Raw genomic sequence first — 113,366 nt, 5'->3', positions numbered from 1 at the left:
CGAACGCTTGACCGTGCTCTTGTAGTCAGGCGACAGCCGCGGCGCGTGCGCGAGATTGCTCTCGCGCGGATAGATCAAAGTCATCGGTTGTCCTCCCGCATCGCAGCGCTCGATCAGTGGATTCCCACACCAAGCAGCTTGTTTACCAGAGGCCGGTCGGACTTCAACTCCTCGGATAGCCCTTCCCAGACCGCGCGCCCGCGTTCAACCACCATAACGCGGTCCGCGAAATTCAGCGCGCGCTCGATCTGCTGTTCGACCAAAACAATGGTCATATCGCCGCTGGTGGCAAGCAGGGAAATCGTTTCCATCAACTGGTCGCAGATCACCGGTGCGAGGCCCTCAAGCGGTTCATCCAACAGCAGGATCGACGGCTTGCCCAGGAGGGTCCGCGCCATCGCAAGCATTTGCTGCTCGCCTCCCGACAATTGCATCCCGAAATGACGCCGCCGCTCCGCCAGCCGCGGAAACATGTCGTACATCTCTGAGATCGCGCTGCGTTCCCGCTGCTTGAGACCGGTTGAGAGATTCTCTTCGACAGTCAAAGACCGGAAAATATCGCGGGTCTGCGGCACGTATCCCATCCCGCGCAACGCGCGCACCGATGTCCGTAATCCGCTGATGTCCTCCCCATCGGCGAGAATGCATCCATGATGCTGCGTCGAAAGCCCCATCAGCGTCGCAAGCAGTGTCGTTTTCCCGACCCCGTTGCGCCCGAGAATCGCGAGACGCCCGCCAGCCGGAACGTCGAACGACATCTCCGAGACGATCTGCGTCGGGCCATAGCCCGCGCTCAAATGCTGCACTTCAAGCCGTGCGGCTGGCATCGGCGTAACTCCCCAGATAGGCGCGGCGCACTTCATCGTCTTTCGTGACGTCCGCCGGACTGCCCTCAAAGATCAGGCGACCGTTCGCCAGCACGAGCACGCGCTTGGCGAACCTGAAAACGAGGTCCATGTCGTGATCGATCATGAGAACTGCGATGTCGGACGGCAGGCGATTGATCGCCTCCAGAATCTTCGGTGCTTCATCGTGCGGAACGCCGGCGGCCGGCTCGTCGAGCAGCAGAACTTTCGGCGTCAGCGCGAGGCCGATCGCAAGATCGAGCAAGCGCTGCTGCCCATAGGCAAGTTCCGAGACGGGAAAATGATAGAGATGCGCAATCCCCAGCATGCCGAGGATATGCATCCACTCTTCGCGCACCTCGGGCACGAAGGTCCCCGGTGAAAAGAAGCGGCGCGTGATGCCTTTACGCTGCATGACCGCAAGCGCGACATTCTCCGCCACGGTCAGACTGGTGAACAGCCGCGTGATCTGAAACGTCCGCGCCAGTCCCTTGCGGACACGTCCCGGGATCGAAACCGCCGTCAGATCTTCTCCCTCGAACAGAATTTGGCCATCCGATGGAGCGAGATCGCCGGAGATAACGTTGACAAGCGTGGTCTTGCCCGCACCGTTCGGACCGATCAGCGCCACGCGGTCGCCTTTGCCGAGGCTGAACGACACGTCGCGATTGACGTGGAGTCCGCCGAAAGACCTGGAAAGATTCCGCAACTCGAGCAGCGGGCTCATCGGCGTGACCTCCGCCGCGAGAGCGCATCCCAGAGCGTGACGACGCCATGTCCAAGGCCCCGCGGGGCAAAAATAACAATGACGATCAGAAGCAAGCCAACCAGCGTCATCCAGTGGAACGGATTTGCGGCCGAGACGATGTGCTCGAAGATCTGGAAAATCACCGCGCCGGCCAATGCACCCCACAGATTTCCCGCGCCACCCAGCACCAGCATGACCAGCACTTCGGCGGATCGCTCAAAGCTCACGCTATCCAGTCCCACCACACCCGTATTGATCGCCATCAGCGCACCACCAAGCCCCGCGACCACACCCGACACGCCGTACATGATCACAAGTCTTGGATAGGCCGACGCGCCGATCATCAGCGCACGCAGGCTGTCGTCCTTGATGCCGCGGCATAACAAGCCGAACGGCGACCGAACGAAACGCAGCAACAGCGTCATGACGATCGCGAGCGTCACCAGCGAAAAGACGTATGATGTGCGGCTGTACATATCGAACGAGAACACCCCGAATATCGGCGCGGGCGTTATCCCGGACAAGCCGTCGCTGCCGCCGGTCCACGACGCCAGCTTGTTCGCGAGCGAACTGACGAGTTGGCCGATGGCGATGGAAAGAACGAGTTGTGGCAATCCCTGAAAGCGCGTGATGAGCGCACCGGAAATGAGACCCATGCAGGTGCCGGTAAAAGCCCCGATCGCCAACAGCATCAGCGGGTTTGTGACCCCGGCGATGCAGGCATTTCCCACGGCATAAGCGCTGACGCCGAAGAGTGCAGCGTGGCCCAGCGTGGCGACGCCGCAATAGCCCGTGACCAGATCGAGCGACAGAACAAGGAACGTGATGCTGATGAGGCGCGTCAGAAACGCAAGATCGTCAGGAAATGCGAAATAGCCAATCGCTCCCACGACCGCGACCGTCAACAGTCCATAGGCTTCCGCCTGGAACGGAATTCCCTGCCGCGGGACGTCGGATTTGATGATCTGTTCGGTCATGTCAGTGCGCCCGCCCGAGAAGACCGCGTGGAAACAGGAACACGGTCAGGATCACAGCGAGATAGAAAAAGAACTCGCCATACTCTGGCGCGAGATATTTTCCGGTCGTATCCGCTAGCCCCAGAAACAGCGACGCCGAAAGCGCACCGAGAATCGATCCCGCGCCGCCCACCGACACGACGACCAGAAATGTCACCATATAGCGAAGCGCATAGAACGGCTCGATCGGCAGCATTTCCGCACCGAGCACGCCACCGAACGCCGCCAGACCGACCGCGAGCGCGAAGGTCGCCGAGTAGATCCACTGCGTGCGAATGCCGAGCGACTCCGCCATGTCGCCGTTATCGACCGCGGCGCGCATCCGCACGCCGAATTCGGTCTTGTCGATCAGCAACCACAGCAGCAACGCCGTCACAAGTCCGCACGCGATCACCAGCAACCGATGCGTCGCGATCATGCGGAATCCGATATCGAACGGACCGCTCAGCGCCGCCGGCAGAGGTATCGGCTTCGATGTCGGCCCGAGGACGAAGTTCGACAACCCGATGATGACGAAGGTGATCCCGATGGTGAGCAGCACCTGAAGCAAAGGATCGGATTTTCGGTAGATACGCCGGTAGAGAAGAACCTCGAACGGGATCGAGATGATAATCGTACCAATGACAGCGACCGCAATGGCAATCGGATAGCTGACGCCCATCGTCTTCAATGCATAGGACGCGAGATAACCGCCGATCATGGCGAACGCGCCGTGAGCGAGGTTCACGACACGCATCAATCCCATCATGATCGACAGGCCGATGGAAATCGTGAACAGCACCATGCCGTAGGCAAACGCGTCCACCACAATGCTCAGCGCCGTCAGCATCAGTGAACCTCCGCCTGCATCGCGACGGCATGGCCTGCCGAGAGCAGATCATGACGCACGACGCCCCGCAGCACCGTCATCAGGACTTTCGTCGCGGCGAGATCGGTGGATTCCTCAAAGGGATCGTGGTCAACAGCGACAAAGTCCGCGGCCATTCCGGGAGCAAGCGTGCCGCGCCAGTCCTCCTGTTTCATCGCGAAAGCACCGCCATGCACGTAACTCCCGACGGCCTGGCGGCGGGTCAACGCTTCGCTAGCACCGATCGGTGTCCCCAGCGACGCCCCGCGGTCTACCGCATTCGCCATCCCGACCCATGGCGAGACGTGCCCGGTCGGCGCGTCGGAGCTTCCGACATAAGTCACGCCGGCGTCGATCACGGACCGCGCGGGATATTTTGTATGGGCGTCCGGGCCGAATGCCTCGAGAATCGATCGCCGCATTCGCGTGAGAAAACTCGGCTGCGTGACCACGAGAGCGTCGAGCGCCTTCATGCGCGCGAGGCCACCGGCGGGCGGACAGAAATAGTGCTCAATGCGGTGACGCGGCTTTTGTCCCGGCAACGCCTTTTCCGCTTTTTCGAATGCCGCGATGACGCGTGCAGACGCGCGGTCGCCCACGCAATGCGTCGCAGTCTGCCAGCCGCCGAGATGCGCCTCGACGATCACGCGCTCAAGGTCGTCCTCGTCGCGCATGAAGAAGCCCTGCGATTTCGTATCGGCAAACGGCGCGGTAACCGCCGCCGTGCGCGCACCGACAATGCCATCGGCAAAAAATTTCAACGTCATCGCCTGCCAGTCAGGATCGCGGCCCGGGGTGAGACCGCGGACCGCAGCGTCTTTCGGATCGAGCTGATACATGAACCCGAGGCGCATCGGAGAAAACGCCAAATCCTGACGTAGCAAATTCCATACCGAAAATTCTTCGTCGAAACCGCTGGTGAATCCAACCGCGGCCTCGACGGCGGCGGTCAGGCCCATCCGGATGCTGTCATCGATTGTATCGCGCAACGACCTGACCATCGCGACGCGGTCGATGTGCGGGATCGCCCGGAATATGACCTCCGCCGCGCTTTCCTTGGCGCTGCCATCCAGCCGGCCGGCCGCATCGCGGCCGAACGACCCGCCCGCCGGGTCCGATACACCGTCGCCGACTCTCAGTAGTTGCAATGCCGCGCTGTTGAGGATCGCTGTGTGCCCGCAAAACCGGCGAATGATCACGGGGTGATCGGGCGCAACGGCGTCGACTTCGTCCCGCGTCGGATAACGGTGCTCGGCGAGATTGTTCTCGTCAAAACCGACGGCTCTGATCCATTGTCCTGGTGGCGTTGCCAATGCCGCCGCTGACAACTGGCGTAAAACATCCGAAACGGTGCGGACGCCCTGATTACCGAGATGAATCTGCTGCCGTTCGTGGGCGATCGCAAACAGATGCACATGGGCATCCGTCAGGCCGGGAATGATCGTGGCGCCCTGCATGTCGATCGTGCGCGCGGCAACGGGCGCATCATCCTTATCGCCAACCCAATGGATGACGCCCCCACGGGTCACAAGAGCGTTCGCCGGCCAGACATCGTCGGCAGATCGATAGATCCGCGCGTTGACGACTCGCAGAGAATCCAGGCAGTGTGACATCGCTCGGTCAATCCGCTCATTCTGGCTGGAGCCGATGCAGGTCTCCTGAATCAACTCGTGTTCGTTTTTTGTTTGGGCACGATCATTGCCGAAAGCCGATCTCGGCTTTCGGGATCATGCTTGAAGGATTGACGCGAGAGACTCGCGCCAATCCTGTGTGACGGCCTGAATCAGTTCTTGACCAGCGCCCAATCGGGCTGAGCTTCGAATGTCTGAAGCTCCTTGTTGATCAATTTTCCGTCCTTCTTTGCAACTTCACGCAAATAAATGTTCTGTGTGATGTGACGCGTCGTCGGATCGATGGACACAGGCCCACGCGGGCTGACCCACTTCATCCCCTTGACCGCGGCAACGGCTTTCTCAGGATCGCGCTGACCCTTGGTGGCCTCGATCATCTTGTAGATCACGCGCGCGCCGTCATAGGCAGCCACCGAGGTCATAGTCACGTCATCGAGCTTGGTGCCGACCTTCGCGAGCAGTGCGAGGAACGCCTTGTTCTCGGGCGAGTCGTGCGACACCGCATAGTGGTAGGTGGACAGCAGGCCGAGGCCGTTCTCGCCGATATTCGGCAGATCGGGTTCGGTCAACACGTCGCCGAGCGAGATCAGTTTGACACCACCTGCCTTCAAACCGTTGTCGATATAGCCTTTCACAAAACCAAGCGTCGGCGGACCGGCGGGCAAGAACGTGAAGATCGTATCTGCGCCAGAGCTTTTGATACGCTGCATGATCGGGCTGAAATCGGTGGTGTTGAGGGGCATACGGATCGCTTCGACAATCGCGCCGCCTTCTGCCTCAAAGGTCTTTTTGAAAGCCGCCTCCGCATCGACGCCCGGACCGTAATCGCTGACGGCGATGGCGACCTTCTTCGCACCCTTCGCTTTCGCAACCTTGGCGGCGGGAACGGTGTTCTGCCACATCGTAAACGACGTGCGAACGATATACGGGCTCTTCTCCACGATGGACGACGTCGCAGCATTGAAGACGATCATGGGCGTCTTCGCTTCTTCAAGCAGGGGCGCGACCGCCATGGCGTTCGGTGTGAAATAGAGGCCGGCGATATACTGCACCTTGTCCTTGACCAGAAGTTCCTGGGCAAGCGCCTTGGACTTTGCCGGGTTCGGCGATTCTTCATCGCGGTAGATGAATTCGACGTCGTGCCCCGCGACCTTGGAGCCGTGCTCCGCCACCCAGGCATCGATGCCCGCCTTGAAGTTCTGACCGAACAACGCATACGGCCCGGACATGGTGCCGATGACGCCGACCTTGATCACGTCGGCATAGGCCGCCCCTGACATCAATCCAGCAACCGCCAGCGTAAACGCGTATTTCACTGCCTTTTTCATGTTTAGTCCCCTGCTCCGGTTTCTTTGCTTTTGTTTATCAAAACATCTCGAAATATTCTCGCTGCTCCCACTCGGTGACTTCGGCCTGGAAGCGCTCGATCTCGGCATTCTTGATGTGCACGTAATAGTCTACCAATTCCGCGCCCATTGCGGTCCTGAAGAATGGATCATCATTCAACGCAAAGACAGCCTCTCGCAGCGATTTCGGCAGCAGGCTGGCCTTGGTTTCATAAGGTGTATCGGCTGAGGGGCCCGGGTCAATGGAGCGGTCCACACCGTCCAGCCCCGACAGGATTTGCGACGCCATATAAAGATACGGGTTGGCGGCAGGCTCGCCGACGCGGTTCTCGAGCCGGGTGGCCGGGTCTTTGGGGCCGCCCAGCACGCGTATCATGACACCACGATTGTCCCGCGCCCAGATCGCACGGTCGGGTGCTAACGAATAGGACCGGTAGCGCTTGTAACCGTTGATCGTCGGCGTTGTGAACACCGTCGCCGCACGCGCATGTTCGAGCAGCCCGCCGAGATAGCCCTTGCCGAAATCCGACAGGAATTCCCCGTCGGTGTCGGACATGAAAGCATTCCGGCCATCGGCGCGGGAGACCAGCGACTGATGCAAATGCCAGCCCGACGACACGACATTGGGAATGCGCGGGCGGCACATGAAGGTGGCGTGATAGCCATGGCGGTGGCAGATCTGTTTCACCGCGCTGCGAAACAGAACCATCGTGTCGGCTGGATCGAGTCCGACCGTCGGCGCGAAGGTAAATTCGCACTGGCTGGGGCCGAATTCGACCTCGATCGACCGCAGCGGCAATCCTAGCGCCACGACATCGCGCCGGATCAGTTCGAGCACCGGCTCCATCTGATCGTAACGCTGCTCGGTGAGGTACTGGTAGCCGTGCGAGAGCAGGCTCACGGCAGGCGGCTCTCCCGGCTGCCCGGCATCCGTCGGCGCCATTCGCGGATCATCCACCTTGAAGACGTGAAATTCGACTTCAAGACCAGCCACGAAATCATAGCCGCGCTGAGACAGCGTGTTCAGCACCGACTTGTAGAGACCGCGCGTCGCGAACGGCACCGGGCGGCCATCGGCAAAGTGAAGGTCACACAGGATCCAGCCCGTCGCGGGTGCCCAGGGCAGAACGCGAAAGGTTGTCGGATCGGGGATCATCAGGACGTCGGCGGCGCCCTGCATTTCCGTCATCCCGAACCCGCCGCCGGCGGTGAACACCGGGAACACGGTGCGATGCGACGTATCTTTCGCGAGCATCGTGGTCGTGATCGAGCAGCCGCTTTCAAGCGTGCGCAACGCCTCGCTTGCGATCAGCGTCTTGCCGCGCAGGATTCCGTGCTGGTCCGGAAACGACAGCCGGATTGTCTCAATACCTTTTTCCTCGACGATCCGCCGAAGGCGGACAGCTGCCTCCTGCTGCTCTGCGGACCAGAGGCGGTGTCGTGCGACAAAGCTCAACGACGTTGCTTTCCCTGACATTTGCGCGGCCAGACCTTACTCGGCCGCGGACAGGTGCGGCACCTTTGCGGCGATTTCGGCCGGAACGGGCGCGGCCCACGGCGCGCCCCTCCGCCGCTTGACGTCGACCTCCATCCAGTAGGTTTCCCAGCCGCGCGTCGGGCCGATGCCGTCCATCGTCGCTGGCCCCTGAATACTGCGCGCATGCGCCTCATCGAGAAACAGTAGCGGCTTGCCGCCTGCAGCGACCTTTTCGATTTCCTGCCGCAACAGCCGGCGATACTGAATGATTGCCTTGTCCGACTGCCCGAGATGTTCGCGGGTGCGGTTCTGGATCGGCCCCATCGACTCCACGGCCCACTGGTCGTGCACGTTGATGTCCAGTCCCATGCCGGTATAGGTCTCGGTGGCCTGCTCGTGCGGATCGAAACCGTAATCGTTGGTCTTGTTGCGCCGCGACTTGTAGTCGGGCAACTCGTACAATTCCAGACGTTGCTCGCGCATTTTCTTCTTGTCGACCGGCGTCGAGTAACTGGTGAAAATCGCATACCAATAGCAATGGGTGTCGTCGACCGGGACATGCCATTGGGTGATCGTCATTTCCTGGCTCATGGGAATAACGAAACCCTGCGGAAACAATTGATTGGTGACGCGCACATGGGTGCACTCGTCGTCGATCTGGCGCAACGCGACCAGACGAAGGCCGTACTCGGTCTTCTCGACATTGATGATCGGACGATCATATTCGCGCAGGATTTTTGTCATCGGCATGTCGCTGCCTGCGGACGCACCGCGGAATTGCTTGCCGTAGGATTTCTCCAGATCTTCATCCTCGAAGAACCTGTGCAGAAACGATGCGTGCGCCGGATCGATGCCGACTTCAAGCGCCTGAAGCCAGTTGCAGTCGATCAGACCCTTGAACGCGAAGGTGTAGGCATCGGGCGCGACAAAGCAGTCAATCTCGGGAAACGCAGGCGGCTCGCCCTCGCCCAGATAGGCCCACAGGATGCCGCCCTTCTCGACCACGGGATAAGCACGCTGCTTGATGTTCTTGCACAGCGATGACCCGACCGGTTCGGCCGGCGTCTCGAGGCAGTTGCCTTGAACGTCGAACAGCCAGCCATGGAAAGCGCAACGCAGTCCGCCGTTTTCGAGCCGGCCGAACGCGAGGTCGGCGCCACGATGCGGGCAATCGCGATCCATCAGCCCGTAACGGCCCTGCTCGTCGCGGAACAGCACGAAGTTTTCCCCGAGCAACTTGACCGCCCTGATCGGCCTTGGGCCTTCGAGTTCGTCAACCAGCGCCGCGGGCTGCCAATACATCCGCATCAGTTTTCCTGCGGGGTCGGCCGGGCCCGTACAGGTGATCAGATCGTTCTGCTCCTGGCTCATCATGGCGAGAGTCTCCCTTTAATTCTGGTACGAGTTGCCCGACGTTACGCAACTCAGCGCTGAAACACGATCTTGCCGCCAACCATCGTCATGTCGGCCTTGATGTCCTTGATCTGCTCGTCCGGCACGGTCATCGGGTCCGCCGACAGAACCGCAAGGTCGGCGAGCTTTCCGGGTTCAAGCGTGCCCTTCCGCCCTTCATCGAACATGTAATGCGACGCCGAACTCGTATAGAGCCGCAGCGCATGCTCCCGGCTGATGGCTTCCGACGCACCATACACCTTGCCGGCCGGGTCCTTCCGCGTGACCATGATATACATATTGAGGAACGGATTGATGGGATTGACCGGGAAGTCGGTCCCCGCGCCGAGATTGTCCATGCCCATCTTGTCGATCAGCGTCCTGGTCGGCAACGCACGATCTGCGGTCGCTTTTCCGAGGAAGCGCTCGACGGTTGCGGCCTTGTCCCACATGAACACGTTCTGGAAGTCGATGCGAACGCCCAGCTTGCGTGCACGCTCCATCTGTTCAGGCCGGATCAGGCTGGCGTGGATCAGGACAAACCGCTGGTCCTTGATCGACTTTTCCTTGTCGGCGGCTTCGAACGCGTCCAGCGCATGATCGATACCCAGATCTCCGACAACATGGACGCCAACGCGCCAGTTGAACTTGTTGGCGATCGACACCAGTTGCTTGAGCCGCTCCGGCGTCTGCTGGGCAATACCATGATAGTGGTCATGGGACTCAGGATAGACGTCGCGCGTCAACGCCGTCTTGAGGGTCATGCCGCCATCGTAGAAAATCTTGATGCCGCCGAATCTCAGCCAATCGTCCCCGAAGCCAGACGCCGCTCCGTTGCCGCTCATGATCGCTTCCCACGCCGACATTTCGGCCGGCGGCTCGGGACGAAACATGGCGCCGACACGCAGCGTGGCGTTTCCGGAAAGCACGATCTTCTCAAGCGTGCGCAGATCGCGCGGACTGGTCGCGCCTTCGACAGCGCTCGTGATTCCGAAACTGTTCAGGGCCTTCTCTGCCAGAGTGTACTGGCGAATCTCGTCGTCCTCGGAATAAGGAGGCACAAGATCTTCGACCAGCGGAATCGCAGTCTCAACGAGAACGCCGGTCAATTCACCCGCCGCGTCCTTCTCGAACGATCCCCCGCTCGGATTTGGCGTGGTCTTGTCTATTCCGGCTTTTTGCAACGCGATGCTGTTGGCCATTGAGAAGTGGCCGACGGTGCGCAGGTAGACAGGGTTGTCCGGAGACACGCTGTCGATTTCCCGCCGGGTCAAATATCTTTTTTCCGCAAGCTGGGACGGCGGATGCCAACCACCGGTGACGATCCACTCGCCGGGTTTTTTCTTCGCCACGAACGTCTTGATCGCCTCAAGCGCCTCGGCGACGTTTTTTGCCCGGCCGAGATTAACGACATAGTCTCCAAGGCCGGCGGCCTTGAAATGGGCGTGGGTGTCGATCAGTCCAGGAACGACCGCCTTGCCAGCGAGATCGATCACGCGCGTCTGCGGCCCGGCCAGCGGCCTGATCGTCGCGTTGTTGCCGACAGCGAGAATCTTGCCGTCACGAACAGCGACCGCTTCAGTCACGGTTGATCGGCCGTCCATCGTCAGGACTTTTCCATTGACCAAGACAAGCTCAGGAGAGTTCGGATCGGGCTGCTGCGCAACCGCGATCTGAGCGGCAACCAGACTGCCGAGAATTCCAATCAAAGAGAAACCCGCCGCTGCCCACATTTCTGCCTCCCCATGCATATTGTTCGTTGACCGAACATTTGTGCGAATTATATTAGACTGACTCCAATCTCAAATTCACGCAAGCGCAATTTGAGTGCGCTAGTCGCCTATTTATACTGCAAATGCGAAAGTGATCTCGCTAAGCGGGTTCGAGGCCAAGACAGGCGTCGTATCATTTTGGATTGATTTGTTCGATCATCGACCATATGTTCGTTTTAGTAACTAGAACGGAATTGTCCCGATGGCACGCCTTACTTTCGTTCAGCCCGACGGCACCGAGAATGTCGTGGAGATCGTCGACAGAGAGACAAGCGTGATGCTCGCCGCCATCCGCAACGGCATTTCCGGCATCGATGCCGAATGCGGCGGTTGCCTCGATTGCGCGACTTGCCACGTCTACGTAGAGGAAAGCCATTCCGGTCTTCTGGCCTCGCCGCAGCCGCAAGAACTTGAGCTTCTCGGGTCTGTCGCAGCCATCCGCAAACCGAACAGCCGGCTGAGCTGCCAATTGAAGCTTCCTCCTTCGATGACATCCCTCACCGTCCACATTCCGGAGGCGCAGTCGTGAACGGACTCGTTGTCGTCGGCGCGTCGTATGCAGGCATTCAGGCGGCTTTATCCGCGCGCGAGGCCGGATACGCTGAGCGCATCACCGTCGTCGCCGACGAACATTTGCTGCCGTACCAACGCCCGCCTTTGTCCAAGGATTTCCTGCTCGACAAGACGACGCAGGAACATCTCATCCTCAGGGACGACGCGTTCTTCAAGCTGAAGCAGATCGAACTGATGCTTGAAACACGCGTGAACGCGATCGACCGGCGTGCCCGTCAACTCGTGCTCGACGGCAACACGAAACTGGATTTCGACAAACTGTTTATCGGCACCGGATCGCACGCACGGCGCCTGACGCTGCCCGGCGCAAACCTCGACGGCGTCTGCTATCTGAGATCGATCCGAGACGCGATCGACCTCAAGGCACGTTTGGCGGATGCCGCGGAAATCGTGGTGATCGGCGGGGGCTTCATCGGCCTCGAGGTCGCGGCGTCCGCCAGCAAGCTGGGGAAAAAAGTAACCGTCATCGAGAGCGCATCGCGGCTGCTCGAACGCGCGGTCTCGCCGGTCGTCTCGCAATTCCTGCTCGATCTGCACAAAAAGCACGGCGTCGATGTGCGCCTCAACGAGGTCTTAACAGAAATCGAAGGCCAGGATGGCCGCGCCGCGTTCGTAAGGACGCAAGGCGGCGCACGCTTGCGCGCGGATCTCGTCCTCGTCGGGATCGGCGGCCTGCCGAACGATCAACTCGCCCGCGGCGCGCAGCTGAACTGCACCAACGGCATCGTGGTCGATGAACACGGCATGACGGACGACTCCGGCATCTACGCGGCTGGCGACTGCGCCAATCACTACAATGTCCATGCGCAGGATTGGCTTCGTCTGGAATCTGTCCAAAATGCCCAAGATCAGGCCAAGTCCGCCGGTCTCGCCATCGCGGGTAAAACCGGACCCTACGACAGCGTGCCGCGCTTCTGGTCCGACCAGTATGAAGCGAAACTCCAGACGGTGGGCATCTCCCGGAATTTCGACCGGCACGCCATCCGCGGATCGCTGGAAGACGGGCAGTTCTCGATCTTCTACTACAAACAGGACAAGCTATGCGCGGTCGACAGCGTCAACCGTGCCGGCGATCAAATGGCCGCTCGGCGCCTGATAGGAAGTGGCGCTTCCCCCTCGCCGGAACAGGCCGCCGACCTCTCGTTCGATTTCAAAACGCTGATGAAAGCAACGAATGCCGGTGGTGCATAATCCGGTAAATTGTGGTCTCGTCTGCCGGATCGATTCATGACCGGAAAGAACGTTCGTCCCCGCATGCCCCGAATGAACCGCACGGCAGAGGAAGAAGAAGCCCGACGCGACGGAGGCGAATTTATCGAAAGCCTCGATCGCGGCCTTCGTGTGCTGCAGTCATTCGGCATCGATCGCCGGCCGATGACGCTAAGCGATATTGCGAAGGCGACCGGCCTGCCCCGCGCCACAGCGCGCAGAATCCTCATGACCCTTCAGAAGTCCGGTTTCGTCGCCGGCGATGAGCGGCTGTTCTCGCTGACGCCGCGCGTGCTGGCGCTGGCCTCGGCCTATCTCGCGTCCAATCAGATCGTCTCCGTCATGCAGCCGCTGATGGACGACGTCTCCACGAAGGCAAAGGAAGTCTGCTCGCTGGCGATCCTGGACGGGCAGGAAGCCGTTTTCGTCGCGAGGGCAAGTCCAGCGCGGGTTTTTTCCGCCGGCATCGACATCGGCTATCGGCTTCCGTCCTATTGCACGTCAGTAGGCCGCGTCTTGCTGGGTCGTCTGTCGAACGACGAACTGACGGCGGCGATCGGGTCGATGACGCTCGTAGCGCAGACGCCCGAAACCGTGACAGACAAATCCATCGTCATCGCGACCATCATATCGGACCGCAACAAAGGCTATTCGCTGGTGGACCGCGAAGCCGAGCCAGGTTTCCGTTCGATCTCGGTCCCCATCCATCGTTACGACGGCGCGGTCGTGGCGGCGGCCAATATTGGCGCGCATGTCGATCGCATCACCACCGGTGAAATGATCGACCGTTTCCTTCCGCTGCTCAAGGACATGGCGGCGGCCGCAAAACCCCTCCTCGTCTAGCCGCGCGCCCAACTATCCGCACTATTCGGCCGCGAGCGACTTATCCTTGTCGGCTTTCAGTTCTCCACGCGTTCTCGGCTTTGCCTTGATCTTGAGATCGTCAAGATCCTGACGATCGCGCACCGAGTTGCGGAAAATCTGTTCCTTGCCAGGCTCGTATTGCGGCGGACAATACATGTCGGCGCCATACCAGGCGGCAGCCTTCATCGTGAATCCGGGATCGACGAGATGCGGCCTGCCCAGCGCGACAAAGTCGGCGCGCCCGGCGGCAAGAATGGTGTTCACCTGATCCGCCGTGGTGATGTTACCGACGCACATGGTCGCAACCTTGGCTTCGTTGCGGACCTGCTCGGAGAACGGAGTCTGGAACATTCGCCCGTAGACCGGCTGGGCTTCATGCACGGTCTGTCCCGTCGATATGTCGACAAGGTCGACGCCGGATTCGCCGAACGCCCGCGCGATCGCCACCGCGTCGTCGCCTGTGATGCCGCCTTCGGCCCAGTCGGTCGCCGATATACGCACCGACATCGGCTTATGAGCCGGCCACGCCGCGCGCATCGCTTCAAAAACCTCGAGCGGAAAACGAAGCCGGTTCGCAAGCGGCCCGCCATATTCGTCGGTGCGCCGGTTGGTCAACGGCGAGATGAAACTCGCGAGCAGATACCCGTGGGCGCAATGCAGCTCGGCCATATCGAAACCACAGCGATCACCGCGCTGTACGGCCTGCACGAACTCATCCTTGATACGCGTCATGGCCGCGCGGTCCAGTTCGCGGGGCACCTGACTGTCCGGAAAATACGGCAAGGGCGACGCCGAAAACACCTCCCAGCCCCCGTCTTCGAGCGGCCGGTCGATTCCCTCCCACATCAGTTTCGTTGCGCCCTTGCGGCCCGCGTGACCGAGTTGCAGACATATCTTTGCAGCCGAATTTCCGTGAACGAAATCGACGATACGCCGCCAGGCGGTCTCCTGCTCATCGTTCCAGAGCCCGGCGCAGCCGTGCGTGATCCGCGCATCACGCCCGACACACGTCATTTCGGTGAACAACAGACCCGTGCCTCCGATCGCTCGCGACCCATAGTGAACCAGATGAAAATCACCCGGCACGCCTTCCTTTGCCGAGTACATGCACATCGGCGACAGCACGAGGCGGTTCGCGACCTCCATCTCGCGGAGACGGAATGGCTGAAACATCGGCGCGACCGGCTTCTCGGCATTGACATCGAAACCTTTGGCGCGAACCTGCTGCGCGAAAACGCGGTCCGCTTCCGCGACGAACTCAGGGGCGCGTAGCGCGAGGTTATCGTAAGTGATTGCCTTCGACCGCGTCATGACGCCGAATGCGAACTGGACCGGGTCGAAATCCCAGAAGCGATCGACATGCTCGAACCAGACCAGCGAGACGTCGGCGGCGTGCTGGGTTCGCTCCACCTCTTCGCGACGGCCGACTTCATACTGCTGCAAGGCAGCAGCCACGGTCTTCTCGCCCTTCATGGCGTCGGCAAGGGCAATGGCGTCTTCCATCGCCAGCTTGGTTCCCGACCCAATCGAGAAATGCGCCGTCGCCTTGGCGTCGCCGAGCAGCACCATGTTGTCCTTGACCCAGCGCTTGCTGCGGATCATCGGAAAATTTCGCCACTGTGAACGGTTTATCAGAATGGGGTGACCGTCGAGGAAGGAGCCGAATATCTGCTCCATGCGTTTTGCGGATTGTTCTTCGCTCAAGCCTTCGAGACCTGCCCGCCCGAACGTTTCGGGATCTGTCTCGAATATCCACGCCGAACGGCCGGCCTCATACTGATAGGCATGAGCGATGAACGGGCCCCATTCCGTTTCCTGGAAAATGAAGGTGAAAGCATCGAGCGGCTTTGTCGAACCCATCCAGGTAAACTTGTTCGAGCGAAGATCGATTTCCGGCTCAAAGTGATCCTTGTATTTCTCGCGGAGCCGGCTGTTGATGCCATCGGCAATGACGATCAGATCGGCGCCGGAAAAATTCACATCACTCTCGATTTCGGTTTCGAACACAAGGGTGACGCCGAGTTCGCGCGCCCGCTCCTGCAGGATCAGAAGAAGCGTGCGGCGGGAGCAACCGCAAAATCCGTTGCCGCCGACCCGGCGAACCGTCCCCTTGAAGTGAACGGCGATATCGTCCCAGTACGCGAATTCCTGAGTGATCCGGCGATAGCTTGGCGGATCGTATTTCTCGAAATTATCGAGCGTTGCATCGGAGAACACCACGCCAAAGCCGAACGTGTCGTCGGCCCGGTTGCGCTCATAAACCGTAATCTCTGCCGCAGGCCGCTGTTTTTTCAGCAGGATCGCACTGTAAAGGCCCGCCGGGCCACCGCCGATAATCGCGATTTTCATAGAACCTCCGACCAACCTTCGACCGATCCTATTATTATTTTAAACCTAAAACATTTTGACGGCAAGGCCCGGTTGCGATCCGGCCGTTAGTTCCTCAAAGAACACCAGTTTGCCCTCAGCGCGAAGGGCCTCGGAGACAGAGCGGCTCATTGTAGCGAAGCAAGATCACGTGTCGCCGGCAGGATTTCGCCCCACGAGCACCCGCGTTCCGTGATCGTAGACGCCCGTCAGCAACCCGAGAGAAACGGTGAGCGCGCGCATCTGCCGGTCGAGATCGGCAATATCCTTTGTCGGCTTCATCAGAAGATCGCGACGCTGCGACACCAGCCGCGCCGAAACGCGCGCGCCAAGCGGTGTGGCCGCGTAGGTCATGTCGCGGTGCCGCGCACCCTTGATTTGCTTCACCAGACCAGCCTTGATCAGCTTGCGCAGCGAATACTGCACATTGGACACGTCGTCACGGTTGGCGAAACGCAACAAGTCACCGATACGGCGCGGACTCCCCGTAACGATAAGCTGCTGGAGAATAACACAGTCCTGACCCGACAGATTGTGCTCGCGCGCCTCCGGTCCGAGCAGCGCGCCAGCGAACCTGTAAAAGGATTCAGCCGCGCAGATCAGCGCCTGCTCGAATTCCGTGACCGTCTTCTCGTGATCTGTCGCCGCAAGATGCGCGGGCGCCTTCTTCGCGCGCGGGGACGCGGCGGGCAGCGTCCGGGCAACATTCTTGACATCGGATTTCACTGCGTGTTTTATCCCTGAAATTCAATTGTAGATTAAGAGATAATATATCCGGAAGCAGCGCGCAAGCCGACGGCAGGGGGAAAGCAAATGTCTCTGGTCCTGTATGAACTCGGGGGACGCGACGACCGGCGATACAGCCAGTTTTCCTGGCGTACGCGCCTTGCCGTGGCTCATAAGGGTCTCGATACCGAAGCCCGTCCGGTTCGCGTCAGCGACAAGGCTGCCATCGCCTTCAGCGGCCAGGGGAAAGTGCCTATCCTTATGGCCGGCGACACCGTGATTTCGGATTCGTGGTCGATTGCCGAATATCTGGAGGCCACCTATCCCGACCGGCCCTCGCTGTTCGGTGGAGAGGTCGGCCACGGACTTGCCCGTTTTATCAATTCGTGGGTCGACCGGCAGATCGTGCCACGGATCGTCCCGCTTCTGATGATCGACGTGATGACGTGCGTCGACGAGGCAGACGGGATTCACCTGCGCGGTCAAATCGAAAAGGCCTTTCGCGGAAGCCTTGAGAAGCTTGCAGAGAACCGCGACACCGAAATCGTGGCGTTCCGGCGCCTGCTGGATCCCGCTCGCACCACGCTTCGTTCGCAGCCCTTTTTGTCTGGTCATGCGCCTGCCTACGCCGACTACATTCTGTTCAGTGTTTTTCAGTGGGCACGGATCGTGAGCGCGTTCGATCCACTGGAGGCCGACGATATCGTCGCAGCCTGGCGCGAACGGATGCTCGACCTGTTTGACGGGCTCGCGAGAGCAGAAGGCGCTCGTGTTTCCGACACCGGACCTGGACGACGATGATGGCTTCGGGCCCTGCACCGCAACCTGCGCTTGATGAAGCGACATTGCGCGACTGGGTCGAAAGAAGAGTGACTGACACGCCGCACGCGGCGGCGCTTCTGACACGCTCCGGCCCGATCGACTTCACAACGCTCCATCAGCGAGCAATGACCCTTGCGAACATCTTCAACAATCTCGGGTTGAGGCGTGGCGATGTCATCGCAGCGCAGCTGCCAAATGACGTCGAGTTTGTCCTGACCTTCCTCGCCGCCGGCTACGTCGGCGCGATCTTTCAGACCGTCCACATGCCGTATCGCGCGGGGGAAATCGAGCCGCTGCTCTTGCACAGCAAAGCGAAGGCAATTGTCTGCCTCGGCAGGGTGAAGGATTTTTCGCCTGCGGGATTCGTGCTGTCGCGGCGCTCGACACTGCCCTCGCTTCAGCATGTGATCGTCGTTGGCGACGAACCTATTGCTGACACGCACGCCTTCCCTGACGCGGCGACGCTTCCAAACGCTAAAGACTTCGGACGCCCTGTCGCGACCGATCTGTTCCAGCTGCTCTACACCTCGGGCACGACGTCGGCCCCCAAAGGCGTGCCGGTCGCTTACAACAAGTTTCTGCCCAACGCCGCGCTTTCAGCCATCGAACTTGGCATCAGCGAAAATTCGGTCCTGTTGTCCGCAGCACCCTTCACGCACCTTTACGGCCTGTTCTCGCTCAATCTCGCCTTCGCCGCCGGCGCGACCACAGCGTTGCTGCCGGCATATTCACCGGCGCAGCTTGCGGAAGCTATCGATCAATATCGGCCGACCGGCTTGTTTGTTGCACCAGCGCATATGGCGGCTTGCCTCAATGAAGGCCTGCTTTCAGCGGAGCGTCTTGCATCGCTCCGGTTCGTTCTGATCTCCGGCTCGTTTTGCCCGCCCGAACTCGCACAAACGCTTCAAACCCTGATGCGAAACGGCGAGGTGCTTCAGCTGTGGGGCATGAGCGAGCTTCAGGCCGGTTCATTCACGCGTCCCGGCGATCATCCGGCGGTTCGTTTTACCAGTGCGGGCCGCCCAAGCCCGGGCACTGATCTCCGCGTCGCCCTTGATGACGTGCCCCTCCCGCCAAACACCGAAGGCGAACTTCAGGTGCGCGGACGTTCGGTGTTCGAGGGCTATCTCAACAACGTTGAAGCCACTTCGGCTGCTTTCACACAGGACGGCTGGTTCCGGACGGGCGATCTCGCGCGCATGGACGAAGCGAAGAACCTGCAGATCACCGGCCGCACCAAGGATGTGATTAATCGTGGGGGCGTGAAGTTCAACCCTGCGGATGTGGAGGCATTGATTGCCCTTCATCCCGCCGTCGCCGTCTGCGCCATCGTTCCAGCTCCGGACGCGGTACTCGGCGAGCGGGCTTGCTGCTTTGTGGTTTTAAAGGACGCAAAGACCGGTTTGCGTCTCGACGAGCTTTGCAGCTGGCTCGGAAGCCGCGATGTCGCAAAGCTTAAATGGCCGGAGCGGCTCGAATTGATCGACGAAATGCCGATGACGCCGACCCGGAAAATCATGAAGGGCGAACTCGCAAAACGCGCAGCGGCATTGAAATGATCGACCTCTACACATGGCTGACGCCGAACGGGCGCAAGGTTTCCTTGATGCTTGAGGAGACCGGCCTGCCCTTCCGTGCGATTCCGGTCAACATCGGAAAAGGCGAACAGTTCGCGCCCGGTTTTCTGGCGATCAGTCCGAACAACAAAATACCAGCGATTGTCGATCACGATGGGCCGGATAGCGGCCCGATAACCTTGTTTGAGACGGGCGCGATCCTTCTCTATCTCGCAGAGAAGACGGGCAAATTGCTGCCTTCTCACGCCGGCGACCGCTGGCGCACGATTCAATGGCTGCAATTTCAGATCTCAAGCCTCGGGCCGATGCTGGGTCAGGCGCAACACTTCCTGCACTACGCTCAAGAAGAAGTGCCCTATGCACAGGCTCGCTTTGCGAGCGAGGCCAAACGGCTTTACGGCGTCCTCGATCGCAGGCTCGCAGAGAGCCCCTACCTTGGACATGACGACTACAGCATTGCGGACATCGCAACCTGGCCGTGGATTCGGGCCTGGAAGATACAGGGCATCGCGATCAGCGAATTTCCAAACGTCGCGCGCTGGCTGGATGCGATCAACAAGCGCCCGGCGGTTGCCCGCGAGCGTGCCGTTCTCGCCGAATTCAGATCGGAAACGGCTGCCTCTCTGAGCGCTGAGGCGCGAGAGCACCTGTTTGCGGGAAGCACGCCGAAGCCGCGATCATAAACTCGAACTGCGGCCAAAGCTTCCAACCGTTCTGCAAACCGCAGCGGCTTTCGGTTTGTCAAATCAGCGAGGTGTCTGATTTAAATGGTGGGCGCACCAGGGCTCGAACCTGGGACCCGCTGATTAAGAGTCAGCTGCTCTACCAACTGAGCTATGCGCCCGGATCCAACCGGATGTCCGTTGAGGACGGCGTCGTTTAGCAAAGCGAACCCGCCATGTCCAGCAATGCTGGCGGGTTTTCCCGGCCTCCAACAGAACCGGCCTGGAGCGGTTCCGGGCGCGAAAAACCGCCGTAAATCCGGCGGTTTCTGCATCTCGAAGGACCTCGCGGCGCGTTTTAAAGGCGCTCGGAGCGCCCCTCACCGCGCTCACGGCCCGGACCGCGATCCCGTTCGAATCGGTCGCCGTCAAAGCCCCGCTCAAAGCCGTGTTCGCGCCAGCCATGGCGCCCACCCATCCGGGTCAGCACCGACAGCCGCCGCTTCTGACCATCGTTGAGGCTCTTGTAGAGCGGATCGGCCGCATCCGCGATCTGCTTCAGGCTGGTGGCAGTTGCCGCCATCCGATCCGCCCGGTCGCGCAGGCGCGCCACCGGATCGCGGGTCGTCTGATCTGCCGCGCCTTGCTCGCCGGGCGCACGATCCTGGGAGCCCCGCTGATCCCCTTCAGCGCGGCGTGCATCCCGCGCGCTGGCGCGCGCATTGGCAAGCGCGATGCGCTGCTTGGCGAAATCGCGCACCGCCGCCTCGACCGGCGGCCACATCTTTTCCTGATCTGGCGTCAGTTGCAGGCCGGCCTTCACGGCAGCGATCTTCGCGTCGACGAACGCCGCCCGGTCTTCCGTGCTCATGCGGTGATGATGATGGCGATGCTGCGCGTAGACGGCAGTGGAGCCGATGATCGCGACTGCCGCAACGCCGACAAGAATGGCTTTCTTCATGGGAGCATCTCCGGGGTGAAACTTCCCCGAAGATGACAGCCGGTGCCGCGGTTTCAACTTAAGCTTTCGACACCTAGGTGAACGCCCATTAATGCAGGCCGGCTAACGCAGCATCCCCAGCGTCCGCGGCAGCCACAGCGATATCTCCGGCACGAATGTCACGACGACCAGGAATCCCAGCATGGTCAGCAGCCATGGCCACACCGCGATGGTGAGTTCCGTAATGCCCATCTTCGCAATGCCCGAGGCGACGTAGAGATTTAGCCCCACCGGCGGATGGCACATGCCGACTTCCATGTTAACCACCATCAGGATGCCGAGATGCACCGGATGGATGCCAAGCTTCACAGCGATCGGAAACAGGATCGGCGCAGTGATCAGCACGATCGAGCTTGCTTCCATCACGTTTCCAGCAACCAGAAGCAGGATGTTGACGAAGATCAGGAACGTGATCCAGTTGACCCCCTTATCCAGCATCCAGGCCGTAAGCTGCTGCGGGATCTGCTCGCTGGTCATCAGGAACGAGAACAACACCGCGTTGGTGATGATGTAGAGGATCATCGCGCTCATGTTGGCGGAGCCGAGCAGCACGCGGGGCACATCGCGGAACGTGAGGTCCTTGTAGACGAACACTGCGATGACGAACGCATAGACCGCGCTCATGGCGGCGGCTTCGGTCGGCGTGAACAAGCCTGCGTAAATGCCGCCAAGAACGATCACGATCAGCAGCAGTCCCCAGATGCATTCGCGGAATGCCTTTATCCGCTGAGCCCATGTCGCGCGGGGTAACCGCGGGTAGTCATATTTCCACGCCCGATAGACGGTGGTCAGACCAAGCAGCGAGGCCAACATGATGCCGGGAATCACGCCTGCCATGAACAACTGACCGACGGACGCCGATGTCACGCGCTCGCCACCCGGCCCAAATGCGACGCTGCCTCCCGTCGCCACGGAATAAATCACCATCACAATAGACGGTGGAATCAGGATGCCGAGCGCACCCGAGGTCGTGATGACGCCCGCACCGAAACGCTTGGGAAACCCCTGTGCGACCATCGCAGGCATCAGAATCGAACCAATTGCGATCACCGTTGCCGGAGAAGACCCGGAGATTGCCGCGAACAACGCGCAAGCCATCACACCGGCCAGACCAAGGCCGCCGTACCAATGCCCGACCATCGAGGTCGCAAAATTGATCATGCGTTTGGCGACGCCGCCATGGGTCAGGAAATTTCCCGCAAGGATGAAGAACGGGATCGCCATGATCTCGAAATTCTCGATGCCGGTGAACAGCTTCAACGCCACCGCTTCAATCGGCACGTTGGTCAGAAAGAAGAGGAACGTCAGAACCGTAAGACCGAGCGCGATCGAGATCGGCATGCCGGTCAGCATAAGAGCAATGAGCAAAGCGAAGATAATTGCGGTTGTCATCGGACGCCCTCCGGCGTCGGCCCGACCGCTTCGCTGACATCGATGCCTTCGACATGCGAATGATCATGATGCGGAAGCTCTCCGCTCTTCCAATAGGCGTAGGCAACTTGAAGAAAACGGAAGCACATCAGATACGACCCGAGCGGAATGCAGAGATAGACGATCCAGCTCGGCAGCTCGAGGTCAGGCGATGTCTGATCGGTGGCCGAAAGCCCAATGACAAAGCTAGCGCCCATGGTGCCGATGATTCCGGTAAACAGCGCGCCGCACAGCAGACCGAACAGGATTGTTCCCTTGCGCCATTTCGGGCTGAGCGCCAACACCAGAACGTCCACGCCGACGTGAATGCCGGTCCGCACCCCATAGGCCGCGCCGAACTTCGCCATCCACACGAACATGTAGATGCATAGCTCCTGCGCCCAGGACAGGTGAATGCTGGCAAGGAACGCGTAAATCTGCGGCGCTCCGGGCCAGGTGCGATGATTGACCACGAAATCCGTCGTGTAGCGATGCGCAACAGCCGCGAAAATCACCACCGTTGCCGCCGCGATCAGCGTGGCAATCAGGGTTTCCTCGAGGCGGTCGAGGACGCGAAAAAATAACTTCAAGTGAGCCCCCCACCCGCAGCGGCCGCGTCTTTGCGCGTTTCGATATTCAACTGATGCCCCGCTTCACCCTACCAGACAAAAGTGGCCCGGGCGATCCCGGACCACTCTTCAATCCCTGCTGACCAATCTCGTCAGTTGGTCTTGGCGTTGGCTTCCTTCTGGAACGCGGCGATCAGATCCTTGCCGACCCGCGAGGCCATGTCATTCGTGACGGGCTCAAGGGCCTTCATCCATTCCGCACGTTCCGCAGGCGTCAACTCGTAGAACGTGGTCGTGCCGGCCTTCTTCATCGCGGCCAGCGCGTCATCGTTTTCCTTCTGCGAGATGTCGTTGGAGAACTCGGTCGCCTCCGCCATGGCCTTTTCGACCTGGGGCTTCACGTCTGCGGGCAAACCATCCCAGAACTTCTTGTTCACGATCACCGCATAGCCGATGTAGCCGTGATTCGAGATCGTGGCGTGCTTCTGAACTTCATGCATTTTCTGGGTATAGACGTTCGACGGCGTGTTCTCGTTGCCGTCAACGACGCCGGTCTGCATCGCCTGATAGACTTCGGAGAATGCCAACACCTGCGGAATGGCGCCGAGCGCACGCATCTCAGCTTCCAGCACCTTGGATGACTGAATGCGCATCTTCATGCCCTGGAAGTCGGCGACCTTATGCATCGGCTTGTTGGCCGTCATGATCTTGAAGCCGTTATCCCAGTAGGCGAGCCCGGTGATGCCCTTGGGCTCCAGCTTGGCGAGAAGACTTTTGCCGATCGGACCCTTGGTGATACGGCCGAGCGCCGCCTTGTCCGGCAGGATGTAAGGCAAGTCGAAGACTTCGAATTCCTTGACGCCGAGCGGGCCGAATTTGGCGAGCGACGGCGCCAGCATCTGCACCGCGCCGAGCTGAAGCGCTTCGACTTCTTCCTTGTCCTTGTAGAGCTGCGAGTTCGGATAGACCTCAACCTTCACCTTGCCGTTGGTGTATTTTTCGGCGAGTTCCTTGAACTTCTCGGCGCCCTGACCCTTCGGGGTATTGGGCGCAACGACGTGGCTGAACTTGATGATGATCGGGGCTTGGGCCGAAGCCGGCCCGACCAGCGCGAGAGCCGCAATCGACGCAGCTGCCAGAATGATTTTTTTCATGGTACCTCCCGAGGGATTGTTGGGAACCGTCATTGGTGTAACGGCTCCGAAGTCCGGACAAGACCGGATCATTGCAGACGGACGCGGTCAAGACCATTGCCCCTTAGCAGGGGTGTTGCACGCTGTTGCTGCAACGCAAAACGCGGTGCATCGAAAATGCACCGCGTTTATCGGATTGCGATATTTGAGAGGCGATCAGTGCCCGGCAGCGGCGATCGGCATGTCGCGCTGCTTCTTCATGACGATCTTGTTCAACGCGCTGAGATAGGCCTTGGCGGAGGCCACCAAGGTATCCGGGTCCGCTGCGCGTGCCGTGACCGAGCGGCCATCCTGCGACAGCCGCACCGAAACTTCGGCCTGCGCGTCAGTACCCGCGGTGACAGCATGCACCTGATAGAGCTCCAGCTTGGCCTCGTTCGGCACCAGCGACTTGATACAGTTGAACGTGGCGTCCACCGGGCCGTTGCCTTCAGCTTCCTCGATCTTGATCTGACCGTCGATGTCGAGCTTCATGGTCGCGCGCTGCGGACCATGCGTGCCGGCGATCACCGTCAGCGACACCAGATGAATCCGGTCGTGCGAGTGGGCGATCTCCTGATCGACCAGCGCCTCGATGTCTTCGTCATAGATGTCCTTCTTGCGGTCGGCGAGCGCCTTGAAGCGCACGAATGCGTCTTCCAGCTGGTTCTGCGCCAGCTTGTAGCCCATCTCCTCCAGCTTGTGGATGAAGGCATGGCGGCCGGAATGCTTGCCCATCACCAGCGAGGTCTGCTTCACGCCGACAGTTTCCGGCAGCATGATCTCGTAGGTCTGTGCGTTCTTGAGCATACCGTCCTGATGGATGCCGCTCTCATGCGCGAAGGCGTTTCGCCCGACGATGGCCTTGTTGTACTGCACAGGGAACGACGTCGCCGCGGCAACCGCCTTCGATGCGCGCGTCAGCATCGTAGTGTCGATGTTGTTCCAGTACGGCAACTTGTCGTTACGGACCTTCATCGCCATCACGACTTCCTCGAGCGCGGCGTTGCCCGCCCGCTCGCCGATGCCGTTGATGGTGCATTCGATCTGCCGCGCACCCGCGCGCACACCGGCCAGTGAATTGGCGACGGCCATGCCGAGATCGTTGTGGCAATGCACCGAGAACACGGCCTTGTCGGCATTCGGCACGTTCTCGCGCACGCGCTTGAACAGGTCGTAATATTCCTCGGGCACGCTGTAGCCGACGGTGTCGGGAATATTGATCGTGGTGGCGCCGGCCTTGATTGCCGATTCCACGCAGCGGCACAGGAAATCGAACTCGGTGCGGGTGCCGTCTTCCGAAGACCACTCAACATCATCGGTGTGATTACGCGCACGGGTGACCTGCGAGATCACCAGATCATGCACTGCGTCCGGCTCCATCTGGAGCTTGTATTTCATGTGCACCGGCGAGGTGGACAGGAACGTATGAATGCGCCCGCGCTTCGCAGGCCGGATGGCCTCCGCGCAACGGTCGATGTCTTTATGGGCCGCGCGCGACAAGCCGCAAACCACCGCATTCTTGGTGCGCTTGGCGATCTCGCGAACCGCCTCGAAGTCGCCGTCGGAGGCGATCGGAAAGCCGGCCTCAATGATATCGACGCCCATGGTATCGAGCAACGCTGCGACTTCGAGCTTTTCCTCGAATGTCATGGTGGCGCCGGGGCATTGCTCGCCGTCGCGCAAGGTGGTGTCGAATATGACGACGCGGTCCTTGGCGGACTGGGGCTGGGTGGTCATCGGGATAATCCTTCGGTCAAATGCGCCATGTCAGGCGCTCGGGTTTCGGTGCTGTCTTCGAACCCCTGAGTGCCCAGGCGCAAATGCCCAGACGGCTCTCAGGGGCAGATAAGAAGCAGGAGCCCGCCAAGAAGGGACGAAATCGGCGCAGCCGGAATCGCAATGAAGCCAGCAGCTTGCGCCGCCGTTCCCTGCTGTCCCTGAATGCCGCCGCGAATCATCATTTCAGTCCCTGAGAAGCTGAATCATCGGCCCAAACCGTTGACGGATGGTTGCCGAAAGCGCCTCGTCAGGCCGTTCTAGACGAGAAATACGAAGCCCTGCAACGCCAAAGATTGGTCAGGAGACCTGTCCTTTTTAGCGGCTTGGCCCTGTATCCCTCACGTCTTGCTACCCTTCTTGCTCGCCGGGACCGCTTGTCGCCCCTCGCCCTCCAGCGCCGCCTGGACCTTTTTCAATTCGCCGGCGGCGCTCTTGTCCACCTCTGGAAAGTGCAGATCGAGCTTCTCCATCGCGCTCACGATGGCTGAACTGATCACCACGCGCGCAAACCATTTGTGGTCCGCAGGCACGACAATCCACGGCGCGTGCTTTGCCGAAGTGTTGCGGATCAGATCCTGATAAGCCGCCTGGTACTTGTCCCACAGCTTGCGCTCGGCGACATCGGCCAGCGAGAATTTCCAGTTCTTCGCTGGCTCCTCGAGGCGATCGAGAAACCGCTTGCGCTGTTCTTCTTTCGAGACGTTGAGAAAGAACTTCAGAACCAGCGTGCCATTGCGCGCGATATACTTCTCGAATGCGGAAATATCCTCGAAGCGTTCGCGCCAGATGTTCTTGGTGACCAGTTCGGGCGGAATCCTTTGCTTGGCTAAAATCTCCGGATGAACGCGCACCACCAGCAATTCTTCATAATAGGACCGGTTGAAGATGCCGATGCGGCCGCGCTCGGGGAGACACTTCGATGTGCGCCACATGAAATCGTGATCGAGTTCCTTCGATGACGGCTGCTTGAACGAAAAGACCTGACAGCCCTGCGGATTGATGCCCGACATCACGTGTTCGACAGCGCTGTCCTTCCCGGATGCGTCCATGCCCTGAAAGATCAGCAGCACCGACCAGCGGTCGTGGGCGTAGAGCTTCTCCTGCAATTCCCGAATCCGCCCGCGATTGGCGTCGATGATCTTGTGAGCTGCGTCCTTGTCGAGATCGCCCTTCTCCGCAGGCTTGTACGACTTGAGATGAAACTCGCCCGAACCATCGATACGGAAGGGGTCCACATAGGACTTCAACTGCCTGGCGCGCGGTTGTGAGGCCTTGTCGTTCTTCGCCATGATGCAGGATACTCCGATTGATCGCGTGGAAGCTACACGGCAGCGAACATGTCCGCCAGTGGCGAACCGTCGACAGGTTCCCGCCGATGGGCCATCATGACGCCATGAATGATGCCGCCCCCGCCATTGCTTATGAGAACGTCGGCAAGAGTTTCGAGCATGGCCGCCCCAGGGCGCTGGACGGTGTGTCGCTCACGGTCGCCGCGGGCGAATTCCTGGCGGTGGTCGGCGGCTCGGGCTCCGGCAAGACCACGCTGCTGAGATTGGCAAACCATCTAATCGTCCCCGACAGCGGCGCGGTGCGCGTGCAGGGCGACGACGTGAGCGGGGTCGACCCGATCGCGTTGCGCCGGAGCATCGGCTACGTGTTCCAGAGCGGCGGACTGTTTCCGCACATGACCGTCGCCGGCAATATCGGCATCACCCCTCGCCTGTTGGGCACGCCGGCGCAGGAGATTTCCGCGCGCGTTGACGAGTTGATCGATCTGGTGCGGCTGGAACGTAGTCATCGCGATCGTTTCCCGCATGAATTGTCCGGCGGTCAGCGCCAGCGTGTCGGCGTGGCGCGCGCATTAGCGGCGAAACCGAAAATCGTCCTGATGGACGAGCCGTTCGGCGCACTCGATCCCCTCACCCGCGATGCGCTCGGCGAGGACTATCGCGCGCTTCATCACAACCTTGAACTGACCACCGTCATGATCACCCACGACATGGCGGAAGCATTGCTGCTCGCGGATCGTGTCGCGGTGATGCGTGAGGGGCGGCTTGTCGCACAAGGCACCGCGCAAGAATTGTCGAAGAGCGCCGACGCCTATGTCGGCGAACTGCTCAACACGCCGCGTCGTCAGGCGGCACGGTTGCAGGAGCTGTTGCCGAAGAGTGGACCATGACGCTGTTGTCCGACCCGCGCTGGAGCGACGCGCTGACACGGCTGCCGGATTATCTCGGCAATCATGTTCGCGTCAGCCTCGCTGCGCTGGCGCTCGGCCTCGCCATCAGTTTTCCGCTGGCGCTGATCGTACGACGGCAACCTTTAACGCGCGACATCGTGCTCGGCATCGCCAGCGTCGTGCAGACCGTTCCGGGTCTCGCGCTGCTGGCGCTGTTCTATCCTCTCCTGCTGGCGCTGGCTGCCGTGTCATTGCAGTGGTTCGGGCATGGCTTCTCGGCCTTCGGCTTCCTGCCGTCGGTGCTGGCGCTCGCGCTCTACAGCATGTTGCCGGTGCTGCGGAACACCATCACCGGCTTGCAGGGCATCGATCCCGCGATCATGGAAGCAGCCGAAGGCGTCGGCATGACGCCACGCCAGTCACTGACAATGGTCGAACTGCCGCTGGCGCTGCCGGTCATCATGGCTGGTATCAGGACGGCGGCGGTCTGGGTAATCGGCACCGCCACCCTCTCCACTCCCATCGGCCAGACCAGTTTGGGCAATTACATCTTCGCGGGATTGCAAACGCAGAACTGGGTGTTCGTGCTGTTCGGCTGCGCCGCGGCGGCGGCGCTGGCGCTGGCCGTCGATCAACTACTGGCGTTGATCGAAACCGGCGTGCGGTTGCACAGCCGAGTACGCGTCGTGCTGGGATTCCTCGGCATTGTCGCGCTGATCGGCGTGACGCTGATGCCGTCGCTGGCCCGCGCGAAAACAAGCTACGTCGTCGGCGCAAAGACGTTCACCGAGCAATACATCCTCTCGTCGCTGATCGCCCAGCGACTGCAAGCAGCAGGATTATCGGCCAGTCCCCGCGAAGGGCTCGGCTCCAACGTGATCTTCGAGGCGCTCGCCTCCGGCGACATCGACGTTTATGCGGACTATTCCGGAACCCTGTGGGCCAACCAGTTCAAACGCATCGACGTCAAACCGCGCAAGGAACTGCTGAACGATCTGACCGCCACCCTCAACGACAAATACGGCATCGCGCTGCTCGGCGAACTCGGGTTCGAGAACGCCTATGCGCTGGTGATGCCGCGCAAGCGCGCCGAAGAACTCGGCGTCAAGACCATTGCCGATCTTGCCCCGCGCGCATCGTCACTCTCGATTGCCGGCGACTATGAGTTTTTCTCCCGGCCGGAATGGGCGGCGCTGCGCCAAAGCTACAATCTGACGTTTCGCCAGCAGCGGCAAATGCAGCCGGATTTCATGTATGCGGCCGTGGCTTCCGGCGAGGTCGATGTGATCGCGGGCTACACCAGCGACGGTTTGATCGCGAAGTATGACCTCATCGTGCTGGGCGATCCAAAATCCGCGATCCCGCCTTACGACGCCATCGTCCTCGCCTCGCCCAAACGAGCCGATGACGCAAAGCTGCGCAAGGCGTTGCAGCCGCTGCTCGGCCGTATTGACATTGCCGCGATGCGAGCGGCCAACCTGCGCGCGGCCGGCGGCGACAGCGCCAGTTCACCGGATGCAGTCGCACGATGGTTGTGGGACGAAATCAGAAAGCGTTAGAGGTTTTTTACGAACCCGGCATCCATCAGCAGGCGATTGAACCGCTTCGCTTCCGCGCCCTCCCGGCACGAATAGAACAAGCCCCGGCAACGCAGCATGATCTTCTTCTGCTCGATGAATGTCGGGTCGAGCGGAATTCGCGCGGCTTCCTGAATCGCAAGCGGCAGATACGCGGCATCCAGCGTCTCCAACGCCGACGACATGTCGGGCTTGTAGTTGAGCGCATCGATTGCATAGTAGGTTTTGTAATAGCGCGGATCGTGCCGCATCAGCCGGTCCGCCAGCAGAGCCTGCGGCAATTTCGGCTCCAGCAGTTTCTGCGAAATGGCCGGCTGATGGTCGCCGAACCGCACCAGCAGGAACGGCTCGCCGGGATGAACGGCCTTCAGCCGCGCGACAAAGTCTGAATAGTCCGAAGCGGTCATCGCCTGACGGCGGATATATTCGTCGACTTCGGCGGTGTTGCCCGGCGCAGTCCAACCGGCCGGCGTAAGGTCAGCCCGGTAGCTCGACGTCCACGGAAAATGGTTGGCCGTCAGATACACGAACACGAACATCGGCTGTTCGGACTTCCGCTCCTTTGCGATCAACTGCAATGCCTTGTCAAAATAGAACTTGTCAGGCTGCATATCCTCGCTGACACCCATGTCGGCCATGTCGATGAATTTGCCGACGCCTGCGGATTTCTGAAAATCACGCGCGCTGAGAAAGTTTCCATAGGTCGGGTACAGCGAGAACGTCCTGTAGCCGCACCGCTCCAATGCCTGCGGTAGTCCACGCGAAATCTTTCCCGCCGCGATCCGCGTCACGTAAAACTTGAGTTTGCCGAATGACCGCGCCGACAACCCCGTCAGGACGTTGAACTCGGTGTACCAGGTCGGCCCGCCGCTGGATTCCGTAATAAACGACCGCTGCTGCCCGTCCGCCGACTTGAAGAAATCGCGATACCCCTCCGGCACCTTGATGCCCGGCGCAGCACTGATGTCGAAGCTCGACTCGTCGAGCACCATGACAATGTTCGGCCGCTTGGCGCCCGGCGCACATTCCGCGAGCGGCGAAGCCTGCGCGGACCCGATCAGATTCGGAGGATCGGCTTCGATCCAGCCGGTCGATGTCAGGTGCGACACCGACACCACGCCGGACCGCGCGAGGTTGGAGATGTGGTTGACGCCCTGGAAAGGCTCCCACGGCTGCTCGGGATTCGCCACCGAAAGTCCCGTGATCAGCAACACGCAAACGGCTGCACCCGCAAGCGACACCGCACGGCGAATCCGGAACGGGTCCGCCCGCCAGATCAGCCACATTACCGGCGCGGCGATCGCGGCAAGCACGATGGATTGCGTCTTGAGTTGCGGGAAGATGGAATGCAGGAACGAAACCGTATCACGGTCGACGATCAGAAAATCGAGGAACGTCAGCGTAAGCTGCATGATCCCGTACTTGAATTGCGAGAGCGCGATCAAAATCGCCACCAGCGCCAACGACAGCGCCGCGCTGATGCCCGGCCGGCGCAACACGGCCAGCCACAGGCAATTCAGCAGCACCCATGTCAGCAGCGCCACCGTGTTCGCGAACGGGCCATATTCGACCGACGCCAGAATCACGACCGCAGCAAGATGTATGGCGGCGATCAGCGCAACACGCGCACGCCGGAGCCACCCGCCGTCGCCAAGCCGCTTCAACAGAAGCTTGCCCCGGTTGCGGATCGATGTCGTGGTGGCTGACATGATGCTGAATCCGCCTTGGCTAGAGGTTCTTGACGAACCCGGCGTCAATCAGCAGGCGATTGAACCGCCTTGCCTCCGCGCCGTCCTTGCACGAATAAAACACCCCCTTGCAGCGGAGCATGATCTTCTTCTGCTCCTCGAACGACGGGTCGAGCGGAATACCCGCAGCGTCCTGAATGACCAGCGGCAGATAGGCCGCATCGATGGTCTCCATCGCCGTCGGGCTACCGACCGGTTTGAAATTGACCGAGTCGATAGCGTAGTAGGTCGCGTAGTAGCGCGGATCGTAGACCATCAGCCGCTTGGCGATGTCGGCCTCGGTCAGGTTCGGTTCAATGATCAGGGACGAGAACTCGGGCTGATGATCGCCGTAACGCACGATCAGGAAGGGCTCGGTTGGAAATTGTTTCTTCAGCTTGGCGACGAACGCATTGTAATCCTGCGCGCTCATGGTCTGGCGGCGCAGATATTCGTCGATCTTCGGTTCGTTGCCGAGACTGCGCCACGCCGGCGTCCGCTCCGGGCGGAAGGTGGACGCCCACGGGAAGTGATTGGCGCCGAGATAGACGTACATGAAGACCGGCGTGCCCTGCTTTTCCTGCGACAGAAGCCGGACTGCGTTGTCGTAGAAGAAGCCATCAGGTTCGAGGCCCTTCGCACCGAGATCGCGCGCATCGTAGAATTTCTGAATGCCGGTGGTGGTCTGGAAACTCCGCGCGCTCATGAACGCGCCATAAGCCGGATAGAGCGAAACGGTGCTGTAGCCGCAGCGGCGCAGCGCAAGCGGCAAGCCCCGCTCAACGCGGCCAGCTGCAATTCGCGTGACGAAATAGGAGAATCTGCCGAACGAGCGCGACGAAAGACCGGTGAGAACATTGTATTCGGTCAGCCAGCTTGAGCCGCCGTTGCTTTCGGCGAGAAACTTCCGCACCTTGCCGTCGCCAGAGACGAACTGGCTGCCGTAGCCCGCAGGCACTTTGATCTGCGACGCCGAGCGGATGTCGTAGCTTGACTCATCGTGGATCATGATGATGTGCGGACGGCGCCCTGCCGGATGGCAAGCTTCCTCGAGCGGCAGCTTGAGGCGCTCGACGGTTGCCGCGTCCGATTCCATGAAGCCGTCATTGGCAAAATCAGAAATCGCGATCACGCCGGAGCGCGCGAACTTCGAGATGTAATTGTCGGCGTAGTATCCGCGCCAGTCCTCCTGCGGCCACGCCAGCGAGAAGCCGGCAAGTCCGGCGACACATGCGAGCGCAGCGGCGGCGGCCGGAAGCCGGCGGATGCGAAACGGGTCGAGTCGCCAGAGCGCCACCATCAGCGGAACGATCAGCAGCGCGCTGAACACCGCCGACCAGCGCAGGTTCGGAAAAATCGTGAACAGGAACGCGATGCTGTCGCGATCGATCATCATGAGATCGACGAAGTTCACGGTCATCTGCACGATGTCGTGCTTGAGACGCGACAGCAGAATGAGCACGACGATCAGCGTCAGCGACAGCGCGCCGGACAGCGCGGGCCGCCGCAAGACGACAATCCAGGAAAAGTTCAGCACGGCCCAGCACAACAGGAAGACAAGGCGCGAGCCGAAATCGGTTTCGGTTTGCAGCAGCAGACCGAGAGCTGCGAGATGCGGCATAGCCACCGCGAGAAGCTGCCAGTATCTGACAGGTGCAAGAGCGCCCGCGACCGTCTTGGCGGGGGGCAGCGTAGGCGGCACTGATGTCGGCGGGGGCAACATTGCCTTGACGCGAACTACACCCGGCACTGTCCTGACGCCTTGGCTGGCGGCGGCCAGGAGGCAAAACGCGCGGCCGGAAACCGCAACGTGTCACAAAATCGTAATGTAACCGTCATACCCGCGCAACTTGATCTTTAGCCGCAGGGGTTTGGCTTCGTCTGTTCAGCGGGCGTTAAGCCGGGGTTCTGCACTGGAAGGGCTGATCCGTTTGGCGCGCTGCAACGAAAAACGGGACCGCGGATGCGGTCCCGTTAACGAATGCTCGTCCTCCCGCCAAGGAAGGAAGCAAACTCAGTTCTTGGTCTTGTCGACCAATGCGCCCTTCTTGATCCACGGCATCATGTCGCGGAGCTTGGCGCCCACTTCCTCGATGTCGTGCGCATTGGCGCGCGCGCGGGTGGCCTTGAAGGAAGCCTGGTTGACCTTGTTCTCGAGCATCCAGTCGCGGGTGAACTTGCCGGACTGAATGTCGGCCAGCACGCGCTTCATCTCCGCCTTGGTCTCTGCCGTGATGATGCGAGGGCCGGTGACATACTCGCCGTATTCGGCGGTGTTGGAGATCGAGTAATTCATGTTGGCGATGCCGCCTTCATAGATCAGATCGACGATCAGCTTCAGTTCGTGCAGGCACTCGAAGTAAGCCATCTCCGGCGCGTAACCGGCTTCGACCAGCGTCTCGTAGCCAGCGCGGATCAATTCGACGGTGCCGCCGCAAAGAACGGCCTGCTCGCCGAACAGATCGGTCTCGCACTCTTCCTTGAAGGTCGTCTCGATGATGCCGGCACGACCGCCGCCGATCGCCGAGGCATAGGACAGGCCGAGATCATGCGCATTGCCGGACGAGTCCTTGCTGATCGCGATCAGGCAGGGCACGCCGCCGCCGCGCTGATATTCCGAGCGCACGGTGTGGCCCGGACCCTTCGGCGCGACCATCAGAACGTCGAGATCGGCACGCGGATCGATCAGGTTGAAATGCACGTTGAGGCCGTGCGCGAACAGCAGCGCCGCGCCCTGCTTCATGTTGTCGTGCAGGTGCTCGCGGTAGATGTCGCCCTGCAATTCGTCAGGCGTCAGCATCATCATGACGTCGGCCCACTTCGCGGCCTCGGCGACTTCCATCACCTTAAAGCCGGCGGCTTCGGCTTTCTTGGCGGTCGCGGAGCCCTTGCGGAGCGCGATCGCGACGTCCTTGACGCCGGAGTCCTTCAGGTTCAGCGCGTGGGCATGGCCCTGGCTGCCGTAACCGATGATGACCACCTTCTTGCCCTTGATCAGGTTCAGGTCGGCGTCGCGATCGTAGTAAACACGCATGGCTTTTATCTCCTATTCGGCGGCCACAATTGGCCATGTTCATGCATTTTTCGGATGGATCAGGCCGCTAAGGCCCGGATGAATTGCCGCCGTTGTGTAGGGCGGCTGGCGCTGCGAGACAAGTCCGGGACGGCCATTTCTGCAGTGCAATGAGGTCAAGGCTCCTTCAGAACGGGGTAAAGCGAGGCCAGCAGAAGCAGGGCCATGACGATGTTGAAGATACGGACCGCGCGCGGCGACTTCACCAGCGACTGCAGCGAGGTGCCGAGCAGCACCCAGGTCAGCGACGAGCCCAGCCCGATCACGAACAGCAGGATCGAGAGCGTCGCGATGTTCAGCGGATATGCGGCGATGGCGGCGTAGGCCGTTACAGCGCCGACGGCGATCACCCAGCCCTTGACGTTGACCCACTGGAACAACGCCGCGCCGAGGAACGTCATCGGCCTCCCCTCGCCGCTGCCATCGGTGTTTTCAGGACCAGACATCGCAATCACGAAGGCGAGGTAGATTAGGTAAGCCGCGCCGGCGTATTTCAGGATGGTGTGCAAAATCGGATAAGCCGCGAAAACGGCTCCGAGCCCGAGCCCGATCACCGCGACCAGAAACGAAAACCCGATGGTGACGCCCGCGACATGCGGCAATGTGCGACGGAACCCGTAATTCAACCCCGACGCCATCAGCATGACGTTGTTCGGCCCCGGCGTGAACAGCGTCGCGGCGGCGAAGGCAATAAACGCGATGGCGAGTTGCTGGGAGATCATGGCGTTCAGGCCACTTCAACAAGCGGGGGCGGACGACGCGAGAACAGCATGACGGCAATCCCCATCACGACGACGATCATGCCGGTCAAGCGCAAAGGGCCAAAGGTCTCGCCAAATACGAGACTCGATGCACCGGCGCCGAAAAAAGGCACCAGCAGCGCGAACGGCACCACCTGCGCGGCGGAGTAGTTCCCCAGCAAGCGTCCCCAGATCCAGTAGCCAAGCGTGGTTCCGAGCAGCGCTAACGCCAATACGCTGGCTACAACCTTGAACGAGAGATGCGTCAGCGAATGCCATGTCACGCTGGCACCGTCGATCGTCAGCAACAATGGCAACAACGGCACCATCGCAAAAAGACCGATCCATGCAAACAGATTCAGCATCGATACATCTTGCGCGCGGCGGAGCAGCAGGTTGGACACGGCAAAGCAGACCGGCGCAGCCATCAATACTGCGAAGGCCAGGACGCTGAAATCGTAACCGACCGTAAAACAGATCAACAGCAATCCGCACGTGGCAATCGCAATGCCCAGCACCTGAGCGCGCGTCGGCAACTCACGCAAAAACAGAGCCGCGAAAGCGACTGTGAACAGGGCTTGGCTTTGCACGATCACGGCAGTTAACCCGGCGGGCACGCCATGAGCTATCGCGTAAGTCTGCGTCAAGAACTGCGCGACCAGCATCCAGCTGATCGCTACCACAAGCCTCCACGACAATTTCGGGCGCGGAAGAAAAAGGCACGGCAGCGCCGTGATGGCAAAGCGCAGCGTCGTAAACAATATCGACGACATCTCATCGACCGCAACCCGGGTCAGCACGAAGCCAATCCCCCAGATCACGGCCACCGCGACGGCCAGCACAATATCGATCGGTTTCATGGATCAGGATGCACGCAATTACATGACATCCGGTCCGCGCCCGATGGCGGCAACGCCGGTGCGCGACACCTCGATGAGCCCGAGCGGCACCATCAGCGCAATGAACTGATCGATCTTGGCCGTTCCACCGGTGATCTCGAACACGAAGCTTTCCGTCGTCGCGTCGATCACGCGGGCGCGAAACGCCTCCGCAAGACGCAATGCCTCGACATGCGGGTCGCTGCTTCTTTTCACTTTGACCATCGCAAGCTCGCGCTCGATCGAGCGGCCCATCGTGGTCATATCGACCACGCGATAGACCGGGATCATGCGGTCGAGCTGATGCTTGATCTGTTGAATCACCATCGGCGTACCGGTGGTGACGATGGTGATGCGCGACATGTGCTTGGCGTGTTCTGTCTCGGACACCGTGAGACTGTCGATATTGTAGCCACGGCCGGAAAACAGCCCGATCACGCGCGCGAGCACGCCAGGCTCGTTTTGCACGAGAACCGACAAAGTGTGCGTCTCGTTCGGATCGTGACGATCTTCCATGAAGTAGGCGGATGCAGGCTGTTCCATTGTTTTTGTGTCCATGATCACACCAGCGCCTTGCCGCCGGCGAAGGCCGCGGCGGTCGTTTCGTCATTGGCTTCCGCGGGCAACAGCATCTCGTTATGCGCCTTGCCCGACGGAATCATCGGGAAGCAGTTTTCGAGCGCGGCGACGCGGCAATCGAACAGCACCGGTTTCTTGACCTTGATCATCTCGTTGATCGCCCCGTCGAGATCGCCCGGCTTCATCACCTGAATCCCGACGCCACCATAGGCTTCAGCGAGCTTGACGAAATCCGGCAGCGCCTCGGAATAGGAATGCGACAAGCGATTGCCGTGCAGCAGTTGCTGCCACTGGCGCACCATGCCCATGTACTGGTTGTTCAGGATGAAGATCTTGATCGGCAGTTCGTACTGAACCGCCGTCGACATTTCCTGCATGGTCATCTGCACCGAGGCGTCGCCCGCGATGTCGATGACGAGGCTGTCCGGATGCGCCACCTGCACGCCGAGCGCCGCCGGAAGGCCATAACCCATCGTGCCGAGGCCGCCGGAGGTCATCCAGCGATGCGGCTGCTCGAAGCCGAAGAACTGCGCGGCCCACATCTGATGCTGACCGACTTCGGTCGTGATGTAGGTGTCGTGCTTCTTCGTCAGTTCGAACAGACGCTGGATCGCGTATTGCGGCAGGATGACGTCGTTATTCTTCTTGAAGGCCAGCGAGTTGCGCGCGCGCCAGCGACCGATCTCGAACCACCACGGGTCGATCTTCGGCTTCTTCGCTTCCGCCTTGAACACCGTGAGGATGTCGCCCAGCACGTTGGCGACGTCACCGATGATAGGCACGTCGACGCGGATGTTCTTGTTGATCGACGACGGGTCGATGTCGATATGGATCTTCTTCGAGTTCGGCGAGAACGCATCGGTGCGGCCGGTGATGCGGTCGTCGAAGCGCGCGCCGACACAGAGCATCACATCGCAATCGTGCATGGCCATGTTGGCTTCGTAGGTGCCGTGCATGCCCAACATGCCGAGCCAGCTTTTGCCCGACGCGGGATAGGCGCCGAGTCCCATCAAGGTCGATGTGATCGGGAAACCCGTGACCTCGACCAGTTCGCGCAGCAGCTTGGAAGCCTCGGCACCCGAGTTGATCACGCCGCCACCGGAATAGATCACCGGACGCTTGGCCGACGCGAGCAGCGCGACCGCCTTGCGGATCTGGACGGCGTCGCCCTTCACGCGCGGCGCGTAGGAAATATGCACGTCGGACTTGCGCGGCGGATGATAGGTGCCCACCGCGAACTGCACGTCTTTCGGCACGTCCACCACCACAGGACCGGGACGGCCCGTGGTCGCGACATAGAATGCCTCGTGCAGCACCTTCGCCAGATCGTTGACGTCGCGCACCAGCCAGTTGTGCTTGGTGCAGGGCCGTGTGATGCCGACGGTGTCGCATTCCTGGAAGGCGTCGTTGCCGATCAGGTGCGTCGGCACCTGCCCGGTGATGCAGACCAGCGGAATCGAATCCATCAGCGCGTCGGTCAGCGGCGTCACCATGTTGGTCGCGCCTGGTCCCGATGTGACCAGCACGACGCCCGGCTTGCCGGTGGAGCGCGCATAGCCTTCTGCAGCATGACCCGCGCCCTGCTCATGACGCACCAGGATGTGCTCGACTTCGCTCTGCTGGAAAATCTCGTCATAGATCGGAAGCACCGCGCCGCCCGGATAGCCGAAAAGGTGCTTAACCCCATGATCGGCAAGCGCGCGCACGATCATCGCCGCGCCGGTCATCTGGTTGGGGTCGTGTTTCTTGCTGTCACTCATGGTTCGCTCCGGGGCGCTTTTTGCGCGCGATCTAATCGAAGTGTTGGTCGAGTTCGGAAACAAAAAAGGGTCCGAGAGGGACCCTTCGCACACCGCCTTGTCGTGGGTAGCCGTCAGCTACCCCCGGCGGTGCGCCAGGGTACGACGATAATAAGAAGGTCGGTAACTTTATTGCGCATGATCGTCTACAGATTTCCAAAGGTTGCGCGGGTTATACGGCCAGACAGCCGAAAGTCAAGCCCGCGCCGAGGGTTTCAGACTAGCCGGTTCCGGGATGTTCGGCGAGAGCGAAAGTGCATGGGAGAGCCACGACCAGGCCGCCCCAACCAGCATCCACTCGAATTCCGGCAACTGGTGCCTGAACCAGGTGAACTGCCGCTTGGCGTAGTGGCGGGTGTCGGCGCGGCCGATATCGGCGGCCTGCTCCAGCGTGATCTCGCCGGCCAGATGCCGGGTCAGCGCCGGCACGCCGTGGGCCTTCATCGCCGGCAACATTGGATCGAGCTTGCGCGCCGCGAGTGCGGCGACCTCGTCCAGCGCGCCTTGCTCCAGCATCGCTGAAAATCGCGTATCGATGCGCGCGTAAAGCTCCTTGCGATCCGGTGCGAGAAACAGCGCCTTGACGCCCTCGGGCGCGAGCAACGGCGGCAGGCCCTCATTGTGCCAGTCCGGAAGCGCGCGTCCCGTCGCCTCGATCACCTCCAATGCGCGCGCCACGCGTGTGCTGTCGCGCGGCTTCAGCTTTGCACCCGAGATCGGGTCGCGCCGCGCCAGTTCCGCATGCAGCGCCTCGACACCGTCACGGTCCATGCGCGCACGAACCTCGTCACGCACCGCTTGCGGAATCGGCGGCACCGCCGACAGTCCGCGTGTCAGCGCCTTGAAGTAGAGACCCGTGCCGCCGGTGAAGATCGGCAGCCGGTTCGCGGCCCGCGTCTCCGCGAGAACAGCCGCCGCATCGGCAATCCACGAGCCAGCCGAGCAGTTCACGGCAGCGTCGCAGTATCCATACAGCCGGTGTGGCACGCGTGTTTCCTCGTCGGGTGTGGGGCGCGCCGTGAGCACCCGCAGGTCGCGATAAACCTGCATGGAATCGGTGTTGATCACGACGCCGCCGGTCACTTCCGCAAGAGCGAGCGCCAACGCCGACTTGCCGCTGGCCGTTGGCCCTGCGATAAGCACGGCCTTGGTGCCGCCGTTGTCCTTCACGCCATCTTTCAACATCGAGCCGTCATGTCTCTTGTCGCCACGCTGATCTGCAATCCCGCCGAATCCGAACTCGACTCGACCGCGATCGACGCTGCGCGTTCCGCGCTGCCCTCGCCCGAGCACGGCGACTGGCTGTCCGAAGGCGTCGCCGCCGACATCCGGTTTAGCAGCAACGATGACATTCGCACAATTTCTGATCGCCTGCGCGAAGCCATGAACGGCGTGCGCGTCGATGTGGTGGTGCAGCCGCAGATCGACCGGCGCAAGAAGCTGCTTCTGGCTGACATGGACTCCACCATGATCGGCCAGGAGTGCATCGACGAACTGGCCGATTTCGCCGGTCTCAAGGCGCACGTGTCCGCGATCACCGAACGCGCCATGCGCGGCGAGATCGAGTTCGAGCCTGCATTGCGCGAACGCGTGGCGCTGCTGAAGGGTTTGCCGGTCACGGTGGTCGACGAGGTTCTCAAGACCCGCATCACACTGACGCCGGGCGCGGTCGCGCTGGTCCGCACCATGCGCGCGCACGGCGCCTATACCTGTCTGGTGTCCGGCGGTTTCACGCTGTTTACGAAAGCCGTCGCCGAGATGATCGGGTTTCAGGAAAACCGCGCCAACGAATTGCTCGTGAACGACGGCAAGCTGACGGGAGAAGTCACCGAGCCGATTTTAGGGCGCGAGACGAAACTCGCGACGCTGTACGATCTTCGTGAATCGTTCGACCTCGACAATCTGGACACGCTGGTGGTGGGCGACGGCGCCAACGATCTCGGCATGATCGAAAAGGCTGGCCTTGGCGTCGCCTATCACGCCAAGCCCGCGGTCGCCGCGGCTGCCGGCGCGCGGATCGACCACGGCGATCTCACGGCTTTGCTGTACGCACAAGGTTACAAGCGCAGCGAGTTTGCGGCGGACTAAGCATTCAGTAGCTATCAGAGACTGAGTCATGCGTAACCTTTCTGGCAAGACTGCATTCGTGACCGGCGGCGCGAGCGGCATCGGTCTGGCGCTCGGCCGGGCGTTCGCGGAAGCGGGCATGAAAGTGATGCTCGCTGATATCGAAACGGACGCGCTGAATAATGCGGTCAAAGGCCTGCACAATTTCGGGCCGAACGTGCGCGGCATTACCTGTGACGTGACCGACCCGCTCAGCGTCGAACGCGCCGCCAAAGCTGCATTCGACGCGTTCGGGAATGTCCATGTGGTCTGCAACAACGCCGGTGTCGCGGCGGGCGGCGGCATCGACAGCATCTCGCTCGACAGCTGGAAATGGGTGCTGGACGTCAACCTGATGGGAGTCCTGCACGGAATCCGCACCTTCCTTCCGCACATCCGGGCCCACGGTGAAGGCGGTCACTTCGTCAACACCGCTTCCATGGCCGGAATGGTGAGCGGACTCGGATTCAGTCCGTACCATGCGAGCAAGTTCGCGGTAGTCACCATGTCGGAAGGGCTGGCGATGCAGCTCAAACCGCACGGCATCGGCGTATCCGTCCTCTGTCCGGGGTTCGTCCGCACCCGCATAGGCGAAAGCGGGCGCAACCGGCCGGAACAGTATGGCCCGACGCCGACGCTGGATCCCGCAAGTCCGGCGGCAGCGCTGGTCGCCCAGATCGCGCAGCTTGTGGAATCCGGCCTCGATCCGGCAGATGTCGCGGCGCAAGTCCTCGCTGCGGTCCGCGACGACGAACTTTACGTGTTCACACATCCTGAAATGCGCGCTGAGGCTGAACAAAGATTTACAGCCATCCTGGCCGCGATGGACAAGGCGGCGCGCTAACTACTCCCTCACATGCAAATGGCCGGGCAAATGCCCGGCCATCACGCATGATGATAAAAGCGGTTGTTACTTCACGGCCAGCGCGACGAACCGAACCTCGCCCGCGCCGTTCGACACCAGAAGCAGCACGGACTTCTTGCCGTCCTTCTTCAACTGGTCGATGCGCTTCTTGACGTCGGCCGCGTTGGTCACCGCCTCCTGCGCGACCTCGACGATCACGTCGCCAGCGCTGAGCCGCTTTTCAGCCGCGTCTGAGCCGCTATCGACGCCGGTGACGATCACGCCCTTGACGCTGTCCTTGATCTTGTAGCGCGTGCGCAGATCCTTGCTGAGACCTGCCAGATCGAGACCCAGCGCCTTCTGCGTCACGGGCTTCTCGGCCTCGACCGGAGCGGTCGTCTTGGCGGAGGCTTCGACCGGCTTCTCGCCGTCGTCGAGGCGGCCGAGCGTCACCTTCTTGGTTTCTTCCTTACCCTTGCGGATGATGATCACATCCACCGCCTTGCCGACCGGCGAGTCAGCTACGGCGCGCGGAAGATCCTTCATCTCCTTGATGTCCTTGCCGTCGAACCTGACGACAACGTCGCCCGGCTCGATACCAGCGGGCTTGGCCGGACCCTTGTCGTCCACGCCGGCGATCAGCGCGCCGCGCACCGGCTTGATGTTGAGACTTTCGGCGATTTCATCCGTGACCTGCTGGATGCGGACGCCAAGCCAGCCGCGGCGGACTTCCTTGAACTGGCGCAGCTGATCGACCACCGCGACGACCGTCTTGGACGGCACAGCAAAGCCGATGCCGATCGAGCCGCCCGACGGCGAGATGATCGCGGTGTTCACGCCGATGACTTCGCCGTCGAGATTGAACAGCGGGCCGCCGGAATTGCCGCGATTGATGGAAGCGTCGGTCTGGATGTAGTTGTCGTAAGGACCGGAGTTGATGTCGCGGTTGCGCGCCGAGACGATGCCGGCCGTGACCGTGCCGCCGAGGCTGAACGGATTGCCGATGGCTATCACCCATTCGCCAAGGCGAAGCGTGTCGGAATTGCCGAACTTCACCGCGGTGATCTTCTTTTCCGGCGGTGTGAATTTCAGGACCGCAAGATCGCTCTTCTTGTCCTTGCCGATCACCTCGGCCTTGATCTTGGTGCCGTCGTTGAGAATGACGTTGATCTCGTCAGCGTCGGCGATGACGTGATTGTTGGTCACCACGGTGCCATCGGTATCGATGATGAAGCCGGAGCCGAGCGAGTTGACCTTGCGCGCCTGGTTTCCTCTGGAGTCCGGAGCGCCGCCGCGACGATTCTTGAAGAACTCGTCGAAGAACTCGCTGAACGGCGAGTCCGGCGGCAACTGCGGGTTGACCCCTCGCCTGTTGCCCCGCTCGTCGCTGCCCTTGTCGCTGTCGTCGTTCTTCTTGGCGTCGACGGTCTGCGAGGTGGAAATGTTGACGACCGCGTCGATCACCTTCTCGGCGACGTCGGCAACGCCTTCCGGTCCACGGGCCAGCGCGGGCGTCGCAACGACGGCAAAGGCAACGGCCGCGGCAAGCGGCAATACGCGGCGGCTCAATGCTTGAAACGCATCGGACATGGTCGAAAAGTCTCCTGAAAAGGGTCGGGTCATTTGGCTCTAATGTGCGCCGGAAAAGCGTGCATACGCAAGCACCGCCAAGCCTCGATCAACGCACCGATTGCGGCAAAAACCCGGCTTTATGCCTCACAACAGCGTCAGGCCGATACGTATTCCGGCGGAAAACAACCTGGTGTGGTGTTCCGCAGGTCCGCACACTAATGGCGAACCAGCCAGATCAGGATCAGGCCCACCACCGCCGACGCGAGCCCGACGCCGCGCAGGATATTATCCGGCGAGGAAAGCGCGCTTTTCATCGCGGAGCGCATCCAGTTCGGGAGTGCCGTGAACAGCAACCCCTCCAGCACCAGCATTATCCCGACCCCGACAAGGAGGTCACCGAATCCAATCGACCTCATCCTTCAAGGACTCCTGCCTGATCGTGCACCCGCCTCAACGCTGAGGCGCGGCGCTGGCAGCAGGCTTGCCTGCCGGATTGGCGAAGAACCGGAAGAACTCGGAATCCGGCCGCAGCAGGAATCGCGTGTCGTTGGCCTTCAGGCTGGTGTCGTAAGCCGACATCGAACGGTAGAACGCGAAGAATTCCGCGTCCTTGCCGTAAGCCTCGGCGAACAGCCGGTTTCGCTCGCCGTCGCCTTCACCGCGGATCTGCTCGGACTGCGAGTTGGCTTCAGCGATAATGACGGTCGCTTCACGGTCGGCCTTGGAACGAATTTCCTGAGCCTTCTGGCCGCCCTGCGCGCGGAACTCGGCCGCTTCACGCTGACGTTCCGTCTGCATTCGCTGATAGACCGCCTGGCTGTTCTGCTCGGGCAGATCGGCGCGGCGAATGCGCACGTCCACCACCGAGATACCGTAGTTGGCGGCTTCGCGATCGAGCTGTTCGCGAATCTTGGTCATCAGCGCATCGCGGTCGTCGCGCACGACGGTGATGAACGTCACCTCGCCAAGCACACGGCGCAGCGATGCGTTGAGCAGCGTGGTGAGCTGGATGTTGGCGGCCTGGATCGAACCGATGCTCTGATAGAACCGCAACGCGTCCTTGATGCGATAGCGCGCGAACGCGTCGACGACGAGCCGCTTCTGATCCGAGGCAATGACTTCCTGCGCCGGATTCTCGAGATCGAGAATGCGCTTGTCGATGCTGATCACGGCATCGATGAACGGCACCTTGAAGTTCAACCCTGGTTCGGTGACGACGCGCACCGGCTCGCCGAGCCGCACCAGCAGGACCTGTTCGGTCTGGCTGACGGTGAAGACCGAGCTATAGCCGACGACGATCGCGACCAGCAGAATGAACAGAGAGACGATACCTGCAATGCCGTTTTTCATCGTGTGCTCCCGCCCTGCGGCTGTGCAGCCGGCGCCGCTCGGCGTCCGATTTCATTGAGCGGCAGATACGGCACCACGCCAGGCGCCGAGCCGTTCGCGCCCTGATCGAGGACCAGCTTGTCCGCCCCGCCGAGAATGCGTTCCATCGTTTCGAGATAAATGCGCTGCCGGGTCACGTCAGGCGCTTTCTTGTACTCGTCGTAGACTTTCAGGAAGCGCGCGCTTTGGCCCTTCGCTTCGGCGACCGCCTGCTCCTTGTAGCCTTCCGCGACTTGCAGGATCTGCGCGCCACGTCCGCGTGCATCCGGAACGACGCGATTGGCATAGGTCTGCGCTTCGTTCTGCAGACGCTCAAGGTCGGCGCGGGCCGCCTGCACGTCGCGGAACGCGTCGATGACCTGCTGAGGCGGATCGACCTTCTGCATCTGCACCTGCTGGATCAGAACGCCGGAGCCGTAGGTGTCGAGTGTCTTCTGCATCAGTTCGAGCACCGCGGCTTCCGTCGTGGTGCGCGCGCCGGTGAGGATCGGCTGAATGTTCGAACGGCCGATCACGTCGCGCATCGCGCTTTCGGCGACCGCCTTCACGGTGCCTTCAGGATTCTGGATGTTGAACAGGAAATTGCCCACGCCATCGGGCTTGATGCGCCAGAGGACCGTGAAATCCACATCGACGATGTTCTCGTCGCCCGTGAGCATCAGGCTTTCCTCGGGAACGTCGCGGATGGTGGTGCCACCGCCGCGCCGCGAGTCGTCAACCACGCGCATACCGATGCTGAGCGTCGAAACACGCAACGCCTTCGGCAGCAACACTGTCTCGATCGGGTAAGGCAGATGATAGTTCAGGCCCGGCTGCACCGTGCGCACGTGCTTGCCGAAGCGCAGCACCACGCCGAGTTCTTCGGACTGAACGCGGAAGAAGCCGGACAGTCCCCAGATCGCCAGCGCCGCGACCAGCACGAGCGCAATGCCCATGCCGCTGAGGTTCCCGCCGGGAATCAAGGTCTGGAGTTTGTCCTGTCCGCGACGCAGAAGATCCTCGAGATCGGGCGGCTTCGGGCCGGTCGATTGCGGACCTGACCCCCAGGGGCCTTTCGGGCCAGAACCCCATGGGCCTCCGCCTTGATTCTTCCACGGCATCGTCGATCTCCTCCGCGCGAAAGCTCACGCTCCGCAATATCAGCAGGCCTTATAGGGGACGCGCCCGGTCCTTACAACGCAGGACGCTGCCATCAGAGAGCTATGGCGCAGGGCGAATTTGTCAATGCAAACATCGTGATCGCAGTTAATGCCGTCACCTGCGGCTATATGAGACGCCGGCCTCAACCATGCCGTTTATATGTGACATAGGAAAAATCGACCGTATCGCCATCCGCCTTTGAATGACGGGTTCGCGCGACTTCTTGCCATTCTTTCGGATTAACCGGCGCCAGAAACGTATCGCCTTCGGGCCTGTCGTGCACTTCGGTCAACTCGAGACGATCAGCCTTTTCCAGCCATTGCGCAAAAATGTCGGCGCCGCCGATCACCATGATCTCAGTGACGAAACGCCGCAGCGCATCGCCGCGCGCGATGTCATGCGCGGCGTCCAGCGAAGTTGCGACCACCACGCCCCGCGCCTGAAAAGCCTTGTCGCGCGTCACGACGATGTTGGTGCGCCCCGGCAGCGGACGGCCGATAGAAATGAACGTCTTGCGGCCCATGATAACCGGATGGTTGAGCGTGATCGCCTTGAGACGCTTGAGATCGGACCTGAGATGCCACGGCATCGCATTGTCGCGGCCGATCACGCCGTTTTCCGCGACGGCGACGACGAAAACGATTTGCGGTGATGACGTCGCGGAGGGAGACGCGCTCAAACCGCCACCTCGGCCTTGATGTGCGGGTGCGGATCGTAGTTCTCGAGCGTGAAGTCCTCGAAGCGGAACGAGAAGATGTCCTTCACATCGGGATTGATCTTCATCGTCGGCAACGGGCGCGTCAGGCGCGTAAGTTGCAGCCGCGCCTGATCGAGATGGTTCGAGTAGAGGTGCGCATCACCCAGCGAATGCACGAAGTCGCCGGGTTTGAGGCCCGTCACCTGCGCCACCATCATCGTGAGCAGCGCGTAAGACGCGATGTTGAAGGGCACGCCGAGAAACACGTCCGCAGAGCGCTGATAGAGTTGGCACGACAGTTTTCCGTTGGCGACATAGAACTGAAACAGACAGTGGCACGGCGGCAGCGCCATCTTGTCGACGTCGGCGGGATTCCACGCGCTCACGATCAGGCGGCGGGAGTCCGGAGTCTTGCGGATCATCTCGATCAGGTTGGAAATCTGGTCGATGCTGCGGCCGTCAGGCGCGGGCCAGGAGCGCCACTGCGATCCATAAACGGGGCCAAGATCACCATTGGCGTCCGCCCACTCGTCCCAGATCGTGACCTTGTGCTCCTGAAGATAGCGCACATTGGTGTCGCCCTTCAGGAACCAAAGCAACTCATAGATGATCGATTTCAGCGGCAGTTTCTTGGTCGTCAGCATCGGGAAGCCCGACGCCAGATTGAACCGCATCTGGTGGCCGAACACGGACAGCGTTCCGGTGCCGGTGCGGTCGGTCTTTTCCGCGCCGTCGCTGAGAATTCGCTCGAGCAGGTCGTGATATTGATTCATGGGCCTATCTAGCCGCCGGCCACCGCCGCCGTCTGCGGCGATTCGATTTCGGTTGGGCAATTATACCCTGAAAAATGAGGACGCCCGCCCCGAACAGCAAGGGGCGGAACTTGCGTCCCGCCCCTGCCAAACTCACGTTATTTCAGCAGAATCTCAGTTCGAGAGCGGCTTCAGCACTGCGGACCACTTGACGATTTCGCTGTCGACCAGCTTCTTCAGCGATTCCGGCGTGCGCTCTTCCGTCTTCGGGATCACGCTGCCGAGATCGAGCAGACGCTTGCGGACGCCTTCGTCGTCCAGCGCCTTGACCACAGCCGCGTTCAGCTTGGCCACGATCGGCGCGGGCGTGCCCTTTGGCGCGAAGATCGCGTTCCAGGCCTGCGCCTGGTACTCAGGCAGACCAGCTTCGGCGGTGGTCGGAACGTCCGGCAGCGACGGATTGCGCTCCGGTGTCGCCACTGCATAAGCCTTGATGGTGCCGCCCTTGACCTGCGGAACGGCATTCACGATCTGGTCGCACATGTAATCGACCTGCCCGCCAACCAGCGCGTTCATGGCCGGACCGGTGCCGTTGAACGGAACGCCGGTCGGCTTGATCTTGAGCACGGAGTCCAGCAACTGGCAGGACGAATAGGAGACCGAGCCGACGCCCGCATGAGCGGCATTGAGCTTGTCCGTGTTGGCCTTCACGTAGGTGATGAATTCCTTGAGATCCTTCGGCGGAAAATCCTTGCGCGCGAGGATCAGGATCGGCGTGCCGGCCAGCAGTCCGATCGGCTCGAAATCCTTCGAGGGATGGTAGGCAAGGTTCGGATACAGTGGCACGGACGCAGCATGAGTGCCCATGTGGCCGGTGATCAGGGTGTAGCCGTCCGGCGCGGCACGCGCGGCGCGCGTGGAAGCCGTGGTGCCGCCTGCGCCGACCACGTTTTCGATGATGATGGTCTGGCCCAGCGTCTGCTGCATATGGCCGGTCACGATACGCGCGATGACGTCGGTCGGGCCGCCGGCAGCGAACGGAACGATCATCGTGATGTTGCGCGTCGGATAGTCCTGCGCCTGAACCGGCGCGGTGGCGATACCTGCAACGGCAAGTGCCGAGAGCCCGCAGGTCGCGAGCATACGCTTGAGCAAATTCATAAGATTCTCCCGAAACATACTTTTATGATTACGGACGGAAAAGCCGTGCCCAGCAGTCTCAACATCACCGGGTGTGACGAGTCCATTCAACTTGCTATCAAGAACGAGCAAAGAGGCGCGGCCCAACGCCGCACCTCGTTATCTCAGTTTTCGGATTCAACGAACACCTCGTCGCGCTTCTTGCGAAGCGCAGGCAGCAACGCGAGAATCAGAAGGAATGCCGCGATCGCCATCAAGGTCGCGGACAACGGACGGGTGAGAAATACCATCCAGTCGCCGCGCGAGATCAACAGCGCGCGCCGCAGATTTTCTTCCATCAGCGGCCCGAGCACCATGCCGAGAAGCAGCGGCGCCGGCTCGAAATCGTGCTTCACCAGCCAGTAGCCGACAAGCCCGAAGGCGGCGGTCAACACGACGTCCATGGGCGCATTGTTGACCGAGTAGATGCCGATGGCACAGAAAATCACGATGCAGGGGAACAAGAGCCGGTAAGGCACTCGCAGCAACCGCACCCAGATGCCGACCATCGGCAGATTGATGACGAGCAGCATCAGGTTGCCGATCCACATCGAGGCGATCATGCCCCAGACGAGTTCCGGCTGCTTCTGCATCACCTGCGGGCCGGGCACGATGCCGTGAATGGTCATCGCGCCGACCATCAGCGCCATCACCGCGTTGGGCGGGATGCCGAGCGTGAGCAGCGGAATGAACGAGGTCTGCGCCGCCGCGTTGTTGGCGCTTTCGGGCGCCGCAACGCCTTCGATGGCGCCGCGGCCGAAGCGTTCGGGATGCCTCGATATCTTCTTCTCGAAGGTGTAGGCGGCGAACGACGCGATCACCGCGCCACCGCCGGGCAGGATGCCGAGGATCGATCCCAGCACCGTGCCGCGCATGATGGCCGGCGCTGAATCCTTCAGATCCTTCTTGGTCGGCATTAGTCCGGAAATCTTCTGCTGCACCAGTTCACGGTCCATCGACGCGCCGTGATCGAGATTGCGGATAATCTCGGCGAATCCGAACAGGCCCATCGCCACCGTCGCGAAGCCAAGACCGTCGGCAAGTTCCGGAATGTTGAACGACATGCGCGACGCGCCGGTCTCAATGTCCGATCCGACCATCGACAGCAGCACGCCGAATGCGATCATTGCGATGGCTTTCAGAACCGATCCCTTCGCCAGCACCACCGCGAAGATGAGACCAAGCACCATCAGTGAGAAATACTCGGCAGGCCCGAACGCCAGCGCGAGTTTGGTCAACGGTGCGCCGAGCAGCGCGATCAGAACGGTCGCGACACAGCCTGCGAAGAACGAGCCGATGGCGGCAATAGCGAGCGCAGGACCGGCGCGGCCCTGCTTGGCCATCTGGAAGCCATCCAGTGCCGTGACCACCGACCCGGCCTCGCCGGGAATGTTGACCAGGATCGACGTGGTCGAGCCGCCATACTGCGCGCCGTAATAAATACCCGCGAGCATGATGAGCGCGCCGACCGGAGGCAATCCGAACGTGATCGGCAGCAGCATCGCCACTGTCGCAATAGTACCGATGCCGGGCAACACGCCGACGAGCGTGCCGACCAGCGCGCCGATCAGACAGAGACCGAGATTGATGGGTGAGAACGCAACGCCGAAGCCGAGCGCGAGATTTGCAAAAATATCCATGACGCCCTCAGCGCAGAATGCGTGGGAAGAGATCAAGCGGCAGCCCGAGCGCATAAGGGAACAGGAGTGCGCATCCGAGCGTCAGGCAAGCCCCGACAATGATGGCCTCTTTCCATTGTGTCTCATTGCTGCCCAGCACCGCGATCATAAAGCTCGCAAACGCGGAGATGATCAGGCCGAGCGGACGGATGGTCGCCGCGAACGACAGGATCGACAGCGTCACGAAGAAAGGCCCGCGAACGCCGTAACGCTGCAGCGGCGGCCCCTCGACGAAAAATCCGGTAATGGCGACGCCCGCGCCGAGCGCGAGCAGAAGATACGCGAACATGCGCGGCGCGGTGCCTGGGCCGAAAGAGAACCCACGCATCCCCTGCAGGTCGCTCGATGCCCACAACGCAAACAGCGCAATCCCCATCAGGGCGAGCCCGCCGTAAAAATCCTGTGGTCCTTTGACAAGCCTTGGCGCGGATTTCTCCGCAGCGCGGCTGGGCGCTTCACTCATCGTCATCCCCCTCAAGTCACGGGCTTCAGCCCGGTCTATTTTTTGCCGCTCGGAAAAGTTCCCCGAGGCCCCCCTGCTTATCGATTTTCATCAGACGACGCCAGCAAAACCGAGGATGCCCCCAGCGACCAGCATCCACAGGGGATTGAGCCGGGTCACGAGCGCCAGCGCAGCAGATCCTGTTGTGAGCAGTGCAGCAATCCATGTTCCACCGGATGTAATTGCGAGAATAAGGCCGCTGGCGCACATTAGCCCGATCGAAATGGGAACCAGCGCGGTTTGCAGAATCGTCGGCCAGGCGGATTGACTTGATCGCGTCAGCATATTGCTGACGAAGTAGGCAAACACGGCGGATGGACCGCACATGGCGAATGTCGCGACCAGCGCACCGGCGATGCCCGCCACGTGATAGCCGATCAGTGTCACAATCAGGACATTCGGGCCAGGCGACAATTGCGAGATCGCGAACATGTCGGCGAATTGCGAATCCGTCATCCAGTGACGCACATCGACGGCCACACGGTGCATTTCCGGAATCGTCGAGTTTGCACCGCCGATAGCGAGCAACGACATCAGACCGAAGGTCCATGCCATCGTGAGCAGCGTTCCCGTGGGCGAGTTCATGGCGCCGCCCTCCTTCGCATGGCAAAGGTGATCGCGAGGCTGAGCGGGATGGCGGTAAACAGAACGGGCACCAGCGGCAGCCGCAGCAACCCGATGGCGACGAAAACCGCAGCCAGCAACGACAGGGCTACCGGATCACGCTTCTTCAGCAGCGGCATCATCATGCGCAGGATCACCGCGAGAAAAAGTCCCACCGCCGCGCAGGACACACCGGCCAGCGTCCGCTGCAACGCGGGGATTTCGCCATAGCGCGCGTAGATCGCGGCCAGCACAGTGACGATCACCACCGGCGGACCGATAAGACCGAGAAACGCGGCGATGCTCCCGGGAATGCCGCGAAAACGCGCACCGAACACCACGGACAGATTGACGATGTTGGGACCCGGGAGAAAATGACAGAGCGCGAAGGCTTCGTTGAATTCGTCAGGCGTCATCCAGCGATGCTGGTCGACAATGGCGCGCCGCGCCCACACCAGTACGCCGCCGAAGCCCGCAAGCGACATCTTGGCGAAGGCAACGAACAGTTCGATCAACCCGGGACGCATTATCGCATCGGGAGACCGGGGAATCACGGGAGCGGAATCGAAAGACATGGCCCGATTTAGAATGGGCCCGAGTGGAGGCCAACTGATATTCCGATCCTCCCTCATGCAACACATGCAAATCACAGCGCTGCCGGGTGCAGGCCTCGGATCAAAGGCGCGGATCTTGGATAAACCCAGCCTTCAAACAGCCGAAGCTCCCGCTCACCCGGGAACACGGCCTTTTTCGGCGGAATTTACCCCTTATATCAAGGCTGCCGGTTCGTCCGGCTGATCGAGGTTCGGAGGCATCTGGCAACGGATGCCGCCACTTTTGCCACCCCGCATTGAATTTGATGGGGACTGTTTCAGGCAGAAGCGTTGCCGTTCTCGAGAATTTCTGCGATCTGCAGGCCGCAGATGCTGACCTGAGAGCTATGACGCGATAGCATGGATCGAAACCGCGAGTCGGACGTTCGCGTTCGGCACTCTGCAGACTTCGACCAGCCACCTTTTTCTACAGGACCGTATGATGGCGACCGATCACATTCGTTACGACGTCCTTGCACGCGACGCACTGCGCAGCGTGTTGAAGCAGGTGCTTGCGGATGCCGCCGAGAACGGCTTGCCGGGCGAACATCATTTCTACATCACGTTCCTGTCCAAGGCCGAAGGGGTGAAGATTTCCCCGCGTCTGCTGTCGCAGTACCCGCAGGAGATGACCGTCATTCTCCAGCACCAGTTCTGGGATCTGGTCGTGACCGACGACCGCTTCGAGGTTGGCCTCTCCTTCAACGGAATTCCGGAGCGCCTCGTCATTCCCTTCAGTTCGATCAAGAGCTTCTTCGATCCGTCGGTGCAGTTCGGCCTGCAATTCGAGCCCGTCGATGACCCAGCCGCCGAGGCCGCGCCCGTGGTGGTCGAGTCGCTACCGGTTGCGGCTGCCGCTGAAACACCCACGTACGCTAGCGACGAGCCCGTCAAACAGGGCGAAGGCGCCGAGGTTGTGCGCCTCGATCGTTTCCGGAAGAAATAATCAGGCGCGGACATCGTTCGCGAGCCGTACCGCACGTTGTCTTCCTTCCTTCCCTTCCTCCTCTGCTTCATAATGTCTTGAAGCTTTCTAATGTCAGGCGCGCGTTTCTCGCGATGTGCGGACGCGCAGCGGTTGCGCATGTCGCGCGTGAAGTCCTAAACTTCGCTGTCCCCGTACAACACCGGAAACCGTCATGGCCGTACCGAAAAAAACAACGCGCACCGAAACCGACACGTTCGGGCCGATCGAAGTGCCGGCGGATCGCTACTGGGGCGCGCAAACCGAACGCTCGAAGCACAATTTCAAGATCGGCAATGAACGAATGCCGATGCCGATCGTTCGCGCGCTCGCTATCGTCAAGCTCGCCTCCGCGCAGACCAATCTCCAACTCGGCCTGCTCGACCAGCGCCGTGCGCGCGCCATCGTCCGCGCTGCCCGCGAAGTCATCGACGGCAAGCTCGACGACAACTTTCCGCTGGTGGTCTGGCAGACCGGCTCGGGCACCCAATCCAACATGAACCTCAACGAGGTGATCGCCAACCGCGCCAGCGAGTTGCTCGGCGGCGAGCCCGGCACCAAGAAGCCGGTGCATCCGAACGATCACGTCAACATGAGCCAGTCCTCCAACGATTCCTTTCCGACCGCGATGCATATCGCGGCGATAGAGCGCATCACCCACGACCTCGTACCCGCGCTGACCGTACTGCTGAAAGCATTGCGCCAGAAAGAAAAGGCGTTCGCGAAAATCGTCAAGATCGGCCGCACCCACACGCAGGATGCGACGCCACTGACGCTCGGTCAGGAATTTTCCGGCTACGCGGCGCAGGTGGAAAGCGGCATCTCGCGAATACGCGAGGCGGCAAAAACTCTCTATCTGCTGGCGCAGGGCGGCACGGCGGTGGGCACCGGCCTCAACGCAAAGCCGCGATTCGCCAAGCTGTTCGCCAGGCAGGTTGCTACTCTCACCAAGCTGCCGTTCACCAGCGCGCCGAACAAGTTCGAGGCGCTAGCTTCGAATGACGCCTATGTGTTCGTGCACGGCGCGATCAACGCGATAGCCACCGGCCTGTTCAAGATCGCCAACGACATCCGGCTGCTCGGTTCAGGTCCGCGCTCGGGTCTGGGCGAATTGATCCTGCCGGAAAACGAGCCGGGTTCGTCGATCATGCCGGGCAAGGTCAATCCGACCCAGTGCGAAGCCATGACGATGGTGTGCTGCCAGATATTCGGCAACCACACCACGATCACCGTCGCAGGCAGCCAGGGTCACTTCGAACTGAACGTCTACAAGCCGGTGCTGGCGCACTGCATGTTGCAATCCATCCAGTTGATGGCCGATGTGGCGCGTTCGTTCACCGAACATTGTGTGGTCGGCATTCGCGCAGACGAGAAGCGCATCGACGATTTGATGCAGCGGTCGCTGATGCTGGTGACGGCGCTGGCGCCGAAGATCGGCTACGACAGCGCAGCCAAGGTCGCGAAGACTGCTCACGCCCGTGGCACGACGCTGAAGGAAGAGGCTGTGCGTCTCGGCTTTGTATCGGCAGCCGAATTCGATCGGCTCGTGAAGCCAGCCAGAATGACCCATCCCGGATAAAGGATAGCGCGGCTTCGCAACATTAACTTGTCGTAACCAATGCGGACATGTCGTCGCACCGCCTAAAGTCCTAGCTTGTTCGGCTACCCTACGCGACGCATCGCGTGCTAATTTTGAATCTCCTGCATCGCAATCGCACGCAGGGGACGAACGATAGCAACGGGCCCGCTCGAACGCTGGCTCCAATGAGACCCGAACAGGACACAACGAAACCGGCACTCACTTCAGCCGTTCATTCGTTACAACTGTCCTGGATGATGGAGGCGTCATGGGCGATCTGGTCAATCTGAGGCAAGTCAAAAAGCGCATCGCGCGTGACGGCGCGGCGAAGCAATCCGAAACCAATCGCGCACGCTTCGGCCGCACCAAGGTCGAGCGCCAGCGCGACGAGCTTCACGCGCAGCGCGCCGGCAACGTGCTGGATCAGCACCGCCTCGACGACGAGACTTCAAACGACGACAGGACTTCGGCATGAAGTCGCCTGTCGTCAAACGATCGATCGTCGTCGCCGGCCACAAAACCAGCGTCAGTCTCGAAGAAGCCTTCTGGAACGGCATGAAGGAAATCGCCTCGGCGAGAACCCTGACGCTGTCAGAACTCGTCGGAGAAATCGACGGCGGTCGGCAGCAGGGAAATCTCTCCTCGGCGATCCGGCTGTTCGTGCTGGATTATTTCCGGTCACGCGCGATGCCTTCAACGGGGAACGGCGCCAGCCGGATGCCCGCCGAAAACCCGCATCCGTAGTTTCACGCATCGGACACCTACGATTCTGATTCCGTCGTAGGTTTTCACACGAATACCGCCGGTACCCGGTTTCAGTTACTATGTACCCGTATCTCGAAACTCATACCGTTTCGGGAGCGGCTGTGAGGGCGCCGCGCATCTTTTGCGCCAGCGATATGTATTCTGATCCGCGCAGCCTGCCGATCCGAGTTCGTACCAACGTGCATGAGCCTCCCTCTCGACGAGACATCCTCTCGCCGCGCGCGGTCGCTTGGCCGAAATGGAGGATACTTCGATGCAGGACGACACAATCACGGCGGACATGGGCGACCTGGACCTCCACTCGGCACGGCGGGTCAAGGAATTCGCAGTGGTCAAGCGGTCCGTCGTGGTCGGTGGGCACAAGACCAGCGTTAGCCTGGAAGATGCCTTCTGGACCAGCCTGAAAGACATAGCGACACGACGCGGCCTAGCGCTCTCGACTCAGATCGACGTCATCGATCGCACCCGCAAGACCAGCAACCTGTCCTCCGCGATCAGGCTATTCGTGCTGGATCATTTCCGCGCGCGCGCCGTCACCACGATGTTCATAGGCGAGCGGGTTCAGTCACCGGGGATCGTCCCCGCCGCGTAAATCAAAACGTCCGGGACGCCGGCGGGGGTGCCGCCGAACGCGGTCTCGGCGTCTGCAAGACTCCCGGTGCGGGCTTGATGTTGATCGGCGGCGGCAGCGGCTGCACCTGCACATTGCCAGTCGACGGTTCGGGCGGCGCACTCGGCCGAGCCGGCGGCGCAACCGGGGCCCGCGGCTGCACGGTTTTCGCGCCGGAGTTCTTCCGCCGGGGATCGCGGATTGGAATTTTCACCTCCGACGGTGCAAGGGGCTCGGCCGTGGGCAGCGTTTCATCCCACAGGTTTTCGAATTCTGCTTCAGGCGTGACACCGCGCTCAAGCTGATCGAGCCTGCGCGTTTCACGATCGATCGCGCGCATCCCGAGCCACGACGACAACGCTGCGACGTCGACCGCGCGCGCCAAGCCATCCGGCGACCCGTTCAGATCGACACGAATTTCAGGACGCCCGCTGATCGGCTTTGTATTGATCGGCGACATGATCGCGCGAAGGTCCGCCTGATCGGCGAGCAGATCGTAACCGCCGGCGATGGCGACACGAGCCCGCGCAGACTGAAACGTCGCCGCCTCGACCCGCAGCCGGCCATCCTTGATGGTGAACGGAATCTGCGCCGATGGAACGCTCAGTGCGCCAGCGGCCAGTACCGGCTCGACGATTTCTTTCAGCTTGAGATCGTCGATCGCCTGCCCGCCATCGCTGGCGCGAAGTGCGACTTCGAAGGCGCGCGTATCGAGCCCCGTGATCTGCGCATCCGTCAGCGTCAGCGTCCCGCCGCCTGACAATGCGCCGGTCAATCCCGCAGCGCTGCGGCCCTGTCCCGCGAGTGTCATCTGCAGCGCTGCCTTGCCGCTCGGCATCGCGAGGTTGCGATAGCGCAACGACGCGCCGTCGACGCCCGACAATTGCAGACGCGCGTTAAACGACGCGCCTTGATTTGGTCCCTGCGCGGTCTGCCGCGCATCGAAGTCGAGCATCGCCTCGCCGCCGCCGATACCGGCTTTGACATTTTCCAGCACCAGCGATTGCCCGTCGCCCTTGATCGCGCCGCTGACGGGCCGCATCTCGCCGCCACCCGGCAGCGTCCCGCTCAATACCTGAAACGCCAGACGCCCACGCCAGCCGCGCAGCCAGCCTTTGTTGAGCGGAGACGATGCATCGTGACCCGCCGCGCCGAACGCCAGCCCGGTCACTGCGGCAATATCGAGCGTATCGAGTCCGATTTCACCATCGACGCCGATCTCGTCGCCGCGCGTCAGCGTCAACCGTCCGCGCACGCGCGATCCGCCCACGGTGGCGTCGAGACCGTCAAAGGTGAAGGCGTTACCCGACATACCGAGTTTCGACGACAGCGCGATTCCGAGCGATGGCACGCTTCCCGGCTTCAGATCGAACAGTACGGCCAGATCCGCACGGCGCACCGCCATTGTCAGCGCCGCCGTGGGTTGATCCTCCCAGGGGTTACCGGCGCCTTGAATGTCGCCATCGATGCCCGCCCCCGTCAGTTTCGCTTTCAGTTGCAGCGGCGAGCCCCAAACACCCATGACCGACGACTCGAACTGCGCAGGACCGTCCTGCGCCGAAACGACACGATCAAGACCGAGCGATGACAACATCGACGCGGTCTGGTCCGCGGCGAACTTCGTCTCAAGATTAAACTCGCTGCCGCGCAGCACCGCGAGGTCAAACCCGCGCGCAAGATCAATGCTCGGAGACGCGGTCAGCGTCATCGCACCCTTGATCCGCGGCGAGTCGATGTCGATAACGGCGCGCGCATCGGTGCGGCCGGAGCGATCCTTCGCCTTGCCGAGATCGGCGGAGAGTTGCACGCGCGCCGCGCCGCCGCCTTGCGACGCCGTGTTCAGCCGCTCAGCGACAGCGGGTGCGAACGGCGCGATGAAGCTGCCGATCCTTGCAAGCGATGGCGCGGTTGCGGTCAACGCGAGCTTGCCGCTGCCCTCAATGCGATCGAACGAGCCCTCGCCGTCGATAGCAAGACCACCACTGGCATCACCGATCCGAATTCGGTCGAGCGCGATGGTTTTCGGGCCGTAGCTGAAATTCATTCCGGCGGGCCGGAGTTCCTGCCCCGCGATGACGGCGCTTGCGGCGTCGAGCGAGATTTGCGCCTCGTCCGGCCACGCCGACTGCGGTCCGGCCAGCATCGCAACAAGCGACGAGGCGGACTCAAAATCAAGGCTCGCGGCTTTCAACGCGGCTTCAAACCGCGTCTTGCCGTCGGCGACTGTCAGAAGCGCGAGACGCCCGTCCATAGCGCCGCCGTTGATGTCGGCTTTCATACTTTCAAGCACGATACGATCCGCCGCCACCGTCGCATCGCCGCTCAGGCGCAGCGGCTTCTGGTTGCGGTACGTCACGTCGCCGCGCCCTTGCAGCCACGCCGCGAGCGCGTCCGGATCGGCCGATTCGATATTGACCGGACCCGTGAAACGAGCGGACGGCTGCGCAATCCCGCCGCTGGCCGAGATTCGCGTTGCGCCCGGCGCGCGCATCTCGAACTTGCCGATGGTCCATGCCTTGTCGTCGCCACGCAATTCGACAGCGATGTTCTGAAGCGGACGGCCGCCAAGCGCGATCTGGTCGGCGCTGAGTTCGATCTGCGCTAGAAGCGGCAGCGACGGCAGCGAGGTCACGAGCGTGCGCAGCGCCGGCAACAGCCGCAGCGGTTCGGCGTTGGCCGAGCTTCTAGCCAGCAAACGGTCCGCATCGAGTTGCCGCGCCGACAAGGCGAGATGCAACAACGGCGACGCGCCGAACCTGATATCGCCGCTGCCAATGAGGCGCAGCGCATTGTCCTCCGGACCGAATCCGGCTTCGACCTGCTCGAACGTTGCGGACGACGGAGTGGCCTTCACCCGCGATGTCAGCCTCCACGGCTGGCCGGGGTCTGCGGTCTTGACGTCTGCCGGCCGCGCCAACGTCAGCCCGCCGTCGAATTTCGGCACGGCGTTATCGAACGTCAGAACGCCATCGAGATCGGTCAGCAGCGGCCGCTCGCCCGGGTCGGTCATGAATCGCACACGCGTGCCTTTGCCGTCGGCGCTCTGGCCCGACGAGAGACGGAACGGCGTTCGCGCACTGAGCAGCGTGAACGATCCCTCCCCCCGCGCGCTGCCCGCGGCCCCGCGTATGTCCCCGCTGAAGTTGAGGTCGTCGATCCGCAGCGTCGCTCCGCTCGACGCATCGTGGAACGCGACACGTCCCGCGATGTTCATCCGGTTGATGGCGAGCGATCCGAGATTGAAGCGGCCCGTCGTCGCCGGCCATTCAAAACGACCCTGACGGTCGAGACCGAGATCGAGCACGAAACCATCCAGCGACAACTCGCTCGCGCGCCATTCGCCCCGCATCAGCGAGCCAAGTTCGAATTCGACGTCCAGTTTTTCCGCCCGGACCCTGGCGGGATCTTTCTCGCTGCCGACGGCGACCGATCGCAGCCGCAACGTGGGCGTCGGCAGCAAAAGCGCGTCGAGTTTGCCGTTGACGCGCACCGGCATCCCGAGGACACGGGAGGCTTCCGCCTCGAACTGCGGGCGAAACTGGTTCCAGTCGATAAAATACGGCCCGACCAGCGCCGCGATCAGCGCCAGAATAAATGCAATGGCCAGTCCAAGCAGCGTTGTCTGCAAGGTTTTACCTCAGCGAGGGATCGGCCGATCTTGCGCCGGTCGTCATAGGACATGACGGGGCTCAGCCGCGACCGTCAAGTGCCACGCACAGCGCAAATATTGAACCAACCGGCTGCTTCGAATACTAAGTTTAACAGGCTCCCTTCACAACCCTGCAAACCGGCAGACGCGATGTCCGAAATGACCTCACGACCACCCGACAGAACAGGCGCGTCGCCTGACGCCATCAAGTCGCATTACGACATGGGCAACGATTTTTTCCGGCTCGTGCTCGATCCAGAGATGATTTACTCATGCGCGCTGTTCGCGGACGACGACGATCTCGTCACAGCCCAGCGCCGCAAGCTCGATCATCATATCGACGCTGCTTCGGCGGCGAATAAAGCGCGGGTTCTCGACATCGGATGCGGCTGGGGCGCGATGCTGCGGCGGCTGGTCGATCACGCGGGCGCCGGACATGCGGTCGGGCTCACGCTCAGTCCATCGCAGGCAAGCTGGATTCGTGAAACCCGCAATCCGAAAATCGAAGTCATCGAGCAGGACTGGCGCGATCACAAGCCGGACCGCCGCTACGACGCCATCATCTCGGTCGGCGCGTTCGAGCATTTCGTGCAAAAGGGCCTCGACCCCAAGATCAAGCTCGACGCCTATCGCAAGTTCTTCGCCTGGTGCGACAGCGTGCTCGTCACCGGCGGCAGGCTGTCGCTGCAAACCATCGCCTATTCCGAACGGCACAAGGTCCTGCCGCTGCTGGAAAAGACCTTCCCTGAAAGCGACCTCCCGCTGGAATGGGAGCCGATCGCCGCTGCCGAAGGCACCTTCAGCCTGATCGCGGCGCGCAACGATGCGGATCACTATTACCGGACACTGCGGATGTGGGAGCAGAACCTGCTCACGCATTACCAGGAAGCGGTCGCGCTGGTCGGCGACGAACGCGCCGACGAATTCCGGCGTTATCTCCGGCTATCGGCGACGGGCTTCCGGATGGGCATGGTCAGCCTGATGCGCATGAGCTTCGTGAAGAAGCACTGATCGCGGTCAGGTGAATGTAACGTCGATCTGGCCGAGCGGAATTCCTGATACCGTCGTCGTCCAGCGTTCGCCGGGCTTGATCGGCATCGCGCGGGTCAGTGTGCCCGTGGTAACGATCTCTCCCGCTGCGAGCCCCGGATTCACATCGTCCTGCGCCAGCACGCCGACAAAGTGGCGCAACGCCGACAGCGGCCCGCCGAGAACGTTGCGCGCATGGCCGCGATCCACGACATCGCCGTTGCACGCGAGTTCGACGTCGAAATTCGCAAGCTGCTTCAGCCATTGTCCGGCATTGCCCGACACCGGATGCCGCTCACCGATCAGCATCGCGCCGTGCAGACCGAACGCCGCCACCGTATCGGCTGCGGCGAATTTCCAGTCGGGATAAATCGATTGTACGATCTCGTACCCGAGTGCCACCCATCCGACGCAGGACAGCAGCGCGCGCTCGTCCATCGCCGCATCAGGCGCGACGTCGAGACCGAAAACGATTTCCGGCTCAATTCGCGGATCGGTCAGATCGGCCAGCGACGCTTTCGCATTCGTCTCGCCCAGATTGTGGACCGTGCGATCGTACATATAGCCCCAAATCGGGCCGTTGACGTTGTATTGCGCCCAGATCGTGCTGTTGGTGAAGCCGATCTTGCGGCCCAGCACATTTTCGCCGCGCGCCTCGCGCATCTGACGGACGACCGGCGTCACCATATAGGCCTCGTCCAGACCGAACGCCGGATCGCGCGACGAAAACGGCGCAATCTGCCGGCCCTGACCGAGAACCGACAGGGCCTCCGCAGCGATGCTCTGCGCGTCCATGCTGCTCGACCTTGTCACGCGGGGAGAATTTTTCCGGGGTTCAGAATGTTGTGCGGATCAAGCGCCATTTTTAGAGCGCGCATCGCCTGCACTGCTTCCGGCCCGAGTTCTGTCTCCAGATACTGCTGCTTGCCCTGCCCGATACCGTGCTCACCGGTGCAAGTACCACCCATGGCCTGCGCACGCTCCACCAGACGGTGCAGGAAACCATCCGCGCGCTGCATCTCGTCGGGATCGTTGACATCAACTAGCATCGAGCAATGGAAATTACCGTCGCCCACATGGCCCACGATCGGAGACAAGAGCCCGACCGTTTCCAGATCCTTCTCGGTCGCGACCACGCATTCCGCCAGCCGCGAGATCGGCACGCAGACATCCGTCGCTACCGCCTGCGCGCCGGGGCGAAGTCCGCGCACCGCCCAATAGGCGTCATGCCGCGCCTGCCACAGCCGGGTGCGGTCTTCCTGCCGCGTGGTCCATTCGAATGCGCCGCCGCCACATTCCCTGGCGATCTCGGCAAACATCTGCGACTGCTCGGCGACGTCCGCTTCGGTGCCGTGGAATTCCAGCAGCAGCAGCGGCGTCTCCGGCAGAGACAGCTTTGAATAAGCGTTGCAGGCCTTCACCTGCGCGGCGTTCAGCAGTTCGATGCGCGCCAGCGGTATTCCGGTTTGAATGGCGAGAATGGTCGCATTGCAGGCACCCTGCACGGTCACGAACGAACACGACGCCGCCGCGATGCTTTGGGGAATGCCGCGCAGCTTGATGGTCAACTCGGAAATGATGCCGAGCGTGCCTTCCGCGCCGACGAACAGATGCGTGAGATCGTAACCCGCCGAGGATTTCTTCGCGCGCGTACCGGTCGTAATGATCTCGCCATCGGCGCGCACCACCTTCAGCGCCAGCACGTTGTCGCGCATGGTGCCGTAACGGACGGCGTTGGTGCCTGACGCGCGGGTCGATGCCATGCCGCCGATGGAGGCGTCCGCGCCGGGATCGATCGGAAAAAACAAACCCTGATCGCGCAGATGCTCGTTGAGCGCCTTGCGCGTCACGCCGGGCTCGATCACGCAATCGAGATCGTCGGCGTGGACGTCGATGATGCGATTCATCTCGCGCAGATCGATGCAAATGCCGCCCGCCGGCGCGTTGACCTGCCCTTCCAGCGAGGTGCCCGTGCCGAACGCGATCACTGGCACGCGCCGCTCGGCGCAAATCCGCACCACGTCCTGAATGTCCGCCGTGTTCTGAGCCAGCACGACGGCGTCCGGCGGCTGCGGCGGCAGCCATGTGGTGGTATGGGCGTGCTGATCGCGCACCGCCTGCGAGGTGATGAGATTGTTGCCGAACCGCGCGGCAAGCGCTTCAATCGCGCTCGAAACCGCCGATGGCGCGGGACGTGTCAGGGCTGCGTTGGAAAAGGCCACGGTTGCTCATCTCTAGGGAAGCTGTTGTGGCGCTGACCGTGGCAAAGGATGTATAGCGGGTCAAGAGAGAGTGCCGACTCGAACCGGGAATAGAGATGACATCGAGTACGCTTCCGAAAAACAATGCGCCGCAACAAATCGCGGCACCGTTCCTCACCACCGTGATGCAGATCGAACCGCAATGGATCGATTACAACGGCCACCTGAACATGGCCTACTACAACGTGCTGTTCGACCGCGGCATCGACCAGATGTGGCTCGAACTCGGCATCGGCCCCGACTACATGAAAGAGCGCAATGGATCGACGTTTACGGCGGAATGCCACGTGCGTTATCTGCGCGAAGTCCATCTCGGCGATCCGGTGCAAGTGTCGGTTTACCTCGTCGCGGCGGACGAAAAACGGATTCACACCTTCGAGGAATTGCGCCACGCGACCGAGGGATGGATTTCAGCGACCTCGGAAAACATGACGCTGCACGTCGATATGACGACACGGAAGACAGCGCCGTTTCCGCCCGACATCGCAACGCGTATACGTGAGGTGGTAGCGGCGCATGGCGCCGTCGGGCAGCCGGACGGCATAGGCCGACGCATCGCAATGCCGGTCAAATAACGCCAAAGCCGCCTTTACGGACCAGTACCGCGCCGCGCCAGACCGACAACGGCGGAAATCAGGAACAGGATCAGCGCGACGAAAAACACGATCTTGGCGATTTCGATCGACGCACCCGCGATGCCGCCGAAGCCCAACAGGCCCGCGACCAGCGCGATAATCAAGAATGTGACGACCCAACTCATCATGACACGCTCCTGCGTTCGTTTCGGGGGAGCGGCGTGCGCTCCATCTGTAAAAACAATCCGGTGCAGGATCGAAAGTTCCATCCCCGCAAAGGGGCCCCAACCCTGAAGAATCAGCCTCCAAACGGAAGAAATCCGCTCAATCCCGGCAAATAACGCCCCACAGACGGCGCTGTCGGAACGACGCCGGAATGCCTATATGTTCCGTAATCCTGATATGAAGTCTCCCCTTCCCGGTGTCGCGATGTCATCGTGGCCTAAAGACGAATCGCATGACCGAGCCAAACAAGCTGCCGCCGCAAGATATTTCCCGCGACGTGCCGAACCACCAGCCTGCCGCTGGCGGCATCGCCGCGCGGGCGCGCGCGTCGGCGGCCCCGCAATATCTCTCGGCGCTCAATCCCGAGCAGCGTGATGCGGTGGAAACGCTGGACGGCCCGGTGCTGGTTCTGGCCGGCGCGGGCACCGGCAAGACGCGTGTGTTGACCTCGCGCATCGCGCATATTCTGTCGATGGGCCGCGCGCGGCCCCACGAAATTCTCTCCGTCACCTTCACCAACAAGGCGGCGCGCGAGATGAAGCACCGTCTCGGCCAGATGCTCGGCCAGGCGGTCGAGGGCATGCCGTGGCTCGGCACGTTTCACTCCATCGGCGGACGCATCCTGCGCTATCACGCAGAACTGGTGCAGTTGAAATCCAACTTCACCGTGCTCGATGTCGATGACCAGGTCCGGCTCCTCAAGCAGTTGCTGCAGGCCGAAGGGATCGACGACAAGCGCTGGCCCGCTCGGATGCTGGCCGGACTGATCGACGGCTGGAAAAATCGCGGGCTGACCCCGTCGCAGGTGCCTGCCGGCGAAGCCGCCGTGTTCGGCAATGGCAAGGGCGGCAAGCTTTACGCGACCTATCAGGAGCGGCTGAAAATTCTCAACGCCGCCGATTTTGGCGATCTCCTGCTGGAGAACATCCGGCTGTTCCGCGAACATCCCGACGTGCTGCGGCAATATCAAAACCGCTTCAAATACATTCTGGTCGACGAATATCAGGACACCAACGTCGCGCAGTACCTCTGGCTGCGCTTGTTGGCGCAGGCGCCGTCGTCTCCGGTGGCACTTCCCGCATCCGGCGACAGCGCACCGGCTCCCCTTGCCGCACCAAAGAACATCTGTTGCGTCGGCGACGACGACCAGTCGATCTACGGCTGGCGCGGCGCGGAGGTCGACAACATCCTGCGCTTCGACCACGACTTCCCGGGCGCGAAGGTGATCCGGCTCGAGCGCAATTATCGCTCGACGGGACATATCCTCGCCGCAGCCTCGCACCTGATCGCGCACAACGAAGGCCGCCTTGGCAAGACACTGCGCACCGAGGACATCGACGGCGAAAAAGTCACCGTCACCGGCTCGTGGGATTCCGAGGAAGAAGCCCGCGCCATCGGCGAGGAAATCGAGCAGTTGCAGCGCGCGGGCAGCAAGCTCAACGAGATCGCCATTCTCGTACGCGCCTCGTTCCAGATGCGCGAGTTTGAAGACCGCTTTGTCACCCTCGGGCTGAATTACCGCGTGATCGGCGGTCCAAGATTTTATGAGCGCGCGGAAATCCGCGACGCGCTGGCCTATCTGCGGGTGATCAATTCGCCCGCCGACGACCTCGCCTTCGAGCGCATCGTCAACACGCCGAAACGCGGACTTGGTGACGCCACCGTGCAGATGCTGCACGATATCGGGCGCAAGCGCCGCATTCCGCTCACCGAAGCGGCGCGCGCCGTGATCGAGACCGACGAGTTGAAGCCGAAGGCGCGCGGCAGCCTCCGTAACGTGATGATGAATTTCGACCGCTGGCGCGCGCAGCGCGACATCGTTCCGCACACGCAGTTGGCTGAAATCGTGCTGGATGAATCCGGCTACACCGAAATGTGGCAGAAGGACCGCTCCGCCGACGCCGCCGGACGTCTGGAGAACCTGAAAGAACTCGTGCGCTCGATGGAGGAGTTCGAGAACCTGCAAGGTTTCCTCGAACATATCTCGCTGGTGATGGACCGCGAAGGCAACGCCGATGACGACGCGGTGTCGCTGATGACGCTGCATTCCGCCAAGGGACTGGAATTCAACAACGTGTTCCTGCCCGGCTGGGAGGAAGGCCTGTTTCCGAGCCAACGCACGCTCGACGAACAGGGCCGCGCGGGCCTGGAGGAAGAACGCCGCCTTGCCCATGTCGGTATTACGCGCGCGCGCAAACGCGCCAAACTTTACTTCGCTACCAACCGGCGCATTCACGGCTCATGGACGACGACGATTCCGTCGCGTTTTCTCGATGAATTGCCCGCGGACAATGTGGAGATCACCGAGAGCAAGGGCGGCTCGGGATGGGGCGGCGCGGGCGGTTATGGCGCATCGCGCTTCGACAACGTGGAATCCTTCGGCTCGACCTATACAACGCCGGGCTGGCAGCGCGCGCAGGCGAATCGTGCACGCAACGGCGGCAAGGGCTTCGACGAGACCGGCGCGCGTTACGATTCCGGTTCGCGCGGCGGCTTCAGCCGCAAGCCAACCGTGATCGAAGGCGAGTTGATCGCGAAATCCACCGGCGCGAATTCGGAGTTCTCGCCCGGCGACCGGGTATTCCACCAGAAATTCGGCTATGGCCGCGTCGCCAAGGTCGACGGCAACAAGCTCACCATCGCGTTCGAAAAGGCCGGTGAAAAGAAGGTGGTCGACAGCTTCGTGACGCGGGCGTAACGCGCGGATCCGGGATGCCACGAAAGAATTTTTGATGCGCGCCGCGCCGTCCGAATAGGCGTTATGCATTGCGCGGGGGCGCCGGGACGCCTATGTCATGCTCCCGCCTCCGCAGATCGCACCCATGTCCCCTATCATCTCCGTCTCCAACGTCTCGAAGACCTATGCGTCCGGCTTCACCGCGCTGAAGAATATCAACCTTGATATTCGCCGCGGCGAGATCTTCGCTCTGCTCGGACCAAACGGCGCAGGCAAGACCACGCTCATCAGCGTGATCTGCGGCCTCGCGGTGCAGACCGCAGGCACGGTGACGGTGGACGGCCACGACATCGTCAAGGATTATCGCGCCGCGCGCTCGCTGATCGGGCTGGTGCCGCAGGAACTGCATACCGACGCGTGGGAGTCGCCGTGGTCGACCGCCTCGTTCAGCCGCGGCCTGTTCGGCAAGCCGAAAAACCCTGCGCATATCGAAAAGGTGCTGAAAGATCTGTCGCTGTGGGACAAGCGCAAGAGCCAGATCATCACGCTGTCGGGCGGCATGAAGCGCCGCGTCATGATCGCCAAGGCGCTGGCGCACGAGCCGCAAATCCTGTTTCTCGACGAACCCACTGCGGGCGTTGACGTCGAACTGCGCAAGGCGATGTGGGAGGTGGTGCGCGGACTGCGCGACGCCGGCGTCACGATCATCCTCACGACGCATTACATCGAGGAAGCCGAGGAGATGGCCGACCGCGTCGGCGTCATCAACAAAGGCGAGATCGTACTGGTCGAAGAAAAGGCCAAGCTGATGCAGAAGCTCGGCAAGAAGCAGCTCAAGCTGCACCTGCAGGAGAAACTCACCGTCATTCCGCCGTCCCTCGCCGCACATCATCTCGACCTCTCAGCGGACGGCGAGGAACTGGTCTACACCTACGACACCAAGGGTGAGCGCACCGGCATCACATCGCTGCTGAACGACCTCGGCGTGGCCGGAATCAAGTTCAACGATCTCAACACCACACAAAGCTCGCTGGAAGAAATCTTCGTCAGCCTGGTGCATCAATCATGAATTTTCACGCCGTCGCTGCAATCTACAAGTTCGAGATGGCGCGGACCTTCCGCACGCTGCTGCAGAGCGTCGTTTCGCCGGTGATCTCGACATCGCTGTATTTCGTGGTGTTCGGCGCGGCGATCGGCTCGCGCATCACCGAGATCGACGGCATCAGCTACGGCACCTTCATCGTGCCGGGCCTCATCATGCTGTCACTGCTGACGCAGAGCATCGCCAATGCCTCGTTCGGCATCTACTTCCCGAAGTTCGCCGGCACGATCTACGAATTGTTGTCGGCGCCGGTGTCCTCCTTTGAAGCTGTGCTGGGTTATGTCGGCGCGGCGGCGACCAAGTCGATCATCCTCGGCCTCATCATTCTCGCCACTGCGGGGTTGTTCGTGCCGCTGAAGATCGCGCACCCAGTCATGATGCTGACGTTCCTCGTGCTTACGGCGGTGACGTTTAGCTTGTTCGGCTTCATCATCGGCATCTGGGCCGACGGCTTCGAGAAGTTACAGGTGATCCCGCTGCTGGTGATCACGCCGCTGACGTTCCTCGGCGGCAGCTTCTATTCGATCCACATGCTGCCGCCAGTCTGGCAGACCGTGACGCTGTTCAACCCGGTGGTGTATCTGGTCAGCGGCTTCCGCTGGAGCTTCTTCGAGATCGCCGATGTCAGCGTCGGCCTGAGCCTCGGCATGACGCTTGGGTTTCTCGCGCTGTGCATGATCGCCGTGTGGTGGATTTTCCGCACGGGCTATCGGCTCAAGACCTGAGCCCTACAGCCCAAGCTCAATAAACCGGCTGCTTATCTACCGGCCGCGAGGCGCATCATTCGGCGGTGGCGGCACGTCTGCCGGCTGCACGGCGCGCGAAGCACCATCCCCGATGGCTCCCAGCGTACCGGCAACAGCGCCCACACCCGCGCCGACCGCGCCGCCGACCAGACCGCCGACGGGACCTGCCGCAGTCTTGCCCTGGTAAGTGCCCTGGGCTGCGCCGCTGACGGCCCCGTTGATCGGTCCCTGCTGCGCCTGCGACATTGCCGGAAGTGCCAGAAAAGCCAACGCCGTGGCCGCCCGCGCGAAACCTGAAATCGAAGTCTGGATTTTCATTTCAGAAAACCTCCCTGCCCGGCCGAATCCCGGCCCAGTTCAAGCAAATCACGAGACAGGAGGTTGCGTCAGGCGGGACGGAAACGCAATGCGCGGTGGTTTGACGCAATGACCGGCATTGCCTCAATTTGCGGGAGGCCCCGCCCGGCAACGCCCACGAAAAAGCGGCGCACCTGTTGCAGAAGCGCCGCCGGAATTCCAGTGTTCTGCCGCTCTCGATCAGCGGTGACGCCTGTGGTGGCGATAATGGCGATGCTTATAGCTGCGGCGATTGTCGATGCCGAGCACGCCATTCACGCCGCCGACCACACCACCGACACCCGCGCCTACCGCGCCTCCGACGACGCCGCCGACCGGACCCGCGGCGCGGTTGCCCCTGTAAACGCCTTCGTTCGCGCCGCCTTCCATGCCGCGAAAGACGCCCTGGGCGTGCGCCGCGACCGGCAAAGCCAGCAGCGCCAGCGCGGCCGCCACAAACGTGAAGCGCCGATGCGCCGATGTGATCATGAACAAGGCTTCAGTCTTCATCTTTAAATCTCCGTGGAGAGCCGAACTTTGACCCACGTTGCAAACGCGCTGGAACCTGGAAAGTTGCGTCAACTTTGGCGAAAACACGCCTTAAAGACGCGCCGTTCACGAAACCGTTTGGCTGCGGCCGTCAACCTTAAGACCATGACACTGTTAAAAAAGCCATGTTCCATGCTTTATTGCAGTGAAAGGGCTGGGCGAGACGAGGCAACAGTTATGCGTACGATTTTGATTTCGGTGACCGGCTTGATGCTGCTTGCAGGCAGCGCACAGGCTGCGGTTTCCATCCTCGTCGACAAGAACACGCAGCAGATGACCGTCTCCGTTGACGGCGTGCCGCGCTATACTTGGCCGGTGTCCAGCGGCAATCCCTCGCACGAAACGCCGAACGGCAGCTTCAAGACCTTCCGCATGGAAGAGGATCATTACTCGAAGGAATTCGATGATGCGCCGATGCCGAACGCGATCTTCTTCACCAAGCAGGGCCACGCCATTCACGGCACGGATTCGGTCAACCGGCTCGGCAGCCCGGCCTCACACGGTTGCGTGCGGCTGTCGCGCGCCAATGCGTTGAAACTCTGGGATCTCGTCAAGACCGAGGGCCTGCTCAACACCACCGTGACGCTGACGGGTTCGTCGCAGGTGGCGCTCGCGCGAAATCCCAAGGCGCGCACCAACGTCGCGACGACGCGCGGCACCGACGCCTATGGCCAGCCGGTTCAAATCGCACCGCGCGGCGTGGCGCAGGATACGTTCAGCGAAGACCTCAACGCCGCCACGCGTGCGCGTCAGGTGTCGCCCGATCGCATGTACCGCGATCCGTCGTTCCCGCAGGATCAGGCTTACTACGGACCGAGCGATCCCGGCCCGATGCAGCGACGCATCTATCAGTCGCAGGGCGGATATCAGGGTTACGCCCAGGGTTATGAGCAGGATGCCCGCTATCAGCGGCGCGCTCCCGCGCCTCGCGGCGGATATTACTATTACGCGGAGTAATGCGAATTGAGTGAGCGTAACACCGCCTACTCGTCCGGCGTCCTGAGCCGCCGCCACACTGCGCCGAGCACGTTGGAATAATCATCGGTCCAGACCCGCTGGCCTTCGGTGGCCTCCGTCAGAACCCACTTTTCGTCCGATGCGATCTTGCCGACATCGGCTTCCTCGCGCGCCGAGATCACCACCGCCGTGGTGAAGATGTATTCGGCATCGCGGCCAGAATCCTCGTTGTAAACCCAACTCTTCAAATCGTTTTCCTCGGCGATGCCGACGACAACGCTGGCGAGTTCGAGATGGCGGTTGGAGACATGCATCACCACGGCGCCCTGCGGGGCGAGCTTGGCCTTGTAGATCGCCATCGCCTCTTCCGTCGCGAGGTGGATCGGAATCGCATCGGATGAATAGGCGTCGACGATGATCAGGTCGTAGGTGCCGTCCTTCTCCTTGGCGAAGGTCAGCCGCGCATCGCCCATCACGGGCTTCATGTCGGGCTCGCACGAATTGACGAAGGTGAAATATCGCGGATCACGCGCGGTATCGACCATGGTCTGGTCGATCTCGAAGAACGTCCAGTCTTCGCCAGGGGCGGATTGACAGGCGAGCGTGCCGGCGCCGAGACCGATCACCGCCACGCGAATGTTGCCGCCCTTACGCTCGCGGATCGCTGCGATCGCCCGGCCCATGCCACCGTCCTTGTGATAATAGCTGATCGGCTCCGGACGGCCCGTGATCGGCGTTCCATCATTCTCCTGGAATTTCTGCGCGCCGTGAATCGTCGTGCCGTGCATCAGAACGTGATACTGGCTGTTCATCACGACCTTGTGGACGCCGAAGAAGCTGCGCACCGTTTCCACGCGGCCGTCGTCCGACGGATAGACACGGACCAGAACCAGTCCCAGCGCCACCAGCGTGGCGATCTGCCAGCGGCCAATCTTCCACAGTACCGCCAGCACCATCATGACGACGGCGACAATCGTGACCATCCAGACCCGATTAAGTTCGAGGAACGCTTCGGTCTCCCCGGACTTGAAAGAAAGTCCTATCAGCACTACCGCAGCCACGATTGCGACCAGCCAAAGCGCGATGCCGCCGCGAACGGTTGAGGTTTCCTGCGGACGGCACAGCGCGGCCAGCGCCAGCAGGATCGGATATTCGGCAATCCATGAAAACGTGTACGGCGCGATCAGGCCCGCGAACAATCCGCCGACCATGCCGCCGAACGACAGCGCGACATAGAAGCCGGTGAGATAGCTCGCCGCGGGCCGCGTGCGGGCCAGTTCGCCGTGGCACGCCATGGCAATGATGAAGAAACAGACCAGATGACCGCCGAGGGTCAGCAGCAGATTCTGTTCGCCGCCGATCACCAGCAGAATCATGACGCCCGCGATGGCGAGCGGTTGCAGCAGCAGCATGAAACGATGCGGCAGCAGCGGCCGCGACTGGAACACCAGCACCCATGTCAGAAGATAGAGCGACAGCGGCAGCACCCACAGCAAGGGCGCCGCGGCGACATCGGTCGAGATATGCGCGGTCACTGCAATCAGCAGGCCCGACGGCACGGCTGCGAGAAACACCCAGCGCAGCCGCGTGCTCCACGCGGGAGCCGGCGCATCGCCGTCGCTGGCGCGGGTCGCTTCCACGGTCATCGGCGGCGAGCGCATCAGCAGCACGCCGCACGCCGCGATCAGCACGATCAGCAATCCGTACCCGCCGGTCCAGATCAGGTTCTGGCTCCGCAGCGTGAACATCGGCTCCAGCAGCACGGGATACGACAGCAGGGCGAGAAAGCTGCCGATGTTCGACGACGCATACAGAAAATAAGGATCGGGACCCTGTGGATGGCCGGTGCGGACGAACCACGCCTGGAGCATCGGGTTGTTGGCGGCGAGCGCGAAGAACGGCAGGCCGATCGAGACCGTGAACAGCCCCAGCAGCCAGAACGCATAACCGCTCGCCGGCGGCTCGCCCCACCCGCTTGCGATCGACAGCGGCAAGGTCAGCAGCGCCACCGCCAGTACCACGAGATGGATCACGACCGGAGCCACGCGGCTCTTCAGCGTCATGAGATAATGCGCGTAGGCGTATCCGCCGAGCAGCAGCGACTGGAAGAACACCATCGCCACCGACCACACCGCAGGCGATCCGCCCAGCCGCGGCAGCACCATTTTCGTGAACAGCGGTTGCACCGAAAACAGCAGCAGGGCGCTGGTGAAAATCGCTGCGGTGTAGACCACCAGAACGAGCGTATTCCTCGCGCCGGTGGACTGGCTCGCGGATTCGGACGGCACAGACGTCATGAAGGCTCCGGACATTCCCGGCAAATCACCGGAGTGCGGCGGAGTGGATCATAGCCTCGGACTTCGGGCAATAACATGCACGTGATAGAAAACCCTCGCGCCTCGCGTGCCCTGCGATTATGACTGCCGCATGTCGGACTATGATGCACTCATCATTGGCGCGGGCCATAACGGCCTGACCTGCGCGGCCTATCTTGCGATGAAGGGCCTGCGCGTGAAAGTCGTTGACCGCCGCAAGACGGTCGGCGGCGCTGCGGTGACGGAAGAGTTTCATCCCGGCTTCCGCAATTCCGTCGCCGCCTACACGGTGAGCTTGCTCAACCCGAAAGTGATCGCAGATCTGCAACTGCACCGCCACGGGCTGCGGATTGTCGGCCGCCGCGCGCAGAATTTCCTGCCCGCGCCGAACGGCAGCTATCTTCTCACCGGCGAAGGCCGCACGCATCAGTCCGTCGCCAGACTCAGCGAACGCGATGCGGTCCGGATCGGCGATTTCAACCGTGAACTGGAAACCATCGCCGACGTGCTGCGGGCCTTCGTGCTGCGAGCGCCGCCGGACGTGGTCGAGGGCTTCGGCGTTCACGCCGTGCGGGAAGCATTCAACGCGCTAGGCACCGCCAACATCCTGCGCGGGCTGTCGCTGGAGAACCAGCGCATCCTGCTGGACCTGTTCACCCGCTCGGCCGGCGACATGCTCGAAGACCGCTTCGAGAGCGATCTGGTCAGGGCGCTGTACGGTTTCGACGCCATCGTCGGCAACTATGCCAGCCCCTACGCGGCCGGTTCCGCCTATGTGATGCTCCACCATGCCTTTGGCGAGGTGAACGGCCAGAAGGGGCTGTGGGGCCACGCCATCGGTGGCATGGGCGCGATCACGCAGGCTATGGCGGCGTCCGCCCGCGCCCACGGCGCGGAGATCGAGACCGATGCAGGCGTGCGCGAGGTGATCGTCGAGGGCGACCGAGCCGTCGGTGTCATCCTCGACAACGGCGCGACGGTGCGCGCGAAATACGTCGCCTCGAGCGTCAACCCGAAATTGCTCTATACGAGATTGATCCCGGCCGGCGCGCTACCGAAGCCATTCCTCGATCGCATCACGAACTGGCGCAACGGCTCCGGCACCTTCCGGATGAACGTCGCGCTGTCGGCGTTGCCCTCGTTCACGGCCCTGCCGGGCGGCGGCGACCATCTCACGGCGGGCATCATTCTCGCCCCGAATCTCGGCTACATGGACCGCGCCTGGCTCGACGCCCGTCAGCACGGCTGGAGCCGCGAACCCGTCATCGAGGTCCTGATCCCCTCGACTCTGGACGACTCGCTGGCGCCTCCAGGCCAGCACGTCGCCAGCCTGTTCTGCCAGCATGTCGCCCCGGAACTGCCGGACGGCCGGTCATGGGATGACCATCGCGACGAGGTCGCCGACCTGATGATCGCGACGGTCGACCGTTACGCACCGGGATTCGCCGCCAGTGTGGTCGGGCGGCAGGTGCTGTCGCCGCTTGATCTGGAGCGCCAGTTCGGGCTGCTCGGCGGCGACATTTTCCACGGCGCGCTGTCGCTCAACCAGCTGTTTTCGGCCCGGCCGATGCTCGGCCACGCCGGCTATCGCGGGCCGCTCAAGGGGCTCTACCACTGCGGGTCAGGAGCGCATCCCGGCGGCGGCGTAACCGGCGCGCCGGGGCACAATGCGGCGCAGATTATCCTCCGGGATCACCACGGAATTTTCACTTGAAGCGTTGTAAACGCCTGTTGAAATCCTGTGGATAACCCTGTGAATAACTTGTGGATTTTGGTCCCGTTGAAGCTTCACCGAGGTGTGGAAAACTATGGTTAACAGGCTGTGAAGAAGCCCGGTATGTTCCACTCGTAACCTGTGGACAGGCTGTGGGGAAATGGGCGATGCAGTCAGTGATTTCAGCCTCTTTTCAACCGCTCCGGACCCAGCCGTGAATTCACCATCCCCGCCCGCGACGCAGGCCACCTTCGCCATCGGCGATGAACATCTCGCCAGTCGCATTGTGGATATCATCACCGAGAGCTACCCGAGCCATGACCTGGCGATTGCCGCATTCGAGGGCCCGGGCGGCCGCTGGGACATCACCATGCATTTCGCGGAACCGCCGAACCGCGACATCATCCACGCGCTGGTGACGGACACCGCGGGCGAGGCCGCGGCCAAATCCATCGTCTTCAGCACCGTCGAGACCAAGGACTGGGTCAAGGCCAGCCTCGCCGACCTCGTGCCCGTCAACGCCGGCCGGTACATGGTCCACGGCAGCCATGACCGCGACCGCATCCCCGCGAACAAGGTCGGCATCGAGATCGAGGCAGCACTGGCGTTCGGCACCGGCCACCACGGCACAACGCGCGGCTGCCTCCTGCTGCTCGATCAGGTCCTGAACCGGCGCATCCCGAAGCGAGTGCTCGACCTCGGCACCGGCACCGGGGTCCTTGCCATTGCCGCCGCCCGGACACTGCGCCGGCGCGTGCTGGCCAGCGACATCGATCCGCAATCGGTGCTGGTAGCGCGCGAAAACGCCAGGTTCAACGGCGCGGGAAATCTGGTGGAGACGATCTGCGCCACGGGGTTTTCAGCGCCGCAGTTCGCGGCCCGGGGTCCGTTCGGGCTGGTGCTGGCGAACATCCTCGCCAACCCGCTGCGGCGGCTGGCGCCGCAACTGGCGGCGCACCTCGCCCCGAACGCGTTTGTCATTTTGTCGGGATTGCTGCCGCATCAGGCGAACAGCGTGATCGTGGCCTATCGCGGAGCGGGACTGAAACTGATCAAGCGAATCCAGATCGAAGGCTGGACCAGCCTCCTGATGCAGCGACGCTGATATCCCGAAAGTGGAAGGTAAATTCTTACTCGCCCCTTGTCCGGCGCGGCGTGAGATCGGCTTCGGTAAAGCCACCCTCGAATCTCGCCCGGCGCGCTTCGCGCTGCAGCCGGTTTTCCGTCAGGCGGTCGAGCATCTGGACGATGACGCCGCGCGTTTCCCTGATCGCGGTTGTCGGGACTGCCCCCGGAACCTGCGATGAAATCTTCTCAAACATAAAAGCTGGCATGTCCAAATCCCCTCTTCGTTGAGTTGAAAAACACACCCCTCGGAATCTCCTCCGGCAGAAACCGACAACAACTGCCGACGCAGAATCGTTCCCTGTCCCTTTTTTCTCCCGGCAGCCTTCGTTGGTTGCCGGGTTGGTTATATGTAAAGCATAAGCCATGCCACCATGGGCCCGCTGGCAGCCAATTGCCGCCGCCATCCCGGACTCCTAAGGTTGACCGATGTTCGAAGCCCAATTCCAGACATTCGAAGAGCCGGAAGGCGGCGTTGCGCTGACCGCGCGGCTGTCCGCATTTCGCGAGGAACTGCTGCGGCGGCAACTCACCGGATTCGTGATTCCCCGCGCCGACAGCCAGCAAAACGAATACGTGCCGCCCTCCGACGAACGGCTGGCGTGGCTTACCGGGTTCACCGGGTCGGCCGGACTGGCCATCGTTCTCAATGGGCAGGCGGCAGTGTTCGTGGACGGGCGCTACACCATCCAGGCGGCCAAACAGGTCGATACGGCCGCATGGGCTATCCAGCCGCTGGCGGACCCACCGCCGGAAACATGGCTGGCGGCGCAGCTTTCACCGGGCGACCGCCTCGGATTTGATCCCTGGCTGCACACTTCGGCGGCAGCGGAGCGCCTTGCCAAAGCCTGCGAGAAGGCCGGCGCGGAGCTGGTGGCCGTGGACAGCAATCCGGTCGATTCGATCTGGACCGACCGCCCGACCCCACCGCTCGGGCCGGTGAAAATCCACCCGGCGCAGTTTGCCGGAGAGGCCGAAAACGACAAGCTCGCGCGCATCCGCAAGGAGATCGCGAAGCTCAAGCTCGACGCGCTGGTGCTGTCGGATTCGCACGCAGTGGCATGGACCTTCAACATCCGCGGCGCGGATGTCGCGCACACGCCGCTGCCGCTGTCCTATGCGCTGGTGCCGAAAGAAGGCCGCGCCACCATTTTCATCGATCACCGCAAGCTCTCCAACAGTGTGCGCGATCACCTGGAAAAGAACGCGGACGTCCGGGAGCCCGATGCACTGACGCCCCGCCTTGCCGAACTGGCCCAGCAAAAGAGCGCGATCGGCCTCGACGCCGCGACCTCCGCCGACGCACTGAGCAGGCTGATCGCCGCCGAGGGCGGCAAGGCTGCGCGCGTGACCGACCCCGTCGCGCTGTTGAAGGCCGTGAAGAATGCCTCCGAAATCGCTGGCACCCGAGCCGCGCACAAGCGCGACGGCGCGGCGCTGACGCGGTTTCTGGCGTGGATCGACCGCGAGGCGCCGTCCGGCAAACTGACTGAAATCGATGCCGTGGAGGTATTGGAAACATTCCGCCGCGACACCGGCGCGCTGAAGGATGTGTCCTTCCCCACCATTTCCGGCACCGGCCCGAACGGCGCCATCGTGCATTATCGCGTGACGCGGAAATCCAACCGCCGCATCGCGCCCGGCGATCTCCTGCTGATCGATTCCGGTGCGCAGTATGAAGACGGAACCACCGACGTGACGCGCACGATTGCGATCGGCGAGCCGACGGACGAAATGCGCGACCGTTTCACGCGGGTGCTGCGCGGACACATCGCGATTTCGCGAGCGGTGTTTCCCGACGGCATCAGCGGCGCGCAGATCGACGCCTTCGCGCGGCAATTCCTCTGGCACGCCGGCATCGACTTCGATCACGGCACCGGCCACGGCGTCGGCAGCTATCTGTCGGTGCACGAAGGCCCGGCGCGGATTTCCAAGCTCGGCACCACGCCGTTGAAGCGCGGCATGATCCTGTCCAACGAGCCGGGCTACTACAAAACAGATGCCTTCGGCATCCGCATCGAAAATCTCGAACTGGTGGTCGAGAAGATCATCGAGGGCGCGGAAAAGCCGATGAACGGCTTCGAGACGCTGACCCTTGCCCCGATCGACCGGCGGTTGATCGACGCCGCACGCATCAGCAAGCAGGAACTGCGCTGGCTCAACGCCTATCACGCACGGGTGCGCGAGGAGATCCGACCGCTGGTGGAGGATGAAGCGACGAAGGTCTGGCTCGATGCGGCGACGGAGCCCATGACTCACGAAAGATGACTCACGAAAGATGAATCCGAAGGCAGCGATCTGAATACAACAAAAAGAATCCGGATAACGTGACCGACCAAAAAAGAGAGATCGCAGCCGCAAGGGTTGCAACTCCCACCTCGTGGAAACTGCTGCTGATGCTGGTGGCGATGAACGGCATCGCGCCGGTCTCGCTGTACATTCTGGTGCCGGCGCTGCCGATCCTGGCGAAGACACTGGCCAGTGACGTTTCCGCCGTGCAACTCAATGTCTCGCTGTTCATGGTCGGCCTCGCGATCTCGCAATTGCTGACTGGGCCGTTGTCGGACCGTTTCGGCCGCAGGCCCGTACTGCTCGCCGGTCTCGGGCTTGCGGTGATCGCCACGATCATCTGCATGTTCGCGCAGACGCTGCCGCAGCTGATTGCCGGACGTTTCCTGCAGGCACTCGGCGGAGCCACCGGCATGGTGATGAGCCGCGCCATCATTCGCGATCTCTATCCGCGCGAACGCATCGGCGGCATGATCAGCCTCGTCATCGCGGTGATGATGATCGCACAACTTCTCAGTCCGCTGATCGGAGGCCTGCTGGAAACCAGCTTCGGCTGGCGCGCGATCTTCTACTTCATGGCAGCGACATCGGTTGCGATTACCATCGGCATCGCGCTGGGCCTTCCGGAAACCCGCCCCCATCGAACCCAGACAAGCGACAGCGGGTTCTTCAAGGATGTCCGCGCGCTGTCATCGAGCCGCGTTTTCATCGGCTATTTGCTGTGCCAAATGCTGGCCTCGGCCATCATCTTCACCTTCGCAGGCGGTGGACCCTACATCGTCGTCGACCAGATGAGCCGCTCCACCGCAGAATACGGATTATGGTTCGCGACTTCAGGCTTCGCTTACCTGCTCGGCAATCTGGTGTCGGTGCGGCTGTCGCCGCGCTATGGCATCGACCGCATGATCTGGCTCGGGCTGGCGCTGCAGATCGCCGGCTCGATCATCAACGTGGTCTGGGGCGTCACGGGCCTCAATCAGGTTCCGTCATGGCTGTTCGGAACGCATATGATCGTGATGTTCGGTAATGCATTCGCAATGGCCAACGCATCGGCGGGAGCCATCAGCATTCGCCCGCAGGCTGCCGGCACTGCGGCAGGCGCGATGGGATTCCTGCAAATGGGCTTCGGTTCGCTGTGTTCGCAACTCGGCGCATTCCTCGGCGGCCAGTTCGCCACGCCGCTGCCGCTGAACATCGCGATCCTGGTGATTTCGGCCGCGTGCGCGGCCGTCATCGTGTTGCTGGTACCGCGCACCCGTAAAGCCGTCACGGCCGAACAAATCGTCAAGGCAGAAGGCGATGAGACGGGATTGATCTAGCGTTACGGTCGAGTCGTCATTGCGAGGAGCGCTTGCGACGAAGCAATCCAATCCCTCGACAAATCAAAATGGATTGCTTCGCTCGCAATGACGTTAGCGCCCGCCGACCAGCGCCAGCCATTCGTCTTCGGTGAGCACCTTGACGCCGAGCTTGTTGGCTTCGGCGAGCTTCGAGCCAGCGCCCGGCCCCGCCACCACATAATCGGTTTTCTTCGACACTGAACCTGAGGTCTTGGCGCCAAGCCGCTCGGCGGTGGCCTTCGCCTCTTCGCGGGTAAATTTCTCCAGCGACCCGGTGAACACCACGACCTTTCCCGCGATCGGTGTATCGGTTTTCACCTTTTCGGCCGGCTGCACGGTGATCTCGCCGAGCAGATCGTCCACCGCCTTGACGCTATGAGGCTCTTTGAAAAATTCGACGATGGCATTGGCCACCACAGCGCCAATGCCTTCGATGCCGTTCAGATCCTGATAGGCCTCGGGCTCCTCACCCTCGCCCGCTGCGATCATCGCCGCGCGGAAAGCCTCGACCGTGCCGTAGTGCCGGGCCAGGAGCTTCGCGTTTCCCTCGCCAACATGGCGGATGCCGAGCGCAAAAATAAACCGATGCAGCGCAATGGTACGCCGCGCATCGATCGCGGCAAAAAGATTGCGTATCGATGTTGCGCCAAAACCCTCGCGGTCGGCGAGTTTCTTTACCGCGCGCCCATCGCGCTTCTCAAGCGTGAAAATATCGACCGGCGACATGATCAGACCGTCGGTGAAAAACTCCTCGATCTGCTTGTCGCCAAGACCGTCGATGTCGAAGGCGTTGCGCGCGACGAAATGTTTTAGCCGCTCTTTCGCCTGGGCCGGACATGCCAGCGAGTTGGTGCAGCGGCGCACCGAATCCGGCCTCAGCGTTTTTGGATCTTCCTCCCGCACCGCGTGGCTGCCACAGGCCGGACAGACCGTGGGAAACTTGTAAGGCTTCGCCGTTTTCGGGCGCTTGTCGAGCACGACGCTGACGATCTGCGGGATCACGTCGCCCGCACGCTGGATCACCACGGTGTCCCCTATGCGAATGTCGATGCCGTCGCGGATCGGCTGGCCGTCATTGCCGACGCCCTTGATGTAATCCTCGTTGTGCAGCGTGGCGTTCTGCACCACCACGCCGCCGACCGTCACGGGTGCAAGTTTCGCCACCGGCGTCAGCGCGCCGGTGCGGCCTACCTGAATTTCGATGTCGTTGAGAACCGTGGTCGCCTGCTCGGCGGCGAACTTGTGCGCGATGGCCCAGCGCGGCGTGCGGGTGACAAAGCCGAGCCGGTCCTGCCAGTCGAGCCGGTCCACCTTGTAGACCACGCCATCGATGTCATAGCCGAGTGACGCGCGCTTGGTTTCAATCTTGCGATAGAACTTCAACAGTCCGTCGACATCCTTGCACAGCGTAATCAGCGGATTGGTGACAAAGCCCACGTTCTCGATCCACTCGATCATCTCGTGCTGGGTCTTGGCCGGCATCGCGCTCATCTCGCCCCAGGCATAGGCGAAGAACTTCAGCGGACGTGACGCCGTGATCGACGGATCCTTCTGGCGCAGCGAACCTGCGGCGGAATTGCGCGGATTGGCGAACACGGTGTCTTCGGCGGCAGCCTGCCGCTTGTTGAGCGCGAGGAAATCCTTCTTGAGCATGTAGACTTCGCCGCGGATTTCGCAGACGGCTGGAATGTTGCGGCCCTTCAGCTTGTGCGGGATGTCGGACATGGTCCGCACGTTGGCGGTTACGTCCTCGCCGGTGAAGCCATCGCCGCGCGTCGCGCCGCGCACCAGTTCGCCGTCCTCATAACGCAGCGACAGCGACAGGCCATCGATCTTCGGCTCGGCCACGATAGCCGGAATGTCGTCCTCGCCGAGTTTCAGGAAACGCCGCACGCGGTCGACGAAATCGGTGACGTCTTCGTCGCTGAAAGCGTTGCCGAGCGACAGCATCGCCACTGTGTGCGGCACCTTGGCGAAGCGGCTCGACGGCGCAGCGCCGACTTTCTTCGACGGGGAATCCTGTGTGACCAGCCCCGGAAACCGCGCCTCGATGGCGTCGCTGCGCTGACGCAAGGCGTCGTAGTCCGCGTCCGAAATTTTCGGCGCGTCGTGCTGGTAATAGTGTTCGTTGTGACGTTCGATCTCAAGCGCAAGCCGCACCAGTTCGACCTTGGCCTGCGTCTCGGTGAGCTTGTCGACGGCGATGGGGGCTTTCTTCGGTTTCGCAGCCATGACGTCAACTCACGCCGTCGCGGCTTTGAGCAGGCGTTCCGCCGCCGCCCGCGCCTCTGCGGTGATTTCCGCGCCCGCCAGCATCCGCGCGATTTCCTCGCGGCGATGATCCTTCGCCAACATCGCCACGCGTGTTGCGACACGCTTGCCCTTGTCGAGCGCATCCTTGGAAATGAGCAAGTGCTGGTCCGCGCGCGCCGCCACCTGCGGCGCATGCGTCACGGCCATGACCTGAACCTTCTCGGCCAGCCGCGCCAGCCGCGCGCCGATGGCGTCCGCGACGGCGCCGCCTACGCCGGTATCGATTTCGTCGAACACCAAAGTCGGTGCCGAACCTCGATCCGACAGCACGACCTTCAGCGCCAGCAGGAACCGCGAGAGTTCGCCGCCAGACGCAACCTTCATCAGCGGGCCGGGCTTGGTGCCCGGGTTGGTCTGCACCCAGAATTCGACGCGGTCGAAGCCCTGCGGCCCCGGCGATGCCGGGTCGGATTCAACCTGCGTGGAAAACTTCGCGCGCTCCAGTTTCAGCGGCGCGAGTTCGGCGTTGACCGCCTTGTTGAGTTTCTCCGAGGCCTTGATGCGCGCGGCGGACAATTTCTGCGCGGCAGCATCATAAGCCTTTTCGGCGGCGACCGCCGCCTTCTCCAGCACTTTCAACTGATCCGCGCCGGCGTCGATCAAGGCGACGTCCGACGCATAGCGCTGCGCCAGCGCCGCCAGCCCGTCGACCGGCGTCGAGTACTTCCGCGCCGCTGCGCGCAGCGCGAACAACCGTTCTTCGATGCGCTCGAGTTCGAGCGGATCGAAGTCGGCAGCGATCAGCGCCGCATTGAGATGCTGGTCGGCCTCTTCCAGCGCGTTGATCGCGGCGTCCATCGCCTTCACCGCAGGCTCGATCAGCGCAGGCGCAGTACCTGCGCGGCGTTCCAGCCGGCGCACAGCGGCGGCCAGCGACGACACCGGCGATTGCGGGCCACCGACCGCCGCCTGCGCATCGCGCAGATCCTCGGCGATCTTCTCGCCCTGCATCATGATGGTGCGCCGTTCCGCGAGCGACGTCTCCTCGCCGTCCTGCGGATTGAGTTTCTTCAACTCGTCGGATGCATGGCGTAGATAATCCGCCTCGCGCGCCGCGCGTTCCATGCCCGCGCGATGCGCCTCCAGCGCCGTGCGCGCGGTGCGTCGCGCATCCCACAATATCTCGACCGCACCGACATCCTTTTCGAGCGCGGCAAAGGCATCGAGCAGCCGCCGATGCGTGGCGGTGTCGACCAGCGCGCGCTCGTCGTGCTGGCCGTGGATTTCCACCAGCGTCGCGCCGACCGCCTTGAGGGTCTGCACGCTGATCGCCTGATCGTTGAGGAAGGCGCGGGTGCGTCCGTCGGCAAACTGCACGCGGCGCAGGATCATCTCGCCGGTATCGTCGAGCCCGTTGTCGCGAAGGATCGCGCTCGCCGGATGTTTTTTGGAAACCTCGAACGCGGCCGTGACCTGTCCCTGCTCCGCGCCGTGGCGCACGAGGCTGGCGTCGCCGCGTCCGCCGAGCGCAAGCGCGAATGCGTCCAGCAGAATGGATTTGCCCGCGCCGGTTTCTCCGGTGAGGACAGCAAGGCCTTTGAGGAAATCGATGTCGAGCCGCTCGATCAGGACGATGTCACGGATCGAAAGCCGGGCCAGCATGCGGAGTGGGTCCTGACGCGAGTTTAGCCGAGGCCGACCTTCTTGAATGCCCGGCTAATCCAGGAACTCTTGTTTTCGGCCGGTTCGGTACCACCCGACTTTACAAGATTGTACGCGTCTTTGTACCAGCGGCTGTCAGGAAAGTTGTGGCCAAGAACGGCTGCGGCGGTCTCGGCCTCCGGAACGATGCCGATCGACATATAGGCCTCGGTGAGACGCGCCAGCGCCTCTTCGACGTGCCGCGTGGTCTGGTACTGCGTCACCACGACCTTGAAGCGGTTAATCGCGGCGGTGTAGTCCTTCTTGTCCATATAGTAGCGGCCGACCGTCATTTCCTTGCCGGCGAGTTGGTCGCGCGCGGCCTCGATCTTCTTCTTGGCGCTGGTTGCGTATTCCGAGGTCGGATACTTGCGGACCACTTCCTCAAGCGCGGCGATGGCCTTTTCGGTGCGGGCCTGGTCGCGGGAGACGTCAGGGATCTGGTCGAAGTTGGAAGCCGCGATCAGATACTGCGCATAGGCGGCATCCGGGCTGCCGGGATGCAGCGCGACGTAACGGTTGGCCGACGAGATCGATTCGTCGTAGTCGCCGTTCTCGTAAGCCGCGTAAGCCGACATCAGCAGCGACTTGCGCGCCCATTCCGAATACGGGTGCTGGCGATCGACTTCCTCGAACTTCTTGTTGGCGGCCTTGCGGTCGCCCTTCTTGTTCATCAGGTAGAGGCCTTCGTTGTAGAGCTTTTCAGCAGGCTCATCGACGAAGGTTTCTTCCTTGGTCATGAACTTGTCCCACAGCGCGCCGCCGCCGCAGCCGCTCAGCGGCACGGTCAGGACCATCAGTCCGAACACAAGGTACGCATGACGGACAAGGCCGGTCGTGCGGGACGGACGGGTCTGTTTGCGCAATGCGAGCGTCATACGTTTGGGCCGACCTGAATGTAAATCCGACGCGAGAGACCGAACCGATCACGGGTGTTGGCGTGCTGGAAAGCCCGATGCCGTGCGTCCGGCGCAAGCAGTCCCCGAAGCCCGTCCAGCCATGCCTGTTCAGCAAAGCCTATTTAGCTGAAAAACAGTTCCTGACCAACCGGATAGGAAGACATTTCGCCGGGATTAAGGCGGATTGCCGCTCCTGAACAGTGACTTGGTTAAACAGGGAAACTGAGGCGTTCAGGACACGTCCGGCGCGTAGGCCGCGGCAACCATGCCCCCGGCCACATCGGCGTGGCCGCGCGAACGGCGGGCCACGACGGGACGTTCGAGCACCGGCGGGGTGGCTTCCACGATCCGCCAGGCATGGCGGTCGGCCATCAGGGCGGTCAGCACGGCATGGTTGAGCCTGTGACCGCCGCGCACCGAACGGTACAGGCCGATCAGCGGCAGACCGGCCAGCGCCAGGTCGCCCACCACGTCGAGAACCTTGTGACGGACGCATTCGTCCGCATAACGAAGGCCTTCGGTGTTCAGAACGCGGGTGTCGTCGAACACCACGGAATTCTCGAGCGACGCGCCGAGGGCGTAACCCGCGCTCCAGAGCTTGTTGACGTCGCCCATGCAGCCGAAGGTGCGGGCACGGCAAATGTCGCGGCGGAAGCTGTTGGCATCGAGGTCGAAGGCATAGGCCTGACGCCCGATCGGGGAATTGGTGAATTCGATTTCGAGTTCGGCGCGGAAACCATCGGCGTAAGGCCGGATTTCACCGAACGATTCGCCTTGCACGACCTGCACCGGCTTCAACACTTCGATGAAGCGGCGCGCGGCGTTCTGCTTGACGATACCGGCCTGATCAATGGCCTCGACGAAAGGAGCAGCGCTGCCGTCCATGATCGGCACTTCAGGGCCATCGACTTCGATGGTGGCGTTGTCGACGCCCATGCCGCGCAGCGCGGCCAGAACATGTTCGGCGGTGGAAACGAGCGGACCCTGATGGTCACCCAGCACGGTCGCAAGCTCGGTCGCGATGACGGAGGACACCGTGGCCTTAATTTCGCGATCGGCGCCGGTGCGGATGAAAACGAAACCCGCATTGATGCTGGCGGGCCCGAGCGTGAGGCTGACCTGAGTACCAGAATGAACGCCGATGCCTGTCACGGTGACTGGCGACCGGAGCGTTGTCTGCCGACTCGATTTCATTCCAGTGCCCAAAGTTTACTATCCAAGTCGCGCTATAACCAAGCTGGCTATATTCGAGCCGGTTTCGCCTGTTAGACGGCGGTGCGACCTAGGATTGTCCCCCAACGTGAACGGACCTTAATCCCTCCGCTGGAGAGCGCCACTCACGCTTGTTTACAGATTGTTACCCCAAACTCGCCGCATTCGTGCCGCCGGTCCGGCCTATTTCCCCGCAATCCGAGGGCTTAGAAACCCTCGCGGCACCCGGACAATGGGTCTAATTTTACCAGCAAAAACAAATATTTAGTTTACGCGCCCTGACGCAGGTGCCTCCAAAAGCAAAATGCCCCGGCTTTGAAGCCGGGGCATTGCCGTTTGCACGGACTGTAACAAACGTCAGGTGGCCTGACGCCGCAAGAAAGCGGGGATATCCAGATGGTCCTCGGCACCGCCCTGCGGGGCGACCGGGGCCGGACGGCCGTGCGAATCGAGTCCCTGCGGAGCCGGACGGCGGCCATACTCAGATACCGGATCGCCTGCTCCGCCGTACTGCGCCGGAACCGGACGCTGCGGCTTGCGCTCGGGAAGCGGCGGCATCGGCGACATCGCGGGGCCGGACGCGCGGGCCGCGATTGGCGGCTCGCTGTCCTCGTCGCGGCGGCCAAGGCCGACATTGGCGAGACGCTGGAGCAGCGATGTGCGCTTTTGCTGCGGATGCTCCTCGGTGGTTTCACCGCGGGCGTGGCGGATCTGGTTCTGCGCCGGTACCGGCAATTCATCGAACTGCGGCATGCGAGGCGTGCGAACCGGCATCCGCTCCGCAGGCTGCGGAATGAAGGATGACGGCGGCGCGGTTTCCTGCAGGTTCATCGGCTCTTCGTGATCCGGGAACAGCGAGGGCTTCGGCGGGATCGGACGCACGCTGACGTCGCCATACGCGGCAGGCTGCATCGGCGCCTGAGCCGGACGCTCGGTCGGCGAGACAGCTTCGGCGATCGCGGCCAGCGCGGCGCGGTCGATCTGGTCGGCGGTGGCGCGGGCGGGCGCCGGAGCAGACGCCGGTGCGGCCTTCTGCTGCTGCGCGCGCTCCGCCATGCGCTGATTGTCGGCGCGCAAACGCGCCGTCAATTCGGCAAGGCGGCTTTCCGGTCCGGCGGAAGTGATCGCCTGAACGGGAGGCGTGGCGCGGCTTGCCACGACGGTATCGATCCCGGTTGCGACCACCGACACGCGGATGATGCCGTCGAGGGTTTCGTCGAAGGTCGCGCCGACGATGATGTTGGCGTCATTGTCGACTTCCTCGCGGATACGGGTCGCGGCTTCGTCGACTTCAAACAGGGTGAGGTCCTTGCCGCCGGTGATCGAGATCAGGAGACCCCGCGCGCCGCGCATCGAGCTGTCGTCGATCAGCGGGTTGGCGATCGCGGCTTCGGCCGCGGTCAGCGCACGCTTCTCGCCGGTGGCCTCGCCGGTGCCCATCATCGCCTTGCCCATTTCGCGCATCACGGCGCGGACGTCGGCGAAGTCGAGGTTGATAAGGCCTTCCTTGACCATCAGGTCGGTAATGCAGGCGACGCCCGAGTAGAGCACCTGGTCGGCCATCGCGAAGGCGTCGGCAAACGTCGTCTTCTCGTTGGCGACGCGGAACAGGTTCTGGTTCGGAATGATCAGCAGCGTATCGACCACCTTCTGGAGCTCGGCGATGCCGGTCTCGGCCGTGCGCATCCGGCGCTGGCCTTCGAAGTGGAACGGCTTGGTCACGACGCCAACGGTGAGAATGCCCATCTCGCGCGCGGTCGCGGCGATGACGGGAGCAGCGCCTGTGCCGGTGCCGCCGCCCATGCCGGCGGTGACGAACACCATGTTCGCGCCGGTGAGGTGATCCTTGATTTCGTCGATCACTTCCTGGGCGGCTGCGGCGCCGACGTCCGGCTGCGAACCCGCGCCGAGACCCTGGGTCACCTGGGTGCCCATCTGCACGATGCGTTCGGCCTTCGACATGGTGAGGGCCTGCGCGTCGGTGTTGGCGACGACGAAGTCGACGCCCTGCAATCCGGCGGAGATCATGTTGTTGACGGCGTTGCCGCCCGCGCCGCCGACACCGAACACGGTGATGCGGGGCCTCAGCTCGCGAACATCAGGGGGGGTGAGATTGATGGTCATGGTTGCCTCTCGATTATGCGCGCGCGTGGGGGCTTGGGCTGCACGCCAAAGCGGTTGATGGAATGGTCCGATCCGGTGTTGAGATCATCAGAAGCCCTCTCGAAGCCATCGTCCGACCTTTCCGAAATAGCCGTTGGTCCCTGTCATGAGCTGCCGCGTATGCCGCGGTTCAACGTGTTCAAGATGTGCGAATTGCGGATAGACCAGCAGGCCCGTCGGCACCGCGAACGATGCGCTCTTGGCTTCATGGGGCAGACGTCCGAAACCGAGCGGGCGGCCGATGCGTACCTCGCGGCCCAGGATGCGGCCAGCCAGATCTGGAATGCCGGTGAGCTGCGAGGCCCCGCCGGTCAAGACAACTCGCGCCCGCGGCTCTGCCGCAAAGGGGGAATCCGCGAGCCGGTCCCTGACCATTTCAAAAATCTCCTCGACCCGCGGCTTCACGATGTTCGCAATCGTCGCGCGGGAAACAATCTGCGGCTCGTCCCGGTCGTCACCGCCCGCCACAGGCACACTCATGACGTCGCGCGCGTCGGATCCGCCGGTCAGCACGGTGCCATATAACGTCTTGATTCGCTCGGCATCCGCAATGCAGGCACCTAAGCCGCGCGCCAAATCCACCGTGACGTGTTGCCCGCCGAGCGCAAATCCGCTGGCGTGGACGCACTGGCCATTCGAATAGGTTGCTATCGTTGTCGTGCCAGCACCCATCTCGACGACGGCAGCGCCGAGATCGGCTTCGTCGTCGGTCAGCACCGACAATCCGGCGGCATAAGGCGCGCAGGCCATCGCCTCGACGTTGAGATGGCAGCGCTCGACCACCAGCATCAGGTTCTTTGCTGCGGTTGCGTCGGCCGTGATGACATTCATGTCGATACCGACATGCCGGGCGACCATGCCGCTCGGGTCGCGGACACCCTTCACGCCATCCAGCGAGAAGCCGACCGGCAGGACATGGAGCACAGTGCGGCCCTGCGGCGTCGCATGATGCATTCCGGCGCTGATGACGCGGCTCATGTCGGCAGGCGTGACGCCGCCGCCGCGCAATTCCGAGGAGGCCTCGACGAGATCGCCCTGCAGGCGGCCGGCCGAAACCGACAGCAGCACCGATTCGACGCGGACCTTGGCCATGCGCTCCGCCAGCGCCACTGCGTGACGCACGGCCTGTTCGCATTCGTTGAGGTCTACGACCGCGCCGGCCTTGACGCCGCGCGACTGGATATGGCTGAGGCCGATCAGTTCGACCGAATGGGTGCGGCCGCGCAGCGCATCGCTCGGCGGGCACGGCTTCAGCCGCGCGATCAGGCACGCGATCTTGCTGGTGCCGATGTCGAGCGCGGCCACCAGCGCCGTCTTGTTCGGCGGCATCTGACGGGTCTTTGGGGTCTGAACGCCATCAAGACTGGTCATGCGGCACCAGCCTTCTTGGGTTTCTTGTCCTTGAGCAGGTCGTCGCGCGCCTTCGCCGCGGCTTCCGACAGCCGCACGGTCAGACGATCCGGCAGGCGCATGTCGATGGCGGTGATGTCCCGCGAAAACAGCCCGTTTTCCTTGTCCATCTTGCTGAGCGTCGCCAGCGCCTTCTCGACCTCGAATTCCGGAAGCCGGACGTCGATGCCGTCGGCCAGCCGCAAATTCCAGCGCCGCTCACCGACGAACACGATCGCCTTCACGGCGGTGCGCACCTGCGGATATTGCGCCAGCAGATCGAGAAAATCCTTGGCGCGGGTTTCCGCGCCCTTGCCCACCACCAGTGGCAGCGACACGAAACGCCGCGCCACATATGGCTCAAGCACTGTGCCGTCCGACGAGATCACGGAGACACGGCCGTTCTCCTGCCACAGCGCGAACGGCTTGCGTTCGGTGATGTCGATCTGCAACCGGCCCGGATAAAGCTTCTGCACGGTGGCATCGGCAATCCACGGATCGGCTTTCAACTTGTCGCGCGCTGTCGCCGCATCGAGAAACAGCAGCGACGAGCGGCCGTTAACGCCGCCGACGGCAAGAACCTCATCCTGCGTCAGCTGCTTGCGGCCGGAGATCGCGACGCTGGTGATACGGAACCCGACCGAATTGGCGGCGGCATTGCGGGTATCGCTCAGCGCATTGAGAACGTCGTCGGTGTGACCGCCCTTGACGATGCCAAGCACCGCCGCGCCGATCAGGATCACCACGGTTGCGGCAAGCCCGGCGAAGCGCGGCAGCCGGCGTTCGATCGTGGCGATCCAGGGATGGGACGCAAAACGACTTGTATCTTTGAATGCGGGACGGCGCGCAGAGGCGTTCGCGCGGCCGCGCGAACGCGGCGCTGCGGAGGCGGCTCTTGTCTTGGGATTAGATTGGGGCCTCTGCGATCCTAACGATCGAGCGAGGCGTCCTCCACCATCCATTGCACCAACTCGTCAAATGTTACGCCTGCGTGGACCGCAAGCTCTGGAACAAGTGACGTCTCGGTCATGCCGGGTTGGGTGTTCACCTCGAGGCAGGACAATCCCCCAAGTCCCTCGATGCGGTCGTCGTAGCGGAAATCCGCACGGCTAACGCCCCGGCAGCCAAGCGCCACATGCGCCGCCAGCGTTAACCTTCGGACTTCCTGGTAAACAAAAGGTAAAATAGGAGCAGGCAGGATGTGTTTTGATGCGCCCGGTGAGTACTTTGCCTCGTAATCGTAAAATTTGATCAATGGAACGATCTCTATCACCCCGGTCGCCTCGCCCTGGATGACCGCGCAGGTCAGTTCCTTGCCGGCGATGTACTTTTCAACCAGCAGTTGCTCCCCGTGGGGCCAGTCCTCGCGGAAAAGCTCCTGCGGCGGGTGGGCATGGGCCTCGGTGACGATGAAAACCCCGACGCTGGAGCCGTCCGCGATCGGCTTGATGACATAAGGCGGCGCCATGACGTGGCCCTTGGCGATTTCCGCCCGGCTCAGCGTCAAACCTTCCGGCACGGGCACGCCGGCCGTCGCCAGCACGGTCTTGGCGAGATCCTTCTGCATCGCCAGCGATGAGGAGAGAACGCCGGAATGGGAATAGGGAATTCCCAGCGTCTCGAGCACGCCCTGAATGGTGCCGTCCTCACCAGGCTTGCCGTGCAGCATCACCAGTGCTGCGTCAGGCTTCAGCATGTCGAGCACGGTTGCGATATCGCGCTTCACGTCGATGCGCGTGACCCGATAGCCGCGGCGCTCCAGCGCATCGGCGCAGGCCTTGCCAGACCGCAGCGAGACCTCCCGCTCCGACGACCATCCGCCCATCAATACCGCAACGTGTTTTGATCCGCTCATGACTCTCCCTCTATCGCCTAACTACGCTGATTTGCGCCCATGACCAAGCCGCTGCGAGTCGGGTAGTGTCCCGAGAGAATCAGCACGCAAAGCCAAGCTCAAAGACGACCCTCACAAGAAAGGTTTTTCATGATCCGGGCCTGGCTCGACCTGTCCCCCGTCGGCATCTTCGCCGTGCTCATCGTTCTGTATTTCGGCATGACGCTATTGCTTGCCGTGGTCACCTTCTGCCGTCCGTTTGCGCCACCGGTTCAATCCTTGACCGGAGTGGTTGCGCCGTTCTTCAGCGGAATCGCCATCCTGTTCGCGCTGCTGACGGGTTTCCTCGCCAACGACGTCGCCGAGCGTGGCCGGCAAGCCTATCGCGTGGTCCACACCGAAGCCGGCGAGTTGCGCAACATCCACACGCTCAGCGTCGCCTCGGCATCGGACATGCGCACCATCCGCGCCGCGCTGAAGACGTATGTGACCTCGGTGGTCGCCGACGAATGGCCTGCGATGGATTTGTCGCGGCTGTCGCCGCGTACCGAGACGGCCTATGACGATCTGCTGCGCGAGGTGAGTGTGCCGTCGATTGCAAAGGATTCCGGTCAGGCCGTGCATTCCGCGCTGCTCACGGCGACATTGCGCGTCGGCACTGCGCGTAACGACCGTCTCGCGCTGTCGTCGGATCACACCAACGATCTGAAATGGCTGGTGGTGATCGCGCTCGGCGTGCTTACGCAAGTGGGAATCGCTCTCGTCCATCTGGAGAGGCCCCGCGCGTTCATCGCTTCACTGGCGGTGTTCGCAAGCGCCGCCGTCGTCGCGCTCGGCCTCATTGCGCTTCAGGAATATCCGTTCGACGGCGCGTTCAGGATTTCGCCTGCGCCGATTCAGGCGCTGCAATCGCTGAGCGATTGAGCGCTCAGGAGCGCTCGATCCCGATCCGCTTGATTTCCCACTGCAACTCGATGCCGGACTGTTCCTTCACGCGCGCGCGCACGGTTTCGCCCAGCGTCTCGATGTCGTGACCGGTGGCGTCGCCGGTGTTGATCAGAAAATTGCAGTGCATCTCCGACACCTGCGCGCCGCCAACGCGGAAGCCCCGCATTCCGGCAGCATCCACGAGTTTCCACGCGCTGTGCCCCGGCGGATTCTTGAATGTCGACCCGCCAGTCTTCTCGCGGATCGGCTGCGCCGTCTCGCGATGATTCTGTACATCATTCATGCGTGCGCGGATCGTTTCCGGATCGGTGATCTGCCCGCGATAAAGCGCGGACGTGAAGATCACCGACGTGTCCACGCCGCAATTGCGATAGACGAATTTCATATCGGCGTTGGAGAATGTAACCTTCTCACCCGCGCGTGTGACGCCCCTCGCCTCCACCAGCACGTCTTTGGTCTCACCGCCATTCGCGCCAGCGTTCATGCGCAGCGCGCCGCCGATTGAACCCGGAATCCCGAAATAGAATTCCAGGCCCCCGATGTTGGCGGCGGCGGCGGCTTCCGCGACACGCTTGTCGAGCGCCGCCGTTCCCGCGCGAATCGTATCGCCGTCAGCCTTGATTTCACCGAAGCCGCGCGGTGACAGACGAATGACGACGCCGCTGACGCCACCGTCACGCACGATCAGGTTCGATCCGACGCCGACCGTGTAAACGGGAATATCGCCCGGCAGCTTCGACAGGAAGTACGCGAGGTCGTCTTCATCCGCAGGCGTGAACAGGATCTGCGCCGGTCCGCCGACGCGAAACCAAGTCAGCGGCGCCAACGATTCATTTGCGAGCAACCGCCCGCGCAGATCCGGCATCGCGGATTTGAGATCGGAACTGATATCAGCAAACATCAATACAACCACTTCCGGTATTCGTCGTTGTCGCGGCTGCGTTCGCTGAACAACCAGACCATCCGGTCATTGCTCCAGGATTTTCCAACCAGCACATTGGTTGTGCTGACGACGGTCAGCACAACATCCGAGGCGACGATGCCCCAGACCAGCGCGGCAAGGTTAACCAGCGAAGCCGCCATCAGCGCATAAAACACCCTTGGATGCTGATCGGGCAAGAACCGCCGCCCTTCCTTCAGCCAGACGCGCTCGCCCAGCACAGCCTTCGACGCCCAGTTGTCGGTCGACCTCGGCGGAGCGAACAGTTTTGGATTGATGATGAGAAAAACGATCGTCGCCGCGACGGGAACAAGCGCCCACCAGCCGATGCTGTGGTAGCTCCAGATTGCCGCCACTAAAACCGGAAATGCCGCATAGCGCGTCCACACGCTCCACGGATTGGAATGGCGCAACCATGTTGCTTCGCTGAGAATAGCCATCGGCACCTCGCGTTATTTCAGCGCCTTCAACTCGCCGGGCAACGCATAGGCCCATTGCGTGATGTTGCCCGCGCCGAGCAGCACGACGAAATCGTCCGGCTTCGCGACGTCGCGCACAACCGACGCAAGCTTGTCGGCACCCGGCAGCGGAATCACTTCACGATGGCCGTGCGCGCGCAAGCCCAGCACGAATGAATCGCGGTCGATACCGGCGATCGGGGCTTCGCCCGCGGCATAAACGTCGGCGACGATCACGGTGTCGGCGTCGTTGAAGCAGGTGCAAAACTCCTCGAACAGCGATTGCAGCCGCGTGAAGCGATGCGGCTGCACCACGGCGATGACCCGGCCCTTGGTGGAATCGCGCGCAGCTTTCAGCACAGCGGCGATTTCCACCGGATGGTGGCCGTAGTCGTCGATGATGGTGACGCCGTTCCAGTCGCCGGTCTTGGTGAAGCGCCGCTTAACCCCGCCGAAGCCTGCCAGCGCCTTGCGAATCGTGTCGTCCGAAATGCCGATCTCGTGCGCCAAGGCGATCGCCGCCGTTGCGTTGAGTGCGTTGTGACGGCCGGGCATCGGAAGCACCAGATCGGAAATCTCGTAGGCCGCATCGGTCTTGCGGTGGCGGAATTCCACCTTGAATTTCGAGCCGCCGGTGAACGGCACGAGATCGACCAGCCGCGCGTCGGCCTGGGGATTCTCGCCATAGGTGATGATGCGGCGGTCCTCGATCTTGCCGACCAGCGCCTGCACCACCGGATGATCTGTGCACATCACGGCGAAACCATAGAATGGCACGCCCTCGACGAAATCCTTGAACGCTTCCTGCACCGCCTCGAAGGTCTTGAAGTGGTCGAGATGTTCGGGATCGACGTTTGTAACGATGGCGACGTCCACAGGCAGTTTGAGGAAGGTGCCATCGCTCTCATCGGCCTCTACCACCATCCACTCGCCCGCGCCGAGGCGCGCGTTGGTTCCGTAGGCATTGATAATGCCGCCGTTGATGACGGTGGGATCGAGCGCGCCGGCGTCGAGCAGCGTGGCGACCATCGACGTCGTGGTGGTCTTGCCGTGCGTGCCGGCAATCGCGATGCAGCTTTTCAGCCGCATCATTTCGGCGAGCATCTCGGCGCGGCGCACCACTGGAATGCGCAGTCCGCGCGCGGCGATCAATTCCGGATTGTCGCGCTTGATCGCGGTGGACACCACCAGCACGTCCGCGCCGTTCACATTCTCGGCCTTGTGGCCAACGTTGATCTTGATGCCCTTGTCACGCAGCCGCATGACGTTGGCGCTTTCCGATGCATCCGAGCCCTGCACGTCGTAGCCGAGATTGCACAGCACCTCGGCGATGCCGCTCATGCCGATGCCGCCGATACCGACGAAGTGAATGGGTCCGATCTCGCGCGGCAGTCTCATAAATTTGTCTCTCGATTGTCGGACGCCCGCTCCGGCGTCCATGAGGTCCTTCAAACAGACGAAGCTGGCCGGGACAAGCCCGGCCAGCACAGAAAAATAGCACGATTCTTTCAAATCAGGCGTGATGCGGGCCGCAGTCGCCTGTCACTCGGCCGCCTCTGGGCAGACAATCGCCGGAACCGGCTTGCCGCGCCGCGATTCCAGCCGGTGGCTGACCAGCGCCAGCACCAGCGCCGCCAACGGCACCAATCCGGCAATCCATGGAATGGCGCCGAGCCCCGGACCGTGATCGATCACCACGCCGCCGAGCCACGCACCGATAGCGTTGCCGAGATTGAATGCCGCGATGTTGAAGCTGGAGGCGAGCGACTGCCCCGCGCCCGACGCCTTGTTGAGCACCCACATCTGCAGCGGCGGCACCGTTGCAAATCCCGCCGCGCCAAGCAGGCCGACGAAGATCACTGCTGTGATCTGGTTGTGGACTGCGAAGGTCATTGACACGAGCACCACGGCGAGCAGCAAAAGCGTGCCGAACAACGTGGGCATCAGCCATTTGTCCGCGAGCTTGCCGCCGATCAGATTGCCGCCGACGAGGCCCGCACCGAACACGAGCAGGATCGGTGACACTGCGGAATCCGGAAAGCCTGCAATGCGGGTCAGAATCGGCGCGATGTAGGTGAACACCGCGAACACGCCGACCCAGCTCAGCACCGTCGTCAGCAGGCCGGCCAGCACCGGCGCGCGGCCAAGCACCGCGAGATCGTCCTTGAGATTCGATGCTTCCGGTGCATCCTTATTTTTCGGCACGAATGCTGCGATAATCGCGAACGCGGCGATACCGACCAGCGTCACAGCCCAGAATGTCGAGCGCCAGCCGAAGCCCTGCCCCAGCCAAGTGCCGAACGGCACGCCGAGAATGTTCGCGACCGTGAGGCCCGTGAACATCACCGCGATGGCCGATGCCTTCTTGTTGGGTGCAACGAGCGTCGTTGCCACCACCGAACCGACGCCGAAGAACGTGCCGTGCGCGAACGCGGTCAGCGCGCGCGCGGCCATCAGCGACCAGTAATCGGGCGCAATCGCGCAGGCGAGATTGCCGATGGTGAACACCGCCATCAGTGCAAGAAGTACGGTCTTGCGCGGCCAGCGCGCGGTGGCGATGGTCATGATCGGCGCGCCAACCACGACGCCAAGCGCGTAGCCGGAGATCAGGAGGCCCGCAGCCGGGATCGAAACGCCGAGATCGGCGCCGACCTGGATCAGCAGGCCCATGATGACGAATTCAGTGACACCAATTCCGAAAGCGCCGGCGGTGAGCGCATAGAGTGCGAGCGGCATGGAACATTCCTCAGACGAATCCGGCCAACCGCCGGTATTCCTGAGAAGTGGACGCAAAGCCATTCGTGAACTAGACTATAGTAAGTAACAATATTTGTGAATTGAAGTCACAATTATGCGACAAGACATCAACCGCTCCGGCGAGATGGAAGTGTTCGTCCGGGTGGTCGACCTGGGCGGCTTTTCCGCCGCGGCGCGCGCTTTCCGCATGAGCCCGTCCGCCGTCAGCAAACTCGTCGCGCGGCTGGAAGCACGGCTTGGCGTGCGGCTGATCAATCGCTCGACCCGCAAGCTGCAACTGACACCGGAAGGCACGGCCTATTACGACCGCAGCATCCGCATTCTCGACGATATCAATACGGCGGAACGTGAGGCCGCCGTCGGCGCAACGCCGCGCGGGCGCGTGCGAGTCAATACCAGCGTGCCGTTCGGGCTGCACTGGCTGCTGCCGCTGTTGCCCGGATTTCTGAAGCTGCATCCCGGCGTCAGCGTCGATGTATCGCTGACCGATACGGTGGTCGATTTGATGGAGGAACGCGCCGACGTCGCCATTCGTGTGGGACCGTTGCGCGAGTCTCGCCTGCTCGCGCGCAAGCTCGGCGAGAGCCGCATGGTCGTGGTCGCAGCGCCCGCTTACCTCAACGAACATGGAACTCCACGGACGCCCGCCGAACTCGGCCAACACAACATGCTCGGCTTCTGCTTTTCAAAACAGATCGACGGCTGGCCATTTCGTGACAGCAAGGGCGGCACCGTCAGCGTCGCGCCTGTTGGCAATGCGCTGGTCAGCGACGGCGAAGCCATGCAGAAGCTGGCTGTCGCAGGCGCTGGCCTTGCGCGCCTCGCCCGCTTTCATGTCGATGCGGACATCAAGGCCGGACGACTCGTGGCGGTGCTTGAAGACTTCAATCCGGGCGATCTCGAACCGATCCATGCCGTGTTCGTCGGCCACGGCGGACAGTTGCCCGCGCGGGTGCGTGCGTTTCTCGATTATCTCGTGGAGAATGTGAGACTGTAGCTAAATTCCCGCGACCTTCGCCGTGAGATCGGCGAGCCGTTCGGCTGCATCGAGCCTGCCGACAGTGCGCGCGGCGGTGGCCATGGCGATCAACCGCGCGGGATCGGCGGCCAGCGCGGAGATTTCCACGGCGAGACGATCCGGCGTGAAGTCGGCCTGAAGAATCCGGATCGCGCCGCCGGCTTTCTCCAGCACGCCGGCATTGGCGAACTGGTCCTGATCGATTGCGCCGGGCAGCGGCACCAAAATCGAAGGACGCCCGATCGCACCGAGCTCAGCGACGGTGCCCGCGCCGGAGCGCGACACTACGAGATGACTCGCAGCAAGCCGCGCCGGGAGATCGACAAAGAACGGCGCCAGCTCAGCCTCGATCTTGAGGCGATCATAGACCGCGCGGACCCGCGCCATGTCTTCATCGCGCACCTGCTGCACAAGAATAAGCCTGCGCCACAACGCCGGCTCCAGCCGCTCAATCGCGCCCGGCACGATATCAGCCATGATCCGCGCACCCTGGCTGCCGCCAGTAACCAGCAAACGCAGCGGCCCCGTCGCATCCGGCGAGGCATACGGCACGGCGGCAGCGGCGAGGATCGCGGGCCGCATCGGCGTTCCGGTGACAGTGGTTTTTCCGGCGAGCGCCGGCTCATGATCGAGCACGCCGGGCAGCGAGGTCGCAATCGCGCTGACGCGTCCTGAAAGAAACTTGTTCGCCCGGCCCATCACCGCATTGGCGTCGTGAATGAGGGTCGGAATTCCAAGCAGCTTCGCCGCCATCAGCGGCGGCAGCGTCGGATAGCCGCCGAAGCCGATCACCGCCCTGGGTTTCTGCCGCAGCAGCAGCGCCAGCGCCATCACGCCGCCCGCAGCGAGCATCGTGCCGGTGCGCGCAAGCGCCCACGGTGTGCGGCCGCGCACCGTCTCGCTCGGCACCACATCCATCATGTCGCGCGAGAACAATCCGCCGTAGCGCACTGCGCGCTCGTCCGTCATCAGCCGCACGCGCGCGCCGCGCTTCATCAGCGCAACGCCGAGGGCTTCCGCGGGAAACAGGTGACCACCCGTTCCGCCCGCCGCCAGCATGATCAGAGGCCTGTCAGGCATCGGAATACTCGCGTGTCACGCGAAGCTATGCGCGGCGTTGGCCGCGCCGATCGATTCCATTTCGACACGTGGACGCTGCCGCGTCAGGGCCAGCAACATGCCGACGCCGTAAGCCAGCGAGATCATCGACGAACCGCCGTAGGAAATGAACGGCAGCGTCATGCCTTTGGCGGGCATCAGGTGCAGGTTCACCGCCATATTGATCGAGGCCTGGATGCCGAACATGATCGCGAGACCGGCGGCGGCGAAGCGCGCGAACAAATCTTCACTCTGATACGCCCGCGCCAGCGCGCGGATCACAATGAAGGCAAACAGCGCCAGCAGCGCTAGGCACAGGATGATTCCGAATTCCTCGGCGGCGACCGCGAACACGAAGTCGGTATGACTGTCGGGGAGAATGCGCTTCACCGTGCCCTCGCCCGGCCCCTGCCCGAACCAGCCGCCATGGGTGAACGATTCCATCGCCATGTCGACCTGAAACGTGTCGCCCGACGACGGATCCATGAAGCGCTTGATGCGGCCTGCAACGTGCGGCACCAGCATATAGGCGCCAAACAATCCGACCGCGCCCGCCCCCATCAGGCCGAACACCCAGATCATCCGCATTCCGGCGATGAAGAACAGCGTGCCCCACACCATCAGCACCAGCATGGTCTGACCGAAGTCCGGCTCGAGCACCAGCAGTGTCACCGTCATCAGCAACATGCCGAGCGCCATCGACGTCGCCGGCATCTCGGGACGCTTGGCGGATTCCGCGAACAGCCACGCCACCAGCACCACGAAAGCGGGCTTGAGGGATTCCGAGGCCTGAATGTTGAGGCCGAGAATGGTGATCCAGCGTTTCGAGCCTTTCACCTCAGGACCGAACAACAGCGTCGCCACCACCAGCACGATGCTGACGGCGAACACGATCAACGCGGTGCGCCGCACCTGCCGCGGCGACAGGAACGACACCGCGACCATCACGAGCATCGATGGAACAAGGAACAGCACGTGCCGGTTGAAGAAATGAAACGGATCGAGGCCGATGCGCGCCGCGACCGGCGGGCTCGCCGCCAGCGATAGGATCACGCCGCCAAGCATCAGCGTCATGAATGCGGCCAGCAGCAGCCGATCCACGGTCCACCACCATTCGCTGAAAGGTGTGCGTTGCTCGCGGGAGATCATGTGCGTGTCCTGCGCAAAAGATTAACGGGTTATTACTCGCCCATCGTGGTTTCCGAAGGGTTAAAGATGGACGGATACGAGAAAAAATCTCGTCAAAGTGTCGGGATATTCGAATTCGAATGTACCAGCGCCGCGAACAAGGCGCTCTCCCTCTCCCCGTAAACGGAGAGAGGTAAGGGAGCTCATGCCGGCTTCAAACCGCCAGGCAGGGCGGTGGCGAGTTCGCGGAAGCGGTCGCCGCGCTTCTCGAAATTCGGGAACTGATCGAACGACGCGCAGGCCGGAGACAGCAATACCACCGGCTCCGCAAGCCCCGACGCCTCGGCGTCGTGTGCGGCGTGCGGAACTGCCTCCTCCAGCGTCCCGCTGATTTCATGCGGAACGTCGCCAAGGGTGGCTGCGAATTCCGCCGCCGCCTCGCCGATCAGATAGGCCTTGCGGATGCGCGGGAAGAATTCGCGCAGGGATTCGATGCCACCGGTCTTCGGCTTGCCGCCCGCGATCCAGAAAATATCTTTGAGCGACGACAGCGCGTGCCCTGCCGCGTCCGCGTTGGTCCCTTTGGAGTCGTTGATGAACAGCACGCGGCCGTTGCGCCCGAGCTGTTCCATGCGATGCGCGAGGCCGGGAAAACTTCGCAGGCCTCGTTGCAGGACGTCGATGCCGACGCAAAGCGCAAGCGCGGCTGCCGATGCACAGGCGGCGTTCTGCGCGTTGTGCAGTCCGCGCAGCGAACCGATGTTGTCGAGAGAAACGATTTCTTCGCGTGCGCCGCCTTCCGCGCGAATGACGATGCCGTCATCCACGTCGAAATAAAATCCGCTCGCAACCGGATGCTGAACCGAGACACGCGCAACGCTTTTCCCGGCCTGCTCGATGCGGTCGGCGATTGCCGCGCAAAAGTGATCGTCCACGCCGACGATGGCGGCACCGCCGCGCTGGACGTTCGCGACAAGCCGCTCCTTCACCGCCGCGTAGTGCTCGATGCTGCCGTGACGGTCGATGTGATCTTCGGTGACGTTCAGTAGAATGCCGACGCTGGGATTGAGCGACGGCGTGAGATCGATCTGGTACGACGACATCTCGATCACATGGACGCGGCCCGTGCGCGGCGGTTCCAGCGACAGGATCGCGGTGCCGATATTGCCGCCCATCTGGGTATCGTAGCCCGCCTCGCGCATCAGATGCGCGACCAGCGCCGTGGTCGTGGATTTTCCGTTGGTGCCGGTGATGGCGACGAACGGCGCATCCGGCGCGTGACGCGCGCGCTCGCGGCAGAACAATTCGATGTCGCCGATCACCTCGACGCCGGCGTCCTTCGCCGCCAGCACGGTCCAGTGCGGTGTGGGATGCGTCAGCGGCACGCCCGGCGTCAGCACAAGCGCCGCGAAATTTTCCCACGAGACTTTACGCAAATCCGCCGTGATGAACCCGGCCCTCGCCGCTTCCGCGAGTTTCGCGGGCGTGTCGTCGCTCGCGATCACCTCCGCGCCGCCGGCCTTCAGTGCATGACAGCTTGCCAGCCCCGACCCACCGAGGCCGAACACAGCAACGGTCTTGCCCGCGAACGAGGTGACGGGAGTCACGCGCTCACCGCAGCTTCAGCGTCGAGAGACCGGCGAGCGCCAGCATCACCGAGACGATCCAGAACCGGATCACGATCTGCGGCTCGGTCCAGCCCTTCTGCTCGTAGTGATGATGGATCGGCGCCATCCGAAAGAAACGCTTGCCGGTGAGCTTGAACGACGCGACCTGCACGATGACGGAGAGCGCCTCGACCACGAACAGGCCGCCGATCACCGCCAGCACGATCTCATGCTTGGTGGCGACGGCAATCGCGCCAAGCATACCGCCGAGCGCGAGCGAGCCGGTGTCGCCCATGAAGATCGAGGCCGGCGGCGCGTTGAACCAGAGAAATCCCAGTCCCGCGCCGAGCACCGCGCCGCACAGCACCGCGAGTTCGCCGGTGCCGGGCACGTAACGGATCTGGAGATATTCGGCGAACACCGCGTTGCCGACGAGATAGGCGATCATGCCGAAGCTCGCCGCGGCGATCATCACCGGCACGATAGCGAGCCCGTCGAGACCGTCGGTGAGATTCACCGCATTGCCCGCGCCGACAATGATGAACATGCCGAACATCAGGTAGAACCAGCCGATGTTCAGCGTGAATTCCTTGATGAATGGAATCGACACCGCTGTGACCGAGGCGTCGCGCCCGAACCAGACAATGCAGGCACAGGCCGTCAGCGCGATCAGTCCTTCGACCGCGAGGCGCGAGCGTCCCGAGAAACCCTTGTCGGTCTGCTTGGAAACTTTCAGATAGTCGTCATAGAAGCCGACAAGGCCAAAGCCGATGGTGACGGCGAGAACGATCCAGACATAGGCGTTGCGCAGGTTGGCCCAAAGCAGTGTCGCAACGATCAGGCCCGACAGGATCATCAGGCCGCCCATGGTCGGCGTGCCCTTCTTGGTCACCAGATGCGTCGGCGGGCCATCGGCACGGATCGGCTGGCCCTTGCCCTGCGCCAGGCGAAGCTGATCGATGATCCAGGGTCCGAACATGAACACGACCAGCGCGCTGGTCACCATCGCGCCGCCGGTGCGAAACGTGATGTAGCGGAATACATTGATGCCGGGAATCGTGCCGGCGAATTCGGTGAGCCAATAAAACATTCCAACCGCCTTATGTGCCGGCCTGGGCGACAATGTCGTCGTGCTCGGCCTTCTCCGGAAAACGCTTTTGCAACGCGGCTACAATCAATTTCATACGCGAGCCGAGCGATCCCTTGACCATGATCGCATCGCCGGCGCCGACCGCAGCGACGACCTGCGGCTCAAGCGCCGCCGAATTATCGGCATAGCCGCCCTTCTTCTCGGAAGGAAGGGCTTCCCACAGATTGCGCATCAGCGGACCACAGCAAAATACCGAATCAATATTGTTGGCCTTGATCGCCTCATTGAGTCCGCGATGCAGGTCCGGACCGCCCGCGCCGAGTTCCAGCATGTCGCCGAGCACCGCGATGCGACGACCGCGCGGGCCGACGCCGGCCTGACCGAGGACCGTGATCGCAGCCGCCATCGAGGCCGGATTGGCATTGTAGCTTTCATCGATCAGCGTCGCCGTGCCGTCCGTGAGGGGCAGAACCTCGCGTACGCCCCGCCCCGTTGCCGGTTTGAGCTGCGCCAGCGCAAGCGCCGAGAGCGCGAGGTCCGCGCCCGCGAGCGAGGCTGCTGCCAGCACCGCCAGCGAATTCATCACCATGTGACGGCCCGGCATGGCGATCTTGTAGGTGATGTCGTGTCCGAGAATATCCGCGCGCACGGCGGAACAGGTCGGTTGCAGCGAGACATCGATCAGCCGCGCATCGGCTTTTTCGTCACTGCCGAACGAAACAATGCGCGAGACCTTGGCTTTTTTGGCAGCCTTGCTCAGGCGCGCGAATTGCGGATTGTCGCGGTTGAGCACCGCAGCGCCGCCGGGCTCAAGTCCTGCGAAGATTTCCGCCTTGGCATCGGCAATGGCTTCGATGCCGGAGAAAAACTCCAGATGCACCGGCTCGACCGTGGTGATGATCGCCACATGCGGGCGCACCATCTTCACCAGCGGCTCGATCTCGCCAGCATGGTTCATGCCGATCTCGAAGATCGCGAATTGCGACGACGCGGGACACCGAGCCAGCGACAGCGGCACGCCCCAGTGATTGTTGAACGAGGCGACCGACGCATGAGTCTCGCCCTGCGCGCCCAGCACCGCGCGCAATGCTTCCTTGGTCGAGGTCTTGCCGACCGATCCGGTGACGGCGATGACCTTGGCATTGAGACGCACCCGCGACGCGCGCGCCAGATCGACGAGGCCCGCCAGCACGTCATCGACAATCAGCAGCCGTGCATCGGCGGCGAACGTGCCGGCGTGAGCTTTGTCAACGACCGCCAGCGCCGCGCCGTTGGCCAGCGCCGCTTCGACGAAGTCATGCCCGTCGTGAACGTCCCCCTTGATCGCGAAGTAAGCCTCGCCCGGCGTCAGCGTGCGGCTGTCGATGGAAATTCCGGTAACGTCACCGGGCATCACGCCGCGCCCTGAGGCACGCATGGCCTCTGCCATCCCCGCACTCGTCCACAATGCAGTGCTCATGCGGCGTACTCCGCCAATGCCGCCGCAGCAGCCTCGTGATCGCTGAACGGCAACACCTTATCTCCGACGATCTGTCCGGTCTCGTGGCCCTTGCCCGCGATTAGCAATGCATCGCCGGTCTGCAAACCCGCAACGGCAGCGCGGATCGCCTCGGCGCGGTCGCCAATATCCTGCGCACCTTTCGCCGCGGCCATGATGGCGGCGCGGATCGATGCCGGATTTTCGGACCGCGGATTGTCGTCGGTGACAATGACCGTGTCGGCGTTCCCGGCGGCAATCGCGCCCATCAAGGGGCGCTTGCCCGCATCGCGGTCGCCACCCGCACCGAACACGACAACGAGTTTGCGTTTGGTGTAAGGCCGCAGCGCTTCCAGCGCTTTCGCGAGCGCATCGGGCTTGTGTGCATAGTCCACGAACACCGGCGCGCCGTTGCGCTCACCGACCATTTCGAGGCGGCCCGGCGCCCCTTCGAGTTTTTCCAGTGACGCGAATGTCCGCGCTGCGTCGCCACCGGTAGCGACCACGAGTCCCGCCGCCGCGAGCGCATTTTCGATCTGGAATTCGCCGACCAGCGGCAGCCGCACCTGATGGCGTTTGCCGTCATGTTCGAGCGTCAGCTTCTGCGAAAATCCATCCACCGCCGCATCGACGAGTTTGATTCCCTCGCCGTTGCGGCCCACGGTGACGATCCGCAGTTTGCGCTGCCGCGCAGCATCGATCACCGCTTGCGAATGTTCATGATCAGCGGAAATCACCGCCGCGCCGCCGTCGACGATGAGATCGGTAAACAGCCGCAGCTTGGCCGCGAGATAATGTTCGACGGTCGGATGATAATCCATGTGGTCACGCGACAGATTTGTGAACGCGCCGGCGCTGACGCGCACGCCGTCGAGGCGATGCTGGTCGAGGCCGTGCGACGACGCTTCGAGCGCCAGATGCGTGACGCCCTCGCCCGCGAGATCGTCAAGCGAACGATGCAGCGCGATCGGATCCGGCGTGGTCAGCGAGCCGTAGACCGTGCGCTTCGGCGACACGAGACCAATAGTGCCGATGCTCGCCGACGCGAATCCTAGGCGCTGCCAGATCTGCCGCGTGAACACCGCAACCGACGTCTTGCCGCTGGTGCCGGTGACGGCTGCGATGGTGGCAGGCTGGCGCGCGTAAAACTTTGCGGCGGCCAGTGCCAGCGCGCGGCGCGGGTTCGATACGGCGATGAACGGAACGCGGCGGTCACCCTCGGGAATCCGGTCGCTCACAATGGCGGCCGCACCCGACGCAATCGCCTGATCGATGAACCGCGCGCCATTAGTTTTGACGCCGGCCAGCGCGAAGAAAACGTCGCCGGGCTTCACCGCGCGGCTGTCCACGGCGAGACCCGCGATCGCAACATCGGCATGTTGCACGTCCACGACGGCATCCCCGCTGAAAAGGTCGCGTAATTTCATCTCACCCCAGCAGATAGGTCCTGCGCGTCCTCTGACCGCAAACCGGTGCCCACTTTGCGGAATACGCCCACGCGATCCCGTGAATCGTGCGGTTACCGGCTTTCCTTCGATGCCGCAAGAATAAGGCGCTCGGACGGCGGCAAATCGAACCGCGGCGTCATTCCAAGCAGCGGAGCGATCCGCTCGATGACCTTGCCGCCGGTCGGCACCGTGTTCCAGCCGGAGGTAATAAAGCCATGGGTTTCCGGCAGTCCCTGCGGTTCGTCCAGCATAATCAGGAGCTGATACTGCGGGTTGTCCGCAGGCATGATCGCCGTGAAAGAGTTCAGCACCTGCTTTTTGGAATACCGCCCGTTGACGACCTTTTCCGAGGTGCCTGTCTTGCCGCCGACATAGTAACCTTTGACGTCGGCCTTGCGCGCCGTACCCTTCTCCGCGTTCAGCCGCATCAGGTACCGCATGCTGTTGCTGGTCTCGGTTTTCACGACCCGCTTGGCGAGTTGCATGGCGTCGTCGCGGGAGCGCTTCAGGAACGTCGGCGGAATGAGATAGCCGCCGTTGACCAGCGCGTTGATGCCCATCACCGCCTGCAACGGCGCGACCGCCATGCCATGGCCGAACGCGATGGTGATTGTATTCAGTTCGCCCCAGCGCTTCGGCACGATCGGCTCGGCGCTTTCCGGAAGCTCGGTGCGCAACCGCGTGAGCTGTCCGAGCTTGCGCAGGAATGCCTTGTGCGCCTCGACGCCCATCGACAGAGCGACGCGCGCGGCGCCGACGTTGGAGGACTCGGTAAACACTTCCCACATCGGCACGGAGCGGCCAAGGTTGTGCGTGTCGTGAATTTTGAACTTGCCGTACACCAGCGGCGCGCGCGCATCGTACAGCGTGTTGACCGTGGCGCGCCCGGAATCCAGCGCCATCGCCAGCGTCAGCGACTTGAACGTCGATCCCATTTCATAGACGCCGGTGGTCAGGCGGTTGATACGGGTCGGATCGTTGGCCTCGCGCGGATTGTTCGGATCGTAATCGGGCACCGAGACCATCGCGATGATTTCGCCGGTCTGCACGTTCGACACCAGACCCGCGGCGGCCTTGGCCTTGTATTTTGTTTTCGCCTTGAGCAATTCGTCGCGCAACGCGTGCTCGACCCGCAGATCGACGGCCAGTTCCACCGGCTTTTGCAGGCGGTCGGTGGCGAAGCCCGCGCGATGCAGATCGGCGAGACCGTTGCCGTCGAGCCACTTCTCGATTCCGGCGATGCCCTGGTTGTCGATGTTCACATGGCCGATCAGATGCGACACCACCGCACCGGCCGGATAGACCCGCTTGTTCTCGCGCAGGAAGCCGATGCCGGGCACGCCGAGACGATAGATTTCCTTCTGCTGCTGCGGCGTGATCTCGCGCTTCAGCCAGACAAAGCCCTTGCGCGACGACAGCCGGTCGCGCACTTCGCCGGCGTCGATGTCCGGCAGCGTCGCGGTGAGAAGCTCGATGGCCTCGTCCTTGTCGATGATGCGTCGCGGTTCGCCGAACAGCGACGGCGTCTTCACGTCGGTGGCGAGGATCGTGCCGTTGCGGTCCAGAATGTCGGGGCGCGCAGTGGCGATGGCGTCCTGCGACGCCGTGCGCCGCGCGCCATGGCCGTCGCCATTCACGGCGAACATGATAAGGCGGCCAGCGATGACGCTGAAGACCGCCGCGAATGCAATCATCGCAAGCCCGACGCGCGCGCGGGCCTTGGCGGCACGATCGACATTGCGCCCGTAAAGCAGCGTGCGGATCAGCCGCTGCCGCCAGGGTTCCGGGGGCCGTGCGGGTGTGAGGGCGTGATCGGTCATTGCGTGCCCTCCGGCGAAGGCACCGAGCCGGTGACGGAATCCGCGTCCTGCGGACCTTCGGCGAGCGCTTCCTGATCGACGCTTTCGATCATCGTGCCGATCGGATCGGGATCGCCCGGCTTGACGAAGCTCGGCGGGCGCGGCGGCAGGTTCTTCAGTGTGTCGTATTGCGTGGCTTCGATCGAGCGCAGCGACAGATGGCGCGCGGCCATTTCCTGCAGGCGCTTGGGCGTTTCCAGCTTGGCCCATTCCGCCTTGAACACGGCAATCGAATTGCGCTGCTCACGGATGTCGGCGCGCAGCTTTATCACGCGCTCGGTCCGTACGGTGGATTCCATTTTGATGCGGTAGACGTAGGACGCCGCGAACACCAGCGCGCAGATGACGAAGAGGTGGATGATGCGCATGTCAGCCTCCCCTCATCACGTCGACGAGTTGGGGCCAGTCGAAGGAAGCGGTCTCGGATTGCGCCGGCGCATCGGTGCGGGCCGCGGCGCGGAGTTTTGCAGAGCGCGCGCGCGGATTGTCCGCGACCTCGGCTTCGTCTGCGACGATGGGACGCTTGGTGAGAATCTCGAAGCTCGGCATCGCTTGCTTAACGTCGGGCAGATGCCGCGAGCCGCCGCCGCGCTTGCCGCGCTCATTCAGGAAATTCTTGACGATGCGATCCTCGAGCGAATGGAACGACACCACCGCCAGCCGTCCGCCGGGTTTCAGCATCTGCTCCGCGGCCACCAGCGCCGCATGAAGTTCGTCCAGTTCCTCGTTGACGAAGATGCGCAGCGCCTGGAAGGTGCGGGTTGCGGGATGAATCTCGTTCGGCTTGGAACGCACCACGCGCGACACGATGTCGGCGAGCGCGCGCGTCGTCGTGATCGGCGCTTCTTTCCGCGCGGCGACAATAGCGCGGGCGACGCCGCGGGAATGCCGCTCCTCGCCGAAGATATAGATGATGTTGGCCAAATCCGTTTCGGACGCCTTCGCGATCACATCGGCAGCGGTCGGGCCATCCTGACCCATTCGCATGTCGAGCGGGCCGTTGAGACGGAACGAGAAGCCACGCTCTGACTGATCGAGCTGCATCGAGGAAACGCCGACATCCATGACGACGCCATCGATCGCAGTCACGCCTTGCGCAGCGCAGACATCCGCGAGATTTGAGAAACGATCCTCGACCAGCGTCAGCCGGCCGTCGGAAGAGTCTACGAGATCAAAGCCGCCGGCGACGGCGGTGCGGTCACGGTCGATGCCGATCACGCGGGTTCCGGGAATTTTCAGGATCGCGCGGCTGTAGCCGCCCGCGCCGAATGTGGCGTCCACATAGATTCCGCCCTCGCGCGGCGCGAGCGCCTCGACCGCTTCGCGGCCGAGAACCGGGACATGGCGCACTGGTGCATCGTCGGGCGACATTTCAAAAGCCTGCCGGTGAAAAACGGCCGCGTGCCGGCCCGAATATCCGGGCCGATCCGCCAGATCCCGGCCGAACAGCCCCAGATTGGACCGTTCCGGGGCCCAGATCGACCTGAACAAAGAGGCGCTTGCGATGACTCGCCGCAAATTCGAGGTTCCGCATGGGATTTTCTGGCCAGCCATCGGACTTTTCGCGGGACTTTTTGCGCATCGACGAAACCGCAGCCACCCCTTTTTGGCGCGACTCTTCATCCTTCAGTAGCGACGGTTATCGTTAAGGAATCGTTGACGCCGAAGATCGACGTTTAATGGCGTCCTTTTGGCCTCGGGTCCGGCATCCGATCGAGCCCGGAATACTCTGGGGGTAAAATGGTTCATGGAACCCGCCCGGATTGCGCCCGGTGCACATCAGGGTTTCACTCCGATACCGCCCTTCTCTCGCCCCGTTTCGCGTCCCTGTAGGCTTTGAGGATCGTTTGAGTCTGCTGGATTTGATTCGAGGCGTCAGCGTCCCAACATTTCACCTGGGGGTACTGCTGACATGACAAGTTTCGTGCCGGATTCATCCGTCGTCTCGACCGTCACGCCGTCGCCGAACTACGGCGACCGCAAGGGTCTACTGTCGCCGAACATGATCGTCCTGCACTACACCGGCATGGCCGATGCCGCGAGCGCCATCGTGCGGCTGTGCACCGAGGGCACCGAAGTCTCCGCGCATTACGTCGTGCTCGAGGACGGCAACATCGTCCAGTTGGTGCGTGAGGCCGCGCGCGCGTGGCACGCAGGCGCAGCTTCCTGGAGCGGCGACACCGACATCAACTCCTGTTCGATCGGGGTCGAGATCGTCAATCGCGGTCACGACCTCGGCTACACCGATTTTCCGCTGCGCCAGACTGCGGCGGTGATCGCGCTGTGCAAGGGCATCATGATCCGCCGCGATATTCCGAAGCACCGCGTGCTGGGCCATTCGGATGTCGCGCCCGGACGCAAGAAAGATCCCGGCGAGAAATTTCCATGGCGCCTGCTGGCGGATTCCGGCGTCGGCCTGTGGGTCGAGCCCGCGCCGATCGTAAGCGGCACCCAGAAACTGCTCGGTGCATCCGGCGAGGACGTGCTCGACTTGCAGAAATCGCTGGCCAGCTTCGGCTACGGCGTGCCGCTGAACGGACAATACGACACCAACACCATGGACGTGGTCGCCGCCTTCCAGCGGCACTTCCGCCCCGAGCGGGTGGACGGCGTCGCCGATCAGTCGACGTTGACCACGTTGAGCGATCTGCTTGCACTGATGCCGGCGGAAACCCAGCTCACCTCTTGACCTCGCGCGCCCGTGCGCCCATCACTCGGATGTCAGTCGGCTGGACGGCCGCCCCGGCAAGGATCGAAAGGTCGCCGGGGAGGAAAGTCCGGGCTCCATCGACATACGGTGCCGGATAACGTCCGGCGGGGGGTGACCCCAGGGAAAGTGCCACAGAGAACGAACCGCCTCGCCCTCCGCAAGGAATGGCGCGGTAAGGGTGAAAAGGTGCGGTAAGAGCGCACCGCGTTTCTAGCAATAGAGACGGCATGGCAAACCACACCGGGAGCAAAACCGAATAGGGACGGCACAGCGGCGAGTTCGTCTTCGGACGATAACTCCGCGGGGCGATGTCAGGCCCGCTGTCCGGGTAGGTTGCTTGAGGCGCCGGGTAATCGGCGTCCCAGAGGAATGGCCGTCACGTCTGCGTGGTGCAAATCATGCAGGCCCTACAGAACCCGGCTTACAGGCTGGCTGATGCCTTATCGACGTGCGGTCCGCATGGGCCCACGAAGCTAACGAGGGGTCCGGCGGAACACGCCGGGCCCCTCACCATTTGGGCCGCAGCCGGTTCCAGACCGGTCAAGTTTGACCTTTCCGCAGACGCTTCATTTTACTCAGCCTCGATAGAAGAAGCGGTCAGCCTCGATAGCGAGGCTCGGGAACTTGCGAATCATGGCCATCTCATCGTTGCAGTTGCTGCGGCCTCATCGGCTTCCGGACGGCATCTACGTCGAGATCATCGCCGATCTCTTCAGTGCGACACCGTCGATCGTTGTCTTCCTGCTCAGCCAATGCGTGATCGGCGCGGCCATCTTTGCCGAGACCGGCGACTTCTACATCCTCGCGCTGACGCTGATCGCTGTCGTGATCTCACTCGAACGGATATGGATGATCCGCCGCTATCATCGCACCGACGGTGCGAAGCGGCTTTCGCGCAATTCGGCTGCGCTTTGGGAACGCCGGTTCGCGATCCGGAGTATTGCGACCGCCGTCGTTGTCAGCGCGATCGGCGTTCGCTGCTTCATGCTTCCCTTCCCGACTGTGCACATGCTCATCATCGGCGTTATTTCCACTTATGCGGCAGGCACAATCATGCGCGTGGCCTATCGTCCGCGTCTCGCTCTGCTGAATGTCCTGATCGTGGCCATTCCGCCAAGTATCGCCTGCATTCTTCATGGCGGCGTGATCTACATCTGCCTCGGCATCATCACGTTGATGTTTCTGTTCGGCGCGTTCGAGATTATCAAGCACGCCTATGCGACCGCCGTCAGCCAGCTGACCCTCAAGCGCAAGTTCGCAGGCCTCGCACAACAAGATGCGCTGACCGGTTTGTCCAACCGCCTCGGCCTCAATGATAATCTCGATACGGTGATGGCCGACGCGCAGCGCAACGGCTACGGCATCGCCGTCCACAGCCTCGATCTCGACCGCTTCAAGGCGGCCAATGACCTTTACGGCCATCCCATCGGCGATGCGATCCTGAAGGAGGTGGCGCAACGGCTGTCGCGCCTGACGCGGGCGAGCGATCTTCTGGTGCGGCTCGGCGGCGACGAGTTCGTGCTGGTGCAGACCGGTGTGGCGGCACGCGAACAGGCCACGGCACTGGCGGAACGTATCGTCGAGGACATCGGCTCCAACTACGACATCAAGGGCTACACCATCGAGATCGGCACCAGCGTCGGCATCGCATTGATGTCCGGCGACGAAACAACACCCGACGAACTGCTGGAGCGCGCCGACCACGCCCTTTATCAGGCCAAGCGGACGCGAAGCGGCTTTGCCGTTTACACCGTCGCGCCGCATCTCGTTCCGCCGTTAATTGACGGCGACGATTTTCAGGACACCAGCGCCGTCACCAGGAAAATGGTCAACCTGCGCTAGTCGAATATCGCCGCCGCCTTAGCTTTACTCAGCCGCCGACATGCGGTCGAGTTCGAACACCTGCCGCTCGAACAGCGCGCGGTAGATGCCGTCGGGACGCCGCGCCAGCGACGCATGCGTCCCCTCCTCCGCGATCCGGCCCCGGTCGAACACCAGAATCCGGTCGAGGCTGCGCACCGTCGATAGACGATGCGCGATCACGATCGCCGTGCGGCCCTGAATCAGGCGATCCATCGCCTCCTGAATCAAAGCCTCCGATTCCGAATCGAGGCTTGAGGTGGCCTCGTCCAGAATCAGGATCGGCGCGTCGGCGAGGAAGGCGCGCGCCAGCGCCACGCGCTGACGTTCGCCGCCCGACAGTTTCACGCCGCGTTCACCCACCAGCGTTTCGTAACGCTTCGGCAGCCGCATGATGAAGTCATGCGCGTTGGCAAGCCGCGCCGCTTCCTCGACCTCACGCATGGTCGCACCCGGCCGCGCATAGGCGATGTTCTCCGCCAACGAGCGGTGAAACAGCACCGGCTCCTGCTGCACGATGGCGATCTGGCTGCGCAGCGATTGCTGCGTCGCCTTCGCCGCGTCCTGACCGTCGATCAGGATGCGGCCGCCGGTCGCGTCGTACAACCGCTGCACCAGCTTGACGAACGTCGTCTTGCCCGAGCCCGACCGGCCGACCAGACCGACACGCTCGCCCGGCCTGATGTTGACCGTCAGCCGGTCATAGAGCGGCGTGTCGTGCCCGCGATAATGGAACGTCACATCGTCGAACACGATGCCGCCGCCGGTGACCTTCATCGGCCTGGCGTCGGGTGCATCGGCAATGCCGATGGCTTCATCGTGAATCGCGACCAGTTCCTCCATGTCGTTCACCGACCGCTGCAGATGGCTGATGTGCTGACCGATGTCGCCGAGATAGCCGTGAATGACGAAGTATGTCGTCACGACATAGGTGACATCGCCCGGCGAGGCGCGGCCGGCGATCCACAGTAGCAACACGCCGCCGATCACCGACGCGCTCATCAGCACCAGCACCGCGTGCTGCGCGGTGCCGACATAGGTGTAGCGCAGCCATGTCCGGCCCGCGCGGCGCCGCCACTTGCCGAGCACACCGGACACGCGGGCGTCCTCCCGCGTCTCCGCACCGAACGATTTCACCACGGCGTTGCACGTCAGCGAGTCGGCCAGCGTGCCGCCGACCTTGGTGTCGAGCGCATTCGACAATTGCGCCGCCGGCGCGATGTATTTGGTCGTCAGAGCGACCGTCATCGCGACATAGATCACCGTGATCAGCGCTATCACCGCACCGAGCACCGGCCAGTGCCATCCGACCAGAATCGTCGAACCGAGCAGCACCACCAGCGACGGCACCAGTGCCATCAGGATGGTGTCGTTCATCAGGTCGAGCGCCCACATGCCGCGCGTGATCTTGCGCACGGTCGACCCGGCGAAGCTGTTGGCGTGCCAGTCCGTGGAGAACCGCTGGATTCGCACGAAAGCGTTCTGCGCCACGTCCGACATGATGCGGAGCGTGAACGGCAGAATGGCTTTCAGTCCGACGAATCGAAACACCATCGCCGCAAAGCCGAGCGCCACGATCGCACTGAATGCGATCATGGCGGCGCGGTGTGCGGCGGCCTGGTCGGTCGCGGCCAACGCGACCGCGTCCACCAGCTTTCCTGCGAACAGCGGCATGAAGACATCTGCGGCCGCCGCGGCGATCAGGCCGCCGGCAACCACGGTCAAGCGCACCGGCTGATTGCGCCAGTGACGGAAGACGAACGGCAACACCGCGTTGATCGCGGGAGATTTCCGCTTACGAGAATGAGTCATGACTTGTTTCGGCTGCGCAGGCGCAAGCCGACTCCATGGAATGGACGACGCAGCGGCAACGCCGCGCGCAATCGTCGCGTGTAAAAAATCAGGTTGTGGAAGCTGGACGTCCGGGTTCGCGGAAAATCGAACCGGACAACCCCGGACGGGCCATCGGAAAACCGACGGCAGCCGGCAACCTTATGCGGAGGACCGCGAGGTTAACCGAGGGGGTATCCGGATGCCGAGGCGCGAACGCGCAGGACTCGCGGGGTCGCGATAAACGCAAACTTCAAATTCATGCGATCCTCCCGCGTTTGAGCAATGCGGACTCACGTTGCGTGTGCCGCTGATGATTTTTTGCGCAATAATTGCGGCAAATTTTGTACCGGGCAATGAAAATCCCGCAATGTGCGCGCGGCGACGCGCCGCACTTGCGGTGATCGCGGCAAATATCTGCGAAATCAAGCCTTCACGAAATACGGCGTGCTCAGACCGGCGAACGGCCTGAATTGCCCGACGGCATTGTCCCCGATTTTCAGATCATGATCGCCATGCGCCATCATGCGGAAGCCTTCCGCCATGTCGACCAGAAGGATCGCATACGGCACATGAGCCTTGGCCTCCGGCGTCGCCGCGCGCCGCACCAGCGACGCGGCATAGACCGTGCCCTTGCCGCCGGCCTGATGGGTTTGCGGTGAAGCATCGCCGCACGCGGGACAAAACGCGCGGCGGAAATACCAGAGGTGACGGCACGCGCCGCAGGACTGATACAGAATAGCGTCGGCGCCGTCGGTCCAGCCCTTGCGGTCTGTTGCGCCGTTCATCGCACCCGCTCCAGAAACATGCTGACGTGGGACGACATCACGCCGCCGTCGCCGTGCAGCAATGCGAGCGACGCATCACGCACCTGCCGCGCGCCCGCCCTGCCCGTCATCTGCAATTGCGTCTCGACCAGATGCGCCATCGCGCCCCCGCAGCCGCAATGGCCATAACTCAACAGCCCACCGTGGGTGTTCAGCGGCAGCGCACCGCCGATGCCGAAATCGCCGTTGCGCACCCGGGCGGCAGCCTCGCCCCTCGCGGCCAGACCAAGCTCTTCGATCAGGATCGCCAGCGTGATGGTGAAGCTGTCGTAGATGCCGGCGTATTTGATATGGCGTGGATCGACCCCCGCCTTCTCGCGCGCGCGTTCCATGGCAACTGCCGCACCCACGTCGGAGAGGCTGCGCGCCGCCGTGACGTGCTGATGCAGATGCGCCTGCCCGCAGCCCAGCACGCGGACTTGATGATCAGCGGTCGGCTCGCGGCTGACGATGAAGCCCGCGCCGCCGTCCGACACCGGACAGCAGTCGAGCAATTTCAGCGGCGACGATATTTCGCGCGACGCCATCACGTCCGCGACGGTGATCGGATCGCGGAACTGCGCGCCGGGATGCAGCATCGCGTGCTTGCGCATCAGCACCGCGAACTCCGCCATGTCCTCCTGCGTGAGCCCGTAGTC

Annotated in this window: 97 protein-coding genes, 1 tRNA gene, 1 other RNA gene and 1 pseudogene (1 of these 100 cut by a window edge); 30 read left to right on the top strand and 70 right to left on the bottom strand. The window is 62.3% G+C overall.

Going from position 1 to position 113,366, the window contains the following annotated elements:
* The 10 genes and pseudogenes from AC1RKJ_RS19735 to AC1RKJ_RS19690 form a co-directional block, all read right to left on the bottom strand.
* Nucleotides 1–84, bottom strand: a pseudogene (locus AC1RKJ_RS19735) (protocatechuate 3,4-dioxygenase subunit beta); the annotation flags it as partial.
* Between the two features lie 29 nt (nucleotides 85–113).
* Nucleotides 114–827: an ABC transporter ATP-binding protein gene (locus AC1RKJ_RS19730; protein WP_492792600.1), complete on the bottom strand. Its 714-nt coding sequence runs from the start codon at nucleotides 825–827 to the stop codon at nucleotides 114–116.
* A complete protein-coding gene (locus AC1RKJ_RS19725; RefSeq protein WP_492792599.1) occupies nucleotides 808–1,572 on the bottom strand; it encodes an ABC transporter ATP-binding protein in 765 nt (254 codons plus the stop codon). The genes AC1RKJ_RS19730 and AC1RKJ_RS19725 overlap by 20 nt, the downstream gene beginning before the upstream one ends.
* Nucleotides 1,569–2,570, bottom strand: coding sequence for a branched-chain amino acid ABC transporter permease (locus AC1RKJ_RS19720; protein WP_492792598.1), 1,002 nt, complete (start codon nucleotides 2,568–2,570; stop codon nucleotides 1,569–1,571). Before AC1RKJ_RS19720 ends, AC1RKJ_RS19725 begins: the two co-directional genes overlap by 4 nt.
* 1 nt (nucleotide 2,571) lies before the next feature.
* Nucleotides 2,572–3,438 (bottom strand): branched-chain amino acid ABC transporter permease, encoded by an 867-nt coding sequence (locus AC1RKJ_RS19715; protein WP_492792597.1) that lies wholly within the window; start codon nucleotides 3,436–3,438, stop codon nucleotides 2,572–2,574.
* The gene (locus AC1RKJ_RS19710) at nucleotides 3,438–4,985 is read right to left on the bottom strand and encodes an amidohydrolase (RefSeq protein ID WP_492792596.1); all 1,548 of its coding nucleotides are present in this window, start codon (nucleotides 4,983–4,985) and stop codon (nucleotides 3,438–3,440) included. Before AC1RKJ_RS19710 ends, AC1RKJ_RS19715 begins: the two co-directional genes overlap by 1 nt.
* A 254-nt stretch (nucleotides 4,986–5,239) precedes the next feature.
* Nucleotides 5,240–6,415, bottom strand: a complete 1,176-nt coding sequence (locus AC1RKJ_RS19705; protein ID WP_492792595.1) for an ABC transporter substrate-binding protein — start codon at nucleotides 6,413–6,415, stop codon at nucleotides 5,240–5,242.
* Between the two features lie 37 nt (nucleotides 6,416–6,452).
* Nucleotides 6,453–7,910: a glutamine synthetase family protein gene (locus tag AC1RKJ_RS19700; protein ID WP_492792594.1), complete on the bottom strand. Its 1,458-nt coding sequence runs from the start codon at nucleotides 7,908–7,910 to the stop codon at nucleotides 6,453–6,455.
* Between the two features lie 15 nt (nucleotides 7,911–7,925).
* Nucleotides 7,926–9,284, bottom strand: coding sequence for an aromatic ring-hydroxylating dioxygenase subunit alpha (locus tag AC1RKJ_RS19695; protein ID WP_492792593.1), 1,359 nt, complete (start codon nucleotides 9,282–9,284; stop codon nucleotides 7,926–7,928).
* Between the two features lie 50 nt (nucleotides 9,285–9,334).
* Nucleotides 9,335–11,035, bottom strand: coding sequence for an amidohydrolase (locus AC1RKJ_RS19690; protein WP_492792592.1), 1,701 nt, complete (start codon nucleotides 11,033–11,035; stop codon nucleotides 9,335–9,337).
* A 241-nt stretch (nucleotides 11,036–11,276) separates the two neighbouring features.
* On the opposite strand from AC1RKJ_RS19690, the gene AC1RKJ_RS19685 reads away from it, so the two are divergent.
* The 3 genes from AC1RKJ_RS19685 (at nucleotide 11,277) to AC1RKJ_RS19675 (ending at nucleotide 13,699) form a co-directional block, all read left to right on the top strand.
* Nucleotides 11,277–11,603 carry a 2Fe-2S iron-sulfur cluster-binding protein gene (locus tag AC1RKJ_RS19685; RefSeq protein WP_492792591.1) on the top strand — a complete coding sequence of 109 codons (327 nt, stop codon included), beginning with the start codon at nucleotides 11,277–11,279 and terminating at the stop codon, nucleotides 11,601–11,603.
* The gene (locus tag AC1RKJ_RS19680; protein ID WP_492792590.1) at nucleotides 11,600–12,838 is read left to right on the top strand and encodes an NAD(P)/FAD-dependent oxidoreductase; all 1,239 of its coding nucleotides are present in this window, start codon (nucleotides 11,600–11,602) and stop codon (nucleotides 12,836–12,838) included. Before AC1RKJ_RS19685 ends, AC1RKJ_RS19680 begins: the two co-directional genes overlap by 4 nt.
* A 63-nt stretch (nucleotides 12,839–12,901) precedes the next feature.
* Nucleotides 12,902–13,699: an IclR family transcriptional regulator domain-containing protein gene (locus tag AC1RKJ_RS19675; RefSeq protein WP_492792809.1), complete on the top strand. Its 798-nt coding sequence runs from the start codon at nucleotides 12,902–12,904 to the stop codon at nucleotides 13,697–13,699.
* Between the two features lie 21 nt (nucleotides 13,700–13,720).
* Here AC1RKJ_RS19675 and AC1RKJ_RS19670 read toward each other — a convergent pair whose 3' ends face one another.
* Nucleotides 13,721–16,069 carry a bifunctional salicylyl-CoA 5-hydroxylase/oxidoreductase gene (locus tag AC1RKJ_RS19670; RefSeq protein ID WP_492792589.1) on the bottom strand — a complete coding sequence of 783 codons (2,349 nt, stop codon included), beginning with the start codon at nucleotides 16,067–16,069 and terminating at the stop codon, nucleotides 13,721–13,723.
* 165 nt (nucleotides 16,070–16,234) lie between these two features.
* Entirely contained in the window at nucleotides 16,235–16,813 is a 579-nt protein-coding gene (locus AC1RKJ_RS19665; RefSeq protein ID WP_492792588.1) for a winged helix DNA-binding protein, read from the bottom strand.
* Between the two features lie 87 nt (nucleotides 16,814–16,900).
* On the opposite strand from AC1RKJ_RS19665, the gene AC1RKJ_RS19660 reads away from it, so the two are divergent.
* The 3 genes from AC1RKJ_RS19660 to AC1RKJ_RS19650 all read left to right on the top strand — a co-directional run bounded on the left by AC1RKJ_RS19660 (nucleotide 16,901) and on the right by AC1RKJ_RS19650 (nucleotide 19,895).
* Nucleotides 16,901–17,614 (top strand): glutathione S-transferase N-terminal domain-containing protein, encoded by a 714-nt coding sequence (locus AC1RKJ_RS19660; protein WP_492792587.1) that lies wholly within the window; start codon nucleotides 16,901–16,903, stop codon nucleotides 17,612–17,614.
* 68 nt (nucleotides 17,615–17,682) lie between these two features.
* Entirely contained in the window at nucleotides 17,683–19,194 is a 1,512-nt protein-coding gene (locus AC1RKJ_RS19655; RefSeq protein ID WP_492792586.1) for a class I adenylate-forming enzyme family protein, read from the top strand.
* Nucleotides 19,191–19,895, top strand: a complete 705-nt coding sequence (locus AC1RKJ_RS19650) for a glutathione S-transferase N-terminal domain-containing protein (RefSeq protein WP_492792585.1) — start codon at nucleotides 19,191–19,193, stop codon at nucleotides 19,893–19,895. Before AC1RKJ_RS19655 ends, AC1RKJ_RS19650 begins: the two co-directional genes overlap by 4 nt.
* 85 nt (nucleotides 19,896–19,980) lie before the next feature.
* Here AC1RKJ_RS19650 and AC1RKJ_RS19645 read toward each other — a convergent pair.
* The 7 genes from AC1RKJ_RS19645 to AC1RKJ_RS19615 form a co-directional block, all read right to left on the bottom strand.
* Nucleotides 19,981–20,056 (bottom strand) — tRNA-Lys (locus AC1RKJ_RS19645).
* Between the two features lie 176 nt (nucleotides 20,057–20,232).
* A complete protein-coding gene (locus AC1RKJ_RS19640; protein ID WP_492792584.1) occupies nucleotides 20,233–20,835 on the bottom strand; it encodes a Spy/CpxP family protein refolding chaperone in 603 nt (200 codons plus the stop codon).
* 102 nt (nucleotides 20,836–20,937) lie between these two features.
* Nucleotides 20,938–22,266 carry a TRAP transporter large permease gene (locus tag AC1RKJ_RS19635; protein ID WP_492792583.1) on the bottom strand — a complete coding sequence of 443 codons (1,329 nt, stop codon included), beginning with the start codon at nucleotides 22,264–22,266 and terminating at the stop codon, nucleotides 20,938–20,940.
* A complete protein-coding gene (locus tag AC1RKJ_RS19630) occupies nucleotides 22,263–22,874 on the bottom strand; it encodes a TRAP transporter small permease (protein WP_492792582.1) in 612 nt (203 codons plus the stop codon). Before AC1RKJ_RS19630 ends, AC1RKJ_RS19635 begins: the two co-directional genes overlap by 4 nt.
* Nucleotides 22,875–23,005: 131 nt before the next feature.
* A complete protein-coding gene (locus tag AC1RKJ_RS19625) occupies nucleotides 23,006–24,007 on the bottom strand; it encodes a TRAP transporter substrate-binding protein (protein WP_492792581.1) in 1,002 nt (333 codons plus the stop codon).
* A gap of 195 nt (nucleotides 24,008–24,202) precedes the next feature.
* Nucleotides 24,203–25,765, bottom strand: a complete 1,563-nt coding sequence (locus AC1RKJ_RS19620; RefSeq protein WP_492792580.1) for a 2-isopropylmalate synthase — start codon at nucleotides 25,763–25,765, stop codon at nucleotides 24,203–24,205.
* Between the two features lie 380 nt (nucleotides 25,766–26,145).
* Nucleotides 26,146–27,096 carry a polyphosphate kinase 2 family protein gene (locus AC1RKJ_RS19615; protein WP_492792579.1) on the bottom strand — a complete coding sequence of 317 codons (951 nt, stop codon included), beginning with the start codon at nucleotides 27,094–27,096 and terminating at the stop codon, nucleotides 26,146–26,148.
* A 104-nt stretch (nucleotides 27,097–27,200) separates the two neighbouring features.
* Between AC1RKJ_RS19615 and AC1RKJ_RS19610 the strand changes: the two genes are divergently transcribed.
* Entirely contained in the window at nucleotides 27,201–27,986 is a 786-nt protein-coding gene (locus AC1RKJ_RS19610; RefSeq protein ID WP_492792808.1) for an ATP-binding cassette domain-containing protein, read from the top strand.
* On the top strand, nucleotides 27,983–29,545 hold the full coding sequence (locus tag AC1RKJ_RS19605; protein ID WP_492792578.1) for an ABC transporter permease/substrate-binding protein: 1,563 nt from the start codon (nucleotides 27,983–27,985) through the stop codon (nucleotides 29,543–29,545). Before AC1RKJ_RS19610 ends, AC1RKJ_RS19605 begins: the two co-directional genes overlap by 4 nt.
* Here AC1RKJ_RS19605 and AC1RKJ_RS19600 read toward each other — a convergent pair.
* From AC1RKJ_RS19600 to miaA, 8 genes are all read right to left on the bottom strand, one after another.
* The gene (locus tag AC1RKJ_RS19600) at nucleotides 29,542–31,272 is read right to left on the bottom strand and encodes an LTA synthase family protein (RefSeq protein WP_492792577.1); all 1,731 of its coding nucleotides are present in this window, start codon (nucleotides 31,270–31,272) and stop codon (nucleotides 29,542–29,544) included. The two genes, AC1RKJ_RS19605 and AC1RKJ_RS19600, sit on opposite strands and share 4 nt — an antisense overlap.
* 19 nt (nucleotides 31,273–31,291) lie before the next feature.
* Entirely contained in the window at nucleotides 31,292–33,013 is a 1,722-nt protein-coding gene (locus AC1RKJ_RS19595) for a sulfatase-like hydrolase/transferase (RefSeq protein WP_492792807.1), read from the bottom strand.
* A 291-nt stretch (nucleotides 33,014–33,304) separates the two neighbouring features.
* A complete protein-coding gene (gene ilvC / locus AC1RKJ_RS19590) occupies nucleotides 33,305–34,324 on the bottom strand; it encodes a ketol-acid reductoisomerase (RefSeq protein ID WP_492792576.1) in 1,020 nt (339 codons plus the stop codon).
* A 155-nt stretch (nucleotides 34,325–34,479) separates the two neighbouring features.
* Nucleotides 34,480–35,085 carry a LysE family translocator gene (locus AC1RKJ_RS19585; RefSeq protein ID WP_492792575.1) on the bottom strand — a complete coding sequence of 202 codons (606 nt, stop codon included), beginning with the start codon at nucleotides 35,083–35,085 and terminating at the stop codon, nucleotides 34,480–34,482.
* A 5-nt stretch (nucleotides 35,086–35,090) separates the two neighbouring features.
* Nucleotides 35,091–35,963, bottom strand: coding sequence for an EamA family transporter (locus tag AC1RKJ_RS19580; protein WP_492792574.1), 873 nt, complete (start codon nucleotides 35,961–35,963; stop codon nucleotides 35,091–35,093).
* 18 nt (nucleotides 35,964–35,981) lie between these two features.
* On the bottom strand, nucleotides 35,982–36,524 hold the full coding sequence (gene ilvN, locus AC1RKJ_RS19575; protein ID WP_492792806.1) for an acetolactate synthase small subunit: 543 nt from the start codon (nucleotides 36,522–36,524) through the stop codon (nucleotides 35,982–35,984).
* Between the two features lie 17 nt (nucleotides 36,525–36,541).
* Nucleotides 36,542–38,320, bottom strand: a complete 1,779-nt coding sequence (locus AC1RKJ_RS19570; RefSeq protein WP_492792573.1) for an acetolactate synthase 3 large subunit — start codon at nucleotides 38,318–38,320, stop codon at nucleotides 36,542–36,544.
* Between the two features lie 234 nt (nucleotides 38,321–38,554).
* A complete protein-coding gene (miaA, locus tag AC1RKJ_RS19565; RefSeq protein ID WP_492792572.1) occupies nucleotides 38,555–39,544 on the bottom strand; it encodes a tRNA (adenosine(37)-N6)-dimethylallyltransferase MiaA in 990 nt (329 codons plus the stop codon).
* Nucleotides 39,545–39,553: 9 nt separating this feature from the next.
* Between miaA and serB the strand changes: the two genes are divergently transcribed.
* The gene (serB, locus tag AC1RKJ_RS19560) at nucleotides 39,554–40,447 is read left to right on the top strand and encodes a phosphoserine phosphatase SerB (protein WP_492792571.1); all 894 of its coding nucleotides are present in this window, start codon (nucleotides 39,554–39,556) and stop codon (nucleotides 40,445–40,447) included.
* Between the two features lie 28 nt (nucleotides 40,448–40,475).
* Complete coding sequence (locus AC1RKJ_RS19555; protein WP_492792570.1) at nucleotides 40,476–41,309, top strand: SDR family NAD(P)-dependent oxidoreductase; 834 nt, start codon at nucleotides 40,476–40,478, stop codon at nucleotides 41,307–41,309.
* 66 nt (nucleotides 41,310–41,375) lie between these two features.
* Here AC1RKJ_RS19555 and AC1RKJ_RS19550 read toward each other — a convergent pair whose 3' ends face one another.
* The 11 genes from AC1RKJ_RS19550 to AC1RKJ_RS19500 all read right to left on the bottom strand — a co-directional run bounded on the left by AC1RKJ_RS19550 (nucleotide 41,376) and on the right by AC1RKJ_RS19500 (nucleotide 51,397).
* On the bottom strand, nucleotides 41,376–42,899 hold the full coding sequence (locus AC1RKJ_RS19550; protein WP_492792569.1) for a DegQ family serine endoprotease: 1,524 nt from the start codon (nucleotides 42,897–42,899) through the stop codon (nucleotides 41,376–41,378).
* Nucleotides 42,900–43,096: 197 nt separating this feature from the next.
* Nucleotides 43,097–43,297, bottom strand: coding sequence for a DUF2065 domain-containing protein (locus AC1RKJ_RS19545; protein WP_492792568.1), 201 nt, complete (start codon nucleotides 43,295–43,297; stop codon nucleotides 43,097–43,099).
* Nucleotides 43,298–43,331: 34 nt separating this feature from the next.
* Nucleotides 43,332–44,231, bottom strand: a complete 900-nt coding sequence (hflC, locus tag AC1RKJ_RS19540) for a protease modulator HflC (RefSeq protein WP_492792567.1) — start codon at nucleotides 44,229–44,231, stop codon at nucleotides 43,332–43,334.
* Nucleotides 44,228–45,370, bottom strand: a complete 1,143-nt coding sequence (gene hflK / locus AC1RKJ_RS19535) for an FtsH protease activity modulator HflK (RefSeq protein WP_492792566.1) — start codon at nucleotides 45,368–45,370, stop codon at nucleotides 44,228–44,230. The genes hflC and hflK overlap by 4 nt, the downstream gene beginning before the upstream one ends.
* Nucleotides 45,371–45,552: 182 nt before the next feature.
* Complete coding sequence (locus AC1RKJ_RS19530) at nucleotides 45,553–46,089, bottom strand: dihydrofolate reductase (protein WP_492792565.1); 537 nt, start codon at nucleotides 46,087–46,089, stop codon at nucleotides 45,553–45,555.
* Nucleotides 46,086–46,880: a thymidylate synthase gene (locus AC1RKJ_RS19525; protein ID WP_492792564.1), complete on the bottom strand. Its 795-nt coding sequence runs from the start codon at nucleotides 46,878–46,880 to the stop codon at nucleotides 46,086–46,088. The genes AC1RKJ_RS19530 and AC1RKJ_RS19525 overlap by 4 nt, the downstream gene beginning before the upstream one ends.
* A gap of 153 nt (nucleotides 46,881–47,033) precedes the next feature.
* Nucleotides 47,034–48,020, bottom strand: coding sequence for a tripartite tricarboxylate transporter substrate binding protein BugD (locus AC1RKJ_RS19520; protein WP_492792563.1), 987 nt, complete (start codon nucleotides 48,018–48,020; stop codon nucleotides 47,034–47,036).
* A 143-nt stretch (nucleotides 48,021–48,163) separates the two neighbouring features.
* On the bottom strand, nucleotides 48,164–49,678 hold the full coding sequence (locus tag AC1RKJ_RS19515; protein ID WP_492792562.1) for a tripartite tricarboxylate transporter permease: 1,515 nt from the start codon (nucleotides 49,676–49,678) through the stop codon (nucleotides 48,164–48,166).
* A 7-nt stretch (nucleotides 49,679–49,685) separates the two neighbouring features.
* Nucleotides 49,686–50,180: a tripartite tricarboxylate transporter TctB family protein gene (locus AC1RKJ_RS19510; RefSeq protein WP_492792561.1), complete on the bottom strand. Its 495-nt coding sequence runs from the start codon at nucleotides 50,178–50,180 to the stop codon at nucleotides 49,686–49,688.
* Nucleotides 50,181–50,270: 90 nt separating this feature from the next.
* A complete protein-coding gene (locus tag AC1RKJ_RS19505; RefSeq protein ID WP_492792560.1) occupies nucleotides 50,271–50,804 on the bottom strand; it encodes a chromate transporter in 534 nt (177 codons plus the stop codon).
* Nucleotides 50,801–51,397 (bottom strand): chromate transporter, encoded by a 597-nt coding sequence (locus AC1RKJ_RS19500; RefSeq protein WP_492792559.1) that lies wholly within the window; start codon nucleotides 51,395–51,397, stop codon nucleotides 50,801–50,803. The genes AC1RKJ_RS19505 and AC1RKJ_RS19500 overlap by 4 nt, the downstream gene beginning before the upstream one ends.
* A 460-nt stretch (nucleotides 51,398–51,857) precedes the next feature.
* Here AC1RKJ_RS19500 and AC1RKJ_RS19495 point away from each other — a divergent pair, with 460 nt between their 5' ends.
* From AC1RKJ_RS19495 to AC1RKJ_RS19475, 5 genes are all read left to right on the top strand, one after another.
* Complete coding sequence (locus AC1RKJ_RS19495; protein ID WP_492792805.1) at nucleotides 51,858–52,361, top strand: SspB family protein; 504 nt, start codon at nucleotides 51,858–51,860, stop codon at nucleotides 52,359–52,361.
* A 193-nt stretch (nucleotides 52,362–52,554) separates the two neighbouring features.
* A complete protein-coding gene (gene fumC, locus AC1RKJ_RS19490) occupies nucleotides 52,555–53,958 on the top strand; it encodes a class II fumarate hydratase (RefSeq protein ID WP_492792558.1) in 1,404 nt (467 codons plus the stop codon).
* Nucleotides 53,959–54,226: 268 nt separating this feature from the next.
* Nucleotides 54,227–54,433: a DUF4169 family protein gene (locus AC1RKJ_RS19485; protein WP_492792556.1), complete on the top strand. Its 207-nt coding sequence runs from the start codon at nucleotides 54,227–54,229 to the stop codon at nucleotides 54,431–54,433.
* Nucleotides 54,430–54,702, top strand: coding sequence for a ribbon-helix-helix domain-containing protein (locus AC1RKJ_RS19480; protein WP_492792555.1), 273 nt, complete (start codon nucleotides 54,430–54,432; stop codon nucleotides 54,700–54,702). The genes AC1RKJ_RS19485 and AC1RKJ_RS19480 overlap by 4 nt, the downstream gene beginning before the upstream one ends.
* Nucleotides 54,703–54,976: 274 nt before the next feature.
* Complete coding sequence (locus tag AC1RKJ_RS19475) at nucleotides 54,977–55,315, top strand: ribbon-helix-helix domain-containing protein (RefSeq protein WP_492792554.1); 339 nt, start codon at nucleotides 54,977–54,979, stop codon at nucleotides 55,313–55,315.
* A 1-nt stretch (nucleotide 55,316) separates the two neighbouring features.
* Here AC1RKJ_RS19475 and AC1RKJ_RS19470 read toward each other — a convergent pair whose 3' ends face one another.
* Nucleotides 55,317–58,961 carry an AsmA family protein gene (locus AC1RKJ_RS19470; RefSeq protein ID WP_492792553.1) on the bottom strand — a complete coding sequence of 1,215 codons (3,645 nt, stop codon included), beginning with the start codon at nucleotides 58,959–58,961 and terminating at the stop codon, nucleotides 55,317–55,319.
* A gap of 180 nt (nucleotides 58,962–59,141) precedes the next feature.
* Between AC1RKJ_RS19470 and AC1RKJ_RS19465 the strand changes: the two genes are divergently transcribed.
* Nucleotides 59,142–59,993 carry a class I SAM-dependent methyltransferase gene (locus AC1RKJ_RS19465; protein ID WP_492792552.1) on the top strand — a complete coding sequence of 284 codons (852 nt, stop codon included), beginning with the start codon at nucleotides 59,142–59,144 and terminating at the stop codon, nucleotides 59,991–59,993.
* A gap of 6 nt (nucleotides 59,994–59,999) precedes the next feature.
* On the opposite strand, the gene AC1RKJ_RS19460 is transcribed toward AC1RKJ_RS19465, so the two are convergent.
* Together AC1RKJ_RS19460 and AC1RKJ_RS19455 are read right to left on the bottom strand one after the other, a co-directional pair.
* Nucleotides 60,000–60,806, bottom strand: a complete 807-nt coding sequence (locus tag AC1RKJ_RS19460; protein ID WP_492792551.1) for a 2-keto-4-pentenoate hydratase — start codon at nucleotides 60,804–60,806, stop codon at nucleotides 60,000–60,002.
* Nucleotides 60,807–60,820: 14 nt separating this feature from the next.
* Nucleotides 60,821–62,233 carry an FAD-binding oxidoreductase gene (locus tag AC1RKJ_RS19455; protein WP_492792550.1) on the bottom strand — a complete coding sequence of 471 codons (1,413 nt, stop codon included), beginning with the start codon at nucleotides 62,231–62,233 and terminating at the stop codon, nucleotides 60,821–60,823.
* Between the two features lie 95 nt (nucleotides 62,234–62,328).
* Here AC1RKJ_RS19455 and AC1RKJ_RS19450 point away from each other — a divergent pair, with 95 nt between their 5' ends.
* On the top strand, nucleotides 62,329–62,847 hold the full coding sequence (locus AC1RKJ_RS19450; RefSeq protein WP_492792549.1) for a thioesterase family protein: 519 nt from the start codon (nucleotides 62,329–62,331) through the stop codon (nucleotides 62,845–62,847).
* 14 nt (nucleotides 62,848–62,861) lie between these two features.
* On the opposite strand, the gene AC1RKJ_RS19445 is transcribed toward AC1RKJ_RS19450, so the two are convergent.
* Nucleotides 62,862–63,035: a DUF1328 domain-containing protein gene (locus AC1RKJ_RS19445; protein ID WP_046829548.1), complete on the bottom strand. Its 174-nt coding sequence runs from the start codon at nucleotides 63,033–63,035 to the stop codon at nucleotides 62,862–62,864.
* Between the two features lie 269 nt (nucleotides 63,036–63,304).
* Between AC1RKJ_RS19445 and AC1RKJ_RS19440 the strand changes: the two genes are divergently transcribed.
* The 3 genes from AC1RKJ_RS19440 (at nucleotide 63,305) to AC1RKJ_RS19430 (ending at nucleotide 67,576) form a co-directional block, all read left to right on the top strand.
* Complete coding sequence (locus AC1RKJ_RS19440) at nucleotides 63,305–65,770, top strand: ATP-dependent helicase (RefSeq protein ID WP_492792548.1); 2,466 nt, start codon at nucleotides 63,305–63,307, stop codon at nucleotides 65,768–65,770.
* Between the two features lie 124 nt (nucleotides 65,771–65,894).
* The gene (locus AC1RKJ_RS19435; protein ID WP_492792547.1) at nucleotides 65,895–66,818 is read left to right on the top strand and encodes an ABC transporter ATP-binding protein; all 924 of its coding nucleotides are present in this window, start codon (nucleotides 65,895–65,897) and stop codon (nucleotides 66,816–66,818) included.
* Nucleotides 66,815–67,576 (top strand): ABC transporter permease, encoded by a 762-nt coding sequence (locus tag AC1RKJ_RS19430; RefSeq protein WP_492792545.1) that lies wholly within the window; start codon nucleotides 66,815–66,817, stop codon nucleotides 67,574–67,576. Before AC1RKJ_RS19435 ends, AC1RKJ_RS19430 begins: the two co-directional genes overlap by 4 nt.
* A gap of 36 nt (nucleotides 67,577–67,612) precedes the next feature.
* Here the strand turns inward: AC1RKJ_RS19430 and AC1RKJ_RS19425 are convergent, their stop codons facing one another.
* Nucleotides 67,613–67,915, bottom strand: a complete 303-nt coding sequence (locus AC1RKJ_RS19425) for a hypothetical protein (RefSeq protein ID WP_492792544.1) — start codon at nucleotides 67,913–67,915, stop codon at nucleotides 67,613–67,615.
* A 219-nt stretch (nucleotides 67,916–68,134) separates the two neighbouring features.
* The gene (locus AC1RKJ_RS19420; protein WP_492792543.1) at nucleotides 68,135–68,443 is read right to left on the bottom strand and encodes a hypothetical protein; all 309 of its coding nucleotides are present in this window, start codon (nucleotides 68,441–68,443) and stop codon (nucleotides 68,135–68,137) included.
* Nucleotides 68,444–68,659: 216 nt separating this feature from the next.
* Here AC1RKJ_RS19420 and AC1RKJ_RS19415 point away from each other — a divergent pair, with 216 nt between their 5' ends.
* A complete protein-coding gene (locus AC1RKJ_RS19415; protein ID WP_492792542.1) occupies nucleotides 68,660–69,439 on the top strand; it encodes a L,D-transpeptidase in 780 nt (259 codons plus the stop codon).
* Nucleotides 69,440–69,465: 26 nt separating this feature from the next.
* On the opposite strand, the gene AC1RKJ_RS19410 is transcribed toward AC1RKJ_RS19415, so the two are convergent.
* Nucleotides 69,466–71,736: a spermidine synthase gene (locus tag AC1RKJ_RS19410; protein ID WP_492792541.1), complete on the bottom strand. Its 2,271-nt coding sequence runs from the start codon at nucleotides 71,734–71,736 to the stop codon at nucleotides 69,466–69,468.
* Between the two features lie 130 nt (nucleotides 71,737–71,866).
* On the opposite strand from AC1RKJ_RS19410, the gene AC1RKJ_RS19405 reads away from it, so the two are divergent.
* Nucleotides 71,867–73,468, top strand: a complete 1,602-nt coding sequence (locus AC1RKJ_RS19405) for a phytoene desaturase family protein (protein ID WP_492792539.1) — start codon at nucleotides 71,867–71,869, stop codon at nucleotides 73,466–73,468.
* Between the two features lie 160 nt (nucleotides 73,469–73,628).
* Entirely contained in the window at nucleotides 73,629–74,573 is a 945-nt protein-coding gene (locus tag AC1RKJ_RS19400; protein ID WP_492792538.1) for a 50S ribosomal protein L11 methyltransferase, read from the top strand.
* Nucleotides 74,574–74,598: 25 nt separating this feature from the next.
* Here AC1RKJ_RS19400 and AC1RKJ_RS19395 read toward each other — a convergent pair whose 3' ends face one another.
* On the bottom strand, nucleotides 74,599–75,000 hold the full coding sequence (locus tag AC1RKJ_RS19395) for a hypothetical protein (protein WP_492792537.1): 402 nt from the start codon (nucleotides 74,998–75,000) through the stop codon (nucleotides 74,599–74,601).
* A 22-nt stretch (nucleotides 75,001–75,022) separates the two neighbouring features.
* Between AC1RKJ_RS19395 and AC1RKJ_RS19390 the strand changes: the two genes are divergently transcribed.
* Nucleotides 75,023–76,861: an aminopeptidase P family protein gene (locus AC1RKJ_RS19390; protein WP_492792536.1), complete on the top strand. Its 1,839-nt coding sequence runs from the start codon at nucleotides 75,023–75,025 to the stop codon at nucleotides 76,859–76,861.
* A gap of 59 nt (nucleotides 76,862–76,920) precedes the next feature.
* Nucleotides 76,921–78,201, top strand: a complete 1,281-nt coding sequence (locus tag AC1RKJ_RS19385) for a multidrug effflux MFS transporter (protein ID WP_492792535.1) — start codon at nucleotides 76,921–76,923, stop codon at nucleotides 78,199–78,201.
* A gap of 93 nt (nucleotides 78,202–78,294) precedes the next feature.
* Here the strand turns inward: AC1RKJ_RS19385 and ligA are convergent, their stop codons facing one another.
* The 8 genes from ligA to AC1RKJ_RS19345 form a co-directional block, all read right to left on the bottom strand.
* A complete protein-coding gene (ligA, locus tag AC1RKJ_RS19380) occupies nucleotides 78,295–80,454 on the bottom strand; it encodes an NAD-dependent DNA ligase LigA (RefSeq protein ID WP_492792534.1) in 2,160 nt (719 codons plus the stop codon).
* 9 nt (nucleotides 80,455–80,463) lie between these two features.
* Nucleotides 80,464–82,137: a DNA repair protein RecN gene (recN, locus tag AC1RKJ_RS19375; RefSeq protein WP_492792533.1), complete on the bottom strand. Its 1,674-nt coding sequence runs from the start codon at nucleotides 82,135–82,137 to the stop codon at nucleotides 80,464–80,466.
* A 23-nt stretch (nucleotides 82,138–82,160) separates the two neighbouring features.
* Nucleotides 82,161–82,973, bottom strand: coding sequence for an outer membrane protein assembly factor BamD (locus AC1RKJ_RS19370; protein ID WP_492792804.1), 813 nt, complete (start codon nucleotides 82,971–82,973; stop codon nucleotides 82,161–82,163).
* A 333-nt stretch (nucleotides 82,974–83,306) separates the two neighbouring features.
* Nucleotides 83,307–84,269 (bottom strand): UDP-3-O-acyl-N-acetylglucosamine deacetylase, encoded by a 963-nt coding sequence (lpxC, locus tag AC1RKJ_RS19365; RefSeq protein WP_492792532.1) that lies wholly within the window; start codon nucleotides 84,267–84,269, stop codon nucleotides 83,307–83,309.
* Between the two features lie 375 nt (nucleotides 84,270–84,644).
* Nucleotides 84,645–86,411, bottom strand: coding sequence for a cell division protein FtsZ (ftsZ, locus tag AC1RKJ_RS19360; RefSeq protein WP_492792531.1), 1,767 nt, complete (start codon nucleotides 86,409–86,411; stop codon nucleotides 84,645–84,647).
* A gap of 87 nt (nucleotides 86,412–86,498) precedes the next feature.
* Nucleotides 86,499–87,821, bottom strand: coding sequence for a cell division protein FtsA (gene ftsA, locus AC1RKJ_RS19355; RefSeq protein WP_492792530.1), 1,323 nt, complete (start codon nucleotides 87,819–87,821; stop codon nucleotides 86,499–86,501).
* Nucleotides 87,818–88,801: a cell division protein FtsQ/DivIB gene (locus AC1RKJ_RS19350; RefSeq protein WP_492792529.1), complete on the bottom strand. Its 984-nt coding sequence runs from the start codon at nucleotides 88,799–88,801 to the stop codon at nucleotides 87,818–87,820. Before AC1RKJ_RS19350 ends, ftsA begins: the two co-directional genes overlap by 4 nt.
* Nucleotides 88,768–89,694: a D-alanine--D-alanine ligase gene (locus AC1RKJ_RS19345; RefSeq protein ID WP_492792528.1), complete on the bottom strand. Its 927-nt coding sequence runs from the start codon at nucleotides 89,692–89,694 to the stop codon at nucleotides 88,768–88,770. Before AC1RKJ_RS19345 ends, AC1RKJ_RS19350 begins: the two co-directional genes overlap by 34 nt.
* A 129-nt stretch (nucleotides 89,695–89,823) precedes the next feature.
* Between AC1RKJ_RS19345 and AC1RKJ_RS19340 the strand changes: the two genes are divergently transcribed.
* On the top strand, nucleotides 89,824–90,597 hold the full coding sequence (locus AC1RKJ_RS19340; protein WP_492792527.1) for a bestrophin-like domain: 774 nt from the start codon (nucleotides 89,824–89,826) through the stop codon (nucleotides 90,595–90,597).
* A 4-nt stretch (nucleotides 90,598–90,601) separates the two neighbouring features.
* On the opposite strand, the gene murB is transcribed toward AC1RKJ_RS19340, so the two are convergent.
* The 4 genes from murB to AC1RKJ_RS19320 all read right to left on the bottom strand — a co-directional run bounded on the left by murB (nucleotide 90,602) and on the right by AC1RKJ_RS19320 (nucleotide 94,755).
* Complete coding sequence (murB, locus tag AC1RKJ_RS19335; protein WP_492792526.1) at nucleotides 90,602–91,525, bottom strand: UDP-N-acetylmuramate dehydrogenase; 924 nt, start codon at nucleotides 91,523–91,525, stop codon at nucleotides 90,602–90,604.
* Nucleotides 91,522–92,001: a DUF6653 family protein gene (locus AC1RKJ_RS19330; RefSeq protein WP_492792525.1), complete on the bottom strand. Its 480-nt coding sequence runs from the start codon at nucleotides 91,999–92,001 to the stop codon at nucleotides 91,522–91,524. Before AC1RKJ_RS19330 ends, murB begins: the two co-directional genes overlap by 4 nt.
* A gap of 12 nt (nucleotides 92,002–92,013) precedes the next feature.
* The gene (murC, locus tag AC1RKJ_RS19325) at nucleotides 92,014–93,417 is read right to left on the bottom strand and encodes a UDP-N-acetylmuramate--L-alanine ligase (RefSeq protein ID WP_492792524.1); all 1,404 of its coding nucleotides are present in this window, start codon (nucleotides 93,415–93,417) and stop codon (nucleotides 92,014–92,016) included.
* 144 nt (nucleotides 93,418–93,561) lie between these two features.
* A complete protein-coding gene (locus AC1RKJ_RS19320; protein WP_492792523.1) occupies nucleotides 93,562–94,755 on the bottom strand; it encodes an MFS transporter in 1,194 nt (397 codons plus the stop codon).
* A gap of 112 nt (nucleotides 94,756–94,867) precedes the next feature.
* Between AC1RKJ_RS19320 and AC1RKJ_RS19315 the strand changes: the two genes are divergently transcribed.
* Entirely contained in the window at nucleotides 94,868–95,773 is a 906-nt protein-coding gene (locus AC1RKJ_RS19315) for a LysR family transcriptional regulator (RefSeq protein WP_492792803.1), read from the top strand.
* On the opposite strand, the gene murG is transcribed toward AC1RKJ_RS19315, so the two are convergent.
* The 9 genes from murG to rsmH form a co-directional block, all read right to left on the bottom strand.
* A complete protein-coding gene (gene murG / locus AC1RKJ_RS19310) occupies nucleotides 95,774–96,874 on the bottom strand; it encodes an undecaprenyldiphospho-muramoylpentapeptide beta-N-acetylglucosaminyltransferase (RefSeq protein WP_492792522.1) in 1,101 nt (366 codons plus the stop codon). It lies immediately after the preceding gene.
* Nucleotides 96,875–96,889: 15 nt separating this feature from the next.
* Nucleotides 96,890–98,041, bottom strand: a complete 1,152-nt coding sequence (gene ftsW / locus AC1RKJ_RS19305; protein WP_492792521.1) for a putative lipid II flippase FtsW — start codon at nucleotides 98,039–98,041, stop codon at nucleotides 96,890–96,892.
* Between the two features lie 182 nt (nucleotides 98,042–98,223).
* Nucleotides 98,224–99,627: a UDP-N-acetylmuramoyl-L-alanine--D-glutamate ligase gene (gene murD, locus AC1RKJ_RS19300; protein ID WP_492792520.1), complete on the bottom strand. Its 1,404-nt coding sequence runs from the start codon at nucleotides 99,625–99,627 to the stop codon at nucleotides 98,224–98,226.
* A 4-nt stretch (nucleotides 99,628–99,631) separates the two neighbouring features.
* Complete coding sequence (gene mraY, locus AC1RKJ_RS19295) at nucleotides 99,632–100,717, bottom strand: phospho-N-acetylmuramoyl-pentapeptide-transferase (protein ID WP_492792519.1); 1,086 nt, start codon at nucleotides 100,715–100,717, stop codon at nucleotides 99,632–99,634.
* Nucleotides 100,718–100,727: 10 nt separating this feature from the next.
* Nucleotides 100,728–102,176, bottom strand: coding sequence for a UDP-N-acetylmuramoylalanyl-D-glutamyl-2,6-diaminopimelate--D-alanyl-D-alanine ligase (locus AC1RKJ_RS19290; RefSeq protein WP_492792518.1), 1,449 nt, complete (start codon nucleotides 102,174–102,176; stop codon nucleotides 100,728–100,730).
* Nucleotides 102,173–103,621 carry a UDP-N-acetylmuramoyl-L-alanyl-D-glutamate--2,6-diaminopimelate ligase gene (locus AC1RKJ_RS19285; RefSeq protein ID WP_492792517.1) on the bottom strand — a complete coding sequence of 483 codons (1,449 nt, stop codon included), beginning with the start codon at nucleotides 103,619–103,621 and terminating at the stop codon, nucleotides 102,173–102,175. The genes AC1RKJ_RS19290 and AC1RKJ_RS19285 overlap by 4 nt, the downstream gene beginning before the upstream one ends.
* Before the next feature lie 92 nt (nucleotides 103,622–103,713).
* On the bottom strand, nucleotides 103,714–105,462 hold the full coding sequence (locus AC1RKJ_RS19280) for a peptidoglycan D,D-transpeptidase FtsI family protein (RefSeq protein WP_492792516.1): 1,749 nt from the start codon (nucleotides 105,460–105,462) through the stop codon (nucleotides 103,714–103,716).
* Nucleotides 105,459–105,869, bottom strand: a complete 411-nt coding sequence (gene ftsL / locus AC1RKJ_RS19275) for a cell division protein FtsL (protein WP_492792515.1) — start codon at nucleotides 105,867–105,869, stop codon at nucleotides 105,459–105,461. Before ftsL ends, AC1RKJ_RS19280 begins: the two co-directional genes overlap by 4 nt.
* 1 nt (nucleotide 105,870) lies before the next feature.
* Nucleotides 105,871–106,872: a 16S rRNA (cytosine(1402)-N(4))-methyltransferase RsmH gene (gene rsmH / locus AC1RKJ_RS19270; RefSeq protein ID WP_492792514.1), complete on the bottom strand. Its 1,002-nt coding sequence runs from the start codon at nucleotides 106,870–106,872 to the stop codon at nucleotides 105,871–105,873.
* A 541-nt stretch (nucleotides 106,873–107,413) separates the two neighbouring features.
* Here rsmH and AC1RKJ_RS19265 point away from each other — a divergent pair.
* The 3 genes from AC1RKJ_RS19265 (at nucleotide 107,414) to AC1RKJ_RS19255 (ending at nucleotide 110,053) form a co-directional block, all read left to right on the top strand.
* On the top strand, nucleotides 107,414–108,190 hold the full coding sequence (locus tag AC1RKJ_RS19265; protein ID WP_492792513.1) for an N-acetylmuramoyl-L-alanine amidase: 777 nt from the start codon (nucleotides 107,414–107,416) through the stop codon (nucleotides 108,188–108,190).
* Between the two features lie 32 nt (nucleotides 108,191–108,222).
* Nucleotides 108,223–108,651: RNase P RNA component class A (gene rnpB / locus AC1RKJ_RS19260), an RNA gene on the top strand.
* A gap of 193 nt (nucleotides 108,652–108,844) precedes the next feature.
* Nucleotides 108,845–110,053 carry a diguanylate cyclase domain-containing protein gene (locus AC1RKJ_RS19255; protein ID WP_492792512.1) on the top strand — a complete coding sequence of 403 codons (1,209 nt, stop codon included), beginning with the start codon at nucleotides 108,845–108,847 and terminating at the stop codon, nucleotides 110,051–110,053.
* 24 nt (nucleotides 110,054–110,077) lie between these two features.
* Here AC1RKJ_RS19255 and AC1RKJ_RS19250 read toward each other — a convergent pair whose 3' ends face one another.
* From AC1RKJ_RS19250 to AC1RKJ_RS19240, 3 genes are all read right to left on the bottom strand, one after another.
* On the bottom strand, nucleotides 110,078–111,883 hold the full coding sequence (locus AC1RKJ_RS19250; RefSeq protein ID WP_492792511.1) for an ABC transporter ATP-binding protein: 1,806 nt from the start codon (nucleotides 111,881–111,883) through the stop codon (nucleotides 110,078–110,080).
* A gap of 443 nt (nucleotides 111,884–112,326) precedes the next feature.
* Nucleotides 112,327–112,689, bottom strand: coding sequence for a Zn-ribbon domain-containing OB-fold protein (locus AC1RKJ_RS19245; protein ID WP_492792510.1), 363 nt, complete (start codon nucleotides 112,687–112,689; stop codon nucleotides 112,327–112,329).
* Nucleotides 112,686–113,366, bottom strand: partial view of a thiolase family protein gene (locus AC1RKJ_RS19240; protein ID WP_492792509.1) — the 3' portion only. Its footprint extends 456 nt past the window's final position; only the last 681 of its 1,137 coding nucleotides appear in the window; the start codon falls outside the window, past its right edge — the gene reads right to left on this strand; it ends in the stop codon at nucleotides 112,686–112,688. Before AC1RKJ_RS19240 ends, AC1RKJ_RS19245 begins: the two co-directional genes overlap by 4 nt.

The organism is Afipia sp. GW822-FHT04G07 (assembly GCF_058800765.1).
Note: the sequence above shows the minus strand (reverse complement) of the source record. Positions and strands in the feature narration are given on the sequence as shown.

Bases quoted from the DNA above. Each gene is read 5' to 3' on its own strand.
- AC1RKJ_RS19430 (WP_492792545.1), top strand. From the start codon at position 66,815: ATGAATTTTCACGCCGTCGCTGCAATCTACAAGTTCGAGATGGCGCGG.
- AC1RKJ_RS19500 (WP_492792559.1), bottom strand. From the start codon at position 51,397: ATGTCTTTCGATTCCGCTCCCGTGATTCCCCGGTCTCCCGATGCGATA.
- AC1RKJ_RS19525 (WP_492792564.1), bottom strand. From the start codon at position 46,880: ATGAATCAATATCACGACCTGCTCGAGCGAATTCTCAGCGACGGCGCG.
- AC1RKJ_RS19280 (WP_492792516.1), bottom strand. From the start codon at position 105,462: ATGACCGATCACGCCCTCACACCCGCACGGCCCCCGGAACCCTGGCGG.
- lpxC (WP_492792532.1), bottom strand. From the start codon at position 84,269: ATGAAATCGAGTCGGCAGACAACGCTCCGGTCGCCAGTCACCGTGACA.
- AC1RKJ_RS19425 (WP_492792544.1), bottom strand. From the start codon at position 67,915: ATGAAAATCCAGACTTCGATTTCAGGTTTCGCGCGGGCGGCCACGGCG.
- AC1RKJ_RS19670 (WP_492792589.1), bottom strand. From the start codon at position 16,069: ATGAAAATCGCGATTATCGGCGGTGGCCCGGCGGGCCTTTACAGTGCG.
- murG (WP_492792522.1), bottom strand. From the start codon at position 96,874: ATGCCTGACAGGCCTCTGATCATGCTGGCGGCGGGCGGAACGGGTGGT.
- AC1RKJ_RS19620 (WP_492792580.1), bottom strand. From the start codon at position 25,765: ATGACCACCCAGCCCCAGTCCGCCAAGGACCGCGTCGTCATATTCGAC.
- AC1RKJ_RS19695 (WP_492792593.1), bottom strand. From the start codon at position 9,284: ATGATGAGCCAGGAGCAGAACGATCTGATCACCTGTACGGGCCCGGCC.
- ftsZ (WP_492792531.1), bottom strand. From the start codon at position 86,411: ATGACCATCAATCTCACCCCCCCTGATGTTCGCGAGCTGAGGCCCCGC.
- AC1RKJ_RS19440 (WP_492792548.1), top strand. From the start codon at position 63,305: ATGACCGAGCCAAACAAGCTGCCGCCGCAAGATATTTCCCGCGACGTG.
- AC1RKJ_RS19330 (WP_492792525.1), bottom strand. From the start codon at position 92,001: ATGGCTATTCTCAGCGAAGCAACATGGTTGCGCCATTCCAATCCGTGG.
- AC1RKJ_RS19615 (WP_492792579.1), bottom strand. From the start codon at position 27,096: ATGGCGAAGAACGACAAGGCCTCACAACCGCGCGCCAGGCAGTTGAAG.
- AC1RKJ_RS19390 (WP_492792536.1), top strand. From the start codon at position 75,023: ATGTTCGAAGCCCAATTCCAGACATTCGAAGAGCCGGAAGGCGGCGTT.
- ftsA (WP_492792530.1), bottom strand. From the start codon at position 87,821: ATGACCAGTCTTGATGGCGTTCAGACCCCAAAGACCCGTCAGATGCCG.
- fumC (WP_492792558.1), top strand. From the start codon at position 52,555: ATGGCCGTACCGAAAAAAACAACGCGCACCGAAACCGACACGTTCGGG.
- AC1RKJ_RS19405 (WP_492792539.1), top strand. From the start codon at position 71,867: ATGTCGGACTATGATGCACTCATCATTGGCGCGGGCCATAACGGCCTG.
- AC1RKJ_RS19725 (WP_492792599.1), bottom strand. From the start codon at position 1,572: ATGAGCCCGCTGCTCGAGTTGCGGAATCTTTCCAGGTCTTTCGGCGGA.
- miaA (WP_492792572.1), bottom strand. From the start codon at position 39,544: ATGTTGAAAGATGGCGTGAAGGACAACGGCGGCACCAAGGCCGTGCTT.
- AC1RKJ_RS19715 (WP_492792597.1), bottom strand. From the start codon at position 3,438: ATGCTGACGGCGCTGAGCATTGTGGTGGACGCGTTTGCCTACGGCATG.
- AC1RKJ_RS19570 (WP_492792573.1), bottom strand. From the start codon at position 38,320: ATGAGTGACAGCAAGAAACACGACCCCAACCAGATGACCGGCGCGGCG.
- serB (WP_492792571.1), top strand. From the start codon at position 39,554: ATGTCTCTTGTCGCCACGCTGATCTGCAATCCCGCCGAATCCGAACTC.
- AC1RKJ_RS19410 (WP_492792541.1), bottom strand. From the start codon at position 71,736: ATGACGTCTGTGCCGTCCGAATCCGCGAGCCAGTCCACCGGCGCGAGG.
- ilvN (WP_492792806.1), bottom strand. From the start codon at position 36,524: ATGGAACAGCCTGCATCCGCCTACTTCATGGAAGATCGTCACGATCCG.
- AC1RKJ_RS19585 (WP_492792575.1), bottom strand. From the start codon at position 35,085: ATGATCTCCCAGCAACTCGCCATCGCGTTTATTGCCTTCGCCGCCGCG.
- AC1RKJ_RS19460 (WP_492792551.1), bottom strand. From the start codon at position 60,806: ATGGACGCGCAGAGCATCGCTGCGGAGGCCCTGTCGGTTCTCGGTCAG.
- ligA (WP_492792534.1), bottom strand. From the start codon at position 80,454: ATGGCTGCGAAACCGAAGAAAGCCCCCATCGCCGTCGACAAGCTCACC.
- recN (WP_492792533.1), bottom strand. From the start codon at position 82,137: ATGCTGGCCCGGCTTTCGATCCGTGACATCGTCCTGATCGAGCGGCTC.
- AC1RKJ_RS19690 (WP_492792592.1), bottom strand. From the start codon at position 11,035: ATGTGGGCAGCGGCGGGTTTCTCTTTGATTGGAATTCTCGGCAGTCTG.
- AC1RKJ_RS19480 (WP_492792555.1), top strand. From the start codon at position 54,430: ATGAAGTCGCCTGTCGTCAAACGATCGATCGTCGTCGCCGGCCACAAA.
- AC1RKJ_RS19350 (WP_492792529.1), bottom strand. From the start codon at position 88,801: ATGGATGGTGGAGGACGCCTCGCTCGATCGTTAGGATCGCAGAGGCCC.
- AC1RKJ_RS19625 (WP_492792581.1), bottom strand. From the start codon at position 24,007: ATGAAAAAAATCATTCTGGCAGCTGCGTCGATTGCGGCTCTCGCGCTG.
- AC1RKJ_RS19640 (WP_492792584.1), bottom strand. From the start codon at position 20,835: ATGAAGAAAGCCATTCTTGTCGGCGTTGCGGCAGTCGCGATCATCGGC.
- AC1RKJ_RS19395 (WP_492792537.1), bottom strand. From the start codon at position 75,000: ATGGCGGCGGCAATTGGCTGCCAGCGGGCCCATGGTGGCATGGCTTAT.
- AC1RKJ_RS19660 (WP_492792587.1), top strand. From the start codon at position 16,901: ATGTCTCTGGTCCTGTATGAACTCGGGGGACGCGACGACCGGCGATAC.
- AC1RKJ_RS19555 (WP_492792570.1), top strand. From the start codon at position 40,476: ATGCGTAACCTTTCTGGCAAGACTGCATTCGTGACCGGCGGCGCGAGC.
- AC1RKJ_RS19445 (WP_046829548.1), bottom strand. From the start codon at position 63,035: ATGATGAGTTGGGTCGTCACATTCTTGATTATCGCGCTGGTCGCGGGC.
- AC1RKJ_RS19675 (WP_492792809.1), top strand. From the start codon at position 12,902: ATGCCCCGAATGAACCGCACGGCAGAGGAAGAAGAAGCCCGACGCGAC.
- AC1RKJ_RS19290 (WP_492792518.1), bottom strand. From the start codon at position 102,176: ATGAGCACTGCATTGTGGACGAGTGCGGGGATGGCAGAGGCCATGCGT.
- AC1RKJ_RS19465 (WP_492792552.1), top strand. From the start codon at position 59,142: ATGACCTCACGACCACCCGACAGAACAGGCGCGTCGCCTGACGCCATC.
- AC1RKJ_RS19255 (WP_492792512.1), top strand. From the start codon at position 108,845: ATGGCCATCTCATCGTTGCAGTTGCTGCGGCCTCATCGGCTTCCGGAC.
- AC1RKJ_RS19320 (WP_492792523.1), bottom strand. From the start codon at position 94,755: ATGCCGCTCGCACTCTATGCGCTCACCGCCGGCGCTTTCGGAATTGGT.
- AC1RKJ_RS19420 (WP_492792543.1), bottom strand. From the start codon at position 68,443: ATGAAGACTGAAGCCTTGTTCATGATCACATCGGCGCATCGGCGCTTC.
- AC1RKJ_RS19250 (WP_492792511.1), bottom strand. From the start codon at position 111,883: ATGACTCATTCTCGTAAGCGGAAATCTCCCGCGATCAACGCGGTGTTG.
- hflC (WP_492792567.1), bottom strand. From the start codon at position 44,231: ATGAAAAACGGCATTGCAGGTATCGTCTCTCTGTTCATTCTGCTGGTC.
- AC1RKJ_RS19545 (WP_492792568.1), bottom strand. From the start codon at position 43,297: ATGAGGTCGATTGGATTCGGTGACCTCCTTGTCGGGGTCGGGATAATG.
- AC1RKJ_RS19520 (WP_492792563.1), bottom strand. From the start codon at position 48,020: ATGAATTTGCTCAAGCGTATGCTCGCGACCTGCGGGCTCTCGGCACTT.
- AC1RKJ_RS19400 (WP_492792538.1), top strand. From the start codon at position 73,629: ATGGGCGATGCAGTCAGTGATTTCAGCCTCTTTTCAACCGCTCCGGAC.
- AC1RKJ_RS19605 (WP_492792578.1), top strand. From the start codon at position 27,983: ATGACGCTGTTGTCCGACCCGCGCTGGAGCGACGCGCTGACACGGCTG.
- AC1RKJ_RS19600 (WP_492792577.1), bottom strand. From the start codon at position 31,272: ATGTCAGCCACCACGACATCGATCCGCAACCGGGGCAAGCTTCTGTTG.
- AC1RKJ_RS19595 (WP_492792807.1), bottom strand. From the start codon at position 33,013: ATGTTGCCCCCGCCGACATCAGTGCCGCCTACGCTGCCCCCCGCCAAG.
- AC1RKJ_RS19345 (WP_492792528.1), bottom strand. From the start codon at position 89,694: ATGAGCGGATCAAAACACGTTGCGGTATTGATGGGCGGATGGTCGTCG.
- hflK (WP_492792566.1), bottom strand. From the start codon at position 45,370: ATGCCGTGGAAGAATCAAGGCGGAGGCCCATGGGGTTCTGGCCCGAAA.
- AC1RKJ_RS19245 (WP_492792510.1), bottom strand. From the start codon at position 112,689: ATGAACGGCGCAACAGACCGCAAGGGCTGGACCGACGGCGCCGACGCT.
- AC1RKJ_RS19700 (WP_492792594.1), bottom strand. From the start codon at position 7,910: ATGTCAGGGAAAGCAACGTCGTTGAGCTTTGTCGCACGACACCGCCTC.
- AC1RKJ_RS19435 (WP_492792547.1), top strand. From the start codon at position 65,895: ATGTCCCCTATCATCTCCGTCTCCAACGTCTCGAAGACCTATGCGTCC.
- murC (WP_492792524.1), bottom strand. From the start codon at position 93,417: ATGAGACTGCCGCGCGAGATCGGACCCATTCACTTCGTCGGTATCGGC.
- AC1RKJ_RS19415 (WP_492792542.1), top strand. From the start codon at position 68,660: ATGCGTACGATTTTGATTTCGGTGACCGGCTTGATGCTGCTTGCAGGC.
- AC1RKJ_RS19685 (WP_492792591.1), top strand. From the start codon at position 11,277: ATGGCACGCCTTACTTTCGTTCAGCCCGACGGCACCGAGAATGTCGTG.
- AC1RKJ_RS19515 (WP_492792562.1), bottom strand. From the start codon at position 49,678: ATGGATATTTTTGCAAATCTCGCGCTCGGCTTCGGCGTTGCGTTCTCA.
- AC1RKJ_RS19650 (WP_492792585.1), top strand. From the start codon at position 19,191: ATGATCGACCTCTACACATGGCTGACGCCGAACGGGCGCAAGGTTTCC.
- AC1RKJ_RS19475 (WP_492792554.1), top strand. From the start codon at position 54,977: ATGCAGGACGACACAATCACGGCGGACATGGGCGACCTGGACCTCCAC.
- AC1RKJ_RS19340 (WP_492792527.1), top strand. From the start codon at position 89,824: ATGATCCGGGCCTGGCTCGACCTGTCCCCCGTCGGCATCTTCGCCGTG.
- rsmH (WP_492792514.1), bottom strand. From the start codon at position 106,872: ATGTCGCCCGACGATGCACCAGTGCGCCATGTCCCGGTTCTCGGCCGC.
- ftsL (WP_492792515.1), bottom strand. From the start codon at position 105,869: ATGCGCATCATCCACCTCTTCGTCATCTGCGCGCTGGTGTTCGCGGCG.
- AC1RKJ_RS19720 (WP_492792598.1), bottom strand. From the start codon at position 2,570: ATGACCGAACAGATCATCAAATCCGACGTCCCGCGGCAGGGAATTCCG.
- AC1RKJ_RS19265 (WP_492792513.1), top strand. From the start codon at position 107,414: ATGACAAGTTTCGTGCCGGATTCATCCGTCGTCTCGACCGTCACGCCG.
- AC1RKJ_RS19730 (WP_492792600.1), bottom strand. From the start codon at position 827: ATGCCAGCCGCACGGCTTGAAGTGCAGCATTTGAGCGCGGGCTATGGC.
- AC1RKJ_RS19510 (WP_492792561.1), bottom strand. From the start codon at position 50,180: ATGAGTGAAGCGCCCAGCCGCGCTGCGGAGAAATCCGCGCCAAGGCTT.
- AC1RKJ_RS19610 (WP_492792808.1), top strand. From the start codon at position 27,201: ATGAATGATGCCGCCCCCGCCATTGCTTATGAGAACGTCGGCAAGAGT.
- AC1RKJ_RS19705 (WP_492792595.1), bottom strand. From the start codon at position 6,415: ATGAAAAAGGCAGTGAAATACGCGTTTACGCTGGCGGTTGCTGGATTG.
- AC1RKJ_RS19370 (WP_492792804.1), bottom strand. From the start codon at position 82,973: ATGGTCCTGACCGTGCCGCTGAGCGGCTGCGGCGGCGGCGCGCTGTGG.
- AC1RKJ_RS19550 (WP_492792569.1), bottom strand. From the start codon at position 42,899: ATGTCCGATGCGTTTCAAGCATTGAGCCGCCGCGTATTGCCGCTTGCC.
- AC1RKJ_RS19485 (WP_492792556.1), top strand. From the start codon at position 54,227: ATGGGCGATCTGGTCAATCTGAGGCAAGTCAAAAAGCGCATCGCGCGT.
- AC1RKJ_RS19580 (WP_492792574.1), bottom strand. From the start codon at position 35,963: ATGAAACCGATCGATATTGTGCTGGCCGTCGCGGTGGCCGTGATCTGG.
- AC1RKJ_RS19635 (WP_492792583.1), bottom strand. From the start codon at position 22,266: ATGACAACCGCAATTATCTTCGCTTTGCTCATTGCTCTTATGCTGACC.
- ilvC (WP_492792576.1), bottom strand. From the start codon at position 34,324: ATGCGTGTTTACTACGATCGCGACGCCGACCTGAACCTGATCAAGGGC.
- AC1RKJ_RS19450 (WP_492792549.1), top strand. From the start codon at position 62,329: ATGACATCGAGTACGCTTCCGAAAAACAATGCGCCGCAACAAATCGCG.
- AC1RKJ_RS19285 (WP_492792517.1), bottom strand. From the start codon at position 103,621: ATGAAATTACGCGACCTTTTCAGCGGGGATGCCGTCGTGGACGTGCAA.
- ftsW (WP_492792521.1), bottom strand. From the start codon at position 98,041: ATGATCTCCCGCGAGCAACGCACACCTTTCAGCGAATGGTGGTGGACC.
- AC1RKJ_RS19505 (WP_492792560.1), bottom strand. From the start codon at position 50,804: ATGAACTCGCCCACGGGAACGCTGCTCACGATGGCATGGACCTTCGGT.
- AC1RKJ_RS19495 (WP_492792805.1), top strand. From the start codon at position 51,858: ATGGCGACCGATCACATTCGTTACGACGTCCTTGCACGCGACGCACTG.
- mraY (WP_492792519.1), bottom strand. From the start codon at position 100,717: ATGTTTTATTGGCTCACCGAATTCGCCGGCACGATTCCCGGCATCAAT.